Annotated in this window: 104 protein-coding genes and 4 pseudogenes (2 of these 108 cut by a window edge); 68 read left to right on the forward strand and 40 right to left on the reverse strand. The window is 57.5% G+C overall.

All coding sequences use genetic code 11. The features are described from left to right. The 4 genes from argH to M2401_RS07880 all read left to right on the forward strand — a co-directional run. Positions 1-935, forward strand: the 3' portion of a protein-coding gene (argH, locus tag M2401_RS07865) for an argininosuccinate lyase (protein WP_259101277.1). Its footprint begins 460 nt before the window's first position; only the last 935 of its 1,395 coding nucleotides appear in the window; its start codon lies beyond the left edge, outside the window; it ends in the stop codon at positions 933-935. A gap of 200 nt (positions 936-1,135) precedes the next feature. Next, positions 1,136-1,414, forward strand: coding sequence for a hypothetical protein (locus M2401_RS07870; protein ID WP_259101278.1), 279 nt, complete (start codon positions 1,136-1,138; stop codon positions 1,412-1,414). Positions 1,415-1,614: 200 nt separating this feature from the next. Then, positions 1,615-1,863: a TIGR02647 family protein gene (locus M2401_RS07875; protein ID WP_259101280.1), complete on the forward strand. Its 249-nt coding sequence runs from the start codon at positions 1,615-1,617 to the stop codon at positions 1,861-1,863. A 188-nt stretch (positions 1,864-2,051) separates the two neighbouring features. Further along, positions 2,052-4,898 (forward strand): class I adenylate cyclase, encoded by a 2,847-nt coding sequence (locus tag M2401_RS07880; protein ID WP_259101281.1) that lies wholly within the window; start codon positions 2,052-2,054, stop codon positions 4,896-4,898. A gap of 142 nt (positions 4,899-5,040) precedes the next feature. Here M2401_RS07880 and M2401_RS07885 read toward each other — a convergent pair whose 3' ends face one another. Together M2401_RS07885 and cyaY are read right to left on the reverse strand one after the other, a co-directional pair. Continuing rightward, entirely contained in the window at positions 5,041-5,286 is a 246-nt protein-coding gene (locus M2401_RS07885) for a DUF1289 domain-containing protein (protein ID WP_409033887.1), read from the reverse strand. Next, positions 5,286-5,618 carry an iron donor protein CyaY gene (gene cyaY, locus M2401_RS07890; RefSeq protein ID WP_259101288.1) on the reverse strand — a complete coding sequence of 111 codons (333 nt, stop codon included), beginning with the start codon at positions 5,616-5,618 and terminating at the stop codon, positions 5,286-5,288. Before cyaY ends, M2401_RS07885 begins: the two co-directional genes overlap by 1 nt. A 224-nt stretch (positions 5,619-5,842) precedes the next feature. Here cyaY and lptM point away from each other — a divergent pair, with 224 nt between their 5' ends. The 6 genes from lptM to M2401_RS07920 are packed head-to-tail and all read left to right on the forward strand — an operon-like array spanning position 5,843 to position 10,426. Next, positions 5,843-5,995, forward strand: a complete 153-nt coding sequence (lptM, locus tag M2401_RS07895; protein WP_259101289.1) for an LPS translocon maturation chaperone LptM — start codon at positions 5,843-5,845, stop codon at positions 5,993-5,995. A gap of 8 nt (positions 5,996-6,003) precedes the next feature. After that, on the forward strand, positions 6,004-7,251 hold the full coding sequence (gene lysA, locus M2401_RS07900; RefSeq protein WP_259101292.1) for a diaminopimelate decarboxylase: 1,248 nt from the start codon (positions 6,004-6,006) through the stop codon (positions 7,249-7,251). 3 nt (positions 7,252-7,254) lie between these two features. Then, positions 7,255-8,085, forward strand: a complete 831-nt coding sequence (gene dapF / locus M2401_RS07905; protein ID WP_259101294.1) for a diaminopimelate epimerase — start codon at positions 7,255-7,257, stop codon at positions 8,083-8,085. A gap of 13 nt (positions 8,086-8,098) precedes the next feature. Then, entirely contained in the window at positions 8,099-8,833 is a 735-nt protein-coding gene (locus M2401_RS07910) for a DUF484 family protein (protein WP_259101295.1), read from the forward strand. Positions 8,834-8,835: 2 nt separating this feature from the next. After that, entirely contained in the window at positions 8,836-9,741 is a 906-nt protein-coding gene (gene xerC / locus M2401_RS07915) for a tyrosine recombinase XerC (RefSeq protein ID WP_259101297.1), read from the forward strand. After that, positions 9,731-10,426, forward strand: a complete 696-nt coding sequence (locus M2401_RS07920) for an HAD family hydrolase (RefSeq protein WP_259101298.1) — start codon at positions 9,731-9,733, stop codon at positions 10,424-10,426. Before xerC ends, M2401_RS07920 begins: the two co-directional genes overlap by 11 nt. 210 nt (positions 10,427-10,636) lie before the next feature. Here M2401_RS07920 and sutA read toward each other — a convergent pair whose 3' ends face one another. After that, complete coding sequence (sutA, locus tag M2401_RS07925; protein ID WP_259101300.1) at positions 10,637-10,963, reverse strand: transcriptional regulator SutA; 327 nt, start codon at positions 10,961-10,963, stop codon at positions 10,637-10,639. Positions 10,964-11,063: 100 nt separating this feature from the next. Then, positions 11,064-11,489, reverse strand: coding sequence for a secondary thiamine-phosphate synthase enzyme YjbQ (locus M2401_RS07930; RefSeq protein WP_259101301.1), 426 nt, complete (start codon positions 11,487-11,489; stop codon positions 11,064-11,066). Here M2401_RS07930 and M2401_RS07935 point away from each other — a divergent pair. Beyond that, positions 11,478-11,654, forward strand: coding sequence for a hypothetical protein (locus tag M2401_RS07935; RefSeq protein WP_259101303.1), 177 nt, complete (start codon positions 11,478-11,480; stop codon positions 11,652-11,654). The two genes, M2401_RS07930 and M2401_RS07935, sit on opposite strands and share 12 nt — an antisense overlap. Positions 11,655-11,734: 80 nt before the next feature. Here the strand turns inward: M2401_RS07935 and M2401_RS07940 are convergent, their stop codons facing one another. Both M2401_RS07940 and glnK read right to left on the reverse strand, forming a co-directional pair. Next, on the reverse strand, positions 11,735-13,072 hold the full coding sequence (locus tag M2401_RS07940; RefSeq protein ID WP_259101306.1) for an ammonium transporter: 1,338 nt from the start codon (positions 13,070-13,072) through the stop codon (positions 11,735-11,737). 33 nt (positions 13,073-13,105) lie between these two features. Next, the gene (glnK, locus tag M2401_RS07945) at positions 13,106-13,444 is read right to left on the reverse strand and encodes a P-II family nitrogen regulator (protein WP_002555808.1); all 339 of its coding nucleotides are present in this window, start codon (positions 13,442-13,444) and stop codon (positions 13,106-13,108) included. A gap of 420 nt (positions 13,445-13,864) precedes the next feature. On the opposite strand from glnK, the gene M2401_RS07950 reads away from it, so the two are divergent. Beyond that, on the forward strand, positions 13,865-14,125 hold the full coding sequence (locus tag M2401_RS07950) for an accessory factor UbiK family protein (protein WP_259101307.1): 261 nt from the start codon (positions 13,865-13,867) through the stop codon (positions 14,123-14,125). A gap of 217 nt (positions 14,126-14,342) precedes the next feature. Continuing rightward, positions 14,343-15,836, forward strand: coding sequence for a YifB family Mg chelatase-like AAA ATPase (locus tag M2401_RS07955; RefSeq protein WP_259101309.1), 1,494 nt, complete (start codon positions 14,343-14,345; stop codon positions 15,834-15,836). 2 nt (positions 15,837-15,838) lie between these two features. Here the strand turns inward: M2401_RS07955 and M2401_RS07960 are convergent, their stop codons facing one another. Beyond that, entirely contained in the window at positions 15,839-16,729 is an 891-nt protein-coding gene (locus M2401_RS07960) for a LysR family transcriptional regulator (RefSeq protein ID WP_259101311.1), read from the reverse strand. 214 nt (positions 16,730-16,943) lie between these two features. Between M2401_RS07960 and M2401_RS07965 the strand changes: the two genes are divergently transcribed. Then, a complete protein-coding gene (locus M2401_RS07965; RefSeq protein ID WP_259101313.1) occupies positions 16,944-18,356 on the forward strand; it encodes an MFS transporter in 1,413 nt (470 codons plus the stop codon). Here the strand turns inward: M2401_RS07965 and M2401_RS34430 are convergent. The 3 genes and pseudogenes from M2401_RS34430 to M2401_RS07975 all read right to left on the reverse strand — a co-directional run bounded on the left by M2401_RS34430 (position 18,332) and on the right by M2401_RS07975 (position 21,394). Then, positions 18,332-19,192: a methyl-accepting chemotaxis protein gene (locus tag M2401_RS34430; RefSeq protein WP_409033895.1), complete on the reverse strand. Its 861-nt coding sequence runs from the start codon at positions 19,190-19,192 to the stop codon at positions 18,332-18,334. The two genes, M2401_RS07965 and M2401_RS34430, sit on opposite strands and share 25 nt — an antisense overlap. Beyond that, a pseudogene (locus M2401_RS34435) lies at positions 19,187-20,305 on the reverse strand (Cache 3/Cache 2 fusion domain-containing protein); the annotation flags it as partial. The gene M2401_RS34430 and the pseudogene M2401_RS34435, both read right to left, overlap by 6 nt. 168 nt (positions 20,306-20,473) lie before the next feature. Beyond that, on the reverse strand, positions 20,474-21,394 hold the full coding sequence (locus M2401_RS07975) for a LysR substrate-binding domain-containing protein (RefSeq protein WP_259101317.1): 921 nt from the start codon (positions 21,392-21,394) through the stop codon (positions 20,474-20,476). 155 nt (positions 21,395-21,549) lie between these two features. Here M2401_RS07975 and M2401_RS07980 point away from each other — a divergent pair, with 155 nt between their 5' ends. Beyond that, a complete protein-coding gene (locus M2401_RS07980) occupies positions 21,550-22,932 on the forward strand; it encodes a NorM family multidrug efflux MATE transporter (protein WP_259101320.1) in 1,383 nt (460 codons plus the stop codon). 210 nt (positions 22,933-23,142) lie between these two features. Here M2401_RS07980 and M2401_RS07985 read toward each other — a convergent pair whose 3' ends face one another. Together M2401_RS07985 and M2401_RS07990 are read right to left on the reverse strand one after the other, a co-directional pair. Beyond that, positions 23,143-23,364: a DUF6124 family protein gene (locus M2401_RS07985; protein WP_259101322.1), complete on the reverse strand. Its 222-nt coding sequence runs from the start codon at positions 23,362-23,364 to the stop codon at positions 23,143-23,145. 446 nt (positions 23,365-23,810) lie between these two features. Further along, the gene (locus M2401_RS07990; protein ID WP_259101324.1) at positions 23,811-25,484 is read right to left on the reverse strand and encodes a bifunctional diguanylate cyclase/phosphodiesterase; all 1,674 of its coding nucleotides are present in this window, start codon (positions 25,482-25,484) and stop codon (positions 23,811-23,813) included. Between the two features lie 189 nt (positions 25,485-25,673). Between M2401_RS07990 and rep the strand changes: the two genes are divergently transcribed. Beyond that, the gene (rep, locus tag M2401_RS07995; protein WP_259101326.1) at positions 25,674-27,683 is read left to right on the forward strand and encodes a DNA helicase Rep; all 2,010 of its coding nucleotides are present in this window, start codon (positions 25,674-25,676) and stop codon (positions 27,681-27,683) included. Positions 27,684-27,709: 26 nt separating this feature from the next. Further along, on the forward strand, positions 27,710-28,282 hold the full coding sequence (gene xpt, locus M2401_RS08000; protein WP_259101328.1) for a xanthine phosphoribosyltransferase: 573 nt from the start codon (positions 27,710-27,712) through the stop codon (positions 28,280-28,282). Between the two features lie 216 nt (positions 28,283-28,498). Here xpt and M2401_RS08005 read toward each other — a convergent pair whose 3' ends face one another. Further along, complete coding sequence (locus M2401_RS08005; RefSeq protein ID WP_259101330.1) at positions 28,499-29,803, reverse strand: sigma-54-dependent Fis family transcriptional regulator; 1,305 nt, start codon at positions 29,801-29,803, stop codon at positions 28,499-28,501. Between the two features lie 240 nt (positions 29,804-30,043). On the opposite strand from M2401_RS08005, the gene M2401_RS08010 reads away from it, so the two are divergent. The 3 genes from M2401_RS08010 to M2401_RS08020 are packed head-to-tail and all read left to right on the forward strand — an operon-like array spanning position 30,044 to position 33,040. Further along, positions 30,044-30,928, forward strand: a complete 885-nt coding sequence (locus M2401_RS08010; RefSeq protein ID WP_259101331.1) for an MBL fold metallo-hydrolase — start codon at positions 30,044-30,046, stop codon at positions 30,926-30,928. Positions 30,929-30,974: 46 nt separating this feature from the next. Then, positions 30,975-32,228: an FAD/NAD(P)-binding oxidoreductase gene (locus M2401_RS08015; protein WP_259101700.1), complete on the forward strand. Its 1,254-nt coding sequence runs from the start codon at positions 30,975-30,977 to the stop codon at positions 32,226-32,228. Then, positions 32,225-33,040 (forward strand): sulfite exporter TauE/SafE family protein, encoded by an 816-nt coding sequence (locus M2401_RS08020; RefSeq protein ID WP_259101333.1) that lies wholly within the window; start codon positions 32,225-32,227, stop codon positions 33,038-33,040. The genes M2401_RS08015 and M2401_RS08020 overlap by 4 nt, the downstream gene beginning before the upstream one ends. A 71-nt stretch (positions 33,041-33,111) precedes the next feature. Here M2401_RS08020 and M2401_RS08025 read toward each other — a convergent pair whose 3' ends face one another. From M2401_RS08025 to dadA, 6 genes are all read right to left on the reverse strand, one after another. Continuing rightward, the gene (locus M2401_RS08025; RefSeq protein ID WP_259101334.1) at positions 33,112-35,037 is read right to left on the reverse strand and encodes an acetyl-CoA hydrolase/transferase C-terminal domain-containing protein; all 1,926 of its coding nucleotides are present in this window, start codon (positions 35,035-35,037) and stop codon (positions 33,112-33,114) included. A 232-nt stretch (positions 35,038-35,269) separates the two neighbouring features. Further along, positions 35,270-35,692 carry a cytochrome c5 family protein gene (locus M2401_RS08030; RefSeq protein WP_259101336.1) on the reverse strand — a complete coding sequence of 141 codons (423 nt, stop codon included), beginning with the start codon at positions 35,690-35,692 and terminating at the stop codon, positions 35,270-35,272. Between the two features lie 184 nt (positions 35,693-35,876). Continuing rightward, complete coding sequence (locus M2401_RS08035; protein WP_259101703.1) at positions 35,877-36,425, reverse strand: cupin domain-containing protein; 549 nt, start codon at positions 36,423-36,425, stop codon at positions 35,877-35,879. Positions 36,426-36,585: 160 nt separating this feature from the next. After that, positions 36,586-37,659, reverse strand: a complete 1,074-nt coding sequence (gene alr / locus M2401_RS08040; protein ID WP_259101337.1) for an alanine racemase — start codon at positions 37,657-37,659, stop codon at positions 36,586-36,588. A gap of 142 nt (positions 37,660-37,801) precedes the next feature. Further along, a complete protein-coding gene (locus tag M2401_RS08045; RefSeq protein WP_259101338.1) occupies positions 37,802-38,155 on the reverse strand; it encodes a RidA family protein in 354 nt (117 codons plus the stop codon). After that, positions 38,130-39,428, reverse strand: a complete 1,299-nt coding sequence (dadA, locus tag M2401_RS08050; protein WP_259101340.1) for a D-amino acid dehydrogenase — start codon at positions 39,426-39,428, stop codon at positions 38,130-38,132. The genes M2401_RS08045 and dadA overlap by 26 nt, the downstream gene beginning before the upstream one ends. 157 nt (positions 39,429-39,585) lie before the next feature. Between dadA and M2401_RS08055 the strand changes: the two genes are divergently transcribed. Further along, the gene (locus M2401_RS08055; protein WP_259101343.1) at positions 39,586-40,074 is read left to right on the forward strand and encodes an Lrp/AsnC ligand binding domain-containing protein; all 489 of its coding nucleotides are present in this window, start codon (positions 39,586-39,588) and stop codon (positions 40,072-40,074) included. A gap of 3 nt (positions 40,075-40,077) precedes the next feature. Here the strand turns inward: M2401_RS08055 and M2401_RS08060 are convergent, their stop codons facing one another. Together M2401_RS08060 and M2401_RS08065 are read right to left on the reverse strand one after the other, a co-directional pair. Continuing rightward, complete coding sequence (locus tag M2401_RS08060; RefSeq protein ID WP_259101346.1) at positions 40,078-42,402, reverse strand: hypothetical protein; 2,325 nt, start codon at positions 42,400-42,402, stop codon at positions 40,078-40,080. Between the two features lie 178 nt (positions 42,403-42,580). Then, on the reverse strand, positions 42,581-42,934 hold the full coding sequence (locus tag M2401_RS08065) for a YkgJ family cysteine cluster protein (protein ID WP_259101348.1): 354 nt from the start codon (positions 42,932-42,934) through the stop codon (positions 42,581-42,583). A gap of 242 nt (positions 42,935-43,176) precedes the next feature. On the opposite strand from M2401_RS08065, the gene M2401_RS08070 reads away from it, so the two are divergent. Then, positions 43,177-44,457: an FAD-binding oxidoreductase gene (locus tag M2401_RS08070; RefSeq protein ID WP_259101351.1), complete on the forward strand. Its 1,281-nt coding sequence runs from the start codon at positions 43,177-43,179 to the stop codon at positions 44,455-44,457. 8 nt (positions 44,458-44,465) lie between these two features. Here the strand turns inward: M2401_RS08070 and M2401_RS08075 are convergent, their stop codons facing one another. Next, positions 44,466-44,693, reverse strand: a complete 228-nt coding sequence (locus M2401_RS08075) for a DUF1127 domain-containing protein (protein ID WP_259101354.1) — start codon at positions 44,691-44,693, stop codon at positions 44,466-44,468. Positions 44,694-44,862: 169 nt separating this feature from the next. On the opposite strand from M2401_RS08075, the gene M2401_RS08080 reads away from it, so the two are divergent. Together M2401_RS08080 and M2401_RS08085 are read left to right on the forward strand one after the other, a co-directional pair. Then, on the forward strand, positions 44,863-46,284 hold the full coding sequence (locus M2401_RS08080; RefSeq protein WP_259101356.1) for a PLP-dependent aminotransferase family protein: 1,422 nt from the start codon (positions 44,863-44,865) through the stop codon (positions 46,282-46,284). 96 nt (positions 46,285-46,380) lie between these two features. Beyond that, the gene (locus M2401_RS08085; protein WP_259101705.1) at positions 46,381-47,946 is read left to right on the forward strand and encodes a phospholipase D family protein; all 1,566 of its coding nucleotides are present in this window, start codon (positions 46,381-46,383) and stop codon (positions 47,944-47,946) included. Positions 47,947-48,054: 108 nt separating this feature from the next. Here the strand turns inward: M2401_RS08085 and M2401_RS08090 are convergent, their stop codons facing one another. Together M2401_RS08090 and M2401_RS08095 are read right to left on the reverse strand one after the other, a co-directional pair. Continuing rightward, positions 48,055-49,203 (reverse strand): MFS transporter, encoded by a 1,149-nt coding sequence (locus tag M2401_RS08090; RefSeq protein ID WP_259101359.1) that lies wholly within the window; start codon positions 49,201-49,203, stop codon positions 48,055-48,057. A gap of 21 nt (positions 49,204-49,224) precedes the next feature. Further along, positions 49,225-50,718, reverse strand: coding sequence for an aldehyde dehydrogenase (locus tag M2401_RS08095; protein WP_259101361.1), 1,494 nt, complete (start codon positions 50,716-50,718; stop codon positions 49,225-49,227). A gap of 219 nt (positions 50,719-50,937) precedes the next feature. Between M2401_RS08095 and M2401_RS08100 the strand changes: the two genes are divergently transcribed. Beyond that, a complete protein-coding gene (locus M2401_RS08100) occupies positions 50,938-51,303 on the forward strand; it encodes a cupin domain-containing protein (RefSeq protein WP_259101363.1) in 366 nt (121 codons plus the stop codon). A gap of 70 nt (positions 51,304-51,373) precedes the next feature. Here M2401_RS08100 and rpmG read toward each other — a convergent pair whose 3' ends face one another. Both rpmG and rpmB read right to left on the reverse strand, forming a co-directional pair. After that, positions 51,374-51,529: a 50S ribosomal protein L33 gene (rpmG, locus tag M2401_RS08105; protein ID WP_062379766.1), complete on the reverse strand. Its 156-nt coding sequence runs from the start codon at positions 51,527-51,529 to the stop codon at positions 51,374-51,376. A gap of 11 nt (positions 51,530-51,540) precedes the next feature. Next, positions 51,541-51,774: a 50S ribosomal protein L28 gene (gene rpmB, locus M2401_RS08110; protein ID WP_007920377.1), complete on the reverse strand. Its 234-nt coding sequence runs from the start codon at positions 51,772-51,774 to the stop codon at positions 51,541-51,543. Positions 51,775-52,137: 363 nt separating this feature from the next. Here rpmB and M2401_RS08115 point away from each other — a divergent pair, with 363 nt between their 5' ends. Then, the gene (locus tag M2401_RS08115; RefSeq protein WP_259101367.1) at positions 52,138-53,715 is read left to right on the forward strand and encodes an ABC transporter substrate-binding protein; all 1,578 of its coding nucleotides are present in this window, start codon (positions 52,138-52,140) and stop codon (positions 53,713-53,715) included. Positions 53,716-53,846: 131 nt separating this feature from the next. On the opposite strand, the pseudogene M2401_RS08120 reads toward M2401_RS08115, so the two are convergent. Next, a pseudogene (locus M2401_RS08120) lies at positions 53,847-54,005 on the reverse strand (JAB domain-containing protein); the annotation flags it as partial. Positions 54,006-54,051: 46 nt separating this feature from the next. Between M2401_RS08120 and M2401_RS08125 the strand changes: the two are divergent. Genes M2401_RS08125 through M2401_RS08135 form a run of 3 tightly spaced genes read left to right on the forward strand, consistent with a single transcriptional unit; the run spans position 54,052 to position 59,255 of the window. Then, complete coding sequence (locus tag M2401_RS08125) at positions 54,052-55,251, forward strand: tyrosine-type recombinase/integrase (protein ID WP_259101368.1); 1,200 nt, start codon at positions 54,052-54,054, stop codon at positions 55,249-55,251. A 1-nt stretch (position 55,252) separates the two neighbouring features. Then, positions 55,253-56,863 carry a site-specific integrase gene (locus M2401_RS08130; protein WP_259101370.1) on the forward strand — a complete coding sequence of 537 codons (1,611 nt, stop codon included), beginning with the start codon at positions 55,253-55,255 and terminating at the stop codon, positions 56,861-56,863. Then, positions 56,856-59,255: a hypothetical protein gene (locus M2401_RS08135; RefSeq protein WP_259101371.1), complete on the forward strand. Its 2,400-nt coding sequence runs from the start codon at positions 56,856-56,858 to the stop codon at positions 59,253-59,255. The genes M2401_RS08130 and M2401_RS08135 overlap by 8 nt, the downstream gene beginning before the upstream one ends. Before the next feature lie 726 nt (positions 59,256-59,981). On the opposite strand, the gene M2401_RS08140 is transcribed toward M2401_RS08135, so the two are convergent. Then, entirely contained in the window at positions 59,982-60,356 is a 375-nt protein-coding gene (locus M2401_RS08140) for a histone-like nucleoid-structuring protein, MvaT/MvaU family (protein ID WP_259101374.1), read from the reverse strand. A gap of 325 nt (positions 60,357-60,681) precedes the next feature. On the opposite strand from M2401_RS08140, the gene M2401_RS08145 reads away from it, so the two are divergent. The 7 genes from M2401_RS08145 (at position 60,682) to M2401_RS08175 (ending at position 66,156) form a co-directional block, all read left to right on the forward strand. Next, complete coding sequence (locus tag M2401_RS08145) at positions 60,682-61,203, forward strand: tyrosine-type recombinase/integrase (protein WP_259101376.1); 522 nt, start codon at positions 60,682-60,684, stop codon at positions 61,201-61,203. 123 nt (positions 61,204-61,326) lie between these two features. Next, positions 61,327-61,935 (forward strand): hypothetical protein, encoded by a 609-nt coding sequence (locus tag M2401_RS08150; protein WP_259101379.1) that lies wholly within the window; start codon positions 61,327-61,329, stop codon positions 61,933-61,935. Between the two features lie 100 nt (positions 61,936-62,035). After that, positions 62,036-62,482, forward strand: coding sequence for an NlpC/P60 family protein (locus M2401_RS34440; RefSeq protein WP_409033888.1), 447 nt, complete (start codon positions 62,036-62,038; stop codon positions 62,480-62,482). 34 nt (positions 62,483-62,516) lie between these two features. Further along, the gene (locus M2401_RS08160; protein ID WP_259101381.1) at positions 62,517-63,137 is read left to right on the forward strand and encodes a DNA translocase FtsK; all 621 of its coding nucleotides are present in this window, start codon (positions 62,517-62,519) and stop codon (positions 63,135-63,137) included. A gap of 94 nt (positions 63,138-63,231) precedes the next feature. Next, complete coding sequence (locus M2401_RS08165) at positions 63,232-63,543, forward strand: DUF4156 domain-containing protein (protein ID WP_259101384.1); 312 nt, start codon at positions 63,232-63,234, stop codon at positions 63,541-63,543. A gap of 706 nt (positions 63,544-64,249) precedes the next feature. Then, on the forward strand, positions 64,250-65,458 hold the full coding sequence (locus M2401_RS08170; protein WP_259101385.1) for an ATP-binding protein: 1,209 nt from the start codon (positions 64,250-64,252) through the stop codon (positions 65,456-65,458). Next, entirely contained in the window at positions 65,455-66,156 is a 702-nt protein-coding gene (locus M2401_RS08175; RefSeq protein ID WP_259101388.1) for an HNH endonuclease, read from the forward strand. The genes M2401_RS08170 and M2401_RS08175 overlap by 4 nt, the downstream gene beginning before the upstream one ends. A 449-nt stretch (positions 66,157-66,605) precedes the next feature. Here the strand turns inward: M2401_RS08175 and M2401_RS08180 are convergent, their stop codons facing one another. Beyond that, positions 66,606-67,760, reverse strand: coding sequence for an MFS transporter (locus M2401_RS08180; RefSeq protein ID WP_409033896.1), 1,155 nt, complete (start codon positions 67,758-67,760; stop codon positions 66,606-66,608). A gap of 158 nt (positions 67,761-67,918) precedes the next feature. Between M2401_RS08180 and M2401_RS08185 the strand changes: the two genes are divergently transcribed. The 4 genes from M2401_RS08185 to M2401_RS08200 all read left to right on the forward strand — a co-directional run bounded on the left by M2401_RS08185 (position 67,919) and on the right by M2401_RS08200 (position 73,040). Further along, the gene (locus tag M2401_RS08185; RefSeq protein WP_259101391.1) at positions 67,919-68,695 is read left to right on the forward strand and encodes a helix-turn-helix domain-containing protein; all 777 of its coding nucleotides are present in this window, start codon (positions 67,919-67,921) and stop codon (positions 68,693-68,695) included. Positions 68,696-69,054: 359 nt separating this feature from the next. Then, a complete protein-coding gene (locus tag M2401_RS08190) occupies positions 69,055-69,561 on the forward strand; it encodes a sigma-70 family RNA polymerase sigma factor (protein ID WP_259101392.1) in 507 nt (168 codons plus the stop codon). Then, the gene (locus M2401_RS08195; protein ID WP_259101394.1) at positions 69,558-70,520 is read left to right on the forward strand and encodes a FecR domain-containing protein; all 963 of its coding nucleotides are present in this window, start codon (positions 69,558-69,560) and stop codon (positions 70,518-70,520) included. The genes M2401_RS08190 and M2401_RS08195 overlap by 4 nt, the downstream gene beginning before the upstream one ends. 96 nt (positions 70,521-70,616) lie before the next feature. Then, positions 70,617-73,040 (forward strand): TonB-dependent siderophore receptor, encoded by a 2,424-nt coding sequence (locus M2401_RS08200; protein ID WP_259101395.1) that lies wholly within the window; start codon positions 70,617-70,619, stop codon positions 73,038-73,040. A 221-nt stretch (positions 73,041-73,261) separates the two neighbouring features. On the opposite strand, the gene bdcA is transcribed toward M2401_RS08200, so the two are convergent. Beyond that, positions 73,262-73,975, reverse strand: coding sequence for an SDR family oxidoreductase (gene bdcA / locus M2401_RS08205; protein WP_259101396.1), 714 nt, complete (start codon positions 73,973-73,975; stop codon positions 73,262-73,264). 28 nt (positions 73,976-74,003) lie between these two features. On the opposite strand from bdcA, the gene M2401_RS08210 reads away from it, so the two are divergent. Next, positions 74,004-74,642: a TetR/AcrR family transcriptional regulator gene (locus M2401_RS08210; protein WP_409033889.1), complete on the forward strand. Its 639-nt coding sequence runs from the start codon at positions 74,004-74,006 to the stop codon at positions 74,640-74,642. Between the two features lie 161 nt (positions 74,643-74,803). Here M2401_RS08210 and M2401_RS08215 read toward each other — a convergent pair whose 3' ends face one another. Beyond that, the gene (locus M2401_RS08215) at positions 74,804-76,336 is read right to left on the reverse strand and encodes an FAD-dependent monooxygenase (protein WP_259101399.1); all 1,533 of its coding nucleotides are present in this window, start codon (positions 76,334-76,336) and stop codon (positions 74,804-74,806) included. 723 nt (positions 76,337-77,059) lie between these two features. On the opposite strand from M2401_RS08215, the gene M2401_RS08220 reads away from it, so the two are divergent. The 6 genes and pseudogenes from M2401_RS08220 to M2401_RS08240 all read left to right on the forward strand — a co-directional run bounded on the left by M2401_RS08220 (position 77,060) and on the right by M2401_RS08240 (position 79,789). Continuing rightward, on the forward strand, positions 77,060-77,788 hold the full coding sequence (locus tag M2401_RS08220; protein WP_259101401.1) for a hypothetical protein: 729 nt from the start codon (positions 77,060-77,062) through the stop codon (positions 77,786-77,788). A gap of 183 nt (positions 77,789-77,971) precedes the next feature. Further along, positions 77,972-78,256: pseudogene (locus M2401_RS08225) on the forward strand (hypothetical protein); the annotation flags it as partial. 7 nt (positions 78,257-78,263) lie between these two features. Then, positions 78,264-78,503: a hypothetical protein gene (locus M2401_RS08230; RefSeq protein ID WP_259101403.1), complete on the forward strand. Its 240-nt coding sequence runs from the start codon at positions 78,264-78,266 to the stop codon at positions 78,501-78,503. 189 nt (positions 78,504-78,692) lie between these two features. Next, positions 78,693-78,785 carry an HNH endonuclease gene (locus tag M2401_RS34445; RefSeq protein ID WP_409033890.1) on the forward strand — a complete coding sequence of 31 codons (93 nt, stop codon included), beginning with the start codon at positions 78,693-78,695 and terminating at the stop codon, positions 78,783-78,785. 93 nt (positions 78,786-78,878) lie between these two features. Beyond that, entirely contained in the window at positions 78,879-79,256 is a 378-nt protein-coding gene (locus M2401_RS08235; protein ID WP_259101406.1) for a hypothetical protein, read from the forward strand. Between the two features lie 227 nt (positions 79,257-79,483). Next, positions 79,484-79,789 (forward strand): hypothetical protein, encoded by a 306-nt coding sequence (locus M2401_RS08240; RefSeq protein WP_259101408.1) that lies wholly within the window; start codon positions 79,484-79,486, stop codon positions 79,787-79,789. A 188-nt stretch (positions 79,790-79,977) separates the two neighbouring features. Here M2401_RS08240 and M2401_RS08245 read toward each other — a convergent pair whose 3' ends face one another. The 4 genes and pseudogenes from M2401_RS08245 to radC form a co-directional block, all read right to left on the reverse strand. Beyond that, positions 79,978-81,177 (reverse strand): response regulator, encoded by a 1,200-nt coding sequence (locus tag M2401_RS08245; RefSeq protein WP_259101411.1) that lies wholly within the window; start codon positions 81,175-81,177, stop codon positions 79,978-79,980. Next, a complete protein-coding gene (locus M2401_RS08250; RefSeq protein ID WP_259101414.1) occupies positions 81,167-81,664 on the reverse strand; it encodes a response regulator in 498 nt (165 codons plus the stop codon). Before M2401_RS08250 ends, M2401_RS08245 begins: the two co-directional genes overlap by 11 nt. Next, entirely contained in the window at positions 81,645-85,001 is a 3,357-nt protein-coding gene (locus M2401_RS08255) for a hypothetical protein (RefSeq protein ID WP_259101415.1), read from the reverse strand. The genes M2401_RS08250 and M2401_RS08255 overlap by 20 nt, the downstream gene beginning before the upstream one ends. A 613-nt stretch (positions 85,002-85,614) precedes the next feature. Continuing rightward, a pseudogene (gene radC / locus M2401_RS08260) lies at positions 85,615-86,127 on the reverse strand (RadC family protein); the annotation flags it as partial. 135 nt (positions 86,128-86,262) lie between these two features. On the opposite strand from radC, the gene coaBC reads away from it, so the two are divergent. The 4 genes from coaBC to argB all read left to right on the forward strand — a co-directional run bounded on the left by coaBC (position 86,263) and on the right by argB (position 91,541). Continuing rightward, complete coding sequence (gene coaBC, locus M2401_RS08265) at positions 86,263-87,471, forward strand: bifunctional phosphopantothenoylcysteine decarboxylase/phosphopantothenate--cysteine ligase CoaBC (protein WP_259101417.1); 1,209 nt, start codon at positions 86,263-86,265, stop codon at positions 87,469-87,471. 6 nt (positions 87,472-87,477) lie between these two features. Beyond that, the gene (gene dut / locus M2401_RS08270; RefSeq protein WP_259101419.1) at positions 87,478-87,933 is read left to right on the forward strand and encodes a dUTP diphosphatase; all 456 of its coding nucleotides are present in this window, start codon (positions 87,478-87,480) and stop codon (positions 87,931-87,933) included. A 1,275-nt stretch (positions 87,934-89,208) separates the two neighbouring features. Then, on the forward strand, positions 89,209-90,606 hold the full coding sequence (locus tag M2401_RS08275; RefSeq protein ID WP_259101708.1) for a phosphomannomutase/phosphoglucomutase: 1,398 nt from the start codon (positions 89,209-89,211) through the stop codon (positions 90,604-90,606). A gap of 29 nt (positions 90,607-90,635) precedes the next feature. Then, positions 90,636-91,541: an acetylglutamate kinase gene (argB, locus tag M2401_RS08280; RefSeq protein ID WP_259101421.1), complete on the forward strand. Its 906-nt coding sequence runs from the start codon at positions 90,636-90,638 to the stop codon at positions 91,539-91,541. Between the two features lie 126 nt (positions 91,542-91,667). Here the strand turns inward: argB and M2401_RS08285 are convergent, their stop codons facing one another. Both M2401_RS08285 and pyrE read right to left on the reverse strand, forming a co-directional pair. Next, positions 91,668-92,273: a DUF4124 domain-containing protein gene (locus M2401_RS08285; RefSeq protein WP_259101424.1), complete on the reverse strand. Its 606-nt coding sequence runs from the start codon at positions 92,271-92,273 to the stop codon at positions 91,668-91,670. 23 nt (positions 92,274-92,296) lie between these two features. Beyond that, positions 92,297-92,938, reverse strand: a complete 642-nt coding sequence (gene pyrE / locus M2401_RS08290; protein ID WP_259101426.1) for an orotate phosphoribosyltransferase — start codon at positions 92,936-92,938, stop codon at positions 92,297-92,299. A gap of 82 nt (positions 92,939-93,020) precedes the next feature. Between pyrE and M2401_RS08295 the strand changes: the two genes are divergently transcribed. Then, the gene (locus M2401_RS08295; protein ID WP_259101429.1) at positions 93,021-93,800 is read left to right on the forward strand and encodes an exodeoxyribonuclease III; all 780 of its coding nucleotides are present in this window, start codon (positions 93,021-93,023) and stop codon (positions 93,798-93,800) included. 157 nt (positions 93,801-93,957) lie between these two features. On the opposite strand, the gene M2401_RS08300 is transcribed toward M2401_RS08295, so the two are convergent. Together M2401_RS08300 and rph are read right to left on the reverse strand one after the other, a co-directional pair. Beyond that, the gene (locus tag M2401_RS08300) at positions 93,958-94,326 is read right to left on the reverse strand and encodes a DUF4870 domain-containing protein (protein WP_259101431.1); all 369 of its coding nucleotides are present in this window, start codon (positions 94,324-94,326) and stop codon (positions 93,958-93,960) included. 26 nt (positions 94,327-94,352) lie between these two features. Further along, complete coding sequence (gene rph, locus M2401_RS08305; protein WP_259101434.1) at positions 94,353-95,075, reverse strand: ribonuclease PH; 723 nt, start codon at positions 95,073-95,075, stop codon at positions 94,353-94,355. Positions 95,076-95,447: 372 nt separating this feature from the next. On the opposite strand from rph, the gene M2401_RS08310 reads away from it, so the two are divergent. From M2401_RS08310 to M2401_RS08335, 6 genes are all read left to right on the forward strand, one after another. After that, positions 95,448-96,311, forward strand: coding sequence for a YicC/YloC family endoribonuclease (locus M2401_RS08310; protein ID WP_259101436.1), 864 nt, complete (start codon positions 95,448-95,450; stop codon positions 96,309-96,311). Between the two features lie 12 nt (positions 96,312-96,323). Further along, positions 96,324-96,944, forward strand: coding sequence for a guanylate kinase (gene gmk, locus M2401_RS08315; RefSeq protein WP_259101439.1), 621 nt, complete (start codon positions 96,324-96,326; stop codon positions 96,942-96,944). Between the two features lie 132 nt (positions 96,945-97,076). After that, a complete protein-coding gene (gene rpoZ, locus M2401_RS08320) occupies positions 97,077-97,340 on the forward strand; it encodes a DNA-directed RNA polymerase subunit omega (protein ID WP_259101440.1) in 264 nt (87 codons plus the stop codon). Between the two features lie 60 nt (positions 97,341-97,400). Further along, the gene (gene spoT / locus M2401_RS08325) at positions 97,401-99,506 is read left to right on the forward strand and encodes a bifunctional GTP diphosphokinase/guanosine-3',5'-bis pyrophosphate 3'-pyrophosphohydrolase (RefSeq protein WP_259101441.1); all 2,106 of its coding nucleotides are present in this window, start codon (positions 97,401-97,403) and stop codon (positions 99,504-99,506) included. 24 nt (positions 99,507-99,530) lie between these two features. Further along, a complete protein-coding gene (locus M2401_RS08330; protein ID WP_259101443.1) occupies positions 99,531-99,911 on the forward strand; it encodes a RidA family protein in 381 nt (126 codons plus the stop codon). A 56-nt stretch (positions 99,912-99,967) separates the two neighbouring features. Further along, positions 99,968-100,702: a hypothetical protein gene (locus M2401_RS08335; protein WP_259101444.1), complete on the forward strand. Its 735-nt coding sequence runs from the start codon at positions 99,968-99,970 to the stop codon at positions 100,700-100,702. 115 nt (positions 100,703-100,817) lie between these two features. On the opposite strand, the gene M2401_RS08340 is transcribed toward M2401_RS08335, so the two are convergent. Then, positions 100,818-101,675, reverse strand: a complete 858-nt coding sequence (locus M2401_RS08340; RefSeq protein ID WP_259101446.1) for an NAD-dependent epimerase/dehydratase family protein — start codon at positions 101,673-101,675, stop codon at positions 100,818-100,820. Between the two features lie 210 nt (positions 101,676-101,885). On the opposite strand from M2401_RS08340, the gene exbB reads away from it, so the two are divergent. From exbB to M2401_RS08390, 10 genes are all read left to right on the forward strand, one after another. Beyond that, positions 101,886-102,869: a tonB-system energizer ExbB gene (gene exbB / locus M2401_RS08345; RefSeq protein ID WP_259101448.1), complete on the forward strand. Its 984-nt coding sequence runs from the start codon at positions 101,886-101,888 to the stop codon at positions 102,867-102,869. Positions 102,870-102,872: 3 nt separating this feature from the next. Further along, complete coding sequence (exbD, locus tag M2401_RS08350; RefSeq protein ID WP_259101449.1) at positions 102,873-103,298, forward strand: TonB system transport protein ExbD; 426 nt, start codon at positions 102,873-102,875, stop codon at positions 103,296-103,298. Beyond that, a complete protein-coding gene (locus M2401_RS08355) occupies positions 103,295-104,038 on the forward strand; it encodes an energy transducer TonB (protein WP_259101451.1) in 744 nt (247 codons plus the stop codon). The genes exbD and M2401_RS08355 overlap by 4 nt, the downstream gene beginning before the upstream one ends. Positions 104,039-104,181: 143 nt before the next feature. Then, the gene (locus M2401_RS08360; protein WP_259101453.1) at positions 104,182-105,114 is read left to right on the forward strand and encodes a hydrogen peroxide-inducible genes activator; all 933 of its coding nucleotides are present in this window, start codon (positions 104,182-104,184) and stop codon (positions 105,112-105,114) included. Beyond that, positions 105,111-107,186: an ATP-dependent DNA helicase RecG gene (gene recG, locus M2401_RS08365; protein ID WP_259101456.1), complete on the forward strand. Its 2,076-nt coding sequence runs from the start codon at positions 105,111-105,113 to the stop codon at positions 107,184-107,186. Before M2401_RS08360 ends, recG begins: the two co-directional genes overlap by 4 nt. An 86-nt stretch (positions 107,187-107,272) precedes the next feature. After that, complete coding sequence (locus M2401_RS08370; RefSeq protein WP_259101459.1) at positions 107,273-108,670, forward strand: aminoacyl-tRNA deacylase and HDOD domain-containing protein; 1,398 nt, start codon at positions 107,273-107,275, stop codon at positions 108,668-108,670. A gap of 366 nt (positions 108,671-109,036) precedes the next feature. After that, positions 109,037-110,344 (forward strand): CitMHS family transporter, encoded by a 1,308-nt coding sequence (locus M2401_RS08375; protein WP_259101462.1) that lies wholly within the window; start codon positions 109,037-109,039, stop codon positions 110,342-110,344. Positions 110,345-110,408: 64 nt separating this feature from the next. Beyond that, positions 110,409-111,176, forward strand: a complete 768-nt coding sequence (locus tag M2401_RS08380; protein ID WP_259101464.1) for a TerC family protein — start codon at positions 110,409-110,411, stop codon at positions 111,174-111,176. Positions 111,177-111,528: 352 nt separating this feature from the next. Next, entirely contained in the window at positions 111,529-113,181 is a 1,653-nt protein-coding gene (locus M2401_RS08385) for a Na/Pi cotransporter family protein (RefSeq protein ID WP_259101467.1), read from the forward strand. Positions 113,182-113,371: 190 nt separating this feature from the next. Continuing rightward, a protein-coding gene (locus M2401_RS08390; protein WP_259101469.1) for a pitrilysin family protein crosses the window boundary here: on the forward strand, positions 113,372-114,605 show its 5' portion. Its footprint extends 143 nt past the window's final position; 1,234 of the gene's 1,377 nt are visible here — the first part of the coding sequence; it begins with the start codon at positions 113,372-113,374; its stop codon lies off the right edge, out of view.

Below are 114,605 nucleotides of genomic sequence, written 5' to 3' on the forward strand. Positions count from 1 at the left end.
CCATCATGCCGGGCTTCACGCACTTGCAGACCGCTCAGCCAGTGACTTTCGGCCACCATATGTTGGCCTGGTTCGAAATGCTCAGCCGTGACTACGAGCGCCTGGTCGACTGCCGCAAGCGCCTGAACCGTATGCCGCTGGGCAGCGCGGCACTGGCGGGCACCACCTACCCGATTGATCGCGAGCTGACTTGCAAGCTGTTGGGTTTCGACGCCGTAGGCGGTAACTCCCTGGACGGCGTTTCCGATCGCGACTTCGCCATCGAGTTCTGCTCGGCGGCCAGCGTGGCGATGATGCACCTGTCGCGCTTCTCCGAAGAGTTGGTGTTGTGGACCAGCGCGCAGTTCCGCTTCATCGATTTGCCTGACCGTTTCTGCACCGGCAGTTCGATCATGCCGCAGAAGAAAAACCCTGACGTCCCGGAGCTGGTGCGTGGCAAGACCGGCCGTGTCTTCGGTGCCCTGATGGGCCTGCTGACCCTGATGAAAGGCCAGCCTCTGGCCTACAACAAGGACAATCAGGAAGACAAGGAACCGCTGTTCGACGCCGCCGACACTCTGCGTGACTCGCTGCGTGCCTTCGCCGACATGGTCCCGGCCATCGTGCCGAAACATGACGTGATGCGTGAAGCGGCCCTGCGCGGCTTCTCCACCGCGACCGACCTGGCGGACTACCTGGTACGCCGCGGCCTGCCGTTCCGTGATTGCCACGAAATTGTCGGCCATGCCGTGAAATACGGCGTGGACACCGGCAAGGATCTGGCGGAAATGAGTCTGGAAGAGCTGCGTAAATTCAGCGACCAGATCGAGCAGGACGTATTTGCCGTGCTGACCCTGGAAGGCTCGGTCAACGCCCGTAACCATATCGGCGGCACCGCTCCGGCTCAGGTTCGGGCGGCTGTTGGCCGTGGTCAGGCGTTGTTGGCTGCGCGCTGATCCGCAGTTCGTTGAGAGCGAACTGTGGGATTGACTTGTGGGAGCGAATTCATTCGCGAAGAGGTCGGTTCATCCACCCCATCTTCCGCGACTTGAACATCGCTTTCGCGAATGAATTCGCTCCCACAGTTGTTCCCACGACCTCTTCTGCAATCGCTTGCGCCGAATCAGCCCTTTTGTAAACGTTAAGAGAAAACCCCATGACCGACCCAATCGACAACGATGAAGAAGAATTCGCCGAAGCCACACTGGTCCAGGCCATCGAAAACCAGATAGAAAGCGACAACCCGCCTGCCGCCAAGGCCACGTTCAACAAGCTGACCCTGGTGGGCTATGAGCGTGAAGAGATCCTGGAAATGATGGCCCACGTACTGGCCGTCGAGATCGACGGGCTGCTCGAGGAGGATCGCGCATTCAATACAGAATGGTACGAGAAGGCCCTGCGTGCCCTGCCAGAGCTGCCGCCAGAAGCTCAGTAAGATATCGGCTGCAAATAATCCAGACGATGGCTACACTCCAAAGGCCCCGCTGCCACAGGTTTTCACCGGGGTCGTCACGCCAAGCCAGCTTTAACGGTCATTCAGAACCGACGAGCACCCAACGCGTGCTCTCAAGCATTGGTTCCAGAACTGACCGCCCCCGCTCGCGAGGCGTATTACTAGAAAAGTCTGGAGTACCTATGTCGTATACCCCTGAGTTGGTTGCCGAACTGGAAATTCTTGCACTGTTCAATCTGGGTAGCACCCATGAAGGCCTCAAGGTCCATCATGTGGCTGCTCCAACTGCTATCGCCGCCGCCCAACGACTCTTCGACAAGGGCCTGACGACCCAGGTCGATGGCGGCTACCTGACGAGCCTTGGAATTGAAGCCGCCGAGCACGCGCAGTCGCTGCTGACCATTCTTGACTTGAAAAAAGAAGCCGCCTGATTCGCATCGGGGGGAGTACGCCAGGGCTCGCCTTGCAAAAAGTCATTGCGAGCCCTTAATCTTTGCCGGAATCGGCCGATAAAAAATTGGCGCCAGAATAATAATCAACGGAAAGCACGTATTCAGCTTTCGACTGCTTGATCCTTGAATGCCACCTTTCGAGCCTCGCCAGCCGGTTTAAAGTTGCGATGACGCGTACCTCCGAGATTCGCCCTGACCTGGATGAGGGCATCGACCGCAAGGTTCTCAGCCAGCTTCGTAACCGTTTCCTGACGCTCAACGCCGGGCGGCTCAGCCGTGCCATGGACGGGCTGTCGACCCGCCAGCAAGGTGTTCTGACCCTTCTGCCGTTGTTCTTTCACGTCAACCATCCGCTATTGCCCGGCTACGTGTCCGGCAGCACGCCTGCGGGCGTTTCCAGCTACGAGCCCGAGGCCCAGGTGTTGTCGGAGGCTCAGCGGCTGACGCGTTCCTTCTCTTATAAGCCGCGGCGCGGCGCTCAGCCCGACCCGATCCACGGGATATTCCTGATGGGCAGCCTCGGCAGCCTGGCTCAGGCTGAACAAAGTGATATGGATGTCTGGATCTGTCATGAGCCGGGCCTGTCTCCTGAAGATATCGCCGAACTGCGCAGAAAATGCACGGCCCTGGAAACCTGGGCCGCGACCCAGGGGGCCGAGGTGCACTTTTTCCTGATCGATCCGCAGCGCTTTGCCATCGGCGACCGCGATGCCCAGCTCAGTTCCGAAGATTGCGGCACGACGCAGCACTATCTGTTGCTCGACGAGTTTTATCGCACCGCGATCTGGCTGGCCGGGCGCACGCCGCTGTGGTGGCTGGTGCCGGTCTACGAAGAGCCGCGCTATGCCGAGTACACCCATACGCTGCTGTCCAAACGCTTCATTCGTTCGGACGAGATCCTCGATCTGGGCAACATGGCTCATATCCCGCCGGGCGAGTACATCGGCGCAGGCCTCTGGCAGTTGTTCAAGGGCATCGAGTCGCCGTACAAGTCGGTGCTCAAGCTGTTGTTGACCGAGGTCTACGCCAGTGAGCACCCCAAGGTGCAGTGCTTGAGCATGCGCTTCAAGCAGGCGGTGTTTGCCAATCGCCTGCACCTCGATGAGCTGGACCCCTACATGATGGTCTATCGGCGCATTGAGGAATATCTGACCGAGCGCAACGAGCCAGAGCGCCTGGAGTTGGTGCGGCGCAGTCTCTATCTGAAGGTCAACAAGCGCCTTACTGGCCTGTCCCGTTCGCGCAGCACCAGTTGGCAGCGCGACCTGCTTGAGAGCCTGACCAGGGATTGGGGTTGGGACGAGCGCCACCTCATGCTGCTCGACAGCCGCAATCAGTGGAAAGTCCGCCAGGTCACCCACGAGCGCCGGGCACTGGTTAACGAGCTGAACTACAGCTACCGCTTTCTGACCCAGTTCGCTCGCACCCAGCAGGTAGCCAGCTCGATCAATAAACGCGACCTCAATGTGTTGGGCCGACGTCTGTATGCTGCCTTTGAGCGCAAGGCGGGCAAGGTCGAGTTCATTAACCCCGGCATTGCCCCGGACATGGCCGAAGACACCCTGACTCTTGTGCAGTCGCCCAACAAGCGTGAGCCGGGCAAGAACCAGTGGGGTCTGTACAACGGCAGCCTCGGCGCGCACGAGTGGGAGCACTTTGCCCCGATCAAGCGCAGTCGCGAGTTGCTGGAACTGCTGGCCTGGTGTCATCGCAACAGCGTGATCGACAGCAGCACCCGCCTGGCCCTGCATCCGGGCAGCAGCGATTTGACCGAGCTTGAGCTGTTCAACCTGCTCGGCGCCCTGCAGCAGGCAGTGGAACTGCCGTTGCCGGTGGTCAGTGAAGAACGCCTGCTCAGCCCCAGCGTGCCGGATCAGATCCTGCTGCTGGTCAACGTTGGCGTCGATCCGCTCAAGCATCACCGCGAACTGAATATCCTCATGACCACCGAGCGTACCGACTCGCTGAGTTATGCCGGGGTGCGGGAAAACCTGGTCCTGACCCTGGATCAGATCACGCTCAATAGCTGGAACGAGACCCAGGTCAGCCGCTTCGATGGCGCCCACGCCCTGCTCGACTGCATGAAGGAACTGCTCAATAGCCTGCCTGAAGGCCAGCCGCAGCCAACCATTCGCGTGTGCTGTTTCTGCCACAACCGTGCGCCGGCCATTGCCCTACGTGTCGAAGAGCTGATCAAGACGGCCCGGTTGCTATTGGCCCGACGTCTGAATCATCGCTACCTGATTCAGGTACAGCAGCAGTATCACGTACTGGAAATGGTCCCCGGCCAGGTCAATCACGTTTCGCTGCCGGACTGGCCGAGTCTGATTGATTATCTGGGCAGCGAGCTGCCGACCTATAGCCCGTTGCATCTCGACCCGCAGGCGCTGGACGACCACGACCTGACCCTGATCCTGCCTCACGGTCAGCCCGAGTGCATTCAGGTCTTCTACCGGGTCAACGAGCCCGACGCCGACCTCTACGTGCTCGACGAGCACAACGCGCTGTGGCATCAGCGCCTGCCGTACCACGACGAGCAAAGCCTGCTCTTGCCGCTGCAGCGCTTCCTGCAGGCCCTGGTTTACCGGCGTGGGGCGATGCTGCCGCTGGAAAATCCCCAGGAGCCGATCTCCCTGGAAACCCTGTACTACAAGATCCTGCCCTCCGGCCCAGGTCGCGCCCGCCGCATCGAGCCGCGCCCCGTGCCGACGGCAGCGGACAAGCCGTTCTACGATGTGCAGGCGATTGTCGAGGAAGCCTCGCCGGGGCAGATCAGCGTGACTCTGTACTGCAACGATCAGGAAGTCTCGGAGCTGGAATACGGCGATCAATTGTTTGACGTCGTAGCGCAACAGATTCTCGAACAACGCCACGAACCCCAGCGCTACCGCTGCTACATCACCGACCTGGACTTGTCCGGGCTGCTCGGCGACACCCATGGGCAGAGCATTCTGTTCCTGCGTTACAAGGCGGATCTGGAGAAGTCGCTGAACGAGGCGATGGCGCGGGCGTAGTAAGGCGACTCAAAGTGTGGGAAGTGAAAGCGAATTTTGTGGGAGCGAATTTATTCGCGAAAGCGATATTCCAGGCGATAAATGGCTATCGGATGTAAGGGCTTCTTCGCGAATGAATTCGCTCCCACATTCACCTGAAGGCTCAGGTGCTCTGCGAGGCGCTTTCCCGACGCAATTGCGCCTGCGCTTTGATCTGACGCCTGCGCTCATCATCAGCCGAGCGCCATTCGCGGATGTCTTCCACATGGCGAAAGCAGCCCATGCAGACTTTCTGCTCGTCGAGTCGGCACAGGCTGATGCAGGGCGACGACACGGCCGGGCTGACATTGCTGAACAGCGGCTTGGGCGGACGCGGCGTCGGGGTCGTTACAGGGGCGTCGCTCACCATCAGATCTCTTCGAAGTCCAGCTCGATACCGGCCTGTTCAAAGACGATGCGCACCAACATTTCGCTGAGCAGTTCGTCGCTGGTGTCACAGCTCCAGCGTTTCTCTTCTTCGTCGTAGTCGAAGTGGAAACCACCGGAACGGGCCGCCAGCCACAGTTGGCGCAGGGGTTCCTGGCGGCTGAAGATCAGCTGGGCGCCGTTTTCGAACTTCACGGTCAGTACGCCTGCCGAGTTTTCCAGGTCCACATCGAGACCACTTTCATCGAAAATATCCTCCAGCTTTTCCTGGGTGGCATCGACCAGATCGTGGAAGCGGGCTTCGGTCAAACTCATTACGGGAACCTCGAAAAGTGTCTACTGATGGCACAGCGACGCAAGATACGGTCGCTTTCGGGCAAATGCAAAGGCTACCGGCCAGGACGCCAATATTCCGCATCTATGTCATAAATAGCCAATACTCGCGTCAAAGGCCCGCCGGACGGGAGGTTCGCCGCATAGGCAAGCCGACAGGTGGCCGGTATACTCGGGCGCAATTAATGCTTTCCAAAGGATTTCGCATGAAGCGCCTGATCTCTTCCGTTGCCGCGCTCCTCGCGGTCGCCTGTCTTGTTAGCGCCTGCGGCCAGAAAGGCCCGTTGTACATGCCTGATGGCGAGACATCGTCAGCCCAGCAAGGCAAATCGCAATCGCACAAGCACTCGACTTTGTAAGGACTAACATGGACGCCTTCAACTACCGCGACGGTGAATTGTTCGCGGAGGGAGTGGCATTGTCTGCCATTGCCGAGCGCTTCGGCACGCCGACTTACGTTTACTCCCGCGCCCACATCGAGGCGCAATACCGGGCCTACGCTAACGCGCTGGACGGCATGCCGCATCTGGTGTGCTTCGCCGTCAAGGCCAACTCCAACCTGGGCGTGCTCAATGTCCTGGCGCGTCTGGGCGCTGGTTTTGACATTGTTTCGCGTGGCGAACTGGAGCGGGTACTGGCCGCCGGTGGTCAGGCTGACAAGATCGTTTTCTCTGGCGTCGGCAAGACCCGTGAAGACATGCGTCGTGCCCTGGAAGTCGGTGTGCATTGCTTCAACGTCGAGTCCACCGACGAGCTGGAGCGCCTGCAACTGGTTGCCGCCGAGTTGGGCGTTCGCGCGCCGGTCTCGCTGCGCGTCAATCCGGATGTCGATGCGGGCACTCACCCGTACATCTCCACCGGCCTCAAGGAAAACAAGTTCGGCATCGCCATCGCGGACGCCGAAGACGTGTATCTCCGTGCCGCGCACCTGCAAAACCTCGAAGTGATCGGCGTCGATTGCCATATCGGCTCGCAGCTGACCACTCTGGAGCCATTCATCGATGCTCTGGATCGCCTGCTCGATCTGGTCGATCGCCTCGGTGATTGCGGTATCCACCTGCGTCACATCGACCTGGGTGGCGGTCTTGGTGTGCGTTATCGCGATGAAGAGCCGCCGCTGGCCGAGTCCTATATCAAGGCCGTGCGTGCCCGTCTGGAAGGTCGTGACCTGGGTCTGATGTTCGAGCCTGGGCGTTTCATCGTCGCCAACGCCGGTGTCCTGCTGACGCAGATCGAATACCTCAAGCACACCGAACACAAGGATTTCGCCATCGTCGATGCGGCCATGAACGACCTGATCCGCCCGGCGCTGTACCAGGCCTGGATGGACGTCAAGGCCGTGCGCCCGCGTGATGGCGAGACCCGCAACTACGACATCGTTGGCCCGATTTGCGAGACCGGCGACTTCCTGGCCAAAAGCCGTGACCTGAGCCTTGCCGAAGGCGACCTGCTGACCGTGCATTCGGCCGGGGCCTACGGTTTCGTCATGAGCTCCAACTACAACACCCGCGGCCGTGCCGCCGAGGTGCTGGTAGATGGTGACCAGGCATTCGAAATCCGCCGCCGCGAAACCGTGGCCGAGCTGTATGCCGGCGAAAGCCTGCTGCCGGAGTGACCCATGCTGCTGCGTTTTACCAAGATGCACGGCCTGGGCAACGACTTCATGGTCCTCGACCTTGTCAGTCAGCACGCGCATATTCTGCCCAAGCACGCCAAGCAATGGGGTGACCGGCATACAGGTGTCGGCTTCGACCAGCTGTTGCTGGTCGAGGCGCCGAATAATCCCGAGGTGGACTTCCGCTACCGGATCTTCAACTCCGACGGTTCCGAGGTCGAGCAGTGCGGCAACGGCGCGCGCTGCTTCGCCCGTTTTGTGCTGGACAAGCGTCTGACCGCCAAGCGGCAGATTCGCGTCGAGACCAAGAGCGGCATCATTGAGCTGGATATCCGCAACGACGGCCAGATCAGCGTCGACATGGGCCAGCCGCGTCTGGTGCCGGAAGAAATTCCGTTCCAGGCCAGCGAACAGGCGCTGAACTACAGCGTCGATGTCGAGGGCCAGGCGGTCGAGTTGTTCGCTGTATCCATGGGTAACCCCCATGCGGTGCTGCGCGTCGACGATATCAACGGCGCCCCGGTACATACTCTCGGGCCGAAGATCGAAAACCATCCGCGCTTCCCGGCGCGGGTCAATGTCGGTTTCCTCCATGTGGTGGATCGTCAGCGCGCACAATTGCGCGTCTGGGAGCGCGGCGCCGGGGAAACCCAGGCCTGCGGTACCGGCGCCTGCGCAGCTGCGGTGGCGGCCATCAGCCAAGGCTGGATGGATTCACCACTGCTGATCGACCTGCCGGGCGGCAGACTGTCCATCGAATGGGCAGGCCCCGGCCAACCGGTGGTGATGACCGGCCCCGCCGTACGGGTTTACGAAGGCCAAGTTCGTCTATGAGTGAGCATATCCAATGACTGATCAGCCTCAGACTTCAACCGAAAAGCCCAGCGAATCGCCTGTCGATACCGCAACGCCCAACCTTGAAGCAGAGGCAGTCATTGCTTACCTGCTCCAGCATCCGGGCTTCTTTGCCGAGCACGACGAACTTCTGGTATCGATGCGCATTCCGCACCAGCGTGGCGATACCGTCTCGCTGGTCGAGCGCCAGCTCAAGCTGCTGCGCGAACGCAATATCGAGATGCGCCATCGTCTGTCGCAACTGATGGATGTGGCCCGCGACAACGATCGGCTGTTCGACAAGACCCGGCGTTTGAATCTGGCGTTGATGGACGCCGTCAGCCTGGACGAAATCGTCATCGCCGTGGAAGACAGCCTGCGCCAGGAATTCATGGTGCCGTTTGTCAGCCTGATCCTGTTCAGCGACAGCGCCATGCCGGTGGGCCGCTGGGTCAGCAGTGCCGAGGCGCAGAAGGCCATCGGCGGCCTGATGGGCGAAAAAACCGTGTGCGGCACCTTCCGTGAGCATGAGCTGGCCTTTCTGTTCGGTGCCGAGCAGGGCAAGGAAGTCGGCTCTGCCGCCATCGTCACCCTGAACCACCTTGGCCTACACGGCGTGCTGGCCATCGGCAGCCGTGATCCGCAGCACTATAAGAGCTCAGTGGGCACGCTGTTCCTCAACTACATCGCCGATGTCCTGAGCCGCCTGCTGCCGCGCTTTACCCACGCTCTGCGTTCGGTCCGCTAGCGATGGAACGACAACTGGAGGCTTACTGCACACACTTGCGCAGTGAGCGCCAAGTGTCGCCCCATACGCTGGACGCCTATCGTCGCGATCTGAGCAAGGTCCTGGCGTTTTGCGAGAAGGAGCGCATCGCCAGCTGGGCCGCGCTGGATACGCCGCGCCTGCGCAGTCTGGTGGCCCGTCAGCATCAGAAGGGCCAGTCATCCCCCAGTTTGGCCCGGCTACTGTCGGCGGTGCGCGGTTTCTATCAGTACCTCAACCGTGAAGGCCTGTGCGCGCATGATCCGGCCAATGGCCTGTCACCACCCAAGGGCGAACGCCGCCTGCCCAAGACCCTCGACACCGATCGCGCCCTGCAATTGCTGGATGGCGCCATCGAGGACGATTTTCTCGCCCATCGCGATCAGGCGATTCTTGAACTGTTCTATTCTTCCGGCTTGCGCCTGTCCGAACTCACCGGGTTGAATCTCGATCAGCTGGATCTGAGTGACGGTCTGGTGCAGGTATTGGGCAAGGGCAGCAAGACGCGTGTGCTGCCGGTGGGGCGCAAGGCGCGTGAGGCGTTAGAGTCGTGGTTGGCGTTTCGCAGCCAGGCCAACCCGCAGGATGATGCGGTATTTATCAGCCAGCAGGGGCGCCGCCTCGGCCCGCGGACTATTCAGGTGCGCATCAAGGCCGCAGGCGTGCGTGAGCTGGGGCAGAACCTGCACCCGCACATGCTGCGCCACTCCTTTGCCAGCCACCTGCTGGAGTCCTCTCAGGACCTGCGCGCGGTACAGGAGTTGCTTGGCCACGCCGACATCAAGACCACGCAGATCTATACGCACCTGGATTTCCAGCATCTGGCGACGGTGTACGACAGCGCCCATCCTCGGGCCAAACGCAAAGGTTCTTCCGACAATGAGCATTAAGCTGGTTACGTTCGATCTGGATGACACGTTATGGGACACCGCCCCCGCCATCGTCAGTGCCGAAGCTGGCCTGCGTGACTGGCTGGCCGAGAACGCGCCCAAGCTGGGGCCGGTGCCGGTGGAACACCTGTGGGAAATCCGCGCGCGTCTGGTGGAGGAAGATCCGTCGTATCGCCACCGCATCAGCGCGCTGCGCCGCCGCGTGCTGTTCCATGCCCTGGAAGACGCCGGTTACCCGAATGAGCAGGCATTCGAGCTGGCAGGGCAGAGCTTCGAGGTGTTCCTGCATGGGCGGCATCAGGTGGAAATATTCCCCGAGGTGGTGCCGACCCTGGAACTTCTCTCCCAGCGCTACACCCTAGGCGTGATCACCAACGGCAACGCCGACGTTCGCCGCCTGGGCCTGGCGGATTACTTTGCCTTCGCCCTGTGCGCCGAAGATCTGGGCATCGGCAAGCCCGACCCGGCACCGTTCGTGGAGGCGCTCAAACGCGGCCAGGTCGAGGCCAGTGCAGCCGTACACATCGGCGACCACCCCAGCGACGACGTCGCCGGTGCGCAACGGGCCGGCATGCGCGCCATCTGGTACAACCCGGGTGGCAAGGTCTGGGAAGGCGATAAGCCGCCGGATGCGGAGATCAGAAGGTTGACCGACTTGTCCGAGGTGCTGGCGCGCTGGGCCTGACCAGCATCTATTGCGGGAATGAATTCTGTGGGGGCGAATGGTGTGGAGGCGAATTCATTCGCGAAGAGGCCGGTACATTCGACGCATTTGTATTGTACGTACTACCGCATTTGCGAATGAATTCGCTCCCACAGTGCCGCTGCTGACTATCCAGCAGGCAAAAAAAAGCCCGCAGCGACAGCGGGCTTTTTTCATGCAGCGGCCAGCACCTTAGATAGGGCGGCTGCCATATTTGTTGTCAGGCTTCTTGGGCGGGTCGGCGACCACATTGGCCTCCACTTCCTGCACCTTGCCGCCACGGGCAAGAAACTCTTCCATGGCGCGGGCCAGAGCATCACGCTCTTTGTTCTTGGCCTCGACGCTAGGCAATTCGTCCACCGAGACAGCGGCCTTGGCCTTGCCTTTGGTGGGAGTCGCCGAGACTTCTACGCTGTCGTCGACTTCCGTGCCATCGTCTTCGGGAGCAGCTGCAAGCTCCTCACCGTCCTCTTCACCTTCCAGATCATCAACCAGATCGTCGTTGTCGTCGTCGCTCATGTTCTACCTCATGACTTGCGAAAGCAGATTAGTTATAGCCCAGCTGCGTCCAATTTCGAACACAGCCAGAAAAAATTCAACAACCGCCGTTACCCGGCGGTCATGCACCCTCGCCCTGCAAAGTGGCGAGGACGTTGCGAGCACCACCGGCATCACGGTGTTCGCCAAGATAAACGCCTTGCCATGTACCCACTGCCAATCGTCCTGCCGTAACCGGCAACAGTAACTGGCAGCCTAGCAAACTGGCTTTGAAATGCGCCGGCAAGTCGTCCGGTCCTTCGTCGTCATGTTCATAACCCGCGATACCCTGGGGCACCAGGCGGTTGAAGAAACGTTCGAAGTCACGGCGTACCGCCGGGTCGGCATTTTCGTTGATGGTCAACGAAGCCGAAGTATGTTGCAGCCACAAATGCAGCAGCCCGACACGACATTCACGCAGCTGCGGCAGGCCTGCGAGGATCTCGTCGGTCACCAGATGAAACCCTCGGGGCCTGGCCCGCAGGGTGATTCTGGTTTGTTGCCACATACCGTTCTCCGCATGCTCGGCGCGCATTCTAACGCGCCTGAAGAAAAAACAAAGAGCGCAATAAACCGGCTTTTCAACAAGTTAGCCAAAGGTCTGACGGGCAAGCGGCCAGTACGCATCGACAATGCTGAAATCATCGGCGAAAAAACCGTTCCAGCGCAATAACGCTTGTGCTCCAACTTGACTGATTGACAAACACCAGACAAAAAAATGCCCGGTAAACCGGGCATTTTTTTTGCGATGACTTACAAGTTGTAGCCACGCTCGTTGTGTTGCGCAAGGTCGAGGCCGACAGCTTCTTCCTCTTCGGTGACACGCAGGCCCATGACCGCGTCCAGCACCTTGAGGATGATGAAGGTCACGATCGCGGTGTAGATGATCGTGAAGCCTACGCCTTTGCACTGGATCCAGACTTGAGCTGCGATGTCAGTCACGGTGCCGAAGCCGCCCAGCGAAGGGGCTGCGAAGACGCCGGTCAGGATCGCGCCGAGGATACCGCCGATACCGTGCACGCCGAAGGCGTCCAGGGAGTCGTCGTAGCCCAGTTTGCGTTTCAGGCTGGTAGCGCAGAAGAAGCAGACCACGCCTGCTGCCAGACCGATGATCAGCGAGCCCATCGGGCCGACAGTACCGGCAGCCGGGGTGATGGCAACCAGGCCGGCAACCACACCCGAGGCGATGCCCAGAGCGCTTGGCTTACCGTGGGTCAGCCACTCGGCGAACATCCAGCCCAGTGCAGCTGCGCCAGTGGCGATCTGGGTAACCAGCATGGCCATGCCTGCAGTGCCGTTGGAAGCAGCAGCGGAACCGGCGTTGAAGCCGAACCAGCCTACCCACAGCATCGCTGCGCCGACCAGGGTGTAACCCAGGTTGTGCGGAGCCATCGGGGTGGTCGGGAAACCTTTACGCTTGCCCAGTACCAGGCAGGCCACCAGGCCAGCAACACCGGCGTTGATGTGCACCACGGTGCCGCCAGCGAAGTCCAGTACGCCCCAGTCACCGAGCAGCGAACCAGGACCGCTCCAGACCATGTGCGCGATTGGCGCATAGACCAGGGTGAACCAGATGCCCATGAACACCAGCATTGCGGAGAACTTCATGCGCTCAGCGAACGCACCGACGATTAGCGCCGGGGTGATGATCGCAAAGGTCATCTGGAAGGTCACGAACACGGCTTCAGGGAACAGCGCGGCCGGGCCAGTGATGCTGGCAGGGGTGATACCCGCCAAGAACGCCTTGGCCAGGCTACCGAAGAAGGAGTTGAAGTTGACAACGTTCGCTTCCATGCCGGTTGTGTCGAACGCGATGCTGTAGCCGTAGATGACCCACAGGATGCTGATCAGACCGGTAATGGCGAAGCACTGCATCATCACGGAAAGAATGTTTTTCGAGCGCACCATGCCGCCGTAGAACAGCGCGAGGCCCGGAATGGTCATAAACAGAACCAGCGCAGTCGACGTCATCATCCAGGCGGTGTCGCCGGAGTTGAGGACAGGTGCTGGTACCGGGTCAGCCGCCAGGGCCAGACCAGGTATTACAAGGGACAACAGGGCTCCTAGCCCTGCGAATTGACGCAGAGTCATATTGTTTCTCCTGGGGCGTTGGGGTTTGGCGGCTTAGATTGCGTCGGTATCGGTTTCGCCGGTACGGATGCGAATAGCCTGTTCCAGATTAACCACGAAGATCTTGCCGTCACCGATCTTGCCGGTGTTGGCTGCTTTTGTTATCGCCTCGATAACGCGATCCAGATCCTTGTCGTCAATGGCAACATCGATCTTCACCTTAGGAAGGAAGTCGACTACATACTCCGCACCGCGATACAGCTCGGTGTGGCCCTTCTGACGACCGAAGCCTTTGACTTCAGTAACGGTGATGCCCTGCACGCCGATCTCGGACAGCGACTCGCGCACGTCGTCCAGTTTGAACGGCTTGATGATTGCAGTGACTAGCTTCATGAAACTTTCTCCCGAATTGGTGGACTTGCCCCAGGAAAACAAACCCGTCTCAAGTCTAAGCGCAGTACCTGGCTTTGTAACGTGTCGGTCACCCGTTCAGGCCCGACCAACCCCAGAAAACCGCTTCTGACGAAACACATCCCCGCTCCGCCTGCCGCACTGCATTCGTCACAGCGACTGCATCAGTGCATGGGTCATTAGCCCTTAAGCAGAAACCTTGCCATCTCGTGAATTTTCATTGAATTCAGGGTGTTGACCCTGATCCATGCAGCAAAACGGCAGCTATCGACACAATGAACGCACAACTACAGTGCGCTCGTGCTCACCGTGATGCGCGATAAATGTGCATCGCTGGTGCGCGTCAATGGACTATAGACGCTGCGTGCTACACTGCCGCCTATCTGATTCTGGAGGTTGACCATGCTGGCTCCCAAAGCTTTTCTCGATGCCCTGAGCGGCCATGCCTCGCGCCTGTTCAACGGCGACAACCCCCTGCCACGCAATGAATTCGAGGCACAGTTCAAGGCGCTGCTGCAGAGCGGCTTCAGCAAACTGGATTTGGTCAGTCGTGAAGAGTTCGACAGCCAGATGGCCGTCCTCGCCCGTACCCGTGCCCGCCTTGAGGCGCTGGAAGCCAAAGTGGCGGAGATGGAAGCGAAGCTGACGCCGCCTGCTGAGTAACTTTGAGTGGTGAAAATTGCTTTTGTGGGAGCGAGGCTTGCCCGCGAAGGCCCTGTGGAGGGCGATAGAAATATGTCGGGTGTACCGGCATTTTCGCGGGCAAGCCTCGCTCCAACCGATCCGTCCCCATTTCGTCACACCCTGCAACCCATTCCCTGATCCTTCCTCGCCTGCAATCGCGCAGGATGCGCAGTTCATGCACATCAAGGAATGATCCATGTCCCTCGCCATTGTCCACAGCCGCGCCCAGGTGGGCGTCGAGGCGCCGGCTGTTACGGTTGAAACCCATCTGGCCAACGGCCTGCCGTCCCTGACCCTGGTCGGGCTGCCGGAAGGTGCGGTCAAGGAGAGCAAGGACCGGGTGCGCAGCGCGATCCTGACCTCGGGCCTCGACTACCCCGCACGACGCATTACCCTGAATCTGGCGCCCGCCGACTTGCCCAAGGACGGCGGGCGATTCGATCTGGCCATCGCCCTGGGCCTGCTCGCCGCCAGCGGCCAGGTGCCATTGCTGGCGTTGCAGGATGTTGAGTGCCTTGGCGAGTTGGCGTTATCCGGCGCCATTCGCCCGGTGCAGGGCGTATTGCCAGCGGCACTGGCGGCACGGGCAGCGGAGCGCACCTTGATAGTGCCTGCGGCCAATGCCGAAGAAGCCTGCCTGGCGTCGGGGTTGCGGGTGATCGCGGTCAGCCATTTGCTCGATCTGGTAGCGCACTTCAACGGCCGCACGCTGATCGTGCCGTATCAGTCCAGTGGCCTGCTGCATCAGGTCCAGCCCTATCCGGACCTCAGCGAAGTGCAAGGGCAGATTGCCGCCAAGCGTGCTCTGGTTGTCGCTGCCGCGGGCGCCCATAACCTGCTGTTCAGCGGCCCGCCCGGCACCGGCAAGACTTTGCTGGCCAGCCGCCTGCCGGGTTTGCTGCCTCCGCTGGACGAGCACGAAGCACTGGAAGTGGCGGCGATCCAGTCGGTAGCCAGTCAGGTGCCTTTGCAGCACTGGCCGCAGCGACCCTTCCGACAACCCCATCATTCTGCGTCCGGGCCTGCCCTGGTCGGCGGTGGCAGTCGTCCGCAACCGGGGGAAATTACCCTGGCCCACCACGGGGTGTTATTTCTCGATGAGCTGCCCGAGTTTGACCGCCGAGTATTGGAAGTGCTGCGTGAGCCTATGGAAAGCGGCCATATCGTCATCTCCCGCGCCCGGGATCGGGTGCGTTTCCCGGCGCGCTTCCAACTGGTCGCCGCGATGAACCCCTGCCCCTGCGGCTATCTGGGCGAACCCACGGGCCGCTGTCGCTGCTCCCCGGAACAGATTCAGCGCTATCGCAACAAGCTCTCCGGCCCTCTGCTCGACCGCATAGACCTGCACCTGACCGTCGCCCGGGAGGCCACCGCCCTCAATCCAAGCGCCCCCAGTGACGACAACACCGCCCGCGCCGCCGCTCTGGTCGCTAAGGCCCGCGACCTGCAACTGCGCCGTCAGGGCTGCGCCAATGCCTTCCTCGATCTGCCGGGGTTACGCCGCCACTGCCCGCTGTCCGCCGAGGATGAAGCCTGGCTTGAGACTGCCTGCGAACGCTTGACCCTATCCCTGCGCGCCGCGCACCGCTTGCTGAAAGTGGCGCGGACATTGGCCGATCTGGAAGAGGTCGAGGCTATTGGTCGTGGGCATTTGGCTGAGGCGTTGCAGTATCGACCCTCAACTAACTGACACTAGCTAGAGCAAACCTCGCGCACACACTCGCGTAACCAACGATGCGCTGCATCCGCATCCATGCGTGGGTGCCAGAGCATTGAGACAACCAACGGCGGCGTGTCGAACGGCAGGGCAAAGCTGAACAGCCCGTGCTGCTGCGCGCTGACATGCCGTTCGGGCACGGTGGCGACCAGGTCGCTGGCGCGGGCCAGGGCCATGGCGGCGGGGAATTCGCCGACGATGGTGGTGACTTCCCGTTCCAGTCCCAGCGCTTTCAGGCTCTCATCCATGGTCGTAACGCCTTGGGCGCGGCGTGCGACCAGCACATGGCGGGCGGATGCGTAGCGCTCAGGAGTGATGGCGCCGTGACTCAAGGCATGACCCGCGCGCACGACGCCGACGAAGCGATCACGCAGCAGTATCCGCGAGCGCACCTCGGGGCTGGCGCTGCTGCCGACGACGCCGATTTCCAGATCGACCGTGCCGTCGCGCAGCAGGCTGCTGTCCTTGTCCAGTTTTGCCATGAAGCGCAAGCGTACCTGCGGTGCGTCCTGTTCGAGTCGGGCGATCAAAGCGGCGCCGAAGTTTTCCACGAAGCCATCGCGGCTACGCAGGGTGAAGGTGCGTTGTAACTGCGAAAGGTCGATCTGCTCGGCCGGGCGCAATACGGCTTCGGCGTCCTGCACCAGTTGTGCGACACGTTCGCGTAGCTCCAGCGCCCGAGGCGTCGGCACCAGGCCGCGTCCGGCCCGGACCAGCAACGGGTCGCCGGTGGTTTCCCGCAGCCGTGCCAGGGTCCGGCTCATGGCCGACGCGCTGAGCTGCAAACGCCGGGCGGCGCGGGCGACGCTGCCTTCGGCGAGCAAAACATCCAGCGCGATCAGCAGATTGAAGTCGGGTGTCGACATGGCGTTATCCATATAGGGCGTTGGATGCAGGTATCAGCTGCATAGCGTGCGCCTTCCGCCATGTCAGGCACAAGCATAGGCTTCCCTCGTTGCTTTGTGGGAGCGAGGCTTGCCCGCGAATGGAGCGGCGCGGTGTTTCAGGTGCACCGCGTCATTGTTCTTCGCGGGCAAGCCTCGCTCCAACAGTGCTTGATCACTCCAGGGGAGCCATTTCATGACCGAGTCATCCATTCCTGCATCTACATCGAATCTTTCCGACAACAAAACCCGCTGGGCCCTGATCGGTCTGTGCCTGTCGATGCTGATGCCCTCGCTGGACGCCAGTATCGCCAACGTCGGCCTGCCGACCCTGGCCCAGGTGTTTGACGCTTCTTTCCCACAGGTACAGTGGATTGTGCTGGCGTACCTGCTGGTGATTACCTCGCTGATTGTCAGCGCCGGGCGTCTTGGCGATCTGGTCGGGCGACGCCGGTTGTTGTTGGTCGGCATCGTCGTTTTTACCTGCGCATCATTGCTCTGCGCATTGGCGCCGACCTTATGGATGCTGATCGCAGCCAGGGCGGCGCAAGGGCTGGGCGCTGCAGTCATGCTGGCCCTGACCATGGCCCTGGTCGGTGAGGCTGTACCCAAGGCCCGGACCGGCCGCGCCATGGGGCTGCTGGGCAGCATGTCGGCGTTTGGCACGACGCTTGGTCCATCCTTGGGCGGTGTGCTGATCGGGCATTTCGGCTGGCCGAGTATCTTTCTGGTCAATCTGCCGCTGGGGCTGGCCTGCTTCTGGTTGGCTTACCGTTACCTGCCTGTGGATAACCTTGCGCCGTCGCGGCAGCGTCCGGCTTTTGATTGGCTTGGCACGCTGCTACTAGCCCTGACCCTGATTGCTTTCGCCCTTTCCATGACGCTCAGTTCGCACAATGGTCCGCTGCTGGGCCTGGCGGCTTGCGGTGCGGGGCTGTTTGTCTGGATCGAGTCGCGAGTGGCGGCGCCCCTGCTGCGCCTGGCGATGTTCCGTGAGGGCACGCTCAGTGGGGGGCTGGCGATGACCCTGCTGGTGGCAACGGTGATCGCAACGACCATGGTGGTCGGGCCGTTTTACCTGGCTCACAGTCTTGGATTGGCGACGGCAGCGGTGGGTCTGACCTTGTCTGTGGGGCCGCTGACGGCGGTGTGTGCCGGAGTGCCCGCCGGGCGCCTGGTCGACCGCTTTGGCAGCCCGATCATGACGTCACTTGGGTTGTTGGGGATGGCGCTGGGTTGCAGCGTACTGGCGCTGTTACCGAAAACCTTCGGCGTGGCGGGTTATGTCTTGCCGATCATGCTACTGACTGCAGGATACGCGCTGTTTCAGGCGGCCAATAACACGCGGATCATGAGCGGCGTGCGTGCCGATCAGCGCGGGGTGATTTCCGCCACACTCAGCCTGTCACGCAATCTGGGCTTGATCAGCGGGGTGTCGGTGATGGGTGCGGTCTTCTCTGCGGCCTCTCGCACGACCGATATCAGTCGTGCCGATGCCGAGGCAATTGCCCACGGCACAAGCAGCACTTTCGCCATCGCCGCAGGACTGATCCTGCTGGCGATAGCGATTGCCTGGGCCAGCAATCAGCGGAAGCGGTCGACTTCCTGAGTCAGTTCCGCCGCCAGTGCGTTCAGCTCCCGGGCGGTATCGGCCAAGTGCGACACCACTTCGCGCTGCTCGCTGTTGCCCAGGGCGATGCTTTGCAGGTTGCTGCTGAGCAGGGTCGCGGTGCTGCTTTGTTCCTGAGTGGCAGTGGTGATAGCGGCGAACTGCTCACCGGCGCTGCGGCTTTGTTCGTCGATGCGCGCCAAAGCGGCAGCCACGTTGGCGTTGAGCTTAAGGCCTTCCTGCATCAAGGCATTGCCTTCCTGCATGGTGCTGATGGCGTTGCCGGTTTCCTGCTGAATGCTGGCGATCATGCCGGAGATTTCGTCGGTGGCCTGGCGGGTGCGCGAGGCCAGGCTGCGCACCTCATCGGCGACCACGGCAAAACCGCGCCCGGCTTCACCGGCCCGGGCAGCTTCGATGGCGGCGTTGAGGGCCAGCAGGTTGGTCTGCTCGGCAATCGAGGTGATGGTGCCGACGATGCTACCGATTTCCTGCGACCGCTGGCCGAGGGTGTCGATGACCTTGGCGGTGCTGTTGAGCGAGCCGGCGATCTGCTCCAGGGAGGTGGAGGCTTCCTGCATCGAGTTGCGGCCGATGCGGGTCTGTTGAGCGTTGTCCTGAGCCAGGCGCTCGGTGCTGGTCATGTTGTCGGCGATATTCAGGGAAGTGGCGCTGAACTCCTCCACCGCACCGGCCATGCTGGTGATCTCGCCGGACTGTTGCTCCATGCCTTCGTGGGCGCCGCTGGACAGGCCGGACAGACTATGGGCACGGGTGCTGACTTCCTGCGCCGCGACACGGATATGGGACACCATGGTCGACAGCGCCTCGCCCATGGTGTTGAAGCCGTGGGCCAACTGGCCGATTTCGTCGTTGCTGACTTTTGAGCGCACGCTCAGGTTGCCGGCGCCCAAAGCTTCGGCCTGCAATACCAATGCGGCCAGCGGACGCAGTTTGCTGCGCAACAGCCAGATCGCCGCCCCCACGGCGATCAGCATGGCCAACAGGCTACCGATGGCCAATTGAGTGCCGACGCTCCAGGTCATGGCACTGATTTCCGCGCGGGGCATGCTGGCCAACACGGTCCACGGGCCACCGGTAAAAGGCATGGCGACGCTATAGATGTCTTGTTTCCCGTCGTTCCAGAAGTGGCCAACGCCCGGTTTCTGGGTGAATGCAGCGACCGTCCTGGCGGCATCGTCCGGCGAATTGATGTCCGCAGGCGCTACCAACCAACGGTTCTGTTCATCGAGCAGGGCCAGGGAGCCGGTGTCGCCGATACGAAAGTTTTTCAGGTTTTCGAACTGGACGTTCTGCGCCTCGGTGTAGTCGAAGCCGACGAACAGCGCCGCAATCACTTTGCCGCTACTGTCGCGCACCGGGGTGTATTGGGTCATGTAGTTGCGCCCGAACAACAGGGCGCGGCCCACGTAATTCTGGCCGGCGATCAAGCGGCCATACGCCGGGCTGGCACGGTCGAGCAGAGTGCCGATGGCCCGGGAGCCATCCTGTTTGGTCAGGGACGTGCTGATGCGGATGAAATCCTCGCCATTGCGCACGAAGACGGTCGCGACACCGGCGGTCATTTTGCGGAAGTCATCGGCCTGGGTGAAATCGTTATTGATCACCGTGTCGCCCAGCAGCAGGCTTGGGCTCTGGATTCCGGCGACGTTGATCTGCTTGTCTGGCGCAACCGTAAGGCCGCTGGCGAAACGCTGCTCGAACAGCCCGCTCAAGCGCTGGGTGCTGTCGCGCAGGGTGCTGTGAAAGGTGTTGAGCTGGTCGGCGAGCAAGCGTGCTTCGCTGCTCATATGCTCTTCGCGGATATCCAGGTTGGCGTCGTCCAGAGAACGCAAGGCGAACAAGGTACTGGCACTGATGACCACAGCCAGAATGACGGCCAGGGCGAGACCCAGTTGCGAGGCAATACGGGCGCGGGGTTGAGACATGAAAACTCCTGGAGAAAGATCGGGCTATCCTGGCCTCGGCTCACTTCAATGACGGATAAGGTTTGGACCGAATGGTACATACGTACAGATTCGGCCGACAGAACTAATACTTGAGTCCTACATGTGGGTATAGCCAAGCGTTTGCGGGTTCGCATGGCTAAATGACACTTAGCTTAGAATTTCCACCTCAGGCAGGACCATCGCCTGCACTTCGCTCTGCAAAAACTCGCTCAAGCGCCGCAAGCGCTCGCCGCCAGGGCGCGTCTTGGGCCAGACCAGGTAATAGTTTTCGCCGCTGAACACTGCCGTGCGCCACGGCAGACTCAGGCGGCCTTGCGCCACATCTTCGGCCACCATCAGCAAATCGCCCATGGACACTCCGTAGCCACGGGCCGCCGCGATCATGCCCAGTTCCAGGGTATCGAATACCTGTCCGCCCTTGAGCGAGACCTTATCCGACAACCCCATACGCTCCAGCCAATTGCGCCAGTCGCGGCGGTCAGGCGTGGGGTGCAGCAGTTCGGCACTGGCCAAGCGTTCGACGTCCCAGGGTTGATCCTGCAACAAGGTCGGTGCGCCAACCGGAATCAGCCATTCCGGAAACAGCAATGTGGCTTCCCAGTCCGCAGGAAAATGCCCATGACTGAGCAGGACCGCGCAGTCGAACGGTTCCTGAGAGAAGTCCACGCTGTCGATGTCCATCCAGGCGCTGGTCAATTGCACTTCATTACCGACCTGTAAATGGCGAAAGCGACTGAGCCGCGCCAACAGCCAGCGCATGGTCAGGGTCGACGGCGCCTTCATGCGCAGGATGCCCTCCTCGGTCAGCAGAATGCTGCACGCCCGCTCCAGCGACAGAAAGCCTTCGCGCACGCCAGGCAATAGCGTGCGCGCCGCCTCGGTCAACTGGATATTGCGCCCGCTGCGCTGGAACAGGCGGCAGGCGAAGTGCTCTTCCAAGGTACGGATATGTCGGCTCACTGCGCTTTGCGTGATCGACAGCTCTTGCGCCGCGCGGGTGAAAGAACTGTGCCGCGCCGCCGCTTCAAATGCGCGTAGGGCATAAAGAGGAGGAAGGCTACGAGGCATTGAGAACTTTCCTATGGCTGGTGGGAGGGTAAATGAATGTAGAAACGGCTACATGAGTTTAACTCATGCAACTGATCGGATTTATCCCTTTGTGCAGCGGCTGCTAAATCATGAGAATGAGCCGCTCATCAATGCCTGTGAACGAGTGTCGCGCCATGCAACAACCCGCCATCAAAGAACTTTGGGTCATCCTGCGTCTGGCCGGGCCGCTGATCGCCTCGCAGATGGCGCATATGCTGATGGTCTTCACCGATACCGTGATGATGGGCCATCTGGGCCCTGAAGCCCTGGCCGGTGGCGGTCTGGGCGTGGCCAGCTACAACCTGATTTCGTTCTTTTGCGTGGGTGTCATGGCGGCGGTGGGCACTTTGGTTGCCATCCGTCACGGTGCTGGCGACACCATTGGCGCCACCCGGCTGATCCAGGCCGGGGTCTGGCTGGCCTGGGGCATGGCCCTGATCGCGGCGGTTTTGCTGTGGAATCTGGAGCCGATTCTTTACCTGTTCGGTCAGGAAGAAGCCAACGTGCATATGGCGGGTCAGTTTTTGATCACCCTGCCCTTTGCCCTGCCCGGCCTGCTGACTTTCATGGCCCTGCGCGGCTTTACCAGCGCTCTGGGCCGCGCGGGTCCGGTCATGGCCATCAGCCTCGGTGGCGCTGCCGCCAACTTTGGCCTCAACTATGCCTTTATTCACGGCCTGTTCGGCTTGCCGCATCTGGGTTTGATGGGTATCGGTCTGGTCACGGCGATTGTCACCAACTGCATGGCGGCGCTGCTGGCCCTGCATATTCGCCAGCATCCGGCCTATGCCGCATTTCCGATCCGCGAGGGCTTCTGGTCGCCGTCGTTGCAGCATCTCAAGGAGCTGTGGCGTCTGGGCCTGCCCATCGGCGGGACCTACGCAGTGGAAGTCGGTCTGTTCACTTTTGCGGCCTTTTGCATGGGTGCCATGGGCAGCAATCAGATGGCGGCGCACCAGATCGCCCTGCAGTCAGTGTCCATGGCCTTCATGATTCCCGTGGGCATTTCCTACGCCGTGACCATGCGCATCGGCTTGCATTACGGCGCGGGTAACCTGCTGCTGGCGCGTACCGCCGGGCGTGTCGGCATCGCCTTTGGCGCCATGGTGATGCTGTGCTTCGGCATCCTGTTCTGGCTGGCGCCCCATCAGGTCATCAGCCTGTTCCTCGACATCAACAACCCGGAATTCGCGCCGATTGTGGCCCTGGCCACGCAACTGCTGGCGATTGCCGCCTGGTTCGAAATCCTCGACGGCACCCAGACCATTGCCATGGGCGCGATCCGCGGCTTCAAGGACGCCAAGACCACCTTCCTCATCGGCCTTGGTTGTTACTGGCTGGTGGCCGCCCCGGCGGCGTGGCTGCTGGGGTTCTACACCACCGACGGCGCCGTGGGTGTGTGGTGGGGCCTGGCATTGGGGCTGCTGTGCTCGGCGGTGGCACTGACCTATGCATTTGAACGCAAAACCACGAGATTGCTGCGGCGCGAGGCGGCGGGCGCGGTGGTGATGGGGTGACGCTCGCTCGACCTGTCTGGAGCGATTTGTGGGAGCGACCGTGGGAGCTATTTGTGTGGGCGACTTGTGGGAACGAATTCATTCGCGAAAGCGATATTTCAGTCGATGAGAATGTGTCGAATGGACTGGCCTCTTCGCGAATGAATTCGCTCCCACGGCTCGCTCCCACAGTTGGATCCCGCTCCCACGGTTTGGTCTTAAATTGTGAGATTAGGCCGTGCGCGGCTCATCGAACGAACGGATCTGATGATCCGCCAGCGCCTTGGCCATATCGACCAGATACAACGCCGCAAATGCCAGGTGGCGGTTGCTGCCGCTTTGTTGATCGCCGGATTCATACATCACCGCTGCGGCGCTGCGCAGCAGGTCGAAGATGCGGATCAGGGTTTCTTCGGTGGTGTGGGGTGGATCGGGGATTAGCTTTTTAATCATGGTGTAACTCCTCAATTTCCGGAGCCATCTCCTAACCGTTTCCACACGGCGAAGAGGTGGCAGCTATGAACGGGGTGGAAAACCGAGTGAGGAGTCCCTCGGCCAGACCAAAGTCTGCCCGAACATAGCTGCCATAAAGTGCCTGCCCAAGGGCAACCAACTCCATGACGCTCATCGACTCCTCATTTACCAGGTTTCCACACCCGACCACTGGTTTGCAGTGGCGCAGCGCAGACTAGTGATGGAAAACGACGAGCACAAGCGGGCGGAATTGTTTAGGAAATTTCACTCAAGAGATAGAGAGCGATCCTTCAGATTCGTCACTTTTTTTGTTGGCGCGGTCTTGTCGGATCGCCGCACCGCCGCGAATAGGCCGGTACATCCACCGCATTTTCCAAGGCTGAAAATAGCCTTCGCGGGCAAGCCACGCTCCCACAAGGGCAGCGCTAAGCGATATGACTCACATCAGATGCGTGATGATCATCACGCATCAAATAATTCAGCAACTCCGCCAACGGCAGTGGCCGGCTGATCAGGTAGCCCTGGATCTGGTCGCAGCCGAACTCGCGCAGCATGGCCAGTTGCTCAGGGGTTTCAACGCCTTCGGCGACCACTTCCAGGCTCAGGTTGTGAGCCAGGTTGATCATGGCGTGGACCAGTTTGCGGTTCTCTTCGCGTGTCTGCATTTCGCCGACGAAGCTCTTGTCGATCTTGAGCAGGGCAATCGGCAGGCTGTTGAGGTGCACGAAGGACGAAAAGCCGGTACCGAAGTCATCAAGGGAGAAGCGCACGCCCAGACGGCCCAGGGCATCCATGGTCTGGCGCACCAGGTCGCTGCGGCGCATGACGGCGGTTTCGGTCAGTTCGAACTCCAGCCAGCGTGCATCGACGCCGCGCTCGTCGATCAGGCGGCTGAGGGTGGCCAGCAACTGGTTGTCCTGGAACTGGCGGAATGACAGGTTGATGGCCATGTGCATCGGCGGCAGACCCAGCTCGCTCAGCGCCTGCATATCGCGCAGGGCACGGGAAATCACCCAGTAACCCAGTGGCACGATCAGCCCGCTCTGCTCGGCCAAGGGCACGAATTCACTGGGCGGCAACAGGCCGCGCTCATGATGGCGCCAGCGCACCAGGGCTTCGAGGCCGACCACAACGCCGGTGGTCAGGCACAGGCGCGGCTGGTAGTGCAGTTCCAGTTCGTCACGGCGCAAGGCCCGGCGCAGTTCGCCCTCCAGATCGGCAATGCTGCGGGCATTGCGGTTAATGCGTTCGTTGAAGACGTGAAAGGTGCAGCCCTGAATGCTCTTGGCCTGCTGCATGGCGATATGGGCGTGCCACATCAGCGGGTCGGCACCGGCTTCGGGGCGGGCGTGGGCGATGCCCAGGCTGCAACCGATCAATAGGCTTTCGCCGTCGACCCAGTACGGCTCGGACAGCGCTTCGACGATGCGTTCGGCCATCCACTCGGCGCGTTGCGGCGCGTGGCGGGTGTCGATCAGCAGGGCGAATTCATCGCTGCCCAGGCGCGCGACCTGATCGCCGACTTCCAGCTGGCTCTTGAGTCGCGCTACCACCTGCAGGATCAGACGGTCGCCGGCCTGATGGCCGAGGGCGTCGTTGGCGCGGCGGAAGTTGTCCAGGTCCAGATGGCCAAGGGCCAGGCCACTGCCGCCATTTTCGGCCAGGCGTGCGGCGAGCAGGGCATGGAAACCCTGGCGGTTGGCGATGCCGGTCAGCGGATCCTGTTCGGCCAGGCGTTGCAGGGTGTTTTCCAGCAGGCTGCGTTCACGTACATGGCGCAGGCAGCGGCGTACCACATCGCAGGTCAACTGACTGCGTACCAGCCAGTCACTGACGCCCGAAATGCCGACGAACGGTTCCTCTTCGAGGAGCAAAATCACCGGTATTTTGCAGTTCGAGTCCAATGGACGCAGGCTCGCGGTGGTCAGCAGGACCGTATTGCGTTCGTCCGCATACTGATCGCCTACGCCGTCCCAGCGAGAGAGTTGCACCAACGTCACCGATTTCCCTAAAGGTGTGAGGCAATTGCGCAAAAGCCCGAGCCACGCGGGCTCGTCGGCCAGCAGCAGCAACCGCAAGGGTTCGACAGGGTTGGACAAGCTAACTCCCTAAACGCAAAGGAAAATTTTTTAGCATCCAGGCAAAAGAGGGAACCGGATGCGTTTTTTTGTGTCCTGTCAGCAAATGTAACAAAACCAAAAAAATTAGATAGCGTCAGACGGTCGCTGCACAAAATCTCCGGCCTGTTAAAATGCCCGCCCTTTACGTGCAGCGACCCCTCTAAACTCATGTCCCGACTCAATCCCCGGCAACAAGAAGCCGTGAACTACGTCGGCGGTCCGCTATTGGTTCTTGCCGGTGCGGGCTCCGGCAAGACCAGCGTGATCACGCGCAAGATTGCCCATCTGATCCAGAACTGCGGGATCCGTGCGCAGTACATCGTCGCCATGACCTTTACCAACAAGGCGGCGCGGGAGATGAAGGAGCGGGTCGGCACCCTGCTGCGCGGCGGTGAAGGACGCGGCCTGACGGTCTCGACCTTCCACAACCTGGGCCTGAATATCATCCGCAAGGAGCACACGCGGCTGGGCTACAAGCCGGGGTTCTCGATTTTCGACGAGACCGACGTCAAGGCCCTGATGACCGACATCATGCAGAAGGAATACTCGGGCGACGACGGCGTCGACGAGATCAAGAACATGATCGGCTCCTGGAAAAACGACCTGGTGCTGCCCGCCGAAGCCCTGGAAAACGCGCGCAACCCTCGCGAGCAGACCGCCGCCATCGTCTACACCCACTATCAGCGCACGCTCAAAGCGTACAACGCGGTGGACTTCGACGACCTGATCCTGCTGCCGGTCAAGCTGTTCCAGGAACACGCCGACATCCTCGAAAAGTGGCAGAACAAGGTCCGCTACCTGCTGGTGGACGAATATCAGGACACCAACGCCAGCCAGTATCTGCTGGTGAAATTGCTGATCGGCCAGCGCAATCAATTCACCGTGGTGGGCGACGACGATCAGTCGATCTACGCCTGGCGTGGCGCGCGGCCGGAAAACCTGATGCTGCTCAAGGACGACTACCCATCCCTCAAGGTGGTCATGCTGGAGCAGAACTACCGCTCCACCAGTCGCATCCTGCGTTGCGCCAACGTGCTGATCTCCAACAACCCCCACGCCTTCGAGAAACAGCTGTGGAGCGAGATGGGCCACGGCGACGAGATCCGCGTGATTCGCTGCCGCAACGAGGAAGCCGAGGCCGAGCGCGTGGCCATGGAAATCCTCACCCTGCACCTGCGTACCGATCGCCCTTACAGCGATTTCGCCATCCTCTATCGCGGTAACTACCAGGCCAAGCTGATCGAGCTGAAATTGCAGCACCATCAGGTGCCGTATCGCCTGTCCGGCGGCAATAGCTTCTTCGGTCGCCAGGAAGTGAAGGACCTGATGGCCTATTTCCGCCTGTTGGTAAACCCGGATGATGACAACGCCTTCCTGCGGGTGATCAACGTGCCGCGCCGGGAAATCGGCTCCACGACCCTGGAAAAGCTCGGTAACTACGCCACCGAGCGCAAGATTTCGATGTACAGCGCTACCGAGGAAATCGGCCTGGGCGAGCATCTGGACAGCCGCTACACCGACCGCCTGCAACGCTTCAAACGCTGGATGGATGGCGTGCGCCAGCAGTGCGCGCAGAACGACCCCATCGCGGCGCTGCGCAGCATGGTCATGGACATCGATTACGAGAACTGGCTGCGCCAGAACAGCTCCAGCGACAAGGCGGCGGACTACCGCATGAGTAACGTCTGGTTCCTGATCGAAGCCCTGAAGAACACCCTGGAAAAAGATGAAGACGGTGGCATGACTATCGAGGAAGCCATCGGCAAGCTGGTCTTGCGCGACATGCTCGAACGTCAGCAGGAAGAAGAGGAAGGTGCCGAAGGCGTGCAGATGATGACCCTGCATGCGTCCAAGGGCCTGGAGTTTCCTTACGTGTTCATCATGGGCATGGAAGAGGAAATTCTGCCTCACCGCTCCAGCATCGAAGCCGATACCATCGAAGAAGAGCGCCGCCTGGCCTATGTGGGCATCACCCGCGCCCGGGAGATTCTGGCATTTACCTTCGCCGGCAAACGCAAGCAGTACGGCGAGATCATCGATTGCGCGCCGAGTCGCTTCCTCGATGAGTTGCCCCCGGACGACCTGGCCTGGGAAGGCAACGACGACACCCCTACCGAAGTGAAAGCCGTTCGCGGCAACACGGCATTGGCGGATATCCGCGCCATGCTCAAACGCTGAATTATTGCGCCCCTTGAGGAGCCGACGTGGAAGCACTGCACCAGAAAATCCGTGATGAAGGCATCGTTCTGTCCGAACAGGTGCTCAAGGTCGATGCGTTTCTCAACCATCAGATCGACCCGTTGCTGATGCAGCAGATCGGCGACGAATTCGCTCGTCTGTTCGCCAGCGAAGGTGTCACCAAGATCGTCACCATCGAAGCCTCGGGCATCGCCCCGGCGATCATGGCCGGGCTGAAACTTGGTGTGCCGGTGATTTTCGCGCGCAAGCACCAGTCCCTGACTCTCACGGAAAACCTGCTGTCGGCGACGGTCTACTCGTTCACCAAGCAAGTGGAAAGCACCGTGGCCATCTCGCCACGGCACCTGAGCAGCAGCGACCGCGTGCTGATCATCGATGACTTCCTGGCCAACGGTAAGGCGTCCCAGGCACTGATCTCGATCATCAAGCAGGCTGGCGCGACGGTGGTCGGCTTGGGGATCGTGATCGAGAAGTCGTTCCAGGGCGGCCGCGCCGAACTGGATGCCCAGGGGTATCGGGTGGAGTCGCTGGCGCGGGTGAAATCCCTGGCGGGTGGGGCGGTTACTTTCGTCGAATAAACGATCTTGCGCAGGGGAATTGCAGGAGCGAATTTTTTGTGGGCGCCAATTCTGTGGGAGCGAATTCGTTGGCTCTGTTTGCGTTACGTGTTGCGTACGAAGTATCGCGGATTTTGTGGGAGCGGATTTATCCGCGAAGAAGTCTGCACGATCATGACCTTTTCGCGGATGAATCCGCTCCCACTGTTATAGCTTGCCCACAGTTGGCGGCTTGTCTTATCTAATCCCCAACGCCTTCAGCCGCCGATACAAGGTCCGCTCGCTCAGCCCCAACTCCACCGCCAACTCACTGCGCGAGCCCTTGAACACTTCCAGGGCATGGGCCAACTGCTCCAGTTCGCTGCGTTTGCGTGGCCGCATCAGTGACGGTGCTTCGGCCTGCCCACGTACTTCGGCGGGCAGGTGCTCGGCGCGGATCAGCCCGTCATCGGCGAACAGGCGCGCGCGTTCGAGGATATTGCGCAGCTCGCGGATATTGCCCGGATAGGCATACAGGCACAGCAGATTCATGGCTTGCTCGTCGACCCGTGGCGGTGTGCCGGGAGCCAGGCGCTGCAGAAGGCTGTCGATCAGCAGGGGCAGGTCTTCGCTGCGTTCGCGCAAGGCGGGCAGGCGCACCGGGAAAGCGCTGATGCGGTAGTACAGGTCCTGGCGGAAGCTGCCCGCCGCGACCATCTCTTTGAGCGGTTTGTGGGTCGCCGCCACCAGGCGGAAATCCGAATGCACAGTGCGCAGGCTGCCCACCGGGCGGAAGCTGCCGGATTCAATCAGGCGCAGCAGCTTGACCTGCATCGCCAGCGGCACTTCGCCGATCTCATCGAGAAACAGCGTGCCGCCATGGGCCGCTTCGGCCAGGCCGATCTTGCGTTGCAAGGCGCCGGTAAAGGCCCCCTTCTCATAGCCGAACAGCTCACTCTCGAACAAAGACTCGGTCAGCCCGGTGCAATCCACCACCACCAACGGCCCGTTGGCCCGCGGGCTGCTGACATGCAGGGCGCGGGCAAACAACTCCTTGCCGGTGCCGGACTCGCCTTGCAGCAACACCGGAATCTGCGCCGGTGCCGCGCGTTGCAGAGCGATCAGCGCGTCGTTAAAGGCTGCCGATCGGCCAACCAGGATGTTTTTCTGCGGCTGCACCGAGGCGACGGTGACGCTGGTCAGGCGTTCGACATAGGCAAACACCTCGCCCCGGTCATCGAGGATCGGCCGCAGTTCCACGTCCACATGCTCCGGCCCGCGCGGTGTGTGATGGATATGCAGTACACGCTCCGGCGCCCCGGTTTCATGGGCTTTGCGCATCGGGCACAGCTCCCCGGCCTGATCGCAGGGCACCGCGTACTGATGCGAGACCCGATGGCACTTGGCACCGATATGCGGCTTGCCCTCGACCCCGAACTGGCGCTGGTAGGCGGTGTTGGCGGCGATGATGTTGTACTCGGTGTCGAGCACGATGGTCGGCAGGCCGTCGTGTTCGAGGTACGAAACCAGGGCCTGCATGTGGGGGGTGCGGGATGAAGGCATGGATACGTCACCATCTGGATATATGCGATCTTTTGTAGGAGCTGCCAATAGCTGCCAATGACTGCCATTTTGACTGCCAAAACTGGCAGGGCGGCCCTGCACAGCCTACCCAGATATTGACCTGTATCAAGCATTTATTGGACCTTTACGGGAATCAGACGCTTGGCACGCAAATTGACACTGACAGTGCACGACTGCCAGCTATGTTTCTGGCAAAAGTCCTGTTTGCGGAGCCTGCACATGATCATCAGCGAGACCCTGCACGTAGAAGCCCTGTTCGACCCGCACACCTGGACCATCAGTTATCTGGTCATGGATCGCAGCACCCGCCACTGCGCCCTGATCGACAGCGTGCTCGACTACGACCCGAAGTCCGGGCGCACCCGCACCGACACTGCCGATCAGCTGATTGCGAGGGTCAAGGCATTGGACGCCAAAGTGCAATGGATTCTGGAAACCCATGTGCACGCCGATCACCTGTCGGCAGCGGCCTACCTGAAGGAACAACTGGGGGCCAGGACGGCCATTGGCAGCCATATCACGGCGGTGCAGAAGGTGTTTGGCACGCTGTTCAACGCACCCGCCGATTTCGCCCGTGATGGCAGCCAGTTCGACCAGTTGTTCGAGGACGACGAGCGTTTCATGATCGGCTCGATCCAGGCTAGGGCCATGCATACCCCCGGCCATACCCCGGCCTGTATGACTTACGTGATCGAAACGGATGGCCAGACTCTGGCCTTTGTCGGCGACACCCTGTTCATGCCGGACTACGGCACCGCCCGCTGCGACTTCCCCGGCGCCAGTGCGCGCACGTTGTATCACTCGATCAAACGCATCCTCGCCCTGCCCGCCCAGGCCCGCCTGTTCATGTGCCACGACTACCTGCCCAACGGCCGCGAGTTGCAGTACATGACCACGGTCGACGAGCAGCGCATGAACAATATCCATGTGCATGAGGGCATCGACGAAGAAGCCTTCGTGCGCATGCGCGAAGCTCGGGACGCGACTCTGGAAATGCCGGTGCTGATCCTGCCTGCGGTGCAGATCAATATGCGCAGCGGCCATTTCCCGGAACCGGAAAGCGATGGCGTGAGCTATCTGAAAATCCCGCTCAATGTCCTCTGACTCAATCGGAATTGCTGCCATGCCTGAAGTTGCTTCTACCCACGCCATGGGCGAACGCCATCACCAGATCCTGATCATCGGCGGCGGTGCGGCCGGTATCGCCACGGCGTCGAGCCTGATGGCCCGGGACGCCTCTCTGGATATCGCCATCATCGACCCTGCCGACGTGCACTACTACCAACCGGGCTGGACCCTGGTCGGCGCCGGGGTGTTTCGCCCGGAGTCCACGGCGCGCACCCTGGCCTCGCTGATCCCTCGTGGCGTGCAGTGGATCAAGGCTGCGGTGGCGGGTTTCTCCCCTGAAGCCAACGCTCTGACTCTGGATAACGGCCGCACGCTCAGCTACGAACAACTGGTGGTCTGCCCCGGCCTCAAGCTCGATTGGGCGGCTATAGACGGGCTGAGCGACACCCTCGGCGCCAACGGCGTGACCTCCAATTATCGCTATGACCTGGCGCCTTATACCTGGCAGCTGGTGCAGCAACTCAAGCAGGGTCGTGCGCTGTTCACCCAACCGCCGATGCCGATCAAGTGCGCCGGGGCGCCGCAGAAGGCGCTTTATCTGTCATGTGATCACTGGCTGCGTGCGGGGCTGTTGGGTCAGATCGACGCGCGCTTCTATAACGCGGGAGCGGTGCTGTTCGGCGTGGCTGACTATGTTCCGGCGCTGATGAGCTACATCGAGCGCTACGAGATCGATCTGCAATTCAGCCACCGCCTGGTCGCTGTCGACGGGCCGGGCAAGCGCGCGACTTTTGTCCGCAGCCTGGCCGATGGCAGCAGTGAGACGGTGGTTGAAGCCTTCGACATGCTGCATGTGGTGCCGCCTCAAGTGGCGCCGGACTTCATTCGTGGCAGTGCCCTGGCCGATGCGGCGGGTTGGGTCGAGGTCGATCCGGCGACCTTGCAACATCGTCGGTTCGCCAATATCCACAGCCTGGGCGATGTCGCCAATACCAGCAATGCCAAGACCGCTGCGGCCGCGCGCAAGCAGGCGCCGGTGGTGGCGAATAACCTGTTGGTGGCGCTGGGCCGCCGCAAGCGCCTGGCCCATTACGATGGTTACGGCTCCTGCCCGCTGACCGTGGCGCGGGGCAAGATCGTCCTGGCCGAGTTCACCTATGGCGGCAAGCTGGCGCCGAGTTTCCCGAGCTGGCTGCTCGACGGCCGCAAGCCGACTCGCCTGGCCTGGTGGCTCAAGGAGAGCATCCTGCCGCCGCTGTACTGGCGCGGCATGCTCAAGGGCCATGAATGGCTGGCTGAGCCGAAATTGCAACCGGTCGGGCCTGCTGCGCAATGAATGAACATCAATTGTTGGGCGGTGGGCTGGGTGCGCTGATCGGCATGGTCCTGGCCCTGACCGGTGCCGGTGGCGGCATTCTTGCGGTGCCGTTGTTGGTGTTCGGCCTCGGTCTGTCCATGGTCGAAGCGGCGCCCTTAGGTTTACTGGCCGTGGGCCTGGCGTCGGCGGTGGGTGCGTTGCTCGGCCTGCGCCAGGGCATCGTGCGTTATCGGGCGGCGGCCTATATCGCCGGGATTGGCGTGCTGTTCGCGCCCATGGGCCTGTGGCTCGCCCATCGCCTGCCCAATATGCCCCTGGCCCTGGGGTTTGCGGCAGTGATGGTTTACGCCTGCGGGCGGATCTTTATCAAGGCCTGGCGCGAACTCAAAACCGCCCAGCCTGCACCCCGCGCGGCTTTCTTGCCTTGTGTGCTCAACCCGTTGCAGGGCCGCCTGCGCTGGACCTTGCCGTGCTTTCGGGCGTTGGCCGTGACCGGTGCATTGTCGGGGCTGCTTTCCGGTTTGCTCGGGGTGGGCGGCGGCTTCGTGATTATTCCGGCTCTGACCCGCTACACCGATCTGGAGATGAAAAGCGTCATGGCGACGTCCCTGGCGGTGATTGCTCTGGTGTCTACCGGCAGCGTGGTGACTGCCAGTGTGGCCGGGGTGATGCACTGGGCCGTGGGCGCGCCTTTTGCTGTCGGCGCCGTGTTGGGGTTGATCGCGGGCAGGCAATTGACCCGGCACCTGGCCGGGCCGAGGCTGCAGCAGTTGTTTGCGGTGGTTGGGGTGATGGCGGCGATATTGATGGCGGGCAAGGCGCTGATGTAATCCTGTGGGACCGGCTTTAGCCGGGAATACGCTTTCCCGGCTAAAGCCGGTCCCACAGGAAATCGCTCCCTTCAGGCTTGTTTGGTGGCCTGCAGGCCCGCCAACAACAGCCGCTGATACAACTCTTCGCGCAAACCACGCGGCCTTTCGAGGTCCATGCGCTGCAAGTGCGCGGGAAAGGTTGTGGGGTCCGGGGCGTCGAGGGTGGCTTTGCCCAGTTCCAGCAGCTCGGTGAGTTTGAACTTGCTCTTGAGCCAGTTCAGGGCGCGCAACAGGTCTTTTTCTTCGGCGGAAAAATCGCTGCCCAAGGGGTATTCGAGGAACAACAGCGGATAACGTGACTGGATCTCCTGCAAGCGCTCGGGCGTATTGCGGGTAAAGCGCGGGTCGAGGACGAAATCCTTGGGCAGTTTGCCTGCCCGCTGTGCCTGTTCGATCAGGCCGCTCTGGAAGCGTGAGTCGGTGATATTGAGCAGCGTCTCGATGACCACAGCGTCGGTTTTCGCCCGCAGATCGGCGATGCCGTATTCGGTGATCACAATATCGCGCAGGTGTCGGGGAATGGTCACATGACCGTAGTCCCAGACGATATTGGAGGTCACTTCGCCGCCAGCCTCACGCCAGCTGCGCATGATCAGGACCGAGCGCGCGCCTTCGAGGGCGTGGGCCTGGGCGACAAAGTTGTACTGGCCGCCAACGCCGCTGAGCACCCGGCCATCTTCCAGCTGGTCGGACACCGCCGCGCCCATCAGGGTCATCTTGAACGTGCTGTTGATAAAGCGTGCATCGCGGCGTTGCAGGCGCTTGAGTTCTTCGTTGCCGTACAGCTCGTTGATATAGCTGATGGCGGTCATATTGAACTGCGCCAGCCGGTCCGAGGGCAGTTCGCGCAGGCGCGCGTAGAAACTCTGTGGGCCAAGGAAGAACCCGCCATGGATCAGGGTGCCGCCGTGCTGCTCGCTTTCGTCGAGCATGCCTTCGTTGGCTTGGCGCTGCAGATCGATATCGGCGTAGACCCGTCGTCGGATGATGCCGGCATCCGCCAACACCAGCAGGCCGTTGACGAACATTTCGCTGCAGCCATACAGGCCCATGCTAAAGGGCGCCAGGCCGCCTTCGCGTTCGATCAGAGGCAGCCAGTCGCTGACTTCCAGTTCGGCCAGCAGGCTGTGATAGCTGTCCTGATCGGCCTGGCGCGCAAGCAAGGCGGCGGTCAGGGCGTCGCCCATGGAGCCGATGCCAATCTGCAGCGTGCCACCGTCCCGCACCAGAGTGCTGGCGTGCAGGCCGATGAAGTGGTCCTGCGTGCCCACCGGCATGTTGGGCGTGGAGAACAGGGTGCTGCGCTCTTCGTCTTGCAGAATCAGGTCGAACGCTTCGATATCCAGTTCCGAGTCACCGGGCATGTAGGGCAAGTCTGCGTGCACCTGCCCCAGGAGCAGAATGGTTTCGCCCAAGGCGCGGCGCTTGGCTACCAGTTGCAGCAGGTCCAGGGTGACATCGGGGTTGCAGCTCAGGCTCAGGCGGTCGGGTTTTTGCTCATCCCGAGCGACCATCTGCGCGATCAGGTTGACGCCATTGGCGTTGATATCCCGGGCCGCATGGCTGTAGTTGCTGCTGACATAGCTCTGTTGCGCCTGGCTGCTGTGCAGCAGGTTGCCGGGTTGCATGAAGAATTGCTCGACCTGAATGTTGTCCGGCAGCTTGTCGACATGCAGATCGCTCAGGTATTGCAGCTCCGGGTAATCACCAAAGATGCGCGTCTGAAAGGGTTCGAGAAAGCGCGCAGGCAAGCCGTCACCCACCTTGGGCCGACCCAGGCTGAGGGCGGTGTAGATAGTCAGTTGGCGTTCGGGCAGCTGTTTGATCCGGGCGTACAGCGCGTTGACGAACCGATTCGGCTTGCCAAGGCCCAACGGCATTGCCATACGAATATGGGTCGGCAGTTGCGCAAGAACCTGATCGACGGCGTGTTCGATGGAACAGTACTGCGGCATCGGCTTTTTTCCCGGAACATCCTGGATGTTGAGGTTGGACCGGGGTGTGTAGGAAATTACTGCATTTGCTTTAAGGATTTAGCCGTGCGGTTCGGCGGGGGCTGGTGTAATCCGTTGGAGCGAGGCTCGCCCGCGAAAAGGACGCCGCGATATATCAGGCATATCGCGTCGAGACGTTCGCGAGCAAGACCGGCTCCAACAGGCGGCTTTTATGTGTGCCAGAAGGGTGTGTTTACAACCCGGACATCTTCTTGATCGCGCCCTTGAGCTCGTCATCGGAGCAATCGCCGCAGGTGCCTTTGGGCGGCATGGCGTTGATGCCGGTGATGGCCTTGGCCAGCAGGCCGTCGAGGCCGCCCTGTTCCTTGGCGCGCTTGCCCCAGTCAGCACCGTCGCCGATCTTCGGCGCGCCCAGCAGGCCAGTACTGTGGCAGGCAGTGCAATGCTTGGCGATCACGTCGTCGGGGGATTTTGCCCCGCCGCCAGCACCGGCCGATGCCGTCACGTTCATGCCGGCGCACTCCTTGCCCTGAATGCAGACCTGACCCACCGGCTCCAGTCGTTTGGCGATGTCATCGTTGGTAGCGGCCTGAGCGCCGAAGGCCCAAAAGGCCAGCACGGCAGTCGCTGCCAGAATCTTGTTAGTTAGGTCCACGCTTTACACCCTCATGGTGACTGATCACGCCCGCCGCCACGGTTTTAGCGGGCGGCAGAAGTATAGTCCCTCGCCTTTTGCTGCGAAACATCCCTAGTTAAAGAAGGGTTATTCGTCTGCGGCGGTGCGAATCAGCTTCCCATGCCGACAACCCACGTTCTGTGGGCCTTCGGCGGGTTTTTGCTTAGAAGTTGGCGGGCGTGGCTGCGCTGATTAGTCGCGCCGGGACGTCGAACGGATTGCGGAAACGGTGGGGTTTGGTGCTATCAAAGTAATAGCTGTCCCCCGCTTCGAGGATGTAGGTGTCCAGCCCGACCACCAGCTCCAGGCGGCCTTCGACCAGAATCCCGGTCTCTTCACCCTCGTGCACCAACATCTCGTCACCGGTATCGGCACCCGGCGGATAGATTTCGTTGAGGAAGGCGATGGCGCGGCTCGGGTGGGCCTTGCCGACCAGTTTCATGGTCACGGCACCGTCCGAGATATCGATCAGTTCGCTGGCCTTGTAGACGACCTGCGTGGGGTTTTCTTGTTCGAGCTCTTCGGAAAAGAACTCGACCATGGACATCGGGATACCGCCCAGCACTTTGCGCAGCGAACTGATCGAAGGGCTGACGCTGTTCTTCTCGATCATGGAGATAGTGCTGTTGGTCACGCCTGCGCGCTTGGCGAGCTCGCGTTGGGACAGGCCCCTGAGTTTACGAATGGATTGCAGTCGTTCACCGACGTCCAATACGGCAGCCCCCTTGATAGGTCTGGGATGGTCAGAAGTGCGCATGATGGCAACAGCGTTCAGTATTTACAACACCTGAACCGGCTGACGGCAAAGAGAGGGGACTAGCGGCCGCCAAGCGCAGGCGGCCGCCGCAGGAGGGTGCGCTGACGACCGCGCGTCAAGCCCCGGAATAGAGCCTTGGCACCCGGCGCAGGTTGCACAGGATTTGGTAGGCGATGGTTCCGGCGCGGGAAGCGACTTCACCGACCGGGACGTTGCGGCCCCACAATTCGACATCACTGCCGAGCCCGGCACGGGGCAGATGGGTCAGGTCGACGCAGAGCATGTCCATGGAGACCCGCCCGAGCAGTTGGCTCGGCTGGCCGTCGATCCATACAGGTGTACCGGTGGGGGCCTGGCGCGGATAACCGTCGGCATAACCCATGGCCACTACACCGATGCGGGTCGGCCGCTCGGTGACAAAGGCGCCACCATAGCCCACCGGCTCACCGGCAGGCAGCTCACGCACATTGATAATCTTCGATTCCAGGCTCATCACCGGTTGCAGGCGATCGGCCAGGGTTTGCGGCTGATCAAAGGGCGATGCGCCATACAGCATGATGCCGGGGCGTACCCAGTCGCTGGGGATCTGCGGCCAACCCAACACTGCCGGGGAGTTGCGCAGGCTGATTTCGGCGTTCAGGCCCTGGCGGGCGGCCTGGAAGATCGCTACCTGTTCATCGCTGCGCGAGCTGTCCAGCTCGTCGGCGCGGGCGAAGTGGCTCATCAGTACAATCTTGATGACATTGCCGCTTGCCTGCAGGCGTTGGTAGGCCGCTTGATATTCGTGAGGATGCAGACCGACGCGGTGCATGCCCGAGTCCAGCTTGAGCCAGACGGTGATCGGCTTGTGCAGCGCTGCCCGCTCGATGGCGTCGACCTGCCATGGCGAATGGGCCACGCACCAGAAGTCATGTTCGACGATCAGCGCCAGTTCATTGGCTTCGAAAAAGCCTTCCAGCAACAGGACCGGCGCACGGATACCGGCGGCGCGCAGTTCCAGCGCCTCTTCGATGCAGGCCACGGCAAAGCCATCGGCCTGGTCCTGCAAGGCTTGGGCAACCTTTACTGCGCCATGGCCGTAGGCATCGGCCTTGATTACAGCAAGGGCCTTGGCCCCGGTGCTTTCACGGGCGAGCTGATAGTTGTTACGCAGGGCTTGAAGATCGATAAGGGCGCGAGCTGGACGCATGACGGGATTCTGAATAAAGGGTGTAAGACGCCCGTTGGAGCGAGGCTTGCCCGCGAAGAGGCCGGTGCATTCGATATATTTTTCAAGTCTGAAAAATTGCCTTCGCGGGCAAGCCTCGCTCCAACGGTATAGGTAGGGCTTGTTACGGCAACGCCGCTACAACCGATAACTCAACCAGAATCTCCGGTTCGCACAGCTTGGCTTCCACGGTGGCCCGGGCAGGCGCCGAGCCTTTTGGCAGCCAGGTGTCCCAGACGCTGTTCATGCCGGCGAAATGCGCGTCGATGTCCTTGAGATAGATGGTCACCGACAGAATGCGGGTCTTGTCGGTACCGGCCAGGTCCAGCAGTCGCTCGATGTTGTTAAGCGTCTCCCGGGTCTGTTGCTCGATCCCGGCGGCCATGTCGTCGCCCACCTGGCCCGCCAGATATACGGTGCCGTTGTGCGTGACGAGCTGGCTCATGCGCTCATTAGTGAGCTGGCGCTGGATTGACATGTTTTGCGATCTCCTTGGAACTGCCATAGCGAGAAATATCGAGACCCGCGGCGCTGATTTGCGGGGTTTTGCGGGCGATCAGGTCAGCCAGCAAACGCCCGGAACCGCAGGCCATGGTCCAGCCAAGGGTGCCGTGGCCGGTGTTCAGGAATAGATTACGGAACGGTGTGGCACCGACAATCGGTGTGCCGTCCGGAGTGGTCGGGCGCAGGCCGGTCCAGAAATCAGCCTGAGTCAGATCACCGCCCTGAGGATAGAGGTCGCCGACGATCATCTCCAGCGTTTCACGTCGACGCGGATTGAGCGACAGGTCAAAACCGGCGATTTCCGCCATGCCGCCGACGCGGATGCGGTTGTCGAAACGGGTGATCGCGACCTTGTAGGTCTCGTCGAGAATGGTCGAAGTCGGGGCCATGGCCGGGTTGGTGATCGGCACGGTCAGGGAATAGCCCTTGAGCGGGTAGACCGGGGCCTTGATACCCAGCGGCTTGAGCAGTTGCGGCGAATAGCTGCCCAGGGCCAGAACGTAGCGGTCTGCGGTTTCCAGCTTGCCGTCGATCCATACGCCATTGATGCGATCACCGGCGAAGTCGAGGCGTTCGATGGACTGGTTGTAGCGAAATTCCACACCCAGCTCTGCGGCCATGTCCGCCAGACGAGTGGTGAACAACTGGCAGTCGCCGGTCTGATCGTTGGGCAGGCGCAGGGCGCCAGCGAGGATATTGGTGACCCCGGCCAACGCCGGTTCGACCCGGGCAATACCGTCGCGGTCGAGCAGTTCATAAGGCACGCCGGACTGTTCGAGGACGGCGATGTCCTTGGCGGCATTGTCCAGTTGCGCCTGGGTGCGGAACAGCTGGGTGGTGCCCAGGGTGCGGCCCTCGTAGGCGATTCCGGTTTCGGCGCGCAGTTCGTCGAGGCAGTCACGGCTGTACTCGGACAGGCGCACCATGCGTTCTTTATTCACCGCATAACGGCTGGCGGTGCAGTTGCGCAGCATTTGCGCCATCCACAGGTACTGATCGATATCCGCCGTGGCTTTGATTGCCAGGGGCGCGTGGCGTTGCAGCAGCCATTTGATCGCCTTGAGCGGCACGCCCGGCGCAGCCCAGGGCGAAGCGTAGCCCGGCGATACCTGGCCTGCGTTGGCAAAACTGGTCTCCATGGCGGCGGCCGGCTGACGATCAACCACCGTCACCTCGAAACCGGCTCGTGCCAGATAGTAAGCACTGGTGGTGCCAATGACGCCGCTGCCGAGGACCAGAACGCGCATGTTGAATACTCCGTCGCGGATATCCGCTGAAGATGTGCAAATGTAAGCAAGGATGTGCTCAGTATAAAAAGCATTGGGCAGTGCTTTTCACTATATAAAGACCTATATTCAACGGGAATTCCCGGTAACAGGGCCTTTGGCAGAGAGGAGCTTTTCCATGCGCACCCAGCACCAGTCAAAACGTGAACTGGACAAGATCGATCGCAGCATCCTGCGCATCCTGCAGGCCGATGGCCGGATCTCTTTCACTGAGCTTGGCGAGCGCGTCGGGCTGTCTACCACGCCCTGTACAGAGCGGGTCCGGCGTCTGGAACGCGAAGGCATCATCATGGGCTACAACGCCCGCCTCAACCCGCAGAGCCTCAAGGCCAGCCTGCTGGTGTTCGTCGAGATCAGCCTGGACTACAAGTCCGGCGACACCTTCGAAGAATTTCGCCGCGCCGTGCTGAAACTGCCCCATGTGCTTGAATGCCACCTGGTCTCGGGGGACTTCGATTATCTGGTCAAGGCGCGCATCTCGGAGATGGCCTCCTACCGCAAACTGCTGGGCGACATCCTGCTCAAGCTGCCCCACGTGCGTGAGTCCAAGAGCTATATCGTGATGGAAGAGGTGAAAGAGAGTCTGAATCTGCCGATTCCGGAGTGATGTTCAGGGGATCGTCAGTGCAATGGAGGGCTGGGTGCACAGATACAGATGCGAACCGCTGACCGCTGCCAGGCCGAGCCGGTATGTCCCTTTATAGCCGGTCAGATCGAGCGCCGATTCAAAGCCTGCATCGGCAAGGCCGGGATGCTTGAAGACGGTCGCTACATCCGGGCGCTGTTCCGGGGCGGTCGATATAAGTGTTCTTATGCCATTGGCGTCCGTGAGCGTCAGCAGTGTCTGCTCGAACAAGGTGCCGTCGTCTGTAGAGCGTGCCAGCCATCCTCTGAGATACAGCGCGCGCTGCGCATTAATACTGGCAGGCAGCGGCGATATGCCATTTGCCACATCAACGCTCGCCAGGCATGGCAGTTCAATCTCGTCTTGCACGACTGGAGTGACCACCGGGTTGTAACGGGGCGGCCTGGTCGATACTGCGTCGATAGGCAGGATCGCCCAGGTCGCCGCAAAGGCAGGTTTTATGTAACCCGGCATTTTGGAGGTGAGCATGATGGATTCAACGGCTTCGCCCTTAAAATCAAAGCCGTCGAGAAGCGGGGAAATCCAGATGCCGCTCCCGGCGTTCAACAGGTTGAGTCGATATTGGCGAACATCACCCGACATCATTCGGTAGCTGATCTCTACCACGCTGCCACGAAACAGCAGATTCTTGAGTTTGCCCAGCGCAGTGAATTCAAATTTCGGCAACAGCTTGATAACGCCAGTGGCATGCTGCGGGACCGGGTACCACTTGCCGAGCTCCATGGAGGTCGTAGACAGCTGCGTCAGCGCATAATTTGTCACACTGGCGTTGGCTTTGAGCAAGGCCACCGGTGTTGCGTTACGTCCGTTGGCCAGCCCTGCGACATGGTAGTTGAGCAGGATAGTGCTGGAGGTGAGCGGGTCTTCGTTGAGGGTGTATTTGCTATCGAATCCGTCGAACACATTGCAATCAGCATTCCGGCAGTTAACTCCCGCAGTCCAGAGTACGAATGCCGGGCGCTCGGCGGTTTCAAAGAAGTGTTGGTTTCTGACATCCAGTGCGGGGGTCAGAGTCATGTAGTTTTGAAAGATAGGGCGGTGGTGGTAATTCAATTCGTTAGCCAGCAGATATTCGTTGTTGTAGGGGTAAACATCTATGCTTGAATGATTAATCTCTTGAATGATGCTGCTATCCAGCTTGAATGAAGCATACGCCTGTTGCATTCTATCGGCATAAGAGATTTTGAAATCTATCGGAGGGGCGATTTTATTGAGCAGCCTTGCGCCTGGAAAGCCTGGTACCGCTGCCAGATAAAAAAGGCAGGCTGTTACGATAAGGAATAAACCACGTCCCAGTTTGCTTCTGTCAAACAGCATCAGCAGGCTAAGTGCGGCTACAGGACTTACATAATATGAGAGATAATGGTCCGTGCGACTGAAACCTAATTTGAAAAGCAATAAAAGCATGAAATTCATGGGTAGCAACAGCACACGTCGATTCAACAGGAGAAATACGTTGAAACCCAACCAGATAATGCCGATGGCCTGGAAGCTTCGTTTTGAGTTGATGACATCGTAAGTCATGTCGACCGAATTGCCGAAGCTCAGTTGATGGTTGATTTTTATATAGTCAACAAGGCTTGAGGCGTTGTTGAAGATCAGCAGGCCCAGCAAAACATACCCTGTCAGGATCCCGGCATAGAAGGCGAGGATCGCCCATGATCTCCTGTGGCCGAGAAAGCAGGAAAGCCAATACAGGGTCAAGGTCGCCATGCCGATCAGGCCAAAAAAGAACCTGATGTAAAAGCACAGGCTGACCAGGCAGCCGAGCACGAACCATGAGCGGTGGCCAAGGCTGAGTGGCGCGTGTCGCGAGTGCTCGAGATAAGCGATCAAGGTCAGTGGCCACACCATGAACGTGGCGCTGAATATCAGGCCATCAAAAAACAGGGCGCAGGGAATGGCGAAAAGTATCACGGCCCTGGCTCGATAGCTCAGCGAAAACATGATTGACCAGAACAACGCATTCAATGCGCTGAGTGTAACGAGTGTGACCAAGTAGCTATAAATATTATAAGGCGTAATGCGCTGGCCGGTCAGCCAATACAATGGGCCATAACTGAACAACACATCTCGCTGCCCAAACAGGGTTTCATTGGTGATGTTTATCCATTGCTCGACGTTGTCAGTTGTATTGCCCGCATCAGGCACACGTATGGAAGTAAGTGCCAGAATAAATGTCAAGGCGAACACGCTTGATTCATTGCGGTGGCGTGCGATGAAATCACGATATCTGATATGGGCCTTTTCAAGGGTTTGGGAAACAGATAGTTGCCTGGTTTTCAGCACGTCGCATGCGCCCCGATAAGCAATAAGTCTTACTCAACTCATGCCGGTTCAGGCAATGGAATACTTGATGCTCGGTCCTTTGATCTTGGTGTTAATCCGGCGTTACATCATCAGCGCCAGAATCTGACTGTGTCGCAAGTAAAGCATCGCAATCAGGTCTGTGCCAGCAGCCAGTTTACTAAACCAACACCTGGCGGGTACTGGCAATGTATTCATGCACTTGTTTTTCCACGCGCGGATGAATCATCTCAGCCGGGCGCCGCCCGTTCGGGCATGGCAGCCTCGGCGTGGTGCCGAACAGCCGGCAGATCAACGGGCGTTCGTCGTACACCGTGCAGCCGTTGGGGCCCAGGTGCACACAGTTCAGCTCGTTGAGGGCGGCTTCCTGTTCGGCGGCGGTCTTGCGTGGCAGGCGCGACATTTCTTCTGATGAAGTGGTGACCGGGCCGCAGCAGTCATGGCAGCCGGGGACGCATTCGAAGGAAGGGATTTGTTGGCGCAACGAGCGGATTGTCTGGCTGTTACAGCTCATTGCAGGGTTTTTTCCTGTGTCGAGATCATTACTTCTGCGTTAGAGCGAGGCTTGCCCGCGAATTGCGCGGCACGGTCAATCAGGCACACAACGCCGAGGCCTTCGCGGGCAAGCCTCGCTCCAACGGGGGGTGTGTGCAATTTTGCATCAGATCCCCGCGCGATGACAGCGCCGCCTTGCCCGTCGATCGACTCGCGGCCTATTCTCCGTAAAGTTTTTCACACAGCCTTGCGGATAAATCTATGCAGCACACCGCCTCTTACTATGCCGCCAGCAGCCGCGAACAACCTGTATATCCGACTCTGCAAGGCGAGTGGGTCGCTGATGTCTGTGTGGTCGGCGGCGGCTTTTCCGGGCTGAACACGGCCATTGAACTTGCTGAGCGCGGGCTGAAGGTGGTGTTGCTGGAGGCGCACCGCATGGGCTGGGGCGCCAGTGGGCGCAATGGCGGGCAGTTGATTCGCGGCGTGGGTCATGGTCTGGAGCAGTTCGCGCCGGTTATTGGCAGCGAGGGGGTGCGCCAGCTCAAACTCATGGGGCTTGAGGCGGTGGAGATCGTTCGCCAGCGAATCGAACGTTACGGCATCGACTGCGACCTGACCTGGGGCTACTGCGATCTGGCCAACAAGCCTGCCCACCTGGCCGGTTTCGAGAAGGATGCCGCAGAGCTGCGTGAGCTTGGCTATCGCCATGAGTTGCGCCTGGTACAACCGCAGGACATACACAGTGTGGTCGGCTCGGACCGGTATGTCGGCGGCATGATCGACATGGGCTCCGGGCACCTGCATCCGTTGAATCTGGCCCAAGGGGAAGCGGCGGTGGCGCAGACACTCGGCGTGCGCTTATTTGAACAATCAGCGGTCACACGCATCGACTATGGGCCCGAGGTGAACGTCCATACCGCCCACGGCAACGTGCGGGCAAAGACCCTGGTGCTGGCCTGCAATGCCTATATCAACGGCTTGAATCCACAGCTAAGTGGCAAGGTGCTGCCTGCGGGCAGCTACATTATTGCTACCGAGCCCCTGAGTGAGGCGTTGGCCAGGGAGATTTCGCCGCAAAATCTGGCGTTGTGCGATCAACGGGTTACGGTGGATTACTACCGGTTGTCTGCTGATAGGCGCCTGCTGTTCGGCGGTGCCTGCCATTATTCAGGGCGCGACCCGCAGGATATCGCTGCGTATATGCAGCCCAAGATGCTCAAGGTGTTCGCGCAGCTGGCCGGGACCAGGATCGACTATCAATGGGGGGGGATGATTGGCATCGGTGCCAACCGGCTGCCGCAGATCGGGCGGCTCAAGGATCAGCCTAATGTCTTCTACGCCCAGGCTTACGCAGGCCATGGCCTGAATGCCACGCACTTGGCGGGCAGGTTGTTGGGCGAAGCCATCGCCGGACAGCACGGCGATGGCTTCGAGTTATTTGCCAGGGTGCCGCATATCACTTTCCCCGGCGGCCAGCATTTGCGTTCGCCACTGCTGGCGCTGGGTATGCTCTGGCATCGCCTCAAAGAGCTGGCCTGAGCCCTTCTTCAATCACGCCAGAACGGTTTCAGTCCTTCTGCCCTGGCCTGTTCGGTCGTGATACCGATGTCATGCAACTGTTCGGTTGTCAGCTTAAGCAGGGTCTTGCGTGACATCCAGCGGTGACGATACAGCGCCCAGCGGTTCAAGTTTGGCGGGCAGGACAGTTTCGCCCCGATCCCCTCGCTCAATTCTTGGCTGTAAAGCGCCAGACGCACATCGCTTAACCCGTTCATCTCCCTGCCTCCAATCACTGTGTGGTGTGGCTCTATGATGGTCGGGTAAGCAAAACCATTACAGATTCAAACAAAGCTATTTATTTGCATACAGTCAGGTTGTTTCAGCGGCTGAATGCTGTATTTTTGCGCTATCTGTATGGTCCTGTGTCCTATAGCGAGATTACTCATGACGCTTTACGTCAATCTTGCCGAATTGCTCGGCGCGCGCATTGAAAACGGCTTTTACCGCCCCGGCGACCGCCTGCCTTCCGTGCGCGCCTTGAGCATGGAGCACGGCGTGAGCCTCAGCACCGTGCAGCAGGCTTACCGCTTGCTTGAAGACAACGGCCTTGCGGCGCCCAAGCCGAAATCGGGTTATTTCGTGCCCGCCAGTCGTAAGGCGCCGGCCCTGCCCGCCGTAGGACGCCCGGCGCAGCGACCTGTGGATATTTCCCAGTGGGACCAGGTCCTGGAGCTGATCAGGGCCAAGCTCGATATCAATGTGATCCAGTTGGGGCGTGGCATGCCGGATGTCAGCAGCCCGACCCTGCGGCCGCTGTTGCGTGCCCTGGGCAAGATCAGCCGGCATCACGATATGCCTGGCCTGTATTACGACAATATCTACGGCACCCAGGCCCTGCGCGATCAGATTGCCCGGCTGATGCTGGACTCGGGCTGCCGGGTCAATGCCGCCGAACTGGTGGTGACCACGGGCTGCCATGAGGCGTTGTCCGCCAGCATCCGTGCGATTTGCGATCCGGGAGATATCGTTGCCGTAGATTCGCCGAGCTTTTTTGGCGCCATGCAGACCCTTAAGGGCCTGGGCATGAAGGCTCTGGAGATTCCCACCGACCCCATCACCGGTATCAGCCTCGAAGCACTGGAGCTGGCGTTGGAGCAGTGGCCGATCAAAGCCATACAGTTAACCCCCAATTGCAATAACCCGTTGGGCTACATCATGCCGGAGGCGCGCAAGAAGGCCTTGCTGACTCTGGCTCAGCGCTATGACGTCGCCGTTATCGAAGACGATGTGTATGGCGATCTGTCCTACACCTACCCACGACCACGCACCATCAAGTCCTTCGATGTCGATGGCCGCGTGTTGCTCTGCAGTTCCTTCTCCAAGACCCTCGCCCCCGGCCTGCGCATCGGCTGGGTTGCACCGGGGCGCTACCTGGAGCGGGTGTTGCACATGAAATACATCGGCACGGGTTCTACCGCGACCCAGCCGCAAATGGCCATTGCCGAGTTTCTCCAGGCGGGTCATTACAAGCCGCATCTGCGCCGTATGCGCAGCCAGTACCAGCGTGGTCGCGACCAGATGATCGACTGGATCACTCGTTACTTTCCGGCAGGCACTCGGGTCAGTCGGCCGCAGGGTGGCTTTATGATGTGGGTGGAGCTGGCGGATGATTTCGATACGCTGCGTCTGAACCGCGCGCTACTGGATCAGGGCGTACAGGTGGCGGTGGGCAGTATTTTTTCGGCGTCCGGCAAATACCGCAATTGCCTGCGCATGAATTACTCGGCAAAACCCACCAGCGAAGTGGAGAATGCCGTGCGCAAGGTCGGTGTCGCTATCAGCGAGTTGATGACACAAACCGACTGAATGACAGACGTTGGCGAATTTTCAGCCAGCGACAAGGCGTAACTTTTGCCTGATATCAGCGTCATATCGCCAGGATCTGTATTGCGGATGATTTCTTTGAGAAGCCAATGGGCGCTGCCCCTGTCGTTTGTGCTTTGCCTGGGCGGCTGTGCCCAGTTGCCGACGCCGGACCGGCCAAGCCAGGCGCTGCCGCCAGCGGACTCGGCCTTTGGCCGCTCGATTCAGGCCATGGCGGCGCCCCACGGCGGGCGCTCGGGTTTCCGCTTGCTGTCCAACAGCACCGAGGCCTTTATGGCTCGCGCCGAGTTGATCCGCAACGCCAAGAGCAGTCTCGATCTGCAGTACTACATCGTTCACGACGGCTTGAGTACGCGGGCTCTGGTTGACGAGTTGCTCAAGGCCGCAGACCGTGGCGTGCGGGTGCGCATCCTGCTCGACGACACCACCAGCGACGGTCTGGACTCGGTCATTGCTACCCTGGCGGCCCATCCGAATATCCAGATCCGCCTGTTCAACCCTCAGGAACTGGGACGCGAAACCGGCGTGACGCGCAATGTCGGACGTCTACTCAATCTGTCCCGCCAGCATCGGCGCATGCACAACAAACTATGGTTGGCCGACAGCAGCGTGGCGATTGTCGGCGGGCGTAACCTGGGCGACGAGTATTTCGATGCCGAGCCGAACCTCAATTTCACCGATATCGATCTGCTCAGCGTCGGTCCGGTGGCCGAGCAGCTTGGGCACAGTTTCGACCAGTACTGGAACAGTGCCCTGAGCAAGCCCATCGGCGATTTCATCTACTTCCTGCCAACGGTGGCTGATCTGGCCGAGGGGCGTCGGGAGCTGCAGATTTCGCTTGAACAATCCCATCTGCAGCACAAGGCGCTGTATGAGCGGCTGATGGCCTACAAGACGCAGCCGCACCTGCGGACCTGGTTCAATGAGCTGATCTGGGCCTGGAATCAGGCGTTGTGGGACGCTCCGAGCAAGGTGCTGGCCCGCGACGAACCTGATCCGCAGCTGCTGCTGACCAGTCAGCTGGCGCCGGAGCTCAAGGGCGTCCATCAGGAATTGATGCTGATTTCCGCGTACTTCGTGCCCGGCCAGGAAGGGTTGCTGTACCTGACCGGCCGCGCCGATGCCGGTGTTGCCGTCAGCCTGTTGACCAACTCCCTGGAAGCCACTGATGTGCCCGCCGTGCACGGCGGCTATGTGCCGTATCGCAAGGCCCTGCTGGCCCACGGGGTGAAGCTCTTCGAACTGCGCCGTCAGCCCGGCGATACCCATGGCGGCAGCGGCCCGCACCTGTTCAAGAAAGGCTCGTTCCGTGGCTCCGAATCCAGCCTGCACAGCAAGGCGATGATCTTTGATCGCGAAAAGGCCTTTGTCGGCTCATTCAACTTCGACCCGCGCTCAGTACTGTGGAATACCGAAGTCGGCGTACTGGTCTACAGCCCGGAATTAACCGAGAAACTACGTGAGCTAGCGTTGCAGGGCATGGCCCCGGCGCTGAGCTACCAGCCCCGGCTGGAGGGCGGCGAGGTGGTGTGGGTAACCGAGGACAACGGCAAGCTGCACACCCTGCACAAAGAGCCTGGCAGCCTGTGGCGGCGCTTCAATGCCTGGCTCAGTGGGGCGGTAGGGCTGGAGAAGATGTTGTAGCGCGCCCGGAACGTGGGAGCGTGGCTTGCCCGCGAAGAAGCCGGTACATCCAATACAACTGTTGCGTCTGGAATAGCGCTTTCGCGGGCAACCCACGCTCCTGCGACCTCAGGCGGTTACCGGTTCTACATTTCCAAACGCATGCCGCTGCCTTGCCAGTATCACCAACCCCAACGCCCCCGCCGCCATCAGCAACGGCAGCGCCTGGCCGCTGATCCACTGGCTGCCCGCGCCTGCGGCAAGCGGCCCGAGCAGGCAGCCGATACCCCACAGTTGGGCGATATGAGCATTGGCGCGCACGAGGGCATCATCGCGATAACGCTCGCCAATCAAAATCAGCGACAACGTGAACAAACCGCCCGCGCTGGCACCGAATAACACCCAAAGAGGCCAGATCAGTGGCGTCTGCACTAACAATGGAATCATCAGGCTCGACAGCAGCAGAGCCAGTGCGCAGCCGGAAAACAGGGTGCGCCGGGAAATGCGGTCGGCCAGTGCACCAATGGGCAATTGCAGCAGCGCATCGCCCACGACCACGGTACTGACCATCGCCAGCGCGACCTGTGGAGTGAAGCCTTGGCGCAGGCAATAGACCGGCAGCAGGGTCAGAATCATCGCCTCGAAAGCAGCGAAAAGCGCCACCGCCCAGGCAATCGCCGGCAGCCCCTTACAGAAGCCGAAGAGATCGCCGAAGGTGACATGGGTGTTTTCCGTGCCGGGAGCGCCGCTGCGACCGAGCAGCAACAGCGGTGAAATAGTCAGCAAGGCGACGCCGATCCAGAAGCCATAGTCGGTGTCGGTGCCCATGACGCTCAGGAGCAAGGGCCCGGCCAGTTGGCTGAGGGCATAGCTGCTGCCATACAGCGCCACCAGTCGCCCGCGCCATTGCTCGACCACTAACTGGTTGATCCAGCTTTCGCCGAGGATGAACACGATGGTCAGGATCACCCCCAGCATCAGGCGCAGTCCCAACCAGATCGGGTAATACGGCAACAGGGCCAGCAGGCCGACGGACAGGCCGCCAGCCCACAGACAGGCACGCATCAGGTTGGCGGTGCCAAAGCGTGCAGCCAGCTTGCTGGCCAGCCCCGCGCCGAGCAGGACGCCGATGGCGGGCATCGCTGCCATTACGCCAATGGCGAAAGGCCCATAACCCCAGGCCTCAAGACGCAACGACACCAATGGCATGCTCACGCCCAGTGCCAGCCCCACGCTCAATACCGAGGCCAGCACCGCAAAATAGCTTGCCCAACGCATGCCTTACTCCATAGCGGACCGTTACAGCTTGATCCAGGTTGCCTTCAACTCGGTGTATTTGTCGAAGGCATGCAGGGACTTGTCGCGACCGTTGCCCGACTGCTTGAAGCCGCCGAAGGGTGCCGTCATGTCGCCGCCATCGTACTGGTTGACCCATACGCTACCGGCGCGCAGGGCCTTGGCGGTCAGGTGGGCCTTGGACAGGTCGGCAGTCCACACTGCCGCAGCCAGGCCGTACGGCGTGTCGTTGGCGATGCTGATGGCTTCTTCGGCGCTGTCGAAAGTCAGTACCGACAGTACCGGGCCAAAAATCTCTTCCTGGGCGATCTTCATGGCATTGCTGACGCCGTCGAAAATCGTCGGCTCGACATAGGTACCGCCGGTTTCCTGCAGGATGCGCTTGCCGCCCGCGACCAGTTTGGCGCCGTCGGCGTGGCCGGCTTCGATATAGCCCAGCACAGTGTTCATTTGCTGAGTGTCGACCAATGCGCCGACAGTGGTGGCCGGATCCAGCGGGTTACCCGGCTTCCAGGCTTTCAGTGCCTCGATCACCATGGGCAGGAATTTATCCTTGATCGAACGCTCGACCAGCAGGCGCGAACCGGCGGTGCAGACTTCGCCCTGGTTGAAGGCAATGGCACTGGCGGCGGATTCGGCGGCGGCCTGCAGGTCCGGGGCATCGGCGAAGACGATATTCGGGCTCTTGCCACCGGCTTCGAGCCAGACGCGCTTCATGTTCGATTCGCCGGAATACACCAACAGTTGCTTGGCGATTTTGGTCGAGCCGGTGAAGACCACGGTGTCGACGTCCATATGCAGGGCCAGAGCCTTGCCGACGGTATGACCGTAGCCAGGCAGCACGTTGAGCACCCCGGCAGGAATCCCGGCTTCGATTGCCAGTTGGGCGATGCGGATGGCCGTCAGTGGCGATTTTTCCGACGGTTTGAGCACCACCGAGTTACCGCTGGACAGGGCCGGGCCCAGTTTCCAGCTGGCCATCAGCAGCGGGAAGTTCCACGGCACGATGGCGGCGACGACGCCGATAGGCTCACGGGTGACGAGGCCCAGTTGGTTGTGTGGCGTGGCGGCGACTTCGTCGTACAACTTGTCGATGGCCTCGCCGCTCCAGGCCAGGGCATTGGCGGCGCCGGGGATATCGATACCCAGGGAGTCGCTGATGGGCTTGCCCATGTCGAGGGTTTCGAGCAGGGCCAGTTCTTCGAGATTCTGTTTGAGCAGGCCTGCAAAGCGGATCATGGTCGCCTTGCGTTTGGCCGGGGCCAGGCGCGACCAGACGCCGGAGTCGAAGGTGCGGCGGGCGCTTTCGACAGCGCGTTGCGCATCGGCGGCATCACAGCTGACGACCTTGGCCAGCAGGCGGCCATCGACCGGGCTGATACAGTCGAACGTGGCGTTGTCAGCGGCGGCGGTGTACTCGCCATGGATGAAGGCACGGCCTTCGATCTGCAATTCCCGGGCGCGTTTTTCCCAGTCAGCCTGAGTCAAAGTGGTCATCCGAACGTCCTCCTGTTGGTGTTTAGATATGCATCCAGCGGTGCAAGCGTACTCACCACCCTAAACCAGGGGTTGGGCAAATTCCAATATATTTGACAGATGTTGCCTGGATCAGGCTGTGATGTTCGATTTATTCAACGGCCTTCTCCGGCTCGCCGAGGCACTAATGCCCGGTGGCCTCGTCAAAGGTCCATGTGCTTACGGCAGAGGAATCAAACGATGGATATCGAAGCGATTGTCGACTTCAGCAAGCCGGGTATCGCCCCCGAGCATTACCGGCCCTCGCCTGAAAAAATCTTCAAGGGGGACCCCCAGCAAACCGTTTATAACCACTACAACAGCCCCTGCGGCCAATTCAATGCAGGCGTCTGGGAAGGTGAGGTCGGGCAGTGGCGGGTCAATTACACCGAGCATGAATATTGCGAGATCGTGCAGGGTGTGTCGGTCCTCAGGGATGAAGCCGGCGGCGCCAAGACCTTGCGCGCGGGGGACCGTTTCGTGATCCCCGCGGGGTTCAAGGGCACTTGGGAAGTGCTTGAAGCGTGCCGCAAGATCTACGTTGTGTTTGAGGCAAAGCCGCAGTAGCGGTGTTTCAAAGCCAATAAAAAAGGCCCGAATCTTTCGAAGCGGGCCTCTTTTATAGAAGAAAAATCAATTACTTGATTTTGGCTTCTTTGTAGATCACGTGCTTACGTGCTACCGGATCGAATTTTTTGATTTCGATTTTGTCCGGAGTAGTACGTTTGTTCTTGTCGGTGGTGTAGAAGTGACCGGTGTTAGCAGTCGACACCAAACGGATCAATTCACGCATGACGTTCTCCCTTAGATTTTGCCGTCGCGACGGAGTTCAGCGAGCACTACAGTGATGCCACGCTTGTCGATGATACGCATGCCTTTAGCAGATACGCGCAGACGAACAAAACGTTTCTCTTCTTCAACCCAGAAGCGGTGATGCTGCAGGTTTGGCAGGAAACGACGACGGGTTTTGTTGTTTGCGTGGGAAATGTTATTCCCGGTTACCGGACCCTTACCGGTAACTTGACATACTCTCGACATGCCTCAGCCCTCTAAAACCACATGCCCAACCCGGCATGGGTTGGCCGCTTAATCTCTCAGTCATTTGGCGCCAGGCGCCGCGTTTCTTTAAGGGTCTTACCGGCTACACCTACAGTGAAGGAACCGGGCCCCTAGAAAAGAGCGCTGCTTTATACCAGAAAGGCTTTTGACCTACAACAATCATCCCCGATTAGTTTTCTGTCAGGGCCCCGATGAGCCGGGATAGACAGGCCCGCAGGGGATAATGGCTAACTGACCATTCGTCGCACGGTAACGATTGTTATGGGTCGGCGCATGGTCTAGGGTTAGCTCCTCACCAGACTGCGCGAGCAGATGGGGCCCTTTCTGAACAGGAATATCGCCATGCGTCTCGCCGTATTACCGTTTTTATTCGCCCCGCTGCTGGCCCAGGCAGCCACCACCTTGAGCGTCTGCACCGAGGCCAGCCCTGAAGGTTTCGATGTGGTGCAGTATAACTCGCTGACCACCACCAACGCCTCGGCGGATGTGCTGATGAACCGTCTGGTGGAGTTCGATGCCAAGAGCGGCAAGCTGGTGCCGAGCCTGGCCCAAAGCTGGACGGTATCGGCGGATGGTCTCACTTACGACTTCAAATTGCGCCCGGATGTGAAGTTTCATCATACCGATTACTTCACGCCGAGCCGCGGGCTGACTGCTGACGACGTGGTGTTCAGCTTCCAGCGCATGCTCGACCCGGCCAACCCGTGGCACAAAGTCGCTCAGAGCGGCTTCCCCCATGCCCAGTCGATGCAGTTGCCTGCATTGATCAAGACGATCGAGGCACCTGACGCCCATTCCGTGCGTTTTGTCCTTGACCACCCTGATTCGACTTTCCTGGCGACCCTGAGCATGGGCTTCGCTTCTATTTATTCGGCTGAATACACCGCCCAGTTGCTCAAGGCCGGTACGCCGGAGAAGCTCAACAGCCAACCGATCGGCACTGGGCCGTTCATCTTCAAGCGCTTCCAGAAAGATGCCGTGGTGCGTTATGAAGCCAATCCGGAGTACTTCGGCGGCAAGCCGGGCGTCGACGCGCTGGTGTATGCCATTACCCCTGACGCCAACGTGCGCCTGCAGCGGATTCGCCAGAACGAGTGCCAGATCGCCCTGTCGCCCAAGCCGCTGGATGTCGAAGCCGCAAGCAAGGATGCGGCGCTGAAGGTCGAGAAGAACGAGGCGTTCATGACGGCATTTGTCGCGATCAACAGTCAGCACCCGCCGCTGGACAAGCCCGAAGTGCGTCAGGCCATCAATCTGGCTTTTGACAAGAGCAACTACCTGAAGGCGGTCTTCGAGGGTACGGCCACCGCCGCCAACGGTCCTTATCCGCCCAATACCTGGAGCTACGCCAAGGACCTGCCGGGCTATCAGCATGATGTCGCCAAAGCCAAGGCGCTGCTGGCCAAGGCCGGGCTGCCGGATGGCTTCAAGACCACCATCTGGACCCGCCCGTCGGGCAGCCTGCTCAACCCCAACCCCAGCCTGGGCGCACAGCTGTTGCAGGCTGACCTGAAAGCCGTCGGCATCACTGCCGAAATCAAAGTGATCGAATGGGGCGAGCTGATTCGTCGCGCCAAGGCGGGTGAGCATGACCTGCTGTTCATGGGCTGGGCGGGCGACAACGGCGACCCGGACAACTTCCTGACGCCGCAGTTTTCCTGCGCCGCAGTCAAATCCGGGACCAACTTTGCCCGCTATTGCGACGAAGGCCTGGACAAGCTGATCAGCGCGGGCAAAGCCACCGCCGATCAGGCACAGCGCAGCAAGCTGTACTACCAGGCCCAGGCGCAGATCCAGCAACAGGCCCTGTGGCTGCCACTGGCGCACCCGACGGCGGCGACCCTGACGCGCAAGAATGTCAGCGGCTATGAAGTCAGCCCGTTTGGGCGGCAGGATTTTTCCAAGGTGACCGTTAAATAAGTCGCGCCAGTTTTGCGTGGACAAATTGTGGGAGCGAACTCATTCGCGAAAGCGGTATTTCAGGCGATGAAAATGCGTCGAAATCACCGACCTCTTCGCGAATGAATTCGCTCCCACAGCCGTGACGCTGCTCAGATCAACCCACGCTCCGCCATCGACAGCGGCTCTCCATCGCCGATGATCAGGTGATCCAGCACTTTCACATCAACCAGCCATAAGGCGTCCTTTAGCCGCCGGGTCAGTTCGATGTCGGCCTGACTCGGTTCGCTGACGCCGGAAGGATGGTTGTGGCAATTATGTAGTATGTCGTCACTACCGTTGCATAAGGTGATCGTAATGCACATTGCCTCCTCTGACATTCGTCTCAGAAAAATCACTGACCCCGAAGGCCGCGTCAGGCCCTATCTCGTAAGGGATGGCATACCGCTCGTCCTTCCAAACCTCTGGATCGATGAAGTCAGCTCGTCGGCAGGGCCAAATACGGCAGATGCCTACCTCCGGGACATCGCCTTGGTTTACCGTTGGGCTGCGACTGACGGATGCGTTCTTGAAGACCGACTTCGCAGACTTCAAGGTTTTTCGAGTCGGGAAATTTATGCTGTTGCCGAAGAGCTATGTAGAACAAGGCTAAAGAAAAAAGCTTCTAGGGCAACGTGCACTCGACGGTTTGAGTCGGTAAAGAGTTTTATTAGATACTGCTTCGATTTTTTTATTGAAATTAATCGATTAAACTTATCAGACCAGGCGCAGGCAGAGAAAAATTACACTAAGCAGATAATGAGTCTTCGTAGATTGATACGGCGTCACATCAATTCGGCTCAATTCGGCTCAGTCTCGACAGAGCTAAGTAATTCTGATCTTGCGGTAATCGAAAGCATAATCGATCCAGACTCCACGAAAAACCCTTTCAAAAGCCGTAATATAAAAATTAGAAATTATTGTCTTTTTCATGTTGCGATAGAGATTTTGGCTCGCAGGGGGGAGCTGGTGCTTTTGGAGGTCGAGGACGTTAATGCTTTTGGTGATCCGACAATCACCATAAAGCCACCCAGCGTGAATAATAAATTTAAGAGGTTGGACGGCGCAAGCTTAAAGACTAGAGGGCGTATGGTGCCAATAACCAATAAGCTCGCTAGAAATTTGAGAGAGTATCTAGATGTTGTCCGACCGCAGTTTTTAATTCCTAGAAGGCCTGCGAAAGCATTATTTCTTAGTGCGAGAGATGGCCGAAGGCTTTCAAGTTACACAATTAATCAGATAATAAAGACAATAGCTAGCCACCCTGACGTCGTTGAGATGAAAAAAAGGCTTCATCCCCATGCTCTTAGGGTTGCAGGTGCCAATCTCGTAAGGGATAAAATTACGGCAGCAGGTAAATCGTCTGGAATGGAAATTGTGGACGCGCTGAGCTACCTAGGGGGATGGGCGCAGGATAGTAATATGGTGGCAAAATACTCCCGTGCTTCAATATCTGAACGGCTAGGTTTTATACTGCGCGGTGGAAAATCAGGCTCGGATAATGACCAGGATAATTAATATGAGTAGCCTTAATCCCACAGAGCTTACAAGCGTTGTAAGCCAGCGTTTAGGCCTCGAGTTCGATAATTTCCCAGAAAGTATTGTAACTATCCACGGCCAAACAATTTCCGTGACAAATGAACTTGGTGAGTGGTCGGAATTCCTTACGTTCGAGTTGCTAGCTTATACAGTGCAAAGGTTAAAGTGGGGGGAGCGATTTCATGACGATGACTACATAGAGTGGATGTTCAGATCTTGGGTTTTAGACAAAGTTGAAGAAAACCTCAACCTGAAGGTGCTGCGTGCTGTGCAGGACATACTCTGCAATCTAATAATCGATGAGTCTACTCCAGACAAAGTAGAAGAAAAACTATTCCAATGGGCGAAATCCGCTGCGATCGAAAGTGCCACGGTCGAGTCTTCATCGTTACTTTGGGGCGTTCGTTTTTTTTATGAGTGGTGCCTGGATATAGGACTCCCTAATTTTAGTGAATACCGACAATTTGAATTAGATAGCATACGGCCCGCATGGCGTAACCAAGAATTGGCTGTCTTGATGAGAGACGCGAATATGGGGCCGTATACTAAGATTGAAATATCGTTGATAGAGGACGCAATGATTCGCTCCAAGCTAGTGGCGCCTTTTGAACTGGCACTTTTTTATCTAGCAAAAGATTGGGGATTGAGGCCTATCCAGCTTGCGTTGCTTCAGACTCAAGATTATGGAGTTGATGATTTAGGTCCTTATATAAGAGTGCCAAGTGTGAAGGGGATAAGGAGGGCAAAGTTACGACGTGCTCCGAGCAATATGGTAAAGAGGTATATCACAGATGAGACAGCAAAGGCTGTAGTACGTCAAATCGAGATAGCAAAAGATTCGGTGCAACCAAACCTTGCAAGTATCGCCTTCTTTGTCGGTTGGGAAAGCGCTCGCAAGCTGGGCATCCCAATATTTCCTAATAAGTACCGAACCCCGGCCCGGTTAGAGCGCTTGTGCCGCAATGAAAAACTAATAAATTATGCACTGCATCTGGATTCGGCTAGGCTTTCAAGAGTTATAAGGAAATTAACCTTTAAACTAAATATACCCGCTCCAAAGCGGATGAAAGACTCCGAGCCCAATAAAACACTGGAAATCACAGCTTATCGATTTAGGCGAACGAAAGGTACCTCAATGGTGCTAGGGGGCGCTACACCCGAAGAAGTGGCTGAAGCGTTGGATCATGTGAGCTCAGACTCCGTTCAGTACTACTTTAGATATAATCTGGATTTGCATGATTTCGTCAATAAGGCTCATGCCGCAAGTCCCGAAATCAACGCCGCTATAGATATGTGGACCGGAAAAATAGAGGGACTTGGTGAACCACGCATTGGAGAGTTAACCATAGGTTCGTTGGGAAAGTGCACATTAGGATCGGCTTGTCCTCATCACCCTACTGTCACCTGCTATGCATGCCCTAGTTTTCGGCCTAACAGGTCAGCAGATCACCGAGGGGCGCTAAAAAGTATAGAGCAGTTCCAAAGTATTATTGCTAGCTCGGCTACAGGTCCAGTAGTACAACAACTAGAGAATTCTATTTATGGCGCGAAAGCATTGATAATGGCTATTGAGGGGCAAGGGAATGACTAATAGCATTGCAGGATTTGTGCTGGAGGAGCAACAGAATGAAGCTATTCAAATATTTTCCAGCTTGAAGAAGGCTGGATTGGTGTCCGGTGAGTTTGAAGCGCCAGATTGGGGTTACAAATCAGCAAGTCTACGCTTCTTTGAAGTAAGGCCGGATCAACCAAAGCGCTTCGCAGCCTCTCCTCTCTCAAAAATTGCGACGGCAATTGCAAAGTGCTATATGGTGAAAAATCTGATATTACAGATGTCGCCAGAGTTGGCGGTAAGTCGATTGAATTCGTTTCGATGGTTGGCAAGGACCATCGGTGATAGGGACGACCTGTGGCAAGAAATGCCGATATCTGTGCTCAATGAAACAGTAGCTGAACTGAGGAAATATACCAAAGTAACCACTACCTACCATAGAGCAACAGCGTTATCTCACTTTGTCGGCTTTCTGAGCAACATGCAGGTCGAGTTAAACGGCACTACTCATAGGTACAGTCATAGATTGATAAAATGGAAGCACGGCATACCGAATCCTACCCGTGCTTCGTTAGAGCTCACATCACCAGAACATGAAGTGAAAAGGGCCGAACTATATGATGAGACTTTGCATAAAGCTATCGCCCAGGCTGCATTTTCTGTCAAGTCATCGCCCGAACTAGAAATTTCGCCTGGATTTGACCGAATTAGATTGGAAGCTCTTGCTTTTGCTTTGGCGCTTGGATTAAGGATCGGTGAAATTTGCAGTTTACCAAAAAGGGCTTTCCACTATGATGATGATACAGGACTTAGCAGTTTGATTGTGGCGATAGAAAAAGGCGCCCCGGGAGGAGCAATAGCCATCGCGAAAATATGGGAGGAAATTGTTAGGGATGCAGCAGCATATTTGTTAGATATGTGCTCCGCAGCTAGAAACCTAGCTAAGGAAATAGAAGACAATGGGTTTAAATTCATTACTGACAAGCTGCGCTCGTACCGGGATAAAAACCCCCTATCACATACCAAAATTCAGCAGCTAAGGTCTGTAGGGCTAGCAATTGATAATGCGTTCTACATTGACGAGATGGCTGAGTGTTTCAGTATTTCTTCAAAAGAGCTAGGTAGTGGAGGAAAATACGGCCATTGTCTAGTACCACTGCCTAAGGAAAGTGCTGCTAGGCTCGTTGCATGGTTCGATCTCCGCTTTTCGCGATGGGACTGGAGCCCGTTTACTACTCATTATAAAACTGGAGGATATCGTATTAGAGTGGAAGACCTGGTAAAAAGTATCCCTACTTCCAAGTCTAGCTTGACCAAAGCTTATTGGTTTATTGACGATTTGCGGGAGTTGCTCAGCGATATGCATAAAGCATCTGTCTTCGACCCTGATATTAAGATCGAGTTGAATAGTATTGATCTATGGCGTTCCCGCTGGGCTAAACTCAGGGAGTTAGCGCTAAGCAATCGGGGTGGAAAAACTACAGCTGTTGATGTGAGTAGATTTGTCAATACCTTGAAGACTGACTACACAGGCTATTTGTCGGCTCATTTCAAAGAGGAGTTCTCCAGCGAAGGTAACAGTTCTGGGGGCGGTTACTCTGGTAATAAGATGCGCCCTGGCATGGAGTCAAAACTGAGTGAGCATCTCATTGTAGTATGGCAGAATCAGTTCGATAGCAGAGGCGTCAGAGGGATAATCCCGCGCCCGATGCTGAGGGCAGATATTTATAATTTTCTGAGTAATAAAGGCGGAAAAAAAACTGTCTTTGAAAGGCTTGGAATACGAGATGATAAAGGAGAATATTATTCTGTTAGTCCACATCAAATTCGACGTTGGTTAACAACTGCACTGCTACGCTCAGGCCCAAATGAAGCCGCAATTGATTTATGGATGGGTCGGAAGCCTCACCAAACACGGCATTATGATTATCGAACCGCCAAGGAGCGAGCTGAATATGTTAGGGCTCAGTATACAAATAATGATAACCCTCCAAACGATGTGCTGGGTAGAAAAATAAAAATTTGGCGTCAAGAAAACATGGGCGAGAAAGAGATTGAATTATTAGTTATTGATAAGTTGAAGGCGTTGCACTTCACCCCTTGGGGGACTTGTTCTAGAGAGCTCTACATTTCACCTTGTACAAAAGGGTTGATGTGTCTAAGGGGGTTTGGGACTGGCAGTGCGTGTGATTCTTTCCATGTGGACCCTACAGACCTGCAAGCGAAGCAGGCAATTCAGACGTTGAAAGATAAGTACTCTATGATGCTTTCGGCAGTAACAAATAATATGCCTGGGCTTGTCGAAGATATTAAGGCCGAGCTTGACACGTCTGAAGCGCTCGATCAGCATGTTGTTTTTATGCTGGACGTTGTCAGTGGTTGCGATGAAGCGTTGCAGGCCTACGTCCAAGCAAACGATCAGGAGCAATAGTCTTGGCTATACAATCGAGCTGGCGTGAGAAAGCCTTATTGTTTCTTGATAAGTATGATTCCAGTTCGGGTGATAAAATTAACCAAACTGCTCTTGCAAGAGCGCTAGGTATATCTCGACAAACGTTGTGGAGAGACAAAACGATACGGACTAGGCTGCTTGAGCTAAGTGTCAGTAGTGGGAGTGGAAGTGGGAGGAGAAAGAATAGAGATTCTAGAATTGATGATCTAGAGAAGAAAATCCGAATTGTCAAATATGAGAATGGCCTTTTGATACAAAGCTTTTTGCTCGCTTGTAGACGCTTGCGTGAGAGTGGGTTAGATCCGCAGAGTTATTTGGCGCAATCAGCGTCGGAGATTGAGGCCGCTTTTCCAAATTGGACTGCTAAACGAATATTTGACTTTGAATAAATTGATTGGTATGAAAAGTATATGCAGGCTTTTTGAACTATAATCAATTACACAGACGGTGTCGTGGAAATGATGGCTGTATTGCTCCAGCTTTTTGCAGTGCGCTTCTAATAAATATCGCTAAATTTTTCGCGTAAGAATTCTCATGCGGTGTGAATAGTGGATGTGTTATATCAGAATGGCATCCGTAATTCCTTACTGACTAAGCACCCGCAATTCTGAATTTCCCACTCACTTGGTGGACGACCTCGACTATTCGAGTTGCATTAAGAAAGGCCCCGATGGGGCCTTTTTGATAACGCTCGTTGCTGAAGCCTTAGGCCTTGAGCCAGGACTCAACCACATCGCCGCCGTGTTCGGCTTTCCACTCTTTAAGCTGCTTGTGATTACCGCCTTTGGTCTCGATCACTTCGCCGGTGTGCGGATTGTGGTACTGCTTGATCTGGCGTGCGCGACGTTTGCCCTTTGTAGGTGCCGCAATACCCACAGGGCCACGGCGGGTTGCTGCGCTTGGATCGAGCAGCGAGATGATGTCGCGCAAGCTGTAGCTGTAATCGGCCAGCAGCACACGCAGCTTTTGTTCGAATTCGATTTCGCGTTGCAGGCCGGAATCACCCTTCATCGACTCCAGGGCGGCCAATTGTTCGGCAAGGTGTTTTTCAAGTTCGCGGTATTCAGCGAGTTTGGACATGTGCAGCTCCTTTTGTGATGCATTCAGCTTATCGCATTGCTTGATCTAGCGCTTATCCAGGTGTAGCGGCAACGGGACAAAATGGTGTTCTGTAGTGCGGTCTCAGACGTTTGTATGGCCTGCCAGGTGGCGCCGTGGCATTTTCCGTGAACACCGGATGGGGCCTGCTGATAACCTTGTCAGGAGGCCCCGGACTGACTCTCTCCAGATCGAGCACGATTCCCGTGCAATCCCGACAGAGAGGCCGCATGACCACCCGCCGCGCTACTTCGCTTCGCCCTGGACAATTTAAGCACCTTATCCGCGTTGCATCCGGACTGGCCGCATGCCAGAGCGTGATGTGATGCTGTTGTGGCTCACCCACACCACCGGGATTCGTGTCACCGAGCTGGCTTTGCTGGAGGTAGCCGACGTGCTCTATCCCAGCAGTGCCATCAAACCCGAGGTCTACTTGCGGGCTGACATCACCAAGGGCTGCCGACCGCGCAATGTGTACCTGACCCATGCCCGCTGCCTCGCCGCGCTCGATGCGTGGCTTGCCGTGCGCCTACAACGCCGCTGGGGCTTCTCCGGCGCCGATGAGTATCGTGGGCTTCGCCCAGTATCAAAGCTAGTCATGACGCACAAAGGGCAAGCCTTTGAACTGGCGTTCAAGCACCGCCAGTTGGACGGCGGGCCAATGGCCTACCGGGCCTGCGATGCGCTGCAACAGACGATCAACAGGCTCTACAGGCAGGCCGGTATCAAACAGGGGTCATCTCACAGCGGCAGGCGCTCACTGGAGGCAAAGGTGCTGGCCGCAACCGGCGACGTTGAGACGGTGCAGACCATTCCATTCCTGTCTTGATCACAGCAAGCCTTATTTAACCGTCGACCAAGCGACAATTCGGCACGTATTCGAGGTTGCACTGGCATAGCGACATCAGTAGTGTTTGTTGGATTCATCCATGACCTTCACAAGGAAGCGAATGTGTCTCCAGACGACGTCCCTGAAGTCAATCTGAGTGAATTTGCAACGCTGATTGGCTTAGAACGAATCGCCCCTGGCCGCTACAGCGTGTTGCTGGCTGCAAACCTTTTGGGAGGTGCCCTTTCAGGCGTTCAAAACCCCGCCAAAATAGTCCATGAAATTGAGCTACTGGAAAAAAATGAACTGGGGCAGTTCAAGCCACCGATCAAGAACCGTCACCCACCGCTTAAGGGCCTCTGGCATAAGCACTACCTGCAGGACGGGTTAGCTTCTTTCGCGAAAAATGTGGAAAAAGGTCTAAACCAATGCGGCATGCCATTTTTTGAAAAAAAGATTCAGGAGGCAAAGGACGCTGGTGAATTACGTTATCTAACCCCAGAAGATGTTCCGGCTCTTGTCGACGATGTCATCAGTGGAAATCGACATCGACTTGCCATAAGACAGGCATTGAGCGGCGAGTGGATCGTTTTTGCGAAGTACGAAGATCAGAATTACTACCTGACAATCGCAACTCATGACAGCGCTACTCATGATCGCGTCCGAGAGCAAATTAATGAGGTCTGCTGCAAAGAATTTCCTTTCTTAGTCCAACTGCTCAATGAAGCATGAATATCGGCTACCGCGCCCATGGGCTTGCTGGCTGCTGCTTCCCAGGTCGACAAGTCACCCCGTCCACCACCAGCTCCACGAACAACGGAAAACTAGAGTAATGACCCAAAATAACAGCACAGGTCTCGACCAAACGCTTGCTCGCATGCTGGTGGTGGCGCAGATCGTGTCGATCTTAGCGATTCCAATTGTGCTTGCGCTAGTAGGATTTTGGGTACAGCAAAGCCTGCAGGACCAGCAGATCAAACGCGATTACGTGAATTTAGCTGTCTCGTTGTTGCTGCCTAAAAAGGAAGGAGAGCAAGAGCCGCCTAGAGAACTAAGAAAATGGGCCGCAGAGCTACTGAGCAATTCGTCCCCGGTGAAGCTCACAGACGATCAGCTCATTGCTATTGAAAGGGGAGGACTGAGATTGAAGCCGGGTGATCTTCTCTTTTTCAACGTCTCCGGAAAACGACATGAGGGAATTTATTTAGGAGACGATGACTTCATCCGCTCAATCCGCGCAGGTGATGAATCAAATCCATTGCACAAACCATCAAAGTAAGTAGGAAATCCCGCCCAGGTACAAGGAGCGTTGAATGTCTTGGTTAAAACGATTATTCGGTAAGGCAGCGACTGTACATCAACCTGAGTCTGGAGCTGGACGGGTCGAGAAATCGGAGCCGGAGCTCCGTCTTTCGGCCAACGATGATCCTCTGTACCGGGCCGCTGCAAACTTCGTGAGGTCGTCCGGCAGTTGCAGCGTCTCAGCGATTCAGCGGCACCTCAAGATTGGCTACAACCGAGCGGCTACTTTGATCGAGTGTTTGGAAAATGATTTAGTCATTTCGCCCACGTCATCTGGCGGAAGCCGCCATGTATTAACCGAGATTGAACGTCAGGCCGCAAGCCTGTTACCGAGTAAGGCCGAGCTTGAACAGCAGCGAATCGATGTCGAAACCGCCCAGCGCTTGTCCTATCTGCTCGAAAAACACGGCGATACTCAATTGGTCTCGCGCATTATGAGCGGCGCGATTTGGGAAACCATGACCTCTGAGCAGTTGTACGACAGCGTTGGCCAGCCTGAGGCGTTTGACCAAAAATACCTAAAGAGCAAGTCCCGCGAAGTATGGAAATACGACCACCTAGGTGCTAATCGATACGGCCTACGAGTCACGCTTGAAAATGGGACGGTCGTCGGCTGGGATTCGAAGTCGTGAGGCTCTCACCGAGTACACCCAAGCCCCGCAGTCAACGTGGGGCTGAGCCAGTAGAGGCTCCGGGAAGCCCGGTTGCCAGGAAGGAACTCTACGCATGAAAGCCCGTATCACACTCATGGCATCCGCTTTGGGCCTGTTGTCGCTCACTGGTTGTGCAACGTCTCTCGACTCCGGCGCAGAGAAGGTTCAAATCGTCACCGCCACTCAGAAAGAGCGTTTGTGTCAGTCGCTCGGCGTCGTCAGCACAGAACAGCGCATCGGTCCCAACAAGCCGAGCAATGCGATGAACAAGGCAATCAATGAGGTTGCTCGTAAGGGTGGGAATGGCATCTTCATTGTGTCGAGCAACCTAGACTGGGCAGAAGGCGCATCGGTTACTGCCGAAGCGTTGCAATGCAAGTTCTAGCCCACTCAGATAAGTAGGAAAATCCCGCACCAGGTCATCCAGCTGCACCCCAAGCCTCGCCGTCAACGCGGGGCCGGGTCATTAGAAGGGCGTAGATTTTCGCGTCCGCGAAAAATCAGGGAAGGAAACCATTGGACCATAGCAACGTTGCCCTTGCCTTTAGGGGATAGGTACGCCTGGAATCAGCAAAACCTTCAAATCAACCCATCGACCAAGCTGCATCGATCAACGCAGAACCGAAAAGCCACGCAACGTGGTGAATAGGTTCTGAGGGTGAGGGACAACGTCGACATCTTCGAGCCTGAAATTCCGACTTTTTCAACAGAATCGGCCATAAGCAGTCGTTCACGGGAGGCAGCTGTCGACCGGAGGCGGCCGGTGGATACCGTTAGAAACCGACCAGTTTACCTATTTATCATTTCTTTCATTCGAGCACTGAGTTGAACTCTGTGGAGGCTTCGCCTCACTCATGCAAACATGAACCTACCGTGCAAACGTAGGAAGGGAAATTTTTGGTGCGCACGCTAAAGAACATGAGCACGCTTCAAGGCATGGTTTTCTCTCAAGGGCAAGCATCTAAACTGACGCCAACGTTTGAGCATCCCTTACCCAAAGAGCTTGCCTGCGTAGATGACGCTCGCGCGACCGTACTCAATCCGTTACCCTCGTAAAAAATTAAATCATACCCAGCGGAGCCCAAGTCACAATGGAAAGTGTGATCGATAAACTCACAAAAAACATCAACGAATCTGTCGAGCAAAACGCTGCTCCATTCATAACATATATTATAGGTAATAATGGAACAGGGAAAAGTAGACTACTTGCCAAAATATGCGAGCTATATGAAAACCTTAAAACGAGCGACGTTCGCTCGATCCTATGCATCAGCAACTCCATAACAGATCGTTTTGTATTTGGCGACGGACATAGGAGGAAATACTTAGGCGCGCGCAATGTAGGTAATGCCATTTTTAAGAGTTCGATTGATCGCGAAATAGCGAAATATTTAATTAGAGGTCTGAAGCCTGGGAAAACTGTTTACCTTGAACAACTTTGGAAATTGTTTGGCCTTGAGTTCTCCATTAACTTTCCTGATGAGGTCAAGCGTCGCTACAAAAGATCCAACCTTTCCGCAACTGTAGATAACAGAAAACTTAAAAATACTGCGATCGAGAATATAATAGACGAAGAAGGCAGAGCATGGATTGGGCAAATTATTGAAAATGGAGTTGAAATCAACAAAATCACACTGAAGCAAGCTAAATACTTAAGTGCGTACTTTGGCTTAAACCCTGAGGTTCAGCTTTTTACCGAAAGAGATAATAAAATACTCAGCTATTCAGAGCTAAGCTCCGGGGAGCAAAACAGAATTGCCACCGCATTAAAGATCATTGCAAATGCCGAAAACAATACATTGGTGCTGATCGATGAGCCCGAAATTAGTCTGCACTTAAGATGGCAAATGGATTTTCATAATTTCATAACTGAAATCATGTCAGAGCATCAAAACTATCACGTATTGATAGCTACGCACTCGCCTATCATCGTCTCTGAGGCAGCCAAAGACCCAGAGACAGACGCTATAATTGTACTTCAATCCGCAACTATGGCTATGGCAGTCAGCAGCAATCAACTTGAGTACATCGAATACAAATCTAAAAACTCAGAGTCATTTGGAAGCTGCGAAGAGCTTACTCTTGACCTCTTTGATACTGCGACTTATAACACCACCGCCATTGATCATAAAATCACGGAGGTAATACTTGATGCCACCGAGTCTGGCGAGTCAATTCAGCATGGAATAAGGGAACTCAATGAGCTAATATATAAGGCGGGGATATCTGATGATAAAATTCTTACTATAAAGGAAGCCATTGGTTTAATTGAAAGATATGCCAAGGGAATGTCAATGTGAAAAATATAGCTGATAAGACAGAACGTAAAACGCTAAAGAAGCTACAAGACTTAATCAACAGTCGCTCAATAAAGCCAAGTGAGGCCTGGGGCTGCTTCTCAAACCCTAAATCTGTACATGCGTTCAAAAAATACACTGTGAACTTTACCGATGAAGAGATAAAAAGCCTTAATGAATTACGGGAAAAAGTCAAAAAAATCCTTAAACAAAAAATCAGCAAAAGATGCGCTTATTGCAAAAGAGCAATGGGGCAGCATGGAATGTCATGGAATATTGAACACATACGTTGCAAATCTAAGCACCCAAAAATGACCTTTGCATTAAACAATCTTACGTACGCTTGCCTAGACTGTAACTTGGTAAAAAACAACGCAGTGGATAATAAGGCAAACTATATATTTGATATCATAGATCCAAATTCCAAAGGATTCAGGTACGGGGAAAATATTGGTTTCCTTCAGCTATCTACCGACAGCATCCATGTTCTAAAGTACAAGCCTATGAGCAAGGCAGGCAATAAAACTTACGAGAAACTTAAATTCAGAGAACTTGAACATATTGAACTACTTTGCAGTCTGAATGACACGATAGGGTCGCTCTGCGACAGAATAGATGAAAGACTCCCACGTTTGGCATCTTCAGATGATACATTAGAGCTGGCAGAGTTTTTACAAAACATGAAATTTAGGCTTATCTAGGATTTTCAATCCACTCTAACAATGCGGCCATCGGCGCCTGTGACGAGGACAGTCTTGCGCTTTTATATGCGTGCATTACTTTCCGTCCTCATGCGTTTTACTCAATTAGGTGAATGACAGGTTGCCTCTCCTTTAGAAACGTTAGCGAGTGCGCACTCTATTTTTCTGGGTATTTTTAGCCGTTTACCGCGCTTCGCGACAGGCGGCAATCGGCCAGAAGCTGACACTCAAACGGCGCTCTACCCATTGCTGGGGCCATAGATCGCTGGCAGCCCCCTCCAATGCATTCTACAAATACCAGTGGTGGCTAGAGTGTTTAGCGCATTGACATCACCTATGTAATAAATCCTTGTTTTCGTATTGGTTTCCGAAAATAGCATGAGCACTCACCGTGTACTTTCGTAGATACATCGACTTATCCATGTTGTAGACGATTATCCACAGGAAGTTTAGTGTGGCCTAGGTCTTATAGGCAGGAAGATAGTGAGAAGACCGATCAACGGGAGAAATGAACAAATCTTGTACACAAATTCGATACTTGTCCAATCCGCAAGTAACCCTAGTATTGCTGAGCCAACGCCGCCCATGCCAAAAGCCAGGCCAAAGAAAAGCCCCGAGACCATGCCAACGCGGCCTGGTAATAGTTCATGGGCATATACAACTATGGCTGAAAACGCAGAAGACAAGATGAAGCCGATAAGCAAGCTAAGGCCAATCGTCGCATCAAGTCCCATATAGGGTAGGGCAAGGGTAAACGGTAAAACGCCCAGTATTGAACCCCAGATGACTTTTTTCCGTCCCACACGGTCTCCAATAGGCCCACCAATAAACCCACCCGCTGCAGACGCCGCTAAAAACATGAAGAGGTAGACCTGCGCTGACTCGACAGCGACATGGAAGTGGCTAACCAGATAGAAGGTGTAATAGCTCGTAATGCTGGCAAGGTAAAAAAATTTAGAAAATATGAGCGCGATCAGTACAGCGAGTGCGAGCTTTATCTGTTTTGCCGAGAAATGAGGCGTAACGGCAAAGGACGCCCGATCTCGGCGCGCCGGTAGATGCTTTTCAGATCTACTGGCAATCATAGTCAGCACAGCGATGCCGGCCAATGCCAAAAGGGCTACACAGCTCAAGCTTTCATGACCTCGCGGCAGTATGAAAAATGCTGCCAGCAACGGGCCTAACGACGATCCGACACTTCCACCCACTTGAAAAATCGATTGGGCTAAGCCATGAGCCCCGCCTGCCGCGACGTGTGCAATACGTGATGCTTCGGGATGGAAGATCGAAGACCCAGCGCCTAGCATCACCGCGCCTAGCAAAAGGCCAATGTAAGTAGGCGCCAACGCAAGAACGAACATTCCTGTCATGGTGAAGGCCATGCCGACCGGCAGTAAGTAAGGTGTTGGATGACGATCAGTATATCGTCCAATCAGGGGCTGAAGCAGTGAGGCGGTAACCTGATACGTGAGAGTCAAAGATCCGATCTGCGCGAAACTTAGATCGAACCCTCCCTTAAGTATTGGATAGATTGCCGGAAGCAGTGCTTGCATCAAGTCGTTCAGCAGATGGCAAAAGCTTATAGCCCCCAGAATTGAGTAAATCGTAGGGCCCGGAGAAGAAGCGGCGGTGTGCGTCACGTGAGGATCCTTTGTAGAAAAGGGTTGAAGAATTGACCTATCCAAGCTTCAGCTAAGAATCACTCGCGTTCCACTTCAATTGGGGCTATTTTTTACTAGAGTGGGCCAAATATGAGAAAGCCGTGAAAGAGGCGTTGGATGGTGTAGTGCGCCCAGTGTTGGCACTAGAGAACCAGTACGCAGATGGGGACGCGCTCGCGGCGCATCATCATGAACGTGGTCAGTTGCTGTACGGTGCGTCCGGGGCAGTGATGGTGCGTACTGTACAAGGCACCTGGGTGATGCCTCCCCAGCGTGGAATATGGATTCCTCCTGGCGTTGTTCATGAGGTTCGTATGCTCGGAGAGGTCAGGACGTACAGCCTTTACCTGGAACCGGAGGCGTCGGCCAGGATGCCGACACGTTGTGAAGTGGTTGGCATTACTCGGTTTATGCGCAGCCTGATGTGTGAGGCAGTGGAGCTGTCAGCATCGTATGATCTCGACGGCCGTGCTGGCGCGCTCATGACACTCATTCAGTATGAGATGAAGCAGCTGTCAGTACTGCCTCTCTCGCTGCCTATTCCGGCGCACGACCTGCTTGCAAAACGCTGCCGTGACTTTCTTGGGAATCCAAGTCCACATGACACTATTGATCAATGGAGTGATGCGCTCGGGGTAAGTCGGCACACTTTCACGCGACTTTTTCGTAGAGAAACGGGCATGAGTCTGGCCGCCTGGCGGCAGCAAGCGTGTTTGATCGTTGCGTTACCCCGGCTCATCGCAGGAGAGAGGGTCACGTCCGTGGCACTTGAATTGGGATACGACAATCCCGCTGCTTTCACTACCATGTTCAAACGTGTGCTTGGGACTTCGCCGCGAAACTATCTCTCGCTCAGAAAGCTGGAAGAGTCATTCTAGAATGCCGGCGAATTCGGGTGCGGTAGCCAATATTGGCTCGATTCGCTTGATGATGTTTCACCGCTGCGACCCTACCTAGAAAATTCGACTCATTCGCAGGGCAGTATCCATGTATTGTTGGCACTAAATGACTGGCCGCAGTGGGTCGAAAGCAGTCTTTCATGACAGGCTCAGATCGCCGAAGTACGAGATGACAGCCTTGCCAAGACACTCCTCTTTTTACCGGGCAAAGAATGGCGGCTTCGCGATAAATCTCCACAGAGGGGCGGCCAGCACATCGGTTAGCCCTAAACGCTGTACAACCTCGTCGCCCAACCAGTAGAGTGAGAAGCATTATCAGTACCACATCGTGAGCCGCCATGCAGGACGCTATCCACTCTTCCTCAGTCGGGCAGTTGTACAAGCAACATCACAGCTGGCTCCAAGGGTGGTTACATCGGCGGCTAAGACACAGTGCGGATGCAGAGGATCTGGCGCACGATACTTTCCTGAGAGTGCTGCATACCCCGCAAAAGGCCATTGAGCTGCGTCAACCCATGGCGTTTCTCGCAACCATCGCCAACGGCTTGCTGATTAATCGATGGCGTCGCCAGGCCATTGAGCAAGCTTACCTACAAGCCTTGGCGGCACGGCCCGAAGACGTCGAACCCTCCCCGGAAGAGCGTCACCTGACAATTGAAACACTGCTTGAGCTGGACTCGCTGTTGCTGGGGCTCTCAGTTGCAGTGCGACAGATATTCTTGATGTCCCAGCTCGACGGCATGACCTATCCGCAGATTGCCGTGCAGCTGGGGTTGACGGTGCCGCAGGTACAGCGGGCCATGACTAAAGCATTCAGCGTCTGCTATGCGAGCCGGTTCGAATGAGCGGCGCCGTTGAACCTAAGGTGCGCGACAGCGCCATCCATTGGATGGTCAGGTTGCAGTCCGGGGTCATGAGCGCGGATGAGCAAGAGGCATTTCAACGATGGCGGGACGCCAATGACGCACATGCCCAAGCCTGGCAACGGGTGGCAAGCCTTGCCTTGCCCCGTCAACCGGGCGCCGATCTGTTGCGTGACCCAACCGCCCGCAAGGCGCTGGAATCCGCCGGACCGGAAATGCAACATCGTCGGCAGTTACTCAAGCGTATGGTGGTGCTGGGACTTCTAGGAGCAGCTACCTGGCAGAGCGCAGACTCTACGACCTTGCGGGCAGCATTCGCCAATTACCAAACCGGTACCGGTGAACGCCGCAAGTGGACGCTCGCGGATGGCAGCGCGCTCTGGCTTAACACTGCAAGCGCGGTCAATCTGGACTTCAATCCTTCCGTGCGCGGATTGCGTCTGATCGAAGGTGAACTGTCCTTGATCTCAGCGCCTGATGCGCGTGCACTGCAATTGCTGACGGCTGATGCGTTGCTGCGGACAACGGACTCACAATTTCTCGTGCGTCACGACAGACAAGGCACGCTGGTCACCGTACTGAAAGGACAGGTCAAGGTTCAGTCGCGACGCAATCAAACATTTGTACCGCTTGAAGCGGGCTGGCAAACCCGGGTTGATAACGCTGGAATCGAAACCGCCAGTCGCGCGGATTTACCGGCTGCTCAAGCCTGGTTGCGCGGAACTCTGCCTGCCGAACGCATGCGGCTGGATGATCTATTGGCAGAGCTGTCACGCTACCGTCCGGGCGTGCTGCGCTGCCACGAACAGGTTGCGGGGTTGCGGCTGACGGGAAGTTTTTCACTCGACAACACCGACGCGGCCTTGACCCTGATGGCTCGTTCCCTGCCGGTACGTATCGAACGGCTGACACGCTATTGGGTCACCGTGATGCCCGCCTGAATTATTTTTTCGCCCGACCCGTAGTTTTTTAAATCTCACTTGGCCTTTAGGCATCCCACCCGTCAGAGGTGGATCTGAAACCTTTAGGAGCCCCGCATGACTTCCCCCTCCCGCGCTTGGCGTGCACGCACGTTTGGCCTTGTGCTGTTGAGTGTTCAGCCGCTGTGCAGCCTGCCCGTTTTCGCCGATGGCGGCTCGCAGAACTACACCATTAATGCGGGCCCGCTCGACGCTGCACTGTCCCGCTTTGGCGCCCAGGCGGGAGTCACCATGGCGGGAAATTCTGCATTGACAGCCGGCAGGAAGACCCAGGGCTTGCAAGGGGATTTCACCGCAGAGTCAGGCCTCATTCGACTGTTACAGGGCACCGGCTTGACCTTTCAGCGTCAGGACGACGGTAGCCTGCTGATCGTGCCCAACACCAGCGATGCCGTTGAGTTGGCGCCCACTGACATCAGCGGCACGGCGTATGACACCTCATTGGGCAGCAACGATGGCCTGGTTGCCAGCCGCACCATGAGCGCCAACAAGACCGACACCTCCATCATGGAAACGCCACAGCCGATCAGCGTCGTGACCCGTAAGCAGATCGATGCGCAGCAACCCCAGAGTATCGGACAGGTGTTGCGCTACACCGCCGGTGTCAACGGCGAAGCCAACGGTGTCGATACACGGCGCGATACCATCGCAATTCGTGGCTTCGACGCAACCACCAACGGTGGGATCTACCGGGATGGGCTGCGCCAGTACAGCTTTGCCAACCAGAGCCGTGCGGTAGGTGAAGTGTATGGCCTGGAGCGGGTCGAAGTGCTGCGCGGCCCCTCCTCCGTTCTATACGGACAAAGTTCGCCGGGAGGCATGGTCAACGTGATCAGCAAACGCCCTACCGACGAACCGATTCATGAAGTCGTGGCCCAGGTTGGTAGCTATGATCGCAAGCAACTGGCAGCAGATTTCGGCGGCCCGCTCACCGATGATGGTGTGTTCACCTACCGCCTCACCGGGCTGTGGCGCGACAGCGATACCCAGATCGACTATGCCCGTGATGATCGCCAGTTCATCGCCCCGGCCATCAGTTGGCGACCGTCGGAAGACACCTCATTGACGGTGCTGACGTCGTTCCAGAAGGATCGAAACGTGCTGGGCTACTACGCGCTGCCCCGCGTCGGCACCCTCGATCGCTCACGCTATGGCCGCATATCGACCGACCGTTTTGTCGGCGATCCCGACTATGACAAATACGATGTCGAGCAATGGTCCGTAGGCTATCAGTTCGAGCACCATCTCGATGACATTTGGACATTCCGCCAGAACGCCCGCTACAGCCACTCCTATCAGGAACAGCGAACGATCTATCAATACGGACTCGATGACGACGATCGTACCGTGGGGCGATTCGGCTATCTGGGCCACGAAAAAGTAAAAAACGCGCTGCTCGACAATCATTTCCAGGCGAAGTGGAATCAGGGCCTTTTCGAACACACCACGCTGCTGGGCCTTGACCTGCAACATGCCAGCACGAATCAACTGGGCGGCGGGAACGTGGTCGATCCGCTGGACGTCTACGCACCGGTCTACCATCAGGACTACAGCGACTTGGACGCGTTCTATGACATCAATCAGCGCCGACAGCTCGATCAGGTCGGACTTTACCTGTCTGAACAGCTCAAATACGACGATCACTGGATTTTCAACCTGGGTGGCCGGCAAGACTGGGCCCGTTCCAAGACCGTCCATTACGGCACCGACACCGCAGCCGATCTGCAACAGCGCGACCACGCTTTCACTTGGCGCACCGGCGTCATGTACCTCGCAGACAACGGACTGGCGCCTTATGTCAGCTACTCCGAGTCGTTTTTTCCAAACATCACCGCCGTCGCTCGGGACGGGAGTGCCTTTGAACCTGAAACGGGTCGCCAGTATGAGGTCGGACTCAAACTCCAGCCCAAAGGACGCAACAGTTACGTCACGGCCTCGCTCTTCGACCTAACCCGACAGAACGTCCTGACCGCAGACCCGGCAAACAATCGCTTCTCGGTCGCGACAGGCGAAATACAGTCGCGAGGGATCGAACTTGAGGCGAAGACGCAACTTACCGACGCGCTTGAGGTGATCGCCAACTACAGCTACGCGCATCTTGAAATCACCCGCAGCAACACCGCGGATGAAAAAGGCAACCACCCGGCCAATACCCCCGAACAACTGGCGTCGCTCTGGTCACAGTACACCGTGCAAGGCGGTTTGCTCGCAGGCCTGGCCATCGGCGGTGGGGTGCGATACGTAGGGCCCAGCTACATCGATTCGCAAAACAGTGAGACCATTCCGCATTACACCCTGTTCGACGCCAGCCTCAGCTACGACCTTGGGAAACTATCATCCTCTTATGCAGGGGTAAAACTGGCCGTCAACGCCTCCAACCTCACCGACGAAACCTACGTTTCCCAGTGCGGCTACACCGGGGACAGCTGCAAGTATGGTTACAGAAGAAACGTGACTGGTTCAGTCAGTTACAACTGGTAGGAATCAGGTACGACTCCCTTACCTGATTGGCTCCCCGTCGGTGGAAGAGGCTGAGCCGGGTGGGGGATATGGCGGTCATAGGCGCTCTAGAGAGTGTCTGCTATCGGCCAGAAGCAGTCATCAGGACTGCCAACACCGTACCAGCAAATCAGCCTCTTGCTTGCGGCTGTGGAGGCTGAGCGCATAGTAGGCCGGGCATTTGAACCCTGCCCGGCCGCATGTCAGGCGCCGAAGGCCCCGTCAATGGTGTGCATTGCGCCGGTAACAAAGCCTGCTTCCGGACCGGCTAACCAAGCCACCATTCCCGCTACCTCCTCAGACCGACCGTGTCTTTTGATCGCCATGAAGCTGTGCATTAGGTCTTTCATAGGACCGTTCGCTGGGTTGGCTTCAGTATCTATGGGCCCTGGTTGCACAATGTTTATGGTGATTCCACGCGGGCCGAAATCACGGGATAGCCCCCGGGCCATTCCTTGAAGCGCGGATTTACTCAACGCGTAGGACGCCATGCCGGGAATCGGCATGCGGTCACCATTCACCGAACCGATCACGATAATCCGTCCGCCGTCAGGCATCTGTCGCGCCGCCTCCACCGAGGCGTGGTAAGGCGCTTGCACATTGATGCGGAACAGCCGGTCAATCGCGTCCGGGTCCTGCTCGAGCGCGTCGCCGAAGATGGCAATGCCAGAATTTACGATCAGTATGTCCAACGGACCGCTGTCGCGAACACGAGCGATGACGGCATCACGGTCGGCACTGTCTGTTAAGTAATCATTGGCGCCGGTTTCGGTAGCCAGTGCATGTGCCGCTTCCGGCGAACCTGAGTAAGTAAAAGCTACTTTGGCGCCATCGGCGGCGAAACGCCTGACGATAGCTGCACCAATTCCACGGCTTCCGCCAAGCACCAGAACTGACTTGTTCTTGAAATTCGACATGACCGCACTCCCTTGATTAATGTAGCGCATGTTACATTTATCAAGGGCCACCCTGTCAAAGGATTTTGTAATAGTGACTACAGATAAACCCCTACGTGGGCGTCCTCGCCGGTTCGACCCTGACCAGGCTATTGCTACAGCCCAAAGCTTGTTCCATGCAAGAGGCTATGACGACGTAAGCGTCGCCGACCTCACCAAAGCCATTGGGATCAACCCGCCGAGCTTTTACGCGGCATTTGGCAGCAAAGCGCAGTTGTACAGAAGGGTGCTTGATCGGTATGCCATGACCGGAGCTATACCGTTATTGGAGATACTCGGAACGAGGCGGCCGTTGGCTGTCTCGCTTGCGCAGGTCTTGGAGCAAGCCGCGCGCGCCTACGCTGCCGATCCTTCAGCAACTGGCTGTATGGTGCTGGAGGGCACTCGATGCAACGACGTGGAAGCGCGCGAGGCCGCTTGCACCTTCCATGTCGCTGCACAGGATGTGATCAAAAACATCATTGCCGAGCGATACCCGCAAGAGGCGGACCGGCTAGCAGATTACGTCAGCACCACGATGGCTGGCCTTTCAGCCAGCGCGCGTCACGGACAAAGCCTGGATCGTCTGCTGGCCACCGCACAACTTGCCAGCGTTGCGCTCGCCCAAGCTATTCCAGCTGAAATATGAGGAGGACCCGGTAGTTCTGAAGCTGCTAGGGAGAGACAGTTCGATGCCGATAAAACTCACTTCACAGCCAATAGCCCACGGCTACTGAGCGTGTCTGCAATCGGCCAAAAGCTGCCGGTCGCCATAAGCAGAAAACGGCCAGGAGCGGACGTATAGCGTTACTATTCAATCTGCCTAAACCATCGCGTAGCGGCCATGGCACAGTCTTCTGGCACGGGTAGTACCTCGCTTGCCCATGCAACGATACCATCGGGACGTATCAGCGCAGCGGTCAGCCCAAGCGTGTCCTTAGCATCGCTGGCGACGTACAGAAGTTGGTCACCCCACCTGCGCGCGAGCTTCCGTAACGGAGCCTCATGGTGAAAATCCAGCAGAACGCCCCTCCCGGCACTGAGAAGATCGCCCAGCTTTGTTCCGTCGGTCAGTTCGAAGTCGGGTGCGCTCCGGCCAACTAGGTCATGGTCGCGGTCCAAATCGTAACGAAGTGACGCGCCCCAGACACGTTTGGCGAAATACGAAGCACCGTCTCGGGTCTCTATAAGGTCACCGATGATGGCTGCGAGAGCCCGTGAACTGGGGCTCGGTCGCATCAGCGCGACCTGCGCACGAGACCAGTCAAGCACCTGTGATCCTGGCGGATGTCGCTCGGCACCATAGCTGTCGAGCAGATCGTGCGGGGCGGTGCCACGCACAGTAGCAGCGAGCTTCCAGCCGAGATTCATGGCGTCGCCGAGTCCGAGATTAAGCCCTTGGCCGCCGAGAGGAGAATGAATGTGCGCAGCGTCGCCAGCGAGCAGGACTCGGCCATTGCGATACGTCGTGGCCTGATAGGCGCGGTCCGTCCAGGTGGTGGCGAGATGGAGGGCTGTCACCGTGGCATCCATGCCGGAAATACGCCTTAGTACGGTCTGAACGTGCACTAACGTGACGGGCCGCGTTCGATGAAAACCGCCGCCATCGAAATCGACCATCGCAAGCGTGCCGGGTGGCTGGAAGTTGTACATTCCCGTTTCTGTGTAATGGCGGCCGGCGGCGAGTTGGTCAGGATCAGCCAGTTCGATTTCGACCGAGTAACCGGTGAACTCAGGTTCCGTACCGGAAAATTCAAAGTTTCCGACCTTACGGACAGTACTGCGGCCCCCATCGCATCCGACTAGCCAGTGGGCGCGATAGGTCTTGCCGGCAGCCTGGACTGTGACCTCGTCAGAAGACTGCTCGAAACTCTCCACACCACAGCCGTACCTGATGTCGACACCCATCCCTCGAGCCCGGGCGCTTAACACGGACTCAATGTGTTCCATAGTGCTCATCAGCGGGCTGGCTGAACCGGGCAGCCTAAAGGGCCAGGTCGACGTGTCGACGGTGTCGAGAAAGAATTGAATGCCAGCGAAATGACCGCCAGGCCGACGGGCCTGTTGCGCGCCGCGCGCACCTGAGGCGCTTCTTTGCAATTGATCGCTGTCTCGCCGCCTCGCCTCGATTTCAGGCAACAGCCCGCGTCGGTAGAGGGCTTCAACGGTGGCAATGGACAGCCCGCGCATGCCGAATGGAAGCGCTTTCAGCGGTGAATCCAGACTTGAGGCTTGTTCCAGCACCAAGACCGAAAGATTAGCCAGACGCAGCTCGCAGGCGAGAAACAAACCAACCGGCCCGGCACCGGCAATCACAACGTCGTAGATCAATGAATCGCACATGTAGTACCCCTGAGGTCGTTCGACCGGAGCGGAGTGAGGTCAAGTACCCCGCGCAGACGAACATTGAACGCATGGATTGCGTCTGATATTCGCCGAGGGGCCTCATGCTCGATGCAGAGACAGAGCTTCTGTTTCCAGAAGGACCTGGGCTTACCAAACCAAGTCTGCCTTTTCCGACGCCAGCAATATAGGCATAGGCTGCTTTGCTGGCAATGAAGGAGGCTGAGTTGCGGCCAGAAAAATCTGATGCGGCTGGTAGCTTTGGGTCGACTGTCGCCGGTCACCACCGACGCCTGTCGACCCATTGCAGTCCCTCGGCACTGCTGCAAATCGGCCAGATCGGACATTCGATGTGGTTCGCTTCAACCTCAAATCCGCAAAGAAATCGTCGCATACCACCGAGTGTTATGCGGCGGCTCGGCAGGAGACTAATTGACAGCGGTGCTGTTGCGCCATTCAGAAGTTGCGATATCGCATAGAGAGCAAACCTAGAATTCCGCTGCAATGCCATGGTCTTCTTCGAACGCAGAGCATCTGATTACAAGGAAGGTGCTTTAAACCTGAGAATCAATGACTTACAGGTTTCCTTGTTACGTGCTATTTCGCTACAGGCCGCATTATCAGAGGGCTCTACTACGCTTGTTACGTGTCAGATGGGGGCGAATTCATGGCGATGATCGCCTCCACTGGTCACAAACAGGCCTTAGCCAATGGGGAAACGAGATGAGCGACATTTATTCGAACGCAGTCGATTCCTTCAGAATCGGGGTGGAGCACTTCCTAAAGGCACCTGGTTACACGAGCAGAAAGCACGCAATCCTTACGATTTTTCATGCGATTGAGCTTTTCCTGAAAGAGCAGCTGCACCGGACCAACCCCATTCTGATTTACAAAAGCATCGACACAAAGATCAACGACGACTCGCTAACTGTTGGAATAAGAGAAGCTCTCGTTAGGCTTGAGAATCTGGGGCAAGGGTTACCCCCAGAGCCGCGAGCCATCATCGAACGTATCCAAAAGAAGAGAAATCGCATCGAGCACCACCGCTACGACCACCAGGCCGAGGATGAAGAGATTATTTCTGAGTCACTTCAGTTTATTTTTTTCTTCGTGGACGGCGTCCTGAAGAAGAAATTAGAACGTGACGTTCCACCTGAGATGCTGCGCCAAATCCAGGGACTGATTTACGACCGACAGGATCTTTACTGGATCGCGGGGCATCGACTTGATCAATGGCTGGCCGATACTTGGCCAAATTGGAATGACGAGGAATCGGACATGCCTGGTGACTTTGAAGGAACCATCGATTGTCCGATTTGCCATCAGACCTACCTGGTGGTCGACCATCACACCACGCCGTTTTGCTTTTACTGCAATACATCGGTCGACGCCCAGCAGTGCGATAGCTGTGGATGCACCCATCTCTCAAGCGAGAAGTGCCTGCGCTGCTGATGGGGGCGAGATAAGCGTTGCGACTACCCATATCGCCGTTTATGTTCAATCGGCCCCCACAGAAGAGCCCGCCCCGGCGGGCTTTTTTGCGACCACTGGAAACCAGCCCCCCTATGCCTGGTCAACCATTAAGGGTGCTCGCGGTATGAGCAACACCGACTATCAGGAGAATAGGAGGACCGCGTGTCCCTTCCCATCACCGCCCGCCAACTGACAGCGCTGCGGGCGTTGCAACAGGCTGACCCCGACCTGGGCGAACTGGCCGCCTCGATCGCCCTGGCCTTCGATGCGTCGCAGATCGACAACCCGCAGCTGGCCCGGATCATCCTGCAGAACACCTGCCGACGCATCGCCGCCGATCAACCGGGCGGTCCTGAGGCGTTGATTCAGCATCTGGAGACCTTTGGCCACTTGAACTGTCTGTCGTCGACGCAGGTCACTGACTTTACCGACCGCATCAGGAAGATGAACCAACATGCCTCAATGCATCCAGGAAGAAGCACTGCGCGCCATGATCGAGGGCGGTGCCGTGCGGGAAGTGCTGGTCAGCCGTCATGAGGAAAAATGGACCCTGGCCGTACGCCTGGGCGGGGCTGGCAGTCGCTGGTTGCCGGTGCGCTCGCGCCGTGAAGCACTGCGCACCTGGGCGAGCCTGACCGCTGTGGGTCGGTTCGCCGAGTCGGCGGGTATAGCCACCTTCCAGGTCGAGATCTGATTTTCTTTTAGAAGCCGATCGGCTCTCAAGGAAACTCTTGGCCAATACAGACCGTTCATGACAGACCGCTATGGGTCGACTCCAGCCGGTCGAGGGCATGCAATGCGCCGGTCAAAACTTGTGCAAACGCCTGGTCATGCCGAATGCAAATGATTGGTCAATGGCAATGCAAACGGGTGGTCAAGTGGAATGCAATTTTCCATAGCCGATGGCGGCCTTGATACCTTGGAAAATGCTGTCGCCTTGTGCCCCAACTGCCATAGGGCATCTCATTACGGGTAGCCGACTGTTCCAGGAAAATCGCGCTCATCTGTACCCCAAGCCCCGCCTTCAGACGATATGCTAAGCAAAATTCAATTTCAGCAAGGACGCAACATGAACTCACTCCTATTTGAGCGGCCTGTCTGGTGCAGAGATGAGGCGCTATGGTGGCTGATTCAAATCCCAAGACTTCTGGTTCCCGGTCTATGCATCGTGTGGGCGCTGGTAGGAGGGGTCATGGTGGGTGTCGCACTCGAAGCTCCTTATGCGGCGCTTGGCGCGGTGCTCATTTGGTTTTGCATTGGAATAGTAGGAATGTGCGCTATTCACTTCATTGCACGGATCGTCGTGGCATCGTTTGACGCGCTCTCGTCTTCGGTGATCGATAGAGAAAACGCACAAAATCTTACGCTAAGCATGCGGCCTGTCAGGTTGAGGCTATACGGGTTGACGCCGAAGCGTCAGGAAATGCAGAAGGCTGCTCTACTCTGACGCTGGGCGTATGGTTCGCCTGACGTCTGGCAAAGGCACACTCTAACAGGGCAACTCATCCTGCCTCACTGAAGCTCACGTTGTGTCAACAAAGCAGGTTGACACAAGCGTCACCTTGCGTATGATTTTACTTAACGCATGAGAGCTTGCTTTCGTGCCTACCTTCCGAGACCCGCCTAGCGAAAGCTGCGGGTTTTCGTGTTTCTGGGGAAAGGAATCCGGTAGCTATGACGCATTACGTCGCGTACCTTAACGAATTCGGGCACGTCGGCCAATACGTCGCACGCAACCACCCGAAGTACAAAACACATCCAGCTTTTGGGTTTGCTGGATTGATTCTGCCTGCTACTGAAATCCGAGAATTCGCGATCTATTTCTACAAGGCCAAATGCCAGCTTCTGGCGTATGACCTAGCTAACGACAATCCCAGAAATCTTCCGGCATATCAATGGGAAAAACAGGGCTCTCAGTTCTATGCGCTCTGTAACGTTACCAATATGAGCAGCTCCGTCGCTCAACGTTCCGCCTCTTGAACCTCATCGAAAAAATCGGCGGCCACCCGCTGCCGCCAGGCCACGTTGGCCCCTGAGCACGTTGAGGATTTTGTGAACATGAGCAGCCTGCATAAATGGCTGCTCAATGCTCATATCTAGGTCTGTGTACGAGCCATAAATATTACTAGTTGATTACAAAAATAAAATTTTGAAAAATGATATGAGATTTATTTTCCTTCTAGTAATTTTTCAGCAATCTTTAGCGAAACAGATGCGCTAATGCTACTGCAATAAGCCTGGATTTTATCAGCTTTGTCTTTATCGGAAAGATCTGAGACAGCTTTAATACATATGAATTTAGGTGTGGGAGGTGGAGACATGAAGGAAGAGAAGTATACGCCGTAGCATTCCATATCTACCGCAATTGCTTTTCTGTGCTGTACTTTGAATCGTGCATGTAACTCCAGGTTTTCAACCACAGCACTCCCGGAAACCATCGGTCCGACCAAAATACTTGGAGCAGTATCGGGTCGACTCCCTACATAGGTATTATAAAAATTTCTAGCAGTTTCGGTCATGCCTCTTGCCAGTCCTACAAGCTCAGGAGACGCATCCTTTTGGTCAGGCGCAGCCTCAAAGCTGCCGTCGTGTAGCCATTTCCCAGACTGCCAATCCCAGCTTTTCTCTGCAACGATCAGATCTCCCAGCTTTACTGAAGATCCAACGCCTCCACATATACCGGTCATCATTATGAGGCGAGGTTTAAACCGTTCAATGATCAGCCGGGTAACAAATGCCGCCGCGACCAAACCCATCTGTGTCGAATGAGCGCATATAAAATTAAGGCGCTTCCCTCCACTTATATAGATGCCACGCTGAAAAAGTATCCCATTGCCTAGTGACTCTTCGACGCCCCACTCGACAGGCAGAGCAAGCACCCCTAATAATTCGGGATCTCTTAACGCAGTGACAAAACAAACATCGCTGCTGTAATTGTTTTCGTTGGCTATTGATGCTTTTATTGAAGAAACAAGATGGCCAAGAGAAATTCTCCAAGCGTCTTTGCTCGCATCAAAAAATAAAATCTGAATGGTAAGATTTCTGAATTCTTCGCCGTATTGTGCGAGCGCTTGTTCGTCAGCCGTTACTCCTACAATATTTCTAGGGGGCGGTAAATCGCCGTCCTCCATTATTTGCCTTAAAAGGTCTAAGCCGTTTTCCGCAGATTCTTGTGCATCTTTACGAGATGGCAGTATCAGATCCAAAAGCAATAGATCGTAGGCATTACTATTCAGCGCTTTGCGAGCGTCTACAGAGTGCTCTGCACTATGAATATCTTGCTCTGATACACCAGCCGAAATCAATTCATTTTTTAAAGAGTTAATTTTATCTCTGTTATCATCTACGATAAGTACTTTAATCGACATGCTTTGTCTCTACTATAGTTATTAGGGCTCGTTTCAACTCTTCCCTCCAGGACCCACGCTGTCCTGAATAGTGAAATACACCAAATAGTATCTGTTTGAACTCTACTGTTAACTCCTCAACCAATTCTTCAATTCTCTTGGACGTTCCGGCAGATTTATCAGAAAATTCTTGATACTGAGTGATAATAATGCACCCTGTACCCGGTGACTCACTTTCTATGAAACGAAGAATTTCAGAGCCTCCGAATCCTTCCGGCTGCCCCCCACCTTCTTTATCTAGGGCAAAGTCGTATGTAGGAAGAGACATGTCGACGATTGCGATGTCAAATGCGTTATTTTCAATTGCATTAATTGCTGTACTTAGCGAATGAACAGATACCATGCTCGAGTTAGGAATATGCTCCATTACTAACTGTTCAATTGCTTTGCGCTTAGGAGAGTCGTCCTCAACTAAAAGCAAGTGTAATTTATTGGTAATAGGCGTCATACGCATCTCCTCGCTTATATAGCGGAATATGGATTGTCACCGAAAAAAGATTCTGTTCGTCAATGTCAATGTTTAAAGGTTCACATAGAGTGCTGTCTGCATATCTTGAAATTTTCGCCAGTTTGGGGATTCCAGAACCTCCCTCAATTGGCACCATCTCTAATGTAGGTCCACTTTCATACTTTTTTTGTATCTGAGCAAGGCGCCAGCTTTTCAATTCGTTAAGCTTTTGGTCGGATAGCGGATTTTTAACCTGAATGCGTAATAAGTTGTTAGGCGCATCAAACGAAAATGACAGATCAATATCATAGCTGTCGGACTCTAATCCTGAGTGTTTCCATGAGTTCTCAAGAATAATGTACAAGCAGTCGGATACTGTGGTTAACCCATATGCTGTTAGCGAAACGCTTAAAGATTGATTTTTGTGCTTAACTATTTTAGCATTGAATAGCCTATAGACATTTCGAGTGGCTTTGTTGGCGATTTCTATAGTTTCATCCAGCGTAAATACTCGTTGTTCTAACTCTTTTTCCGGCAAAAACCAACTGGCAACGACATCGCATTGAAGCTGAGTAGCTGTGGATGCTGAGCGGATTGCAGTGAATAAGGGTTCGAATTCATCTCCGAGGACAATAACCTTTTCAATAAGAGAATCAAACTCCGTTTGAACCCTTTGTTTGAATTCGCCAAGAAAATAATTGCTTATATTTTCCAAGGATACTCTAGCTGCACTCCAAAATGTCTCAAAGCAAAAGCCTACAAATATCGAAAGGCTGGATACTTTGGCCGATTCAGCGTAAATCTTTGCAGCTACCGGCTTGTCGAAGTATATGGATATCATTCCGTTGGGTGTTTCTGGTGTATGAATTCGTATTATCTCTTTGTTACAATGGTCTAATAATGAAGACATGTTTGATGAGAACTCAATAACAGAGGTGGCTGCCCGTTGCATAAACGCTGGAGCAATATTGCCATTGCCATTGAGATCTAGTTCATCTAATGCTTTTGTTGTGAGTAATAACCCGGCTTCTTCTAGAGGGCCCAGTACTGTACCTTTTAGAGATCCGTGCCGGATTCTAGAGCTGAGATAAGAGTTCAGCCCGTCTGCGGGGTCTAGCAAGAATCTTCTTAATAGTCGCTCAATAATGCTTACCATTAAAACATCTTGCTCTGAAGTCACCTCTGCAGACGGCGACTTTTTGATACCATCAGCACCCTGATCGGAGAAGAATTTAGTGATGACTTCTTTCAGAATGCTGTCATCTGGAGGCGTAACCTCTGTCCGTTTCCATCTTTCATAATCCAGCGCTAGTTCCTTCTCGGCCCAGCGTAGAATCGCGGGTTCATTGACGAACACTCGAGACTCGTTAATGTGTTTAAGGCCCAGCCACAAGGTCTGATGGAGCGTTAAAGATTTGATTTCCTCTGCATACTCTTTTTCATTTTTCGAATCTAAAGTGAATAGCTTCTGTAACGTGCCAAGACGTTCTAATCTAGCCTGCTGAGATGTAGATATATCCGTCAACGATAGGTTTTCTTCGATCCAAACATTCTTAAAGAAAAAACGTAACATTTCTTGGTTTAGTACGTCAGCACTCGACCATGCTGTCTCTAACGGATCATTTTTTTTATAAACCGCACGGCAAGCCATGCGGCATATATATAGAGTTGCGGCATCGCTGTGCGATATATTCGAGCAAAAAGCTACGATCCCAACAGCGAGGGGGTCTAAGCCTCTAAAGTCATTCCATTTTCTCCCCTTGAAGATCAATGGTAATGTGAGCTCGCTAGAAATTTTCTTCGTCTGCACTATTGTAGTTGCCGCAGTGTTCACAGCAAGCTCTAGCTGCCCTGAAGTTATCAGAAGTACAACATATAACTTGCTTGCTTGACGGTTCCAATATCCTCCTGTCTGATTTAAGATGGTTACGATATTCTCAGCTTCATCACATCGATCTTGCTTTACTAAACTCACCCCTAGCCAAAATAGCACATCGCCATTTATTCCCTGTGGCGGATTGCTGTTCTTTTTTCCGCTTAATACTTCAAATAAGTAGCTGGCTTGAGCTAAATTCGATCCGCGTTCAGCACATTGGGCTTCAAAGTTTTTTAAATAAATTAAAGAATTTGATGGCTCAAGCGCCAGGCAGTCTTCAAGACGAAAATGGTCTGTTTGAATACTGGTCCATTGATCAGCCTTAGAATTAAGTATATCGTTTTCCGATATTCTGAATACTAGATTAATCAAAGAAGCGCCGATGGGTAGCACCTTTAAGTTGACGCCAAAATGTAGAAGCCTACTAAGGCTAGCCTCGGCATCCGAGCCATTTTTAGCAACATCTGAGACAAGATCATTCAAGTTATAAGGCAAATTGATGATTGATTTTTCAGCGGTCCGAGAGATGAGATTGTATATCTCTTGGGATCGCTCACTCGCTTCGGAGTATATAAAGCTTTCAACATCTCCGAGGAGAAGGAGGATTTTTTCTAGTCTGACATCAACAATTCCCGATGCGAGGAGTGTTTTCGCTGCAAGTTTTGCGCTTTGCATTGATTCGGGCGACAACCGATCAATCACCGTTGTTGCACATGCGTCAACCAGTGTTTCATAGCAGTCATATAAAGAGTTTAGTATATCTACGCTTAGGCAGGATGCCAGCCCCATTTCTAAACCTTCGTCGAGCTGGGTAACCGCACGGAAAGAAAGGTAGTTGCGAAGCGGGGGTTGTTTTATATTAGAAAAAACTCCTTTCCATTTTGAAAAAAATGCATCTATTGAATAGTTGTCATCGTTCCTGTCAAGTAGGCATGCGAAAAGAAGACCTGCGATCCTAGGAGAGGATTTTACAGTTAGAGCCTCTGTTACCTCTTTAAGTTTTTCAAACCCATGTGCAGCTTTAATCAAAAAAAAGTATAGTTCTGTCGCCCAAATACTCCAGCCATGATCGCCAATAAAAGCTTCAATTTCCTTTAAGGCTTCAACGAATTCGGAGTTTATTATTAGTCGTTCAATTGTCTTAGAGAAACTTAGAAATATGTTGATATTCTTTGCATGTTGAGACAGCCAGGCAGTAGAGAACATGATCTCGCGAGGCAGTGTTAAAGTTTCAAGATTTGCCTGGTATAAAAGATCGGCAAAATTACGGCGCCCGCCGCTTATTAAATATCTCGCCTTTACAGGGGCTGTGCTTTTAAATATGCTTATGAAAGCGTCATATTTTTGGGTCGGCGTCTTCTTTCTCATTGCTCCTAGTTTTACGATAGTGCTTCTGTAGCCTTTTGCGCTTGCTATTCCTCGAAGCTCTTTTCGCAGGTTGGTTTCGAATTGACCACTCATAAAAATAATCCATTATTTGAATGATGATTAGGTTCTCATCTAAACGCAGCTATGGACATAGAGGAGTGATGAATAAAGGCTATTTAATAAATCGATTTGATAGGTTTTTACTATCGCAATATGGAGTGCACAATGTTCGCCGTGCATTTGCAAGCACTGCGCTTCGATGTTGCTGCGTTTGATCCATCCTTTTTGATATGAGGCCTGAGCGCTCATTTGCTCGGTACGCTGAGCGTACTAAACATGTGAGTGGTTACCATCATGTTTCGTCACGAGATCGAATTTTTTAATTTAGCTGCCTTTGTAGCGAAGGGCCTTACCTTATTGGGCGACAGTCGGCTTTTTAGTCCTATGCTTCCTGGGAGGAAGGCGTAAACGTAGGGCATGCGTCATGGGCCTCCCCATCGTACGTTCAGGCGCCGCAAGCACTTGGTGCCTATCGATCAGTCCTGGAGACAGTCAAAAATGAGCTTTGAAACTGGCGCCGGTGAGGGCTATTGAACTCTTTAATGCAACACATTCTATGTTACGGCGGGGTTCGCTTTACTCTCCGGGATGGCGTAACCACAAGCTTCGTGGCAGATGTAACAATTTTTCTTGCAACATAACCTTTGAGGATCAGGCTGGCGGCGTTGTTGGCGATGGCGCGTTTGACCACCTGCCGGGGATGCACATAAGCCTGATTGATCGAGCCCTGAAACATGACTTCGAAGTTCACTGCTCGATGTTTGTTGTCAAGGAACAGGCAGGCGAACACTTCATGAGGCTCGTCACGCAATTGCGCCTTGAGGTAATGGCGCACCTGGTCCGGGCTTTCCAGGGCGGAATCCCGGCGCAGGTTTTCGGCCATATGACGTCGGGACATTTCCATTACGGCCTGTAACTGCGTGAACTTGGCTGGCCCCAGTCCCAGGTGGCTGCTGAAGGTTTGCAGGTCTGCATCCAGTAACACTCGCAGGCTGCCGAATTCATTCAAGAGATGACGCGCCAGGTCCACCGCGCTTTTTCCGGCCACGCCGGTGCGCAGGAAGATCGCCAGCAGTTCTGCGTCAGAGAGGCTTCCCGCCCCCAGTTCCAATAATCGTTCCCGGGGCCGTTCCGCCGCGGGCCAGTTGCGAATACTCATAACACCTCCATGTGTGGGCGCGCCGCTGCTCCGCTGCGGACGCTGTGATATCGTAGCCCAACTTTTTTACGCGACGACCGGGCCTGGGGAGGCGTCATGGGCGTCGCGTGTTCACTTGACCAAAAAGGCAGGCCTATGCAGCGGCTGTATCGGAAACGCATTGTTCTCGGCGTCGGCGGCGGCATCGCAGCCTACAAAGGCGCTGAGCTGGTTCGCCGTTTGCGCGACCAGGGTGCGGAAGTGCGGGTGGTCATGACCCGCGGCGGCGCCGAGTTCATCACTCCGCTGACCATGCAGGCCCTCTCCGGGCACCCCGTACACATGGATTTGCTCGACCCCGCCGCTGAAGCTGCGATGGGCCATATCGAACTGGCCAAATGGGCCGATCTGATCCTGATCGCTCCGGCCACCGCCGACCTGATCGCGCGCTTGGCCCAGGGCATCGCCAACGACTTGCTGACGACTATCGTGCTGGCTACCGATGCCACGGTCGCCATTGCTCCTGCGATGAACCAGGCCATGTGGCGCGATCCGTCCGTGCAGGCCAACACCCGCCTGCTGGAAGAGCGCGACTTTCGCGTGTTCGGCCCGGCGAGCGGCAGTCAGGCCTGCGGCGACGTGGGTCTTGGGCGCATGCTCGAAGCCAACGATCTGGCGCAACTGGCCGCCGACTGCTTCCAGCGTCTGACCCTGACCGGCAAGCATGTGCTGATTACCGCCGGGCCGACCCAGGAAAACATCGACCCGGTGCGTTACATCACCAACCACAGCTCCGGGAAAATGGGCTTTGCCCTGGCCGAAGCGGCGGTTGAGGCTGGCGCGCGGGTGACCCTGATCACCGGCCCGGTCAACCTCGCCACCCCCGATCGTGTAACGCGGGTCGATGTGGTCAGCGCTCGCGACATGTTGGCGGCCTGTGAGGCGGCGATTCCGTGCGATCTTTTTATCGCCTCGGCTGCGGTAGCGGACTACCGCCCGGAAGTCATCGCCCCGCACAAATTAAAGAAAGACCCTACAAACGGTGAAGGCTTGTTGCTGCAGATGGTCCGTAACCCGGACATTCTTGCCACCATCGCTACTCGCCCTGACCGCCCTTTCAGCGTCGGTTTCGCCGCCGAGACCGAACATCTGCTTGACTATGCTGCACGCAAGCTCAAGGACAAAAACCTCGACCTGATCGTCGCCAATGATGTTGCCAACCCCAGCATCGGCTTCAACAGCGAGGAGAACGCTTGCAGCGTGATCGACCGAGCCTTGCATGCAACGCTCTTTGCCCAGACCAGCAAGGCCAAGATTGCCCGCCAGCTGATCACTTTTATCGCCGACCGTATGAACCAGGTTTAATCACGAATGCATGCTCTACAAGCCAAAATCCTCGATCCCCGCATTGGCACCGACTTCCCGCTTCCCAGCTACGCTACTCCTGGCTCTGCCGGTCTGGACCTGCGCGCCATGCTCAAGGAAGACACCGTGCTGGAGCCGGGCCAGACCCTGCTGATCCCCACCGGGCTGTCGATCTATATCGGCGACCCTGGCCTGGCGGCCTTGATCCTGCCGCGCTCGGGCCTGGGGCATAAGCACGGCATCGTGTTGGGCAACCTGGTCGGTCTGATCGACTCCGATTACCAGGGCGAGCTGATGGTTTCCTGCTGGAACCGCGGGCAGACCGCTTTCAACATTGCTGTCGGTGAGCGCATTGCCCAGTTGGTGCTGGTGCCGGTGGTGCAGGCGCACTTCGAGCTGGTGGAAACCTTCGACGAAAGCCAGCGTGGTGCGGGCGGCTTTGGCCATTCCGGCAGCCACTGATCCTTGCAGCTACGACGACACGCCAATTTTCTGCGCCATTCCGTAAAGGACGAGAGCCAGATTCAGGATGAATAACCGGAGAGAGAGTTGGTGAAGGGTAATCAGCGCAAGACCAAGGCAGTAGCGAAACCCGATCACCATCAGCTACCGGCGGCGAGCCTGTCCGGCCTTGTTCGCGGACTGATCCCCGCTGCGCTCGGCCTGGCTGCGGCGGGCGTACTGGTCTGGCTTGCGTTCGTCGATCCTCTGCATCAGCGCGAACTGGAGCAAGGCTGGGGCAATAGCCAGGCCAGTGCCGTGAGCCTGGCGCTCAAGCAGATAGGTGCCGACACCCAGGCGGCCGCTGCCAACCCTGCCCTGTTGCAGGACGCCAATACGTCCGCCGCGGCGTTGGCGTCGTTGAAATTTTCGGGCGGTGTTGTTGCTGCGCGAATCAATCCGCCGGGCATGAGTGAGGTCGATAACCAGGCGGCCTTGCCGATCAGCTTCGCCACCCTCGATATGCTCGGCAAGGCGGCTCAGGGCCAGACTGTCGCACCGGAAGCGCGCAAAGTGGGCGAGCGCTGGCTGATCTACAGCGCTGCGCCGCTGCGCACTGCTCCAGGCGCGCCTGTCAGCGGCACGCTGCTGCTGGCATACGATCAGCAGCGTCTGCTCAATGCCTTGCCTGAGATCCCGGCAAGCACCGGTTTCGTGCAGCTGATCCAGCAGTTTGGCGATGGTCCGGCCCAGGTGCTGGCACAGCGCGGCCAGGCGAATGGCAGTCGCCCGTTGCGTTTCGAAACGGCCTACGCCAACTGGCGGCTGGAATTTACCCCCGGTCCGGTGCTGCAAACCGAGCCGTCCTGGCTGTTTCTGCTGCTGGCGGCGCTGGTTGCACTGGGCGGCGTTGTCCTGGGCCTGCGCTTCAATGAGCGGGCGCTGCATCGGCGCGTTTGCGACGACGCCCGACAACTGGAGCAGATGGTTGCCGAACTCTCCACCGGAAATGCCGTCAAACCCTTCGGTTTGAGCCTTGCGGCCCTTAATGGCCTGGCTCAGGTACTGGCCCGTTTTTCGCCTGCCAGCAAGCCTGTGGTGCCGACCACGCGCGCAGCGGCAGTCGAGGAGTCCGAGCCTGTACCCGGCTTTACGGCACACGTTATTTCAGCACCGGGCGAACCCGCCGCCGAGAGCGCCGGGTGGACCGATCCGCTGTTTCAAAATACCGATATTTTCGATATCGACTTTCTCGATGAACATCAGGACATCCTGAGCTCGGAGCACTCCCACGCCATGAACAGCACAGTATCCTTTGCCCCCGAATTTCCCGAGACGATCTTCCGTGCCTACGACATTCGCGGCGTTGTCGGCGATACGTTGAGCGCTGAAACCGCTTACTGGATCGGCCGCGCCATCGGTGCCCAAAGCCTGGCGCAGGGCGAGCCGAACGTTTCCGTCGGTCGCGACGGTCGCCTGTCCGGCCCGGAGCTGGTCAGCAAGCTGATCCAGGGCCTGCATGACAGCGGCTGCCATGTCAGCGACGTCGGTCTGGTGCCGACACCTGCGTTGTACTACGCCGCCAACGTGTTGGCGGGCAAGACCGGCGTCATGCTGACCGGCAGCCACAACCCGAAAGACTACAACGGCTTCAAGATCGTCATTGCCGGCGACACCCTGGCCAACGAACAGATCCAGGCCCTGCACGACCGCATCAAGCAGAACAACCTGCCGACTGCCAAGGGCAGCGTTACCCAGGTCGACATCCTCAAGCCGTATTTCGAGGAAATCACCAAGGACATCGCCCTGGCCCGTCGCCTGAAAGTGGTGGTGGACTGCGGCAACGGCGCGGCCGGTGTCATCGCGCCGCAACTGATCGAGGCGCTGAACTGCGAGGTCATCCCGCTGTTCTGTGACGTCGACGGCAACTTCCCTAACCATCACCCGGATCCGGGCAAGCTGGAAAACCTTGAGGACCTGATCGCCAAGGTCAAGGAAACCGGCGCTGACCTGGGCCTGGCCTTCGACGGCGACGGCGACCGCGTAGGTGTCGTGACCAACACCGGCAGCGTCGTATACCCCGACCGCCTGCTGATGTTGTTTGCCCGTGATGTCGTAAAACGTAACCCGGGTGCGGATATCATCTTCGACGTGAAATGCACTCGTCGCCTGATCCCGCTGATCCAGGAATACGGTGGCCGTCCGGTGATGTGGAAGACCGGTCATTCGCTGATCAAGAAGAAGATGAAACAAAGCGGTGCGCTGCTGGCCGGGGAAATGAGCGGCCACATTTTCTTCAAGGAGCGCTGGTTCGGTTTCGACGACGGTATCTACAGCGCCGCACGCCTGCTGGAAATCCTTAGCCAGGAAACCCTCAGCGCCGAAGAGCTGTTCAAGACCTTCCCGAATGACGTTTCTACGCCTGAGATCAACATCAAGGTCACTGACATCACCAAGTTCACCATCATCGAGGCTCTGGAGCGCGATGCGCAGTGGGGCAATGCCAACCTGACCAGTATCGACGGTGTTCGCGTCGACTACCCGAAAGGCTGGGGTCTGGTTCGTGCTTCCAATACCACGCCGGTACTGGTATTACGCTTTGAAGCCGAGACCGAGGATGAACTGGAACGGATCAAGGACGTGTTCCGCACCCAACTGAAGCTCGTTGCACCGGATCTTGAAATACCTTTCTGATTGATTTGTTTTTTTGACTGGAGCCCTGAATGACCCTCGAACGTGATGCCGCCACCAACGCCGCCAAGGTCTTGTCCGAAGCGTTGCCGTATATCCGCCGTTTTGTCGGCAAGACGCTAGTCATCAAGTACGGCGGCAACGCCATGGAGAGCGAGGAGCTGAAAACCGGCTTCGCGCGCGACATCGTGCTGATGAAGGCGGTAGGCATCAACCCGGTGGTGGTTCACGGCGGGGGCCCACAAATCGGTGACCTGCTCAAGCGTCTGTCCATCGAGAGTCACTTCATCGACGGCATGCGCGTGACCGATGCCCAGACCATGGACGTCGTGGAAATGGTCCTGGGCGGGCAGGTCAACAAAGACATCGTCAACCTGATCAACCGTCATGGCGGCAGCGCCATCGGCCTGACCGGCAAGGATGCACAGCTGATTCGGGCGAAGAAACTCACCGTTTCGCGCCAGACACCGGAAATGACCAAGCCTGAAATCATTGATATCGGCCAGGTCGGCGAAGTGGTCGGCATCAACACCGATCTGCTGAACATGCTGGTCAAGGGCGACTTCATTCCGGTCATTGCGCCAATTGGTGTCGGCCCGAATGGCGAGTCCTACAACATCAACGCCGATCTGGTGGCGGGCAAGGTTGCCGAGGCCCTGAAGGCCGAGAAACTGATGCTGCTGACCAATATCGCTGGCTTGATGGACAAGGAAGGCAACGTATTGACGGGCCTGACCACCGAACAGGTCAACAGCCTGATCGCCGACGGCACCATCTACGGCGGCATGCTGCCGAAGATCCGTTGCGCGCTGGAAGCGGTCCAGGGCGGCGTGACCACCTCGCACATCATCGATGGCCGGGTGCCGAATGCCGTACTGCTGGAAATCTTCACCGATACCGGTGTGGGTACCCTGATCAGCAATCGCAAGCGTCACTGATTCGGTTGGCTGAATGAAAAAGACCTCACCGGTTTTGCCGGTGAGGTCTTTTTTTTGCTCGACGCCATCGCCCAATCAAAAACAGGCCTACAAAAATCCGTTCCAGCGTAAGGCACGTTTTATCAGCTACTGCTGCGTGAGTTTCTGCACCCGGCTTCGATCCACCGCAAAGCTGGCCTCGGCCTGCTTGCGAGCCGCCTGATAGCGGGCGATATCGGCCTGCAGGGCTTGCTGACGTTCGCGCAGGTCATTGAGCTGATCGAGCAACTGCTGTTGCACCGGACGCCCGGCCCGTTCTTGATCGGCTGCCTGGCTTTGCAGGCTGCTCTGCTGGTTGGTGACGCCCTTGAGGTTGCCCTGGGTCATGTTGACCAGGCCATCCAGCTCGGCCAGCTTGCGCGCCTTGGCACGGTCAACATCATCAACGTTGCTGTACAGGTGCAGCAGTTGCGCGTCGGCACTGGCCTGTATCTTGGCTGCCTCGGCTGCGCGGATCTCTTCGGGCGTCGGCGCCGGTGGCACGACCTGTACCACGCGACCCCGTTGATTGAGCACTTCGTAGCCTTTGCCCGAATACTCGGGCGGCACGCCTTGGCGGTCCAGCACGGTGACGCCCTTGTCATCGATATATCGATACAACAGGACTTCCGGTGCCTTTTCTTCCGCCCAGGCCCCCAGTGACGAGCACAGGCCCAACGAAAGAGACAGGCCGATGACGCTCAATCTACGCATAAGAACCCCAGAGCGTTACAGACTTAGATCCCGTATTGCGCCCGATAGGCCTCAACGGCAGGAAGGTGTTGCTTCAATTGTGGATCATCGGCCAGGAATTGCAGTACTTGAGTCAGCGACACGATGCTGATGACCGGGATGCCGAAGTCACGTTCGACTTCCTGGATGGCTGACAGCTCGCCGTTGCCGCGTTCCTGGCGATTGAGCGCGATCAGCACGCCAGCGGCGGTTGCGCCCTGGTCATTGATGATCTGCATGACTTCACGAATCGCAGTGCCTGCAGTAATCACGTCATCAATGATCAGCACATTGCCGCTCAATGGTGCGCCGACCAAGCTGCCGCCTTCGCCGTGGGCCTTGGCTTCCTTGCGGTTGAAACACCAGGGTGTATCGACCTGATGCTGTTCCGCCAAAGCCACGGCCGTCGCGGCCGCCAGGGGAATGCCCTTGTAGGCCGGGCCGAACAGGACATCGAAGGAAATACCGCTTTCAACCACGGCGGCCGCATAAAAGCGACCCAGTTGTGCCAGTGCAGAACCACTGTTGAACAAGCCGGCATTGAAGAAGTAAGGGCTGGTGCGCCCGGACTTGAGAGTGAACTCACCGAAGCGCAAAACGCCGCGATCGATGGCAAAACGGATGAAATCGCGCTGATACGCTTGCATGAAAAAAGTCCCGGATAGCACGGATTTAGCTAATTAGGTAGAGCTCGGGTATCATACACGCACGTGATTTTTGGGGCCATTTATGCGGATCATCAGTGTGAACGTAAATGGCATTCAAGCCGCAGTCGAGCGTGGTTTGCTCAGTTGGCTGCAGGCTCAGAATGCCGACGTCATCTGTCTTCAGGACACCCGCGCCTCCGCCTTTGAACTGGACGACCCAGCCTTCCAACTGGACGGCTACTTCCTTTATGCCTGCGAGGCTGAAGTTCCCGCACAAGGTGGCGTGGCGCTTTACTCTCGGTTGCAGCCAAAGGCGGTTATCAGCGGCCTGGGCTTTGAAACAGCCGACCGTTACGGGCGTTACCTGCAAGCAGATTTTGACAAGCTCAGTATTGCAACGTTGTTGTTGCCGTCGGGTATGAACGGTGACGAAGACTTGAATCAGAAATTCAAGTTGATGGACGACTTCGGCAAATATCTGGACAAGCAACGGCGTAAACGTCGCGAGTACATTTATTGTGGCTCGCTGTATGTTGCGCAGCAGAAGCTCGACATCAAGAACTGGCGTGACAGCCAGCAGTCTCCGGGCTTCCTGGCGCCGGAACGTGCCTGGATGGACGAGATTGTCGGCAATATGGGTTATGTCGATGCCTTGCGCGAAGTCAGTCGTGAAGGCGATCAGTACAGCTGGTGGCCGGACAACGAACAGGCTGAAATGCTCAACCTGGGTTGGCGCTTCGACTATCAGTTGTTGACCCCGGGCCTGCGTCGCTTCGTACGCAGCGCGCGTCTGCCGCGTCAGCCGCGTTTTTCGCAGCATGCGCCGCTGATTGTGGATTATGACTGGACGTTGACTATCTGATTGCAGATACCGCCCACAAAAAAGCCGACGTTGAGTCGGCTTTTTTATGTCTGCGGTCGTTGGAGCGAGGCTTGCCCGCGAATCGAGCGACTCGGTACATCAGGCATACCGGGTAGAGATTTTTCGCGGGCAAGCCTCGCTCCAACGGATCAGAGATCTACTTAACCGGCCGCCAGCAAAACGGATAGCGATACGACAAACCGTCATTGGCCTTGATCGCTGCAATGATGGTCAGCACGGTCGCGCCGATGCCGATCAGCAACAACAGCGGGAAGCCGATGATTACCACGATCAGCATGATGCTGACGGCGATGGCCAGGGACGCAGTGATCTGGAAATTCAGGGCTTCCTTGCCCTGGGCATCAATAAAAGGATCGGTCTCCTTTTTCATCTGCCACAGAATCAGTGGCCCGATCAGGTTGCCGAACGGCAGGACCAGGCCGAGGAAGGCAGCCAGGTGACAGAACATCGCCCATTGACGGATTTCCGCGCTGGGTTGGGGTATCGGCGTTTGGCTGTCACTCATTACTGCAACTCCCTGCGTGCATTGATTCAGTCGGCCAGTGCGGCTTGTTGCAGCTCGAAAATCTCGTTCATGCCTTTTTGTGCCAGAGCCAGCATCGCGTTCAGGTCCGCAGGCTGGAACGGCGCGCCTTCAGCGGTGCCCTGGACTTCAATGAAGCCGCCAGTGCTGGTCATTACGACGTTGAGGTCGGTCTCGGCAGCCGAGTCTTCCAGGTAGTCCAGGTCCAGGACCGGCTCACCCTGATACATACCCACCGAAACGGCGGCGATCATTTGCTTGAGCGGGTCGCCGCCTTTGAGGCCGCCACGTTTCTTGATCACTTTCAGCGCGTCGACCAGGGCCACCATGGCGCCAGTGATGGAGGCGGTGCGGGTGCCGCCATCGGCCTGGATCACATCGCAATCGATGTACAGGGTGATATCGCCCAGCTTGGACATGTCCAGTGCTGCGCGCAGGGAGCGGCCGATCAGGCGCTGGATTTCCAGCGTACGCCCGCCTTGCTTGCCACGGCTGGCTTCGCGCTGGTTACGCTCGCCGGTAGCGCGGGGCAGCATGCCGTATTCCGCAGTCAACCAGCCCTGGCCCTGGCCCTTGAGGAAACGCGGAACGCCGTTTTCGACGCTGACCGTGCAGATGACTTTGGTGTCACCGAACTCGACCAGTACGGAACCCTCGGCGTGTTTGGTGTAGTTGCGGGTGATGCGGATCGAGCGGAGCTGATCGGCGGCGCGACCACTTGGACGTTTCATCTGGGATACCTGTACTGGGACGGAAAACTGCCGACCATTATAGGGGCGGATGCTGTTACAGCGCGAGCCACGGGCTGTGCGGCGGTATGTCTGAACCGGCATCAAGCCCCAGGGTCACAACCTTTATAGGGCATCTCTAAAAGTCGGCGACTTGGTTTCATTTTGTTGCCGAAGCTCAATAACGGGGCTTTGCGGTGTGTTTTCGAGCTGGCAGACGCGACCATGACTTATCTGTCGCACTGTCGGATTGGGAGCCTGTGCCGCTCTGCGCTACAATCCTGCGCCTTCGCAGCCTGTCAGCTATTCATGACGTTCAATCGGCAAGGCATCGCCTGCGGCAGCGCTCTTAAACGCATTCAAGAGGGACTTCCCATGGTGCACAGCATGACGGCTTTTGCCCGAGTAGAACGGGCAGGCGTTCAAGGCACACTGAGCTGGGAGCTACGCTCGGTCAATCATCGCTACCTCGAACCGCACCTGCGGCTGCCGGAATCGTTTCGCGATCTCGAAGGTGCCGTGCGCGAGGCGCTGCGCCAGGGGTTGTCCCGGGGCAAGGTCGAATGCACCCTGCGCTTTACTGAAGAAACCGCAGGCAAGCCGTTGCAGGTCGATCGCGAGCGCGCCACGCAACTGGTGGCGGCGGCGGAAATCGTCGCCAGCCTGATCAAGCAGCCAGCCGGGCTCAACCCGCTGGAAGTGCTGGCCTGGCCAGGCGTTCTGGTAGCTGATGCCAGCGATCCCCAGGCCCTGAATGTCGAGGCGATGGAGCTGTTCAACGATGCGCTGACCGAACTCAAGCTCGGTCGTGGTCGTGAAGGCGCCGATCTGGCTAAACTTCTCGACGAACGGTTGGTTTCGATCTCGGCAGAGGTCGCTACCTTGCGTACCCTCGTGCCGCAGATGCTGGCGGCTCAGCGGCAGAAAGTGCTGGATCGTTTTGCCGACATGAAGGCCGAGCTCGATCCGCTGCGCCTTGAGCAGGAAATGGTCCTGCTGGCGCAGAAAAGCGATGTTGCCGAAGAGCTTGATCGCCTGAGCACCCATGTCACCGAGGTGCGCCGGGTGCTCAAGGCAGGCGGGCAAGCCGGGCGTCGCCTGGATTTCCTGATGCAAGAGCTCAACCGCGAAGCCAATACACTAGGCTCCAAAGCCTTCGACCCGCGCAGCACCCAGGCTGCGGTCAACCTCAAGGTGTTGATCGAGCAGATGCGTGAACAAGTGCAGAACATTGAGTAAGGCTACCCCTACATGACCCACAGCACCGGCACCCTGTACATCGTTTCCGCACCTTCGGGCGCAGGCAAGACCAGCCTGGTGAAGGCTTTGGTCGACGCGCAGCCGCAGATCCGCGTTTCGGTTTCCCACACCACCCGCGCCATGCGCCCGGGCGAAGCCGATGGGGTGAACTATCACTTCGTCGATCGCACCCAGTTCGTGTGGATGATCGAGCATGGTGACTTCCTTGAGCAGGCCGAAGTCTTCGGCAATCTCTACGGCACCTCGCAAAGCCGTCTGCAGCAGACTCTGGATGAAGGTCACGACCTGATTCTGGAAATCGACTGGCAGGGTGCGCAACAGGTTCGCAAGGTCATGCCCGATGCCCGTTCGATTTTCATCCTGCCACCGACCCAGCAGGCCCTGCGCCAGCGTCTGACCAACCGTGGCCAGGATAGCGATGACATCATCGAGGGGCGCATGCGTGAGGCGGTCAGCGAGATGAGCCACTACGTCGAGTATGACTATGTGGTGATCAACGACGATTTCGCCAGTGCCCTGGAAGACCTCAAGGCGATTTTCCGCGCCAACCGTCTGACCCAGCCGCATCAGCAGCAACAATTCAGCAATCTGCTCAGCGAATTGCTCGCCTGAACCTGCTGAAGCTTGCGAAAACCCGACCGCTTGTGGCTTGCCGCTTGAAGCTTGCACCTGTCCGCTTGTAAACTATCGAGTCCGCTCGCCCATCCGGGCATCGCGCATCCGCATTTGCTACGAGGAATACCCATGGCCCGCGTAACCGTTGAAGACTGCCTGGAACACGTCGATAACCGCTTTGAGCTGGTCATGCTCTCTACCAAGCGTGCTCGTCAACTGGCAACCGGCGGCAAAGAACCAAAGCTGGCGTGGGAAAATGACAAGCCTACCGTTATGGCGCTGCGCGAAATCGCTGCTGGCCTGATGGATTACGCTGTAATCGCAGAAGCTGAAATCGTTGAAGATGAACCATTGTTCGCGGCGTTCGAGGACGAGTCCAACGAGGCTCTCTAAGCCTATGCCGTGTCGACGTAGTACGGCGCAGAGCACAAGCCATCGGCAAGGAGTCTTATCTTGCCGAGCATAGACGCTCTCGCCGATCGCCTGTCGGCCTACCTCGGCCACGACCAGGTCAATCTGGTCCGCCGAGCGTATTTCTACGCCGAGCAAGCCCACGATGGTCAGCGCCGCCGCAGCGGTGAGGCCTACGTCACGCATCCGCTCGCGGTCGCGAATATTCTTGCCGACATGCACATGGACCATCAGAGCCTGATGGCCGCCATGCTGCACGACGTGATCGAAGATACCGGTATCGCCAAGGAAGCGCTCTGTGCGCAGTTCGGCGAAACTGTGGCCGAACTGGTCGATGGGGTCAGCAAACTGACCCAGATGAACTTCGAGACCAAGGCCGAGGCCCAGGCCGAAAACTTCCAGAAAATGGCCATGGCCATGGCGCGGGACATTCGCGTGATTCTGGTCAAGCTGGCCGACCGTCTGCACAACATGCGCACCCTTGAAGTCCTGTCCGGCGAAAAACGCCGCCGCATCGCCAAGGAAACCCTGGAAATTTATGCGCCCATCGCCAACCGGCTGGGCATGCATGCCATTCGTATCGAATTCGAAGACCTGGGTTTCAAGGCCATGTACCCGATGCGCTCCTCGCGCATTTATCAGGCGGTCAAGCGCGCCCGCGGTAACCGCAAGGAACTGGTCAACAAGATCGAAGAGTCCCTGAGCCACTGCCTGGCGGTGGACGAAATCCAGGGTGAAGTCAGCGGGCGGCAGAAGCATCTGTACGGCATCTACAAGAAGATGCGCGGCAAGCGCCGGGCCTTCAACGAGATCATGGACGTCTATGCGTTCCGGATCGTCGTCGACAAGGTCGATACCTGCTATCGCGTGCTCGGTGCTGTACATAATTTGTACAAGCCGCTGCCGGGACGCTTCAAGGATTACATCGCGATTCCCAAGGCCAACGGCTACCAGTCGCTGCATACCACGCTGTTCGGCATGCACGGCGTGCCCATCGAGATCCAGATCCGCACCAAGGAAATGGAAGAGATGGCCAACAACGGCATCGCCGCCCACTGGCTGTACAAGTCCAGTGACGATGAGCAGCCCAAAGGCACTCATGCCCGTGCCCGCCAGTGGGTCAAGGGCGTGCTGGAAATGCAGCAACGAGCCGGCAACTCTCTGGAATTCATCGAGAGCGTAAAGATCGACCTGTTCCCGGACGAGGTCTACGTCTTCACGCCAAAAGGCCGGATCATGGAGCTGCCCAAAGGCTCCACGGCGGTGGACTTCGCTTACGCGGTGCACACCGACGTCGGCAACAGCTGCATCGCCTGCCGTATCAATCGTCGTCTGGCGCCGTTGTCTGAACCGTTGCAAAGCGGCTCGACCGTCGAAATCGTCAGTGCGCCGGGGGCGAGACCTAATCCGGCCTGGCTCAATTTCGTCGTGACCGGCAAGGCGCGCACCCATATTCGCCATGCTCTCAAGCTGCAGCGCCGTTCGGAATCCATCAGCCTGGGCGAGCGTCTGCTGAACAAGGTCCTGAACGGTTTCGACAGCAGCCTGGAAAAAATTCCGGGCGAGCGGGTCCAGCAAGTCCTGGCCGAGTACCGGGTCGAGGTTATTGAAGATCTGCTCGAAGACATCGGCCTGGGCAATCGCATGGCCTACGTGGTGGCCCGCCGCCTGCTTGGCGAAGGCGATCAGTTGCCGAGTACCGAAGGTCCGCTGGCGATTCGCGGCACCGAAGGTCTGGTGCTCAGCTACGCCAAGTGTTGTACGCCGATCCCGGGCGACCCGATTGTTGGCCACCTGTCGGCGGGCAAGGGCATGGTCGTGCACCTGGACAACTGCCGCAACATCAGCGAAATCCGCCACAACCCGGAAAAATGCATTCAGTTGTCGTGGGCCAAGGACGTCACGGGTGAGTTCAATGTCGAACTGCGCGTCGAGCTTGAGCATCAGCGTGGCCTGATCGCCCTGCTGGCCAGTAGCGTCAACGCCGCCGACGGCAACATCGAGAAAATCAGCATGGACGAGCGCGATGGTCGTATCAGCGTGGTCCAGTTGGTGGTCAGCGTGCACGACCGCGTGCACCTGGCCCGCGTGATCAAGAAACTGCGCGCCCTGACCGGCGTGATTCGCATCACCCGCATGCGCGCGTAGTCCCAAGCCCAACAGGAGTTTTTCATGTCCAAGACCGTTATCAGCAGCGACAACGCCCCGGCGGCCATCGGCACTTATTCCCAGGCGATCAAGGCTGGCAATACCGTGTACATGTCCGGGCAGATCCCGCTGGACCCGAAAACCATGGAACTGGTCGAAGGCTTCGAAGCCCAGACCGTTCAGGTCTTCGAAAACCTCAAGGCTGTGGCTGAGGCAGCAGGCGGTTCGTTCAAGGACATCGTTAAGCTGAACATCTTCCTGACTGATCTGAGCCATTTCGCCAAGGTCAACGAAGTCATGGGCAAATATTTCGAACAGCCGTACCCGGCCCGCGCCGCCATCGGCGTTGCTGCCTTGCCGCGTGGCGCTCAAGTCGAGATGGACGCGATTCTGGTTCTCGAATAAATCCCCAGGCGCAGCGCTTGTGTCGTTGCGCCCTCCTGCTTAGGAAGGACTCTGTTATGCGCTTTGCGCTCGCCCTCTCACTGCTGGCCGCTGTCCTGAGCGGCTGCGCCAGCCACAGCAATCGTTCTCCCGATGGCACCTGGATCAACCAGGCCGCGATCGATGCTGCCGCCAAGGGCGACAATCTGCGTCAGGCGCTGCTGGCCAATGGGCCGAACCTGGAATGGCATATCAATACCAAGGCGAGCCAGGTGACTTACACCAATGGTTTCGAGTTGGTTGAAGGCAAGATCACCAGCATCGCCAACGGCAAGGTGCATGTCGACTACTACAACTACTCCGATGAGTTGAGTATCAAAGGTGACGAGCTGATCCAGGCCGCCAGTGAGTCTGGTCCCGAACAGCACTTTCAGCCACCAAAGGACCCGGCCCCTGCCGGTGCGCCGGTTGGCGCCAGTTTCGAGCGGGCCTTGTATGGTGCCTACCTGGGCGGCAAATGGACCATCGTCAGTGGCGACGGCCAGGGCAGCACCGTGCAGTTCATGCCTGACGGCAGCGTGCAGGGCCTGCCGGAAAATGATCGTTATGCACTGTGCCTGGCTGGCGACTGTGCGTCCATGAGCGGCGAATACGACAGCATGTGGCTGGAAAAGAACGAGCAAGGCAATCCATGGATCTTCGTGCGCAAGGGCAAGCAACTGGAGATTTTCCAGGCGCTGAACAAGGCCGCGGAGAACGACATGCCCGAACTGCATCCGGGCAATCGTCGCTGGTTGCTTGAGCGCAACTGACAGTGGGCGCGACTTGTGGGAGCGAATTCATTCGCGAAAGCGGTATTCTGACCAACAGATATCCGTCGAATGTACGGGCCTCTTCGCGAATGAATTCGCTCCCACAAAGTTGGTGTCAGGCGTCGACCGAAAGCAACGCCGCATACCCCTCGCGATAACTCGGATACTGCGGCACCCAGCCTGTCGCTCTGGCCCTGGCGTTGCTGCAACGTTTGCTGCCGGTGCGACGCAGGGTGCTGTTCTCGGCCCATTGCGTGACATTCAACCGCTTGCGCATCCAGTCCACGACTTCGGCCAGCGGCGCAGGCTCGTCGTCGACACCTATATAGGTGTCTTCCAGCACTTCTCCCTTGGCATCGACCAATAACAGCCACGCCAGCAGCCCGGCTGCGTCATCGGCGTGGATGCGGTTGGCGTAGAGTGGCGGCTCGCTGGCGACGCTGTAGCCCTGGCGCACCCGATTGGATAGATCGCTGCGCCCAGGCCCATATATTCCGGTAAGGCGCACGATGCTGGCAGGCAAGCCGCTGTTCAGCGCGGTCTGTTCGGCCTCGAGCATGATCTGGCCGGAAAAGCCGCCGGGCGTGGTCACCGAGGTTTCATCGGTCCACTCGCCATGTTGTTGCCCGTACACGCTGCTGCTGCTGACGAAAATGACCCTTCGTGGTTTTTGCCCATTCTGTTGCAACCAATCCAGCGCATGTCGCAGGCCGTCGACATAGGCGGCCCGGTAGCCCGCCTCGTCGCGCTCGGTCGGGGTGGCGCAATACACCAGGTAATCGATGCTGCCGGTCGGCCAGTCGGCGGGGATTTGTGCGTCGAACAGATTGCCCGCGACGCCGCGGACCCCTTCGGGCAGGTGCGCGATGTTGCGACGCAGGCCGTAAATGAGCCAGCCATGGGGCTGTAACTGCCGGGCCAGACGGCTTCCTATATCGCCGCAGCCAGCGATCAGTACGGAAGGGGCAGACATTTAGATTCTCCGGTAAAGGTCGATTTTTGCGATCGGAACGAAGAGAAAATCTTCCGATCAGCGTAGGAAAGCGCTAAAAAAAAGGCGTAATGCTTTTGTTAACAAGAATTACTTGCAATAATGCCGCACCATTTGTTCTCCCTCAGTGCGTCCAGGCAGTGCGTGATGCACGGAACGAAGCCCCTCTTTATCTCCTCAGGTCAGGCCAGCATGACACGTATTCAATCCTCCGCTTCGCCAACCAACCCACCTAGCGCTCATCGCGCCTGGGGTGGTATCGCAGCCCTTGTGCTGAGCATGATGCTCGCACCTGTTGCCCTGGCCGATGAGACGACCACCACGACACCACCTGCTGCCCATAGTGAAGCAGCGCCGGCGGCTCCTGCGACGGCTCCAGTTGCTGCGCCGGCCGCTGTACCCGGCGCAACGGCTGCCGCACCTGTCGAAACTCTGGAAGCTCTGCCGGAAGAAGGCGCCAACAGCCTTGGCATGGCCCATGACCTGTCGCCATGGGGCATGTACCAGAACGCCGCCCTCGTTGTGAAAGCGGTCATGATCGGTCTGGCCATTGCCTCGATCCTGACCTGGACCATCTGGATCGCCAAGGGCTTCGAGCTGATCGGCGCCAAGCGTCGTCTGCGCAAGGACATCGCCCTGCTCAAACGCTCCCGCACTCTTAATGAGGCCGGTGAACATGCCAGCCGCGAAGGCACCCTGGCGCACCTGCTGGTGCAGGATGCCATGGAAGAAATGCGTCTGTCGGTCAACAGCCGTGAGCGTGAAGGTATCAAGGAGCGTGTCAGCTTCCGCCTGGAGCGTCTGGTCGCTGCCTGTGGCCGCAACATGAGCGTCGGTACTGGCGTTCTCGCCACTATCGGTTCCACCGCGCCATTCGTGGGGCTGTTCGGTACTGTCTGGGGCATCATGAACAGCTTCATCGGTATCGCCAAGACCCAGACCACCAACCTGGCTGTCGTTGCGCCGGGCATCGCCGAAGCCCTGCTGGCAACGGCCCTGGGTCTGGTTGCGGCCATTCCTGCGGTCGTCATCTACAACGTTTTCGCCCGCTCCATTGCTGGCTACAAGGCGCAGGTTTCCGATGCATCGGCACAGGTTCTGCTGCTGGTCAGCCGCGACCTGGATCACCTGCCACCAGAGCGCAAAGAACAACCGCACATGGTCAAGGTGGGCTAAGCCGTGGGCCTGCATTTAAACGAAGGTGGCGATGACCTCGCCGAAAACCACGAAATCAACGTAACGCCGTTTATCGACGTGATGTTGGTGTTGCTGATCATCTTCATGGTGGCGGCGCCCCTGGCCACGGTCGATATCAAGGTCGACCTGCCCGCTTCCACCGCCAAGCCGCAGCCCAGGCCCGAGAAACCGGTGTTCCTCAGCGTCAAGGCGGACCAGAACCTGTATCTGGGCGACGACAAGGTCACCCGTGAGCAACTCGGCGCCGTGCTGGATGCCAAGACCCATGGCAAGAAGGACACCACGATCTTCTTCCAGGCTGACAAGGGTGTCGACTACGGCGACCTGATGGACGTGATGAATACCCTGCGCACTGCGGGCTATCTGAAAGTCGGTCTGGTGGGCCTCGAGACGGCTGGCAAGAAATGATCACGATGCGCCAACAAATGACGCGCTACAGCGGCAGCCTGATTGTGGTGCTGCTGATTCACGCCGTTGCGATTCTCCTGGCGCTTCGCTGGCCTACTACCCAGGCCGTAGAACTTCCTCCCGCACCCATGATGGTCGAGCTGGCCCCGATACCGGAGCCTGCGCCGCCACCACCGCCCAAGGTCGTTCAACCGCCAACGCCGCCGACGCCGGTGGAAGAGCCGCCCATGCCCAAGCTGGTCGAGGCGCCGAAGCCGGAAATTGCCATTCCCAAGCCGGTGCCAAAGCCCAAGCCGAAACCGCAGCCACCCAAGCCGCAGAAGAAGCCTGAGCCGCCTCAGGAAAAGCCGGCTGAAGAAACGCCTGTGGATACGCCTCCTGCGCCGCCAACGCCGACCAAGCCGGTTGCGCCCCAGGCTTCGCTACCGGCGCCGCCGAGCAGTGCCTTACCAAGCTGGCAGGGTGACTTGCTGCGTCACCTGGGCAAATTCAAGAAGTACCCGGAAGACGCTCGTCGTCGCGGTACGCAGGGTGTTGCTCGCCTGCGCTTCGTCGTTGATGCCGAAGGTAACGTGGTGTCTTACTCGATCGCTGGCAGCTCCGGCAGCCCGGTCCTGGATCGCGCCACGCTGGAGATGATCCGTCGCGCCCAGCCGGTGCCCAAGCCGCCGAAGGAAGATCTGAACAACGGCACTATCGAGATTCTGGCGCCGTTCGTTTACTCCCTGGATCACCGCTAGGGGCTGTTGCCGTTTCAATGCGCTGCATTGAAACGGCAACAACTGCTCTCAAATGTCCTTTTGATGTAAATCAGTGCCGTTGATAACGTGCGTCTATCGATTGCAGCCGCTATGCTGGGGCCGCAACTTCATGGACGCACGCTATGACTCTCACAGAATTGCGCTATATCGTTACCCTCGCTCAGGAACAGCACTTCGGCCATGCCGCCGAACGCTGCCACGTCAGCCAGCCGACACTCTCGGTGGGCGTGAAAAAGCTGGAAGATGAACTCGGTGTGCTGATTTTCGAGCGCAGCAAGAGTGCCGTGCGCCTGACTCCGGTTGGCGAAGGCATCGTTGCCCAGGCGCAGAAAGTCCTCGAACAGGCTCAGGGCATTCGTGAACTGGCCCAGGCCGGCAAGAACCAGCTGACCGCACCGCTCAAGGTCGGCGCCATCTATACCGTCGGCCCTTACCTGTTCCCGCACCTGATCCCGCAACTGCATCGGGTTGCCCCGCAGATGCCGTTGTATATCGAAGAAAACTTCACCCATGTGCTGCGCGACAAGCTGCGCAATGGCGAGTTGGACGCGATCATCATTGCACTGCCGTTCAATGAAGCCGATGTGTTGACCCTGCCGCTGTACGACGAGCCGTTCTATGTCCTGATGCCTGCGGATCATCCGTGGACGCAGAAGGAAACCATCGATGCTTCGGCGCTCAACGACAAGAGCCTGCTGCTGTTGGGCGAAGGCCACTGCTTCCGCGATCAGGTGCTGGAAGCCTGTCCGACCCTGACCAAGGGCAGCGAAGGCGCCAGGCACACCACGGTCGAATCCAGCTCGCTGGAAACCATTCGCCACATGGTCGCATCCGGTCTGGGGATTTCGATCCTGCCGTTGTCGGCGGTCGACAGTCACCACTATGCGTCCGGCGTGATCGAAGTTCGTCCCCTGACGCCGCCGGTGCCATTCCGTACCGTTGCCATCGCTTGGCGTGCCAGCTTCCCACGGCCCAAGGCCATCGAAATCCTCGCGGATTCGGTACGCCTGTGCTCGGTAGCGAAGCCTAAAGAAGTGAGCACTGCCGCGACATGACTGAGTTGTCCGAGGTCTCGGTCACGGCGCTCAAGGGTGTCGGCGAGGCCATGGCCGAGAAACTGGCCAGAGTGGGTCTGGAAAATCTGCAGGATGTGTTGTTCCACCTGCCCCTGCGTTATCAGGATCGCACCCGTGTCGTCCCCATCGGCCAGTTGCGGCCGGGGCAGGACGCAGTGGTCGAAGGCGTGGTCAGCGGCGCCGATGTGATGATGGGCAAACGCCGCAGCCTGTTGGTGCGCATGGGCGATGGCACCGGTGTGCTGAGCCTGCGCTTCTATCACTTCAGCAATGCCCAGAAGGAAGGCCTCAAACGCGGCACCCACTTGCGCTGTTTTGGCGAGGCCCGCCCCGGTGCCTCGGGGCTGGAAATCTATCATCCCGAGTACCGCGCCCTGACCGGCGATGAGCCCGCGCCCGTCGCGCAGACCCTCACGCCGATCTATCCGCTCACCGAAGGCCTGACCCAGCAACGCCTGCGCCAGTTGTGCCAGCAAAGCCTCGAAATGCTCGGGCCGCAGAGTCTGCCGGACTGGCTGCCTGAGGCTCTGGCCCGGGACTATCAGTTGGCGCCCCTGGCTGATGCCATTCGCTACCTGCATCACCCACCCGCCGATGCCGATGTCGAAGAACTGGCCCTCGGTCACCATTGGGCGCAGCATCGTCTGGCCTTTGAAGAGCTGCTGACTCACCAGCTGTCCCAGCAACGCCTGCGCGAAAGCCTGCGTTCCTTGCGTGCGCCAGCCTTGCCCATTGCAAAGAAGCTGCCGAAAAAATTCCTCGCCAACCTCGGTTTCCCACCTACGGGCGCGCAGCAGCGGGTCGGTAACGAAGTTGCCTACGACCTGAGTCAGCCCGAGCCCATGCTGCGTCTGATCCAGGGCGACGTTGGCGCGGGCAAGACCGTGGTCGCCGCCCTCGCCGCCCTGCAGGCCCTGGAAGCCGGTTACCAGGTGGCGCTGATGGCGCCGACCGAGATTCTTGCCGAGCAGCACTACATCAACTTTAAGCGCTGGCTCGAGCCGTTGGGTATCGAGACGGCCTGGCTGGCGGGCAAGCTCAAGGGCAAGGCCCGCGCCGCCTCGCTGGAGCAGATTGCCCGTGGCACACCCATGGTGGTCGGCACCCACGCGCTGTTCCAGGATGAAGTGCAGTTCAAGAACCTGGCCCTGGTGATCATCGACGAGCAGCATCGTTTCGGCGTACAGCAGCGTCTGGCTCTGCGTAATAAAGGTGTTGGCGGGCGGATGTGCCCGCATCAGTTGATCATGACAGCTACACCGATTCCTCGGACCCTGGCCATGAGCGCCTACGCCGACCTCGACACCTCGATCCTCGACGAACTGCCGCCGGGACGTACGCCGGTCAATACCGTGCTGGTGGTCGACAGCCGTCGGGTGGAAGTGGTCGAGCGCGTGCGTGCGGCCTGTGCGCAGGGGCGCCAGGCCTATTGGGTCTGCACGCTGATTGAAGAGTCTGAAGAACTCACCTGCAAGGCCGCAGAAACCACCTTCGAGGAGTTGAGCAGCGCCTTGGGTGAGTTGCGCGTGGGCCTGATTCACGGGCGCATGAAGCCTGTGGAAAAAGCTGCGGTCATGGCCGAGTTCAAGCAGGGGCACCTGCAGTTGTTGGTGGCGACCACTGTTATTGAGGTGGGGGTGGACGTACCCAACGCCAGCCTGATGATCATCGAAAACCCCGAACGCCTCGGTCTGGCTCAATTGCACCAGTTACGCGGCCGGGTCGGTCGGGGCAGCGCTGCCAGTCATTGCGTGCTGCTGTATCATCCGCCGCTGTCGCAGATCGGCCGTCAGCGCCTGGGCATCATGCGCGAAACCAACGACGGTTTTGTCATTGCCGAGAAAGATCTGGAGCTACGCGGGCCGGGGGAGATGCTCGGCACCCGACAGACGGGCTTGCTGCAATTCAAAGTTGCCGATTTGATGCGTGACGCGGATTTGCTTCCTGCCGTTCGCGATGCCGCTCAAGTCTTGCTCGAACACTGGCCGCACCATGTCAGCCCACTGTTGGCGCGCTGGTTGCGGCATGGACAGCAGTACGGCCAGGTGTGACGCACGTCTATGCCTGAACAAGGAGTGAGACCCATAATAACCAAGCCGGGTATACTTCGGCGATTGTAGGAAATTGGACAAAGATCATGACAGAAGTTGCTCACGTTGCAGACGACCACCATGCCCCGTCCGTTATCCGGACTTTGCTAGGCAAGCTGGGCATCAGTTACAACGAAGTCGTGGACGATGCCAGCCTTCCTGCGGCGCGCAAGGTTCAGGCGGTGCTGGTTGAAGATGCGGTCGGTGCTCTGCTGATCCTGTTCGGCCAGAACCAGCTGCTGGATCTCAAGCGTGTGACCGAGCTGACCGGCCGTGACCTCAAGGCTGTGCCTCACGCTCGCCTGTTGAGCATGCTCAACAAGCACAGCCTGCGGATTTTGCCCGGCATTCCTGCGCTGACCAGTTCGCCTTGCCTCTACGACGAGCAAATGCTTCAAGAGCCGAGCCTGCTGATTGATTCGGGTGAACCCGGCCTGCTGCTGGAAATCACCAGCGAAGACTTCAAGAGCATGCTCAGCAAAGCCAGCGCCGCCAACTTCGGCGAGCCACTGGACAAGATCTCGCCGAACCTTGACCGGCCTCACGATGATGGCCAGGAGATTCACTCTGCGGTAAACGCCTTTACCGCCCGGCGCATTCAGCAGCGCCTGGAATCGACTCTGGAAATCCCGCCGCTGGCCGGCACTGCGCAGAAAATCATCAAGCTGCGGGTCGATCCTGACGCAACCATCGACGACATTACCGGTGTGGTGGAAACCGATCCGGCCCTGGCTGCACAAGTGGTCAGTTGGGCGGCATCGCCTTACTACGCCTCCACCGGCAAGATCCGCTCGGTAGAAGACGCCATCGTGCGCGTGCTGGGCTTCGACCTGGTGATCAACCTAGCCCTGGGTCTGGCGTTGGGCAAAACCCTGAGCCTGCCCAAGGATCATCCGCAACAGACCACGCCGTACTGGCAGCAGTCGATCTACACCGCTGCGGTCATCGAAGGCCTGACCCGCGCCATTCCGCGCCCTGAGCGTCCGGAAGGCGGCCTGACCTACCTGGCCGGCCTTCTGCATAACTTCGGTTACCTGTTGCTGGCCCACGTCTTCCCGCCGCATTTCTCGTTGATCTGCCGCCAGCTGGAGGTCAACCCGCATCTGCATCACAGCTATGTCGAGCAGCATTTGCTGGGTATCAGCCGCGAGCAGATCGGTGCCTGGCTGATGCGCTACTGGGACATGCCGGAAGAACTGTCCACCGCCCTGCGCTTCCAGCACGACCCTTACTACGCGGGCGATCATCACAAGTACGCCAATCTGGTATTCCTGTCGGTGCGCATGCTGCGTAACCACAATATCGGCACGGGGCCCAAGCAGGACATTCCAGACGAGTTGTTCGAGCGCCTGCACCTGACCCGCGAAAAGGCGGAAGAAGCCGTAGCCAAAGTGCTGGAAGCCGAAGTGTTGCTGCGCGAACTGGCTTCGCAGTTCGGGCATTGATTCAGCCGTTTTAGATAGTGGTGGGAGCGGATTTATCCGCGAAGGCGGCGGCACATTCAGCATCATCATGGCTGATGCACCGTTTTCGCGAATGAATTCGCTCCCACAGAATGCATTCAACGGTGGGTTCATCGTATTCCCAAACCTTTGTAAGAAATTTCCGAAGCGAAAGCTGGCTGAAAGCTTCTCCCTTTAGCATCACACCATCGTCGGCATCAGACCGACGCTCACAAAAATAATGGTGATGCTGATGTCCGCTACTTCTCCGCTATTCGCTCGTCCCCCATTCCGACTCCACGCGCCGCTCGTTCTGAGCTGATTCGTTTATTCGCTTTTTTCAAATCGCGTAACGCCTGGAGTATTCCTATGTTGACCTTCCTCGGCTTTGCCATGGTTGTGGCTTTCATGTACCTGATCATGAGCAAGCGCATGTCCGCGCTGATTGCTCTGATCCTGGTGCCGATCATTTTTGCGCTGTTCGGCGGCTTTGGTGCCGAGATCGGCCCGATGATGCTCACCGGCATCACCAAGCTGGCGCCAACCGGCGTCATGCTGATGTTCGCCATTCTGTATTTCGCCCTGATGATCGACTCCGGTCTGTTCGACCCGGCCGTGCGCAAGATCCTCAAGCTGGTCAAGGGTGACCCGGTCAAGGTCTCGGTAGGTACTGCCGTGCTGGCTCTGGTGGTTTCCCTGGACGGCGACGGCGCTACCACCTACATGATCTGCGTGGCCGCCATGCTGCCGCTGTACAGCCGCATCGGCATGAGCCCGCGGATCATGGCCGGGCTGATCATTCTGGCCGGTGGCGTGATGAACATGACCCCATGGGGTGGCCCGACCGCCCGTGCGGCCAGTGCCCTGCATGTCGACCCTTCGGCGATCTTCGTACCGATGATCCCGGCGATGCTGGCCGGTGTCGTGGCGATCCTGGTCATTGCCTACTTCTACGGCAAGCGTGAACGCGCTCGCCTTGGTGAGCTGCATGTGGTTGGCGATGAAGTCGATCACAGTGAAATCAGCGTCTCGCAGTTCCCGGACGCCCGTCGTCCTAAACTGATCTGGTTCAACGGCGCCCTGATGCTGGCCTTGATGGTCGCGCTGATCATGGGCCTGTTGCCGCTGCCGGTTCTGTTCATGATCGCTTTCAGTATCGCCATGATCGTCAACTATCCCTGCCTGCAGGCGCAGAAGGACCGTGTTGCGGCCCACGCCGGTAGCGTGCTGGCGGTGGTCGGGCTGATTTTCGCGGCGGGTATCTTCACCGGCATTCTGTCCGGTACTGGCATGGTCGACGCCATGTCCAAAAGCCTGCTGGCGGTGATCCCGGACGCTCTGGGTCCGTACCTTGCGGTCATCACGGCCCTGGCCAGCATGCCGTTCACCTTTTTCATGTCCAACGATGCGTTCTACTATGGCGTGCTGCCGGTGCTCGCTGAGGCTGCCGCGCATTACGGCATCAGCCCGGTCGAAATGGCCCGCGCCTCTATCGTTGGTCAGCCAGTACACTTGCTCAGCCCGTTGGTCCCATCGACTTATCTGCTGGTCGCACTGGCCGGTATCGAGTTCGGTGACCACCAGCGTTTCACCTTGAAATGGGCTGTGCTGGTGTGCCTGTGCATCCTGCTCGCCGCCTTGCTGATGGGGATTTTCCCGCTGTTCAGCACTCTCTAATACAAAACACCCGCCTCGCTGCCGCTCCCTCGGCAGCGAGGCTTTATCGTGCAAAGGAATACCTATGGAATGGCTGCTCAACCCGGAAATCTGGGTTGCTTTCTTGACTCTGACCGCCCTGGAAATCGTTCTGGGCATCGATAACATCATCATGATTTCGATCTTGGTCAGCCGCATGCCCAAGGCCATGCAACCGCGCACGCGGCTCTTCGGCCTGGCGCTGGCGATGATCACGCGGATCATGCTGTTGCTGTCGATCACTTGGGTCATGCGCCTGACGGACGACCTGTTCGTGGTCCTGGGCCAGGGCATATCCGGGCGTGACCTGATTCTGTTCTTCGGTGGTCTATTCCTGCTGTGGAAAAGCTCACAGGAGATCTACCACGGTCTGGAAGGCGAAGAGGAAACCCTGGACGAGCCCAAGGGCAAGGGCGGTCTGTTCCTCTACACCATCATTCAGATTGCGATCATCGACATCGTGTTCTCCCTGGACTCGGTCATCACCGCAGTAGGCATGGTCTCCAATGTGCCGGTCATGATCGCGGCGATCATCGTTGCCGTACTGGTGATGATGCTCTGCGCCGGCGCCATCAGTAATTTCATCGACAAGCACCCGTCGCTGAAGATGCTGGCCCTGTCGTTCCTGATTGTGGTCGGCACCGTGCTGATTGCTGAAGCCTTCGATGTCCATGTGCCTAAAGGCTATGTCTACTTCGCCATGGCGTTCTCTTTGGCGGTGGAAGCCATCAACATCAAGATGCGTACCGCGAAGGCGAAGAAGAAAGCCCAGAGCGAGCCGGTGAAACTGCGTAAGGATGTGCCGGGGCAATAAGTCGCCCACGGTGGGAGCGAATTCATTCGCGAAGGGGTCGGTACAACCGATATATCTTCAGCGGCTTGAATAGTGCTTTCGCGGATGAATCCGCTCCCACACACTTGTATCCCCGCTAAATCCGCGTGCGGCCATGACCGTTTTCGATGGCCACCTAGCTGTTCAAAATCTGAACAAAACCTTGTTTTGTGACAGATTTATTTCAAATGCAAGTTTCCCTATGCCATGCTGGCGCTCTGGCCAAAGGCCAACTAAAGCTTAGTTGGGCGCAACAAATCACTCGTTTCGCTCGCTACATCGCCATATCTTCATCTTCTTGCCTTCCAATGGCACATTTCAGGGGGCTTTCCGTATGCTGACCCTGCTCGATTTATTGTCGGCGGTTTCCCTGTTGATCTGGGGCACACACATCGTTCGTACCGGCATCCTGCGTGTTTATGGCACGCAGTTGCGGCGCGTGCTCAGCCAGAACATGTCGAAACGGCCGCTGGCGTTTATCGCCGGTATCCTCGTCACCGCTCTGGTGCAGAGCAGCAACGCCACCGCCATGCTTGCAACGTCCTTCGTCGGCCAGGGGCTGATGGCGCTGACCCCGGCCCTGGCGATCATGCTCGGTGCCGACGTCGGTACGGCGCTGATGTCGCGGGTGCTGACCTTCGACCTGTCCTGGCTGTCGCCGCTGCTGATTTTTCTCGGGGTGATTTTCTTCCTGTCGCGCAAGCAGACCCGCATCGGCCAGTTGGGTCGGGTTGCTATCGGTCTGGGCCTGATCGTGCTGGCGCTGCAACTGATCGTCACTGCCGCCGCGCCCATCACCCATGCGGCCGGGGTCAAGGTGCTGTTCGCCTCACTGACCGGCGATCTACTGCTTGATGCCCTGATCGGTGCGTTATTTGCCCTGATCTCCTATTCCAGCCTGGCGGCAGTACTGCTCACCGCAACCCTGGCCGGTTCCGACATCATCAGCCTGCACGTCGCCATCGGCCTGGTCATCGGTGCCAATATCGGCAGCGGCCTGCTGGCCTTTCTCACCACCAGCATGCAGAACGTCGCCGGGCGTCAGGTGGCCTTGGGCAGCTTGCTGTACAAGCTGCTCGGTCTGCTGCTGATCACCCCGGTGCTCAATCCGCTGGTGGTGTGGATGGACGGCTTGGGCTTCAGCTCATCGGACATGGTCATCGGCTTTCACCTGAGCTACAACACCCTGCGTTGCCTGCTCATGCTGCCCACGGTCGGCCCCATGGCGCGGCTGTGCGAGCACATCATGCCGATGCGCGCCGAGGTCAACGGCCTGGCCAAGCCGCGTCATCTCGATCTCACGGCGCTGGCAACACCCAGCCTGGCCCTGGCCAATGCCGTGCGCGAAACCTTGCGCATGGGTGATCTGATCGAAGCCATGCTCGCCTCGATGCTGGAAGTGCTGCGTGGTACGCAAACCGCTGTGACTCAGGAAATGCGCCGTCTCAATGATGACGTCGAGGCGCTCTACAGCGCGATCAAGCTGTATCTGGCGCAGATGCCTCGGGACGACCTCAGCGAGCAGGACAACCGCCGCTGGGCCGAAATCATCGAGCTGACCATCAACCTGGAACTGGCCAGCGGTCTGATCGAGCGCATGCTGCGCAAGATCCAGCAGCAGAAGACCGCCCAGCGCCGTTCTTTCTCGGAAGTCGGGCTGGAAGAGCTCAGCGACCTGCAGAGCCAGTTGCAGTCCAATTTGCGCTTGGGCCTGTCAGTGTTCCTCAGTGGCGACCCGGAAAGCGCTCGCCAGTTGCTGCGCGAGAAACGCCGCTTCCGCGCTCAGGAGCGGCGTCTGGCCCACGCCCACGTCAGCCGTTTGCAGCGCAAAGTGGTGCAGAGCCTGGAGACCAGCTCCTTGCACCTGGAGCTGATCGCTGATATGAAGCGCCTCAATTCGCTGTTCTGCAGCAGCGCCTACGCGGTCCTTGAGACGGCAGAGACCGGCGCCCTGTCCAGTGAAGTTGAAGCGGATCCGGCGCTGTAGGCTAATGAATTCCAGTGGGACCGGCTTTAGCCGGGGAGGCGTCGTGATGATCATGCAAATGCAGTGCATGTATCGGCCCTTTCCCGGCTAAAGCCGGTCCCACGGTTTGTCATGCGACAGCCCTGACATGTGAACGTAAACAATCTACTGAAGTCTGTTACACGTACCGGCCCGCAAGGAAGCCTGCTTTATGCGTTGCCTGCTGTTCGCTTGTCTGCTGCTGATTTCCCTGCCTTCGATCGCCCTCGACCGCTTTCAGGTGGAGGGCTATCTCCTGCCCAACGGCCTGCAAGTGCTGCTCAAACCGGGCTATGAAAAAGGCCATGTGGCGATTCGCCTGGTAGTGGGTGTCGGCTTCGATGACTTCCCCTGCGCTGACAAGGAACTGCCGCACCTGCTCGAGCATCTGCTGTTCAGTGGTATCGATGACGGCGGTGAAGGTGCGCTGGAAGAACGCATGCAGGCCCTGGGTGGCGACTGGAACGCCTTTACCAGCAACGCCGATACCACCTTCGTCATCGAAGCGCCGGCGCAGAATCAGCGCAAGGTGCTGGACCTGCTGCTGGCAATCCTCACCCGTACGCGCTTCGATCAGGGCGACCTCGAAACGGCCCGGCGTATCGTCGAGCGTGAAGACGGCGGCCATTATTCGCACCTGCAACGCTGGCTTGACCGCCGCGACCTCGGCCATAGCGCCAGCGGCCAGTTGGCCGTTGAACTGGGGCTCAAATGCGCCGAGCGTCCGCAAGCTGACGACCTGACCCTCAAGCAGGTCGAGGACGTCTACAAAGGCTGGTACGCGCCCAATAACATGAGCCTGATCGTGGTCGGCGATCTCGACCGCCTGCTGCCGAGCTACCTGGAACGTACGTTCGGCCAGATGAACGCTGTGGAACCCACCGATCATCCGCCCTTGCCTGCCGTCGATGGTCACGCCGAAACCCGTCGCACCCTGATGCGCGGCATGCTTGGTGATGGCGCGCGCATGCACCTGATCTACCCGGAGCCCGAACTGGGCGAGCAGCATGACGAAACCCTGGAACTGCTCAAGGCCTACCTCGACTGGGCGTTATACAGCGATCTGCGCCTGAAGAATGGCTTGTCCTACGGGCCATGGGCCGAGCGCGAGGTGTTTGGTGACAGCGGTTTCCTCAGCCTGAATGCCGATCTGGACCGGCGCGATGTCGATGAGGCCGAAGACGATATTCACAACCTGCTGCAGCGCCTGAACAAGGACGGCCTGGATCCGGCGACTTTCGCCCGTCTGCAACAGACCCTGATCGCCAAGCAGGCCTGGGCCGTGCAGGGCAACAGCGCCTTGGCCGATTACTACTGGGGCTCGCTGAACGAGTATGAAGACGGCCATTTCGATGACCCCGCCAAGCGGATTAAGGCCGTCAGTGTCGATACCGCCAATCAGGCCC

The organism is Pseudomonas sp. JUb42 (assembly GCF_024807945.1).
GTDB lineage: Bacteria > Pseudomonadota > Gammaproteobacteria > Pseudomonadales > Pseudomonadaceae > Aquipseudomonas.

What these genes read in the sequence shown, in the direction of transcription:
- M2401_RS07870 (WP_259101278.1), top strand. Translation starts at nt 1,136, where the DNA reads ATGACCGACCCAATCGACAACGATGAAGAAGAATTCGCCGAAGCCACA.
- M2401_RS07875 (WP_259101280.1), top strand. Translation starts at nt 1,615, where the DNA reads ATGTCGTATACCCCTGAGTTGGTTGCCGAACTGGAAATTCTTGCACTG.
- M2401_RS07880 (WP_259101281.1), top strand. Translation starts at nt 2,052, where the DNA reads ATGACGCGTACCTCCGAGATTCGCCCTGACCTGGATGAGGGCATCGAC.
- M2401_RS07885 (WP_409033887.1), bottom strand. Translation starts at nt 5,286, where the DNA reads ATGGTGAGCGACGCCCCTGTAACGACCCCGACGCCGCGTCCGCCCAAG.
- cyaY (WP_259101288.1), bottom strand. Translation starts at nt 5,618, where the DNA reads ATGAGTTTGACCGAAGCCCGCTTCCACGATCTGGTCGATGCCACCCAG.
- lptM (WP_259101289.1), top strand. Translation starts at nt 5,843, where the DNA reads ATGAAGCGCCTGATCTCTTCCGTTGCCGCGCTCCTCGCGGTCGCCTGT.
- lysA (WP_259101292.1), top strand. Translation starts at nt 6,004, where the DNA reads ATGGACGCCTTCAACTACCGCGACGGTGAATTGTTCGCGGAGGGAGTG.
- dapF (WP_259101294.1), top strand. Translation starts at nt 7,255, where the DNA reads ATGCTGCTGCGTTTTACCAAGATGCACGGCCTGGGCAACGACTTCATG.
- M2401_RS07910 (WP_259101295.1), top strand. Translation starts at nt 8,099, where the DNA reads ATGACTGATCAGCCTCAGACTTCAACCGAAAAGCCCAGCGAATCGCCT.
- xerC (WP_259101297.1), top strand. Translation starts at nt 8,836, where the DNA reads ATGGAACGACAACTGGAGGCTTACTGCACACACTTGCGCAGTGAGCGC.
- M2401_RS07920 (WP_259101298.1), top strand. Translation starts at nt 9,731, where the DNA reads ATGAGCATTAAGCTGGTTACGTTCGATCTGGATGACACGTTATGGGAC.
- sutA (WP_259101300.1), bottom strand. Translation starts at nt 10,963, where the DNA reads ATGAGCGACGACGACAACGACGATCTGGTTGATGATCTGGAAGGTGAA.
- M2401_RS07930 (WP_259101301.1), bottom strand. Translation starts at nt 11,489, where the DNA reads ATGTGGCAACAAACCAGAATCACCCTGCGGGCCAGGCCCCGAGGGTTT.
- M2401_RS07940 (WP_259101306.1), bottom strand. Translation starts at nt 13,072, where the DNA reads ATGACTCTGCGTCAATTCGCAGGGCTAGGAGCCCTGTTGTCCCTTGTA.
- glnK (WP_002555808.1), bottom strand. Translation starts at nt 13,444, where the DNA reads ATGAAGCTAGTCACTGCAATCATCAAGCCGTTCAAACTGGACGACGTG.
- M2401_RS07950 (WP_259101307.1), top strand. Translation starts at nt 13,865, where the DNA reads ATGCTGGCTCCCAAAGCTTTTCTCGATGCCCTGAGCGGCCATGCCTCG.
- M2401_RS07955 (WP_259101309.1), top strand. Translation starts at nt 14,343, where the DNA reads ATGTCCCTCGCCATTGTCCACAGCCGCGCCCAGGTGGGCGTCGAGGCG.
- M2401_RS07960 (WP_259101311.1), bottom strand. Translation starts at nt 16,729, where the DNA reads ATGTCGACACCCGACTTCAATCTGCTGATCGCGCTGGATGTTTTGCTC.
- M2401_RS07965 (WP_259101313.1), top strand. Translation starts at nt 16,944, where the DNA reads ATGACCGAGTCATCCATTCCTGCATCTACATCGAATCTTTCCGACAAC.
- M2401_RS34430 (WP_409033895.1), bottom strand. Translation starts at nt 19,192, where the DNA reads ATGGGCGAGGCGCTGTCGACCATGGTGTCCCATATCCGTGTCGCGGCG.
- M2401_RS07975 (WP_259101317.1), bottom strand. Translation starts at nt 21,394, where the DNA reads ATGCCTCGTAGCCTTCCTCCTCTTTATGCCCTACGCGCATTTGAAGCG.
- M2401_RS07980 (WP_259101320.1), top strand. Translation starts at nt 21,550, where the DNA reads ATGCAACAACCCGCCATCAAAGAACTTTGGGTCATCCTGCGTCTGGCC.
- M2401_RS07985 (WP_259101322.1), bottom strand. Translation starts at nt 23,364, where the DNA reads ATGATTAAAAAGCTAATCCCCGATCCACCCCACACCACCGAAGAAACC.
- rep (WP_259101326.1), top strand. Translation starts at nt 25,674, where the DNA reads ATGTCCCGACTCAATCCCCGGCAACAAGAAGCCGTGAACTACGTCGGC.
- M2401_RS08005 (WP_259101330.1), bottom strand. Translation starts at nt 29,803, where the DNA reads ATGCCTTCATCCCGCACCCCCCACATGCAGGCCCTGGTTTCGTACCTC.
- M2401_RS08010 (WP_259101331.1), top strand. Translation starts at nt 30,044, where the DNA reads ATGATCATCAGCGAGACCCTGCACGTAGAAGCCCTGTTCGACCCGCAC.
- M2401_RS08015 (WP_259101700.1), top strand. Translation starts at nt 30,975, where the DNA reads ATGGGCGAACGCCATCACCAGATCCTGATCATCGGCGGCGGTGCGGCC.
- M2401_RS08020 (WP_259101333.1), top strand. Translation starts at nt 32,225, where the DNA reads ATGAATGAACATCAATTGTTGGGCGGTGGGCTGGGTGCGCTGATCGGC.
- M2401_RS08025 (WP_259101334.1), bottom strand. Translation starts at nt 35,037, where the DNA reads ATGCCGCAGTACTGTTCCATCGAACACGCCGTCGATCAGGTTCTTGCG.
- alr (WP_259101337.1), bottom strand. Translation starts at nt 37,659, where the DNA reads ATGCGTCCAGCTCGCGCCCTTATCGATCTTCAAGCCCTGCGTAACAAC.
- M2401_RS08045 (WP_259101338.1), bottom strand. Translation starts at nt 38,155, where the DNA reads ATGTCAATCCAGCGCCAGCTCACTAATGAGCGCATGAGCCAGCTCGTC.
- dadA (WP_259101340.1), bottom strand. Translation starts at nt 39,428, where the DNA reads ATGCGCGTTCTGGTCCTCGGCAGCGGCGTCATTGGCACCACCAGTGCT.
- M2401_RS08055 (WP_259101343.1), top strand. Translation starts at nt 39,586, where the DNA reads ATGCGCACCCAGCACCAGTCAAAACGTGAACTGGACAAGATCGATCGC.
- M2401_RS08065 (WP_259101348.1), bottom strand. Translation starts at nt 42,934, where the DNA reads ATGAGCTGTAACAGCCAGACAATCCGCTCGTTGCGCCAACAAATCCCT.
- M2401_RS08070 (WP_259101351.1), top strand. Translation starts at nt 43,177, where the DNA reads ATGCAGCACACCGCCTCTTACTATGCCGCCAGCAGCCGCGAACAACCT.
- M2401_RS08075 (WP_259101354.1), bottom strand. Translation starts at nt 44,693, where the DNA reads ATGAACGGGTTAAGCGATGTGCGTCTGGCGCTTTACAGCCAAGAATTG.
- M2401_RS08080 (WP_259101356.1), top strand. Translation starts at nt 44,863, where the DNA reads ATGACGCTTTACGTCAATCTTGCCGAATTGCTCGGCGCGCGCATTGAA.
- M2401_RS08090 (WP_259101359.1), bottom strand. Translation starts at nt 49,203, where the DNA reads ATGCGTTGGGCAAGCTATTTTGCGGTGCTGGCCTCGGTATTGAGCGTG.
- M2401_RS08095 (WP_259101361.1), bottom strand. Translation starts at nt 50,718, where the DNA reads ATGACCACTTTGACTCAGGCTGACTGGGAAAAACGCGCCCGGGAATTG.
- M2401_RS08100 (WP_259101363.1), top strand. Translation starts at nt 50,938, where the DNA reads ATGGATATCGAAGCGATTGTCGACTTCAGCAAGCCGGGTATCGCCCCC.
- rpmG (WP_062379766.1), bottom strand. Translation starts at nt 51,529, where the DNA reads ATGCGTGAATTGATCCGTTTGGTGTCGACTGCTAACACCGGTCACTTC.
- rpmB (WP_007920377.1), bottom strand. Translation starts at nt 51,774, where the DNA reads ATGTCGAGAGTATGTCAAGTTACCGGTAAGGGTCCGGTAACCGGGAAT.
- M2401_RS08115 (WP_259101367.1), top strand. Translation starts at nt 52,138, where the DNA reads ATGCGTCTCGCCGTATTACCGTTTTTATTCGCCCCGCTGCTGGCCCAG.
- M2401_RS08125 (WP_259101368.1), top strand. Translation starts at nt 54,052, where the DNA reads ATGCACATTGCCTCCTCTGACATTCGTCTCAGAAAAATCACTGACCCC.
- M2401_RS08130 (WP_259101370.1), top strand. Translation starts at nt 55,253, where the DNA reads ATGAGTAGCCTTAATCCCACAGAGCTTACAAGCGTTGTAAGCCAGCGT.
- M2401_RS08135 (WP_259101371.1), top strand. Translation starts at nt 56,856, where the DNA reads ATGACTAATAGCATTGCAGGATTTGTGCTGGAGGAGCAACAGAATGAA.
- M2401_RS08140 (WP_259101374.1), bottom strand. Translation starts at nt 60,356, where the DNA reads ATGTCCAAACTCGCTGAATACCGCGAACTTGAAAAACACCTTGCCGAA.
- M2401_RS08145 (WP_259101376.1), top strand. Translation starts at nt 60,682, where the DNA reads ATGCCAGAGCGTGATGTGATGCTGTTGTGGCTCACCCACACCACCGGG.
- M2401_RS34440 (WP_409033888.1), top strand. Translation starts at nt 62,036, where the DNA reads ATGACCCAAAATAACAGCACAGGTCTCGACCAAACGCTTGCTCGCATG.
- M2401_RS08160 (WP_259101381.1), top strand. Translation starts at nt 62,517, where the DNA reads ATGTCTTGGTTAAAACGATTATTCGGTAAGGCAGCGACTGTACATCAA.
- M2401_RS08165 (WP_259101384.1), top strand. Translation starts at nt 63,232, where the DNA reads ATGAAAGCCCGTATCACACTCATGGCATCCGCTTTGGGCCTGTTGTCG.
- M2401_RS08170 (WP_259101385.1), top strand. Translation starts at nt 64,250, where the DNA reads ATGGAAAGTGTGATCGATAAACTCACAAAAAACATCAACGAATCTGTC.
- M2401_RS08190 (WP_259101392.1), top strand. Translation starts at nt 69,055, where the DNA reads ATGCAGGACGCTATCCACTCTTCCTCAGTCGGGCAGTTGTACAAGCAA.
- M2401_RS08195 (WP_259101394.1), top strand. Translation starts at nt 69,558, where the DNA reads ATGAGCGGCGCCGTTGAACCTAAGGTGCGCGACAGCGCCATCCATTGG.
- M2401_RS08200 (WP_259101395.1), top strand. Translation starts at nt 70,617, where the DNA reads ATGACTTCCCCCTCCCGCGCTTGGCGTGCACGCACGTTTGGCCTTGTG.
- bdcA (WP_259101396.1), bottom strand. Translation starts at nt 73,975, where the DNA reads ATGTCGAATTTCAAGAACAAGTCAGTTCTGGTGCTTGGCGGAAGCCGT.
- M2401_RS08210 (WP_409033889.1), top strand. Translation starts at nt 74,004, where the DNA reads ATGTTACATTTATCAAGGGCCACCCTGTCAAAGGATTTTGTAATAGTG.
- M2401_RS08215 (WP_259101399.1), bottom strand. Translation starts at nt 76,336, where the DNA reads ATGTGCGATTCATTGATCTACGACGTTGTGATTGCCGGTGCCGGGCCG.
- M2401_RS08220 (WP_259101401.1), top strand. Translation starts at nt 77,060, where the DNA reads ATGAGCGACATTTATTCGAACGCAGTCGATTCCTTCAGAATCGGGGTG.
- M2401_RS08230 (WP_259101403.1), top strand. Translation starts at nt 78,264, where the DNA reads ATGCCTCAATGCATCCAGGAAGAAGCACTGCGCGCCATGATCGAGGGC.
- M2401_RS34445 (WP_409033890.1), top strand. Translation starts at nt 78,693, where the DNA reads ATGCAATTTTCCATAGCCGATGGCGGCCTTGATACCTTGGAAAATGCT.
- M2401_RS08235 (WP_259101406.1), top strand. Translation starts at nt 78,879, where the DNA reads ATGAACTCACTCCTATTTGAGCGGCCTGTCTGGTGCAGAGATGAGGCG.
- M2401_RS08240 (WP_259101408.1), top strand. Translation starts at nt 79,484, where the DNA reads ATGACGCATTACGTCGCGTACCTTAACGAATTCGGGCACGTCGGCCAA.
- M2401_RS08245 (WP_259101411.1), bottom strand. Translation starts at nt 81,177, where the DNA reads ATGTCGATTAAAGTACTTATCGTAGATGATAACAGAGATAAAATTAAC.
- M2401_RS08250 (WP_259101414.1), bottom strand. Translation starts at nt 81,664, where the DNA reads ATGACGCCTATTACCAATAAATTACACTTGCTTTTAGTTGAGGACGAC.
- M2401_RS08255 (WP_259101415.1), bottom strand. Translation starts at nt 85,001, where the DNA reads ATGAGTGGTCAATTCGAAACCAACCTGCGAAAAGAGCTTCGAGGAATA.
- coaBC (WP_259101417.1), top strand. Translation starts at nt 86,263, where the DNA reads ATGCAGCGGCTGTATCGGAAACGCATTGTTCTCGGCGTCGGCGGCGGC.
- dut (WP_259101419.1), top strand. Translation starts at nt 87,478, where the DNA reads ATGCATGCTCTACAAGCCAAAATCCTCGATCCCCGCATTGGCACCGAC.
- M2401_RS08275 (WP_259101708.1), top strand. Translation starts at nt 89,209, where the DNA reads ATGAACAGCACAGTATCCTTTGCCCCCGAATTTCCCGAGACGATCTTC.
- argB (WP_259101421.1), top strand. Translation starts at nt 90,636, where the DNA reads ATGACCCTCGAACGTGATGCCGCCACCAACGCCGCCAAGGTCTTGTCC.
- M2401_RS08285 (WP_259101424.1), bottom strand. Translation starts at nt 92,273, where the DNA reads ATGCGTAGATTGAGCGTCATCGGCCTGTCTCTTTCGTTGGGCCTGTGC.
- pyrE (WP_259101426.1), bottom strand. Translation starts at nt 92,938, where the DNA reads ATGCAAGCGTATCAGCGCGATTTCATCCGTTTTGCCATCGATCGCGGC.
- M2401_RS08295 (WP_259101429.1), top strand. Translation starts at nt 93,021, where the DNA reads ATGCGGATCATCAGTGTGAACGTAAATGGCATTCAAGCCGCAGTCGAG.
- M2401_RS08300 (WP_259101431.1), bottom strand. Translation starts at nt 94,326, where the DNA reads ATGAGTGACAGCCAAACGCCGATACCCCAACCCAGCGCGGAAATCCGT.
- rph (WP_259101434.1), bottom strand. Translation starts at nt 95,075, where the DNA reads ATGAAACGTCCAAGTGGTCGCGCCGCCGATCAGCTCCGCTCGATCCGC.
- M2401_RS08310 (WP_259101436.1), top strand. Translation starts at nt 95,448, where the DNA reads ATGGTGCACAGCATGACGGCTTTTGCCCGAGTAGAACGGGCAGGCGTT.
- gmk (WP_259101439.1), top strand. Translation starts at nt 96,324, where the DNA reads ATGACCCACAGCACCGGCACCCTGTACATCGTTTCCGCACCTTCGGGC.
- rpoZ (WP_259101440.1), top strand. Translation starts at nt 97,077, where the DNA reads ATGGCCCGCGTAACCGTTGAAGACTGCCTGGAACACGTCGATAACCGC.
- M2401_RS08330 (WP_259101443.1), top strand. Translation starts at nt 99,531, where the DNA reads ATGTCCAAGACCGTTATCAGCAGCGACAACGCCCCGGCGGCCATCGGC.
- M2401_RS08335 (WP_259101444.1), top strand. Translation starts at nt 99,968, where the DNA reads ATGCGCTTTGCGCTCGCCCTCTCACTGCTGGCCGCTGTCCTGAGCGGC.
- M2401_RS08340 (WP_259101446.1), bottom strand. Translation starts at nt 101,675, where the DNA reads ATGTCTGCCCCTTCCGTACTGATCGCTGGCTGCGGCGATATAGGAAGC.
- exbB (WP_259101448.1), top strand. Translation starts at nt 101,886, where the DNA reads ATGACACGTATTCAATCCTCCGCTTCGCCAACCAACCCACCTAGCGCT.
- M2401_RS08355 (WP_259101451.1), top strand. Translation starts at nt 103,295, where the DNA reads ATGATCACGATGCGCCAACAAATGACGCGCTACAGCGGCAGCCTGATT.
- M2401_RS08360 (WP_259101453.1), top strand. Translation starts at nt 104,182, where the DNA reads ATGACTCTCACAGAATTGCGCTATATCGTTACCCTCGCTCAGGAACAG.
- recG (WP_259101456.1), top strand. Translation starts at nt 105,111, where the DNA reads ATGACTGAGTTGTCCGAGGTCTCGGTCACGGCGCTCAAGGGTGTCGGC.
- M2401_RS08370 (WP_259101459.1), top strand. Translation starts at nt 107,273, where the DNA reads ATGACAGAAGTTGCTCACGTTGCAGACGACCACCATGCCCCGTCCGTT.
- M2401_RS08375 (WP_259101462.1), top strand. Translation starts at nt 109,037, where the DNA reads ATGTTGACCTTCCTCGGCTTTGCCATGGTTGTGGCTTTCATGTACCTG.
- M2401_RS08380 (WP_259101464.1), top strand. Translation starts at nt 110,409, where the DNA reads ATGGAATGGCTGCTCAACCCGGAAATCTGGGTTGCTTTCTTGACTCTG.
- M2401_RS08385 (WP_259101467.1), top strand. Translation starts at nt 111,529, where the DNA reads ATGCTGACCCTGCTCGATTTATTGTCGGCGGTTTCCCTGTTGATCTGG.